This window comes from Anabaena sp. WA102, from assembly GCF_001277295.1.
Taxonomy (GTDB): domain Bacteria; phylum Cyanobacteriota; class Cyanobacteriia; order Cyanobacteriales; family Nostocaceae; genus Dolichospermum; species Dolichospermum heterosporum.
Genome location: NZ_CP011456.1, coordinates 3600001 through 3715343, shown reverse-complemented (window position 1 = coordinate 3715343; position 115343 = coordinate 3600001). Strand labels below are relative to the sequence as shown.

108 protein-coding genes, 2 tRNA genes, 2 rRNA genes, 1 other RNA gene, 6 pseudogenes and 1 riboswitch (2 of these 120 only partly in view) are annotated in these 115343 nt (G+C 38.3%); of the genes and pseudogenes, 51 read left to right on the top strand and 68 right to left on the bottom strand.

The genetic code is table 11. From position 1 onward, the window contains the following. From AA650_RS16180 to AA650_RS16155, 6 genes are all read left to right on the top strand, one after another. Positions 1-588 carry the 3' end of a CHAT domain-containing protein gene (locus AA650_RS16180; protein WP_053539789.1) on the top strand. 2742 nt of this gene lie to the left of the window's left edge, so the window shows 588 of its 3330 coding nt (coding positions 2743-3330); its start codon lies off the left edge, out of view; the stop codon is at positions 586-588. A 240-nt stretch (positions 589-828) separates the two neighbouring features. Further along, positions 829-3312, top strand: coding sequence for a CHASE2 domain-containing protein (locus AA650_RS16175; RefSeq protein WP_234413203.1), 2484 nt, complete (start codon positions 829-831; stop codon positions 3310-3312). Next, on the top strand, positions 3305-4000 hold the full coding sequence (locus AA650_RS16170) for a hypothetical protein (RefSeq protein WP_053539788.1): 696 nt from the start codon (positions 3305-3307) through the stop codon (positions 3998-4000). The genes AA650_RS16175 and AA650_RS16170 overlap by 8 nt, the downstream gene beginning before the upstream one ends. Before the next feature lie 562 nt (positions 4001-4562). Further along, positions 4563-5066, top strand: a complete 504-nt coding sequence (locus AA650_RS16165) for a tetratricopeptide repeat protein (RefSeq protein ID WP_053539787.1) — start codon at positions 4563-4565, stop codon at positions 5064-5066. Between the two features lie 164 nt (positions 5067-5230). Then, complete coding sequence (locus AA650_RS16160; RefSeq protein ID WP_053539786.1) at positions 5231-6697, top strand: CHAT domain-containing protein; 1467 nt, start codon at positions 5231-5233, stop codon at positions 6695-6697. A gap of 36 nt (positions 6698-6733) precedes the next feature. Beyond that, positions 6734-9661 (top strand): CHAT domain-containing protein, encoded by a 2928-nt coding sequence (locus tag AA650_RS16155; protein WP_053539785.1) that lies wholly within the window; start codon positions 6734-6736, stop codon positions 9659-9661. 97 nt (positions 9662-9758) lie between these two features. On the opposite strand, the gene AA650_RS16150 is transcribed toward AA650_RS16155, so the two are convergent. Both AA650_RS16150 and AA650_RS16145 read right to left on the bottom strand, forming a co-directional pair. Then, positions 9759-10265, bottom strand: a complete 507-nt coding sequence (locus tag AA650_RS16150) for a PIN domain-containing protein (protein ID WP_234413202.1) — start codon at positions 10263-10265, stop codon at positions 9759-9761. A 407-nt stretch (positions 10266-10672) separates the two neighbouring features. Next, positions 10673-11146: a helix-turn-helix domain-containing protein gene (locus AA650_RS16145; RefSeq protein WP_053539783.1), complete on the bottom strand. Its 474-nt coding sequence runs from the start codon at positions 11144-11146 to the stop codon at positions 10673-10675. Positions 11147-11433: 287 nt separating this feature from the next. Here AA650_RS16145 and AA650_RS16140 point away from each other — a divergent pair, with 287 nt between their 5' ends. The 3 genes from AA650_RS16140 to AA650_RS16130 all read left to right on the top strand — a co-directional run bounded on the left by AA650_RS16140 (position 11434) and on the right by AA650_RS16130 (position 19001). Continuing rightward, positions 11434-13650 carry a S8 family peptidase gene (locus AA650_RS16140; RefSeq protein ID WP_053539782.1) on the top strand — a complete coding sequence of 739 codons (2217 nt, stop codon included), beginning with the start codon at positions 11434-11436 and terminating at the stop codon, positions 13648-13650. Between the two features lie 349 nt (positions 13651-13999). Next, the gene (locus AA650_RS16135; protein ID WP_053539781.1) at positions 14000-16579 is read left to right on the top strand and encodes a CHAT domain-containing tetratricopeptide repeat protein; all 2580 of its coding nucleotides are present in this window, start codon (positions 14000-14002) and stop codon (positions 16577-16579) included. 145 nt (positions 16580-16724) lie between these two features. Further along, complete coding sequence (locus tag AA650_RS16130) at positions 16725-19001, top strand: caspase family protein (RefSeq protein WP_053539780.1); 2277 nt, start codon at positions 16725-16727, stop codon at positions 18999-19001. Between the two features lie 218 nt (positions 19002-19219). Here AA650_RS16130 and AA650_RS16125 read toward each other — a convergent pair whose 3' ends face one another. The 18 genes from AA650_RS16125 to AA650_RS16040 all read right to left on the bottom strand — a co-directional run bounded on the left by AA650_RS16125 (position 19220) and on the right by AA650_RS16040 (position 35519). After that, positions 19220-20371, bottom strand: a complete 1152-nt coding sequence (locus AA650_RS16125) for a DUF4114 domain-containing protein (RefSeq protein ID WP_053539779.1) — start codon at positions 20369-20371, stop codon at positions 19220-19222. Positions 20372-20501: 130 nt separating this feature from the next. Then, a complete protein-coding gene (locus AA650_RS16120; protein WP_053537527.1) occupies positions 20502-21521 on the bottom strand; it encodes a transposase in 1020 nt (339 codons plus the stop codon). A 76-nt stretch (positions 21522-21597) separates the two neighbouring features. After that, the gene (locus tag AA650_RS16115; protein ID WP_053539778.1) at positions 21598-22743 is read right to left on the bottom strand and encodes a hypothetical protein; all 1146 of its coding nucleotides are present in this window, start codon (positions 22741-22743) and stop codon (positions 21598-21600) included. Next, on the bottom strand, positions 22719-23768 hold the full coding sequence (locus AA650_RS16110) for a lipase family protein (protein WP_053539777.1): 1050 nt from the start codon (positions 23766-23768) through the stop codon (positions 22719-22721). Before AA650_RS16110 ends, AA650_RS16115 begins: the two co-directional genes overlap by 25 nt. Positions 23769-23863: 95 nt before the next feature. Next, positions 23864-25618 carry a fatty acyl-AMP ligase gene (locus AA650_RS16105; protein WP_053539776.1) on the bottom strand — a complete coding sequence of 585 codons (1755 nt, stop codon included), beginning with the start codon at positions 25616-25618 and terminating at the stop codon, positions 23864-23866. 51 nt (positions 25619-25669) lie between these two features. Then, positions 25670-26362 carry an ATP-binding cassette domain-containing protein gene (locus AA650_RS16100; RefSeq protein ID WP_053539775.1) on the bottom strand — a complete coding sequence of 231 codons (693 nt, stop codon included), beginning with the start codon at positions 26360-26362 and terminating at the stop codon, positions 25670-25672. Then, positions 26337-27212 (bottom strand): alpha/beta fold hydrolase, encoded by an 876-nt coding sequence (locus tag AA650_RS16095; RefSeq protein WP_053539774.1) that lies wholly within the window; start codon positions 27210-27212, stop codon positions 26337-26339. The genes AA650_RS16100 and AA650_RS16095 overlap by 26 nt, the downstream gene beginning before the upstream one ends. A 65-nt stretch (positions 27213-27277) precedes the next feature. Continuing rightward, positions 27278-28441, bottom strand: a complete 1164-nt coding sequence (gene devC, locus AA650_RS16090; protein WP_053539773.1) for an ABC transporter permease DevC — start codon at positions 28439-28441, stop codon at positions 27278-27280. A 15-nt stretch (positions 28442-28456) separates the two neighbouring features. Beyond that, positions 28457-29755, bottom strand: coding sequence for an HlyD family efflux transporter periplasmic adaptor subunit (locus AA650_RS16085; RefSeq protein WP_053539772.1), 1299 nt, complete (start codon positions 29753-29755; stop codon positions 28457-28459). Continuing rightward, positions 29721-29981 carry an acyl carrier protein gene (locus tag AA650_RS16080; RefSeq protein ID WP_053539771.1) on the bottom strand — a complete coding sequence of 87 codons (261 nt, stop codon included), beginning with the start codon at positions 29979-29981 and terminating at the stop codon, positions 29721-29723. Before AA650_RS16080 ends, AA650_RS16085 begins: the two co-directional genes overlap by 35 nt. A 12-nt stretch (positions 29982-29993) precedes the next feature. After that, complete coding sequence (locus tag AA650_RS16075; RefSeq protein ID WP_053539770.1) at positions 29994-30563, bottom strand: ferritin-like domain-containing protein; 570 nt, start codon at positions 30561-30563, stop codon at positions 29994-29996. Between the two features lie 20 nt (positions 30564-30583). Further along, positions 30584-31678, bottom strand: coding sequence for an SDR family oxidoreductase (locus AA650_RS16070; RefSeq protein ID WP_053539769.1), 1095 nt, complete (start codon positions 31676-31678; stop codon positions 30584-30586). 4 nt (positions 31679-31682) lie between these two features. Continuing rightward, positions 31683-32540 carry an aminoacyl--tRNA ligase-related protein gene (locus AA650_RS16065; RefSeq protein ID WP_053539768.1) on the bottom strand — a complete coding sequence of 286 codons (858 nt, stop codon included), beginning with the start codon at positions 32538-32540 and terminating at the stop codon, positions 31683-31685. Between the two features lie 4 nt (positions 32541-32544). After that, positions 32545-32778 (bottom strand): acyl carrier protein, encoded by a 234-nt coding sequence (locus AA650_RS16060; protein WP_053539767.1) that lies wholly within the window; start codon positions 32776-32778, stop codon positions 32545-32547. Beyond that, on the bottom strand, positions 32775-33650 hold the full coding sequence (locus AA650_RS16055) for a diiron oxygenase (RefSeq protein ID WP_053539766.1): 876 nt from the start codon (positions 33648-33650) through the stop codon (positions 32775-32777). The genes AA650_RS16060 and AA650_RS16055 overlap by 4 nt, the downstream gene beginning before the upstream one ends. 6 nt (positions 33651-33656) lie before the next feature. Beyond that, complete coding sequence (locus AA650_RS16050) at positions 33657-34619, bottom strand: 3-oxoacyl-[acyl-carrier-protein] synthase III C-terminal domain-containing protein (protein ID WP_053539765.1); 963 nt, start codon at positions 34617-34619, stop codon at positions 33657-33659. Then, a complete protein-coding gene (locus tag AA650_RS16045) occupies positions 34616-35221 on the bottom strand; it encodes a methyltransferase family protein (protein WP_053539764.1) in 606 nt (201 codons plus the stop codon). The genes AA650_RS16050 and AA650_RS16045 overlap by 4 nt, the downstream gene beginning before the upstream one ends. 79 nt (positions 35222-35300) lie before the next feature. Beyond that, positions 35301-35519, bottom strand: a complete 219-nt coding sequence (locus AA650_RS16040; RefSeq protein ID WP_199924265.1) for a hypothetical protein — start codon at positions 35517-35519, stop codon at positions 35301-35303. A 483-nt stretch (positions 35520-36002) separates the two neighbouring features. Here AA650_RS16040 and AA650_RS16035 point away from each other — a divergent pair, with 483 nt between their 5' ends. The 6 genes and pseudogenes from AA650_RS16035 to AA650_RS16010 all read left to right on the top strand — a co-directional run bounded on the left by AA650_RS16035 (position 36003) and on the right by AA650_RS16010 (position 40204). Further along, positions 36003-37946, top strand: a complete 1944-nt coding sequence (locus AA650_RS16035) for an NB-ARC domain-containing protein (protein WP_081424248.1) — start codon at positions 36003-36005, stop codon at positions 37944-37946. 9 nt (positions 37947-37955) lie between these two features. Then, positions 37956-38263: pseudogene (locus AA650_RS26755) on the top strand (IS66 family transposase); the annotation flags it as partial. Positions 38264-38638: 375 nt separating this feature from the next. Continuing rightward, positions 38639-38914, top strand: a complete 276-nt coding sequence (locus AA650_RS16025) for a hypothetical protein (protein ID WP_053539760.1) — start codon at positions 38639-38641, stop codon at positions 38912-38914. A 2-nt stretch (positions 38915-38916) separates the two neighbouring features. Further along, entirely contained in the window at positions 38917-39120 is a 204-nt protein-coding gene (locus AA650_RS16020; protein WP_053539759.1) for a hypothetical protein, read from the top strand. After that, a complete protein-coding gene (locus AA650_RS16015) occupies positions 39110-39490 on the top strand; it encodes a hypothetical protein (protein ID WP_234413201.1) in 381 nt (126 codons plus the stop codon). Before AA650_RS16020 ends, AA650_RS16015 begins: the two co-directional genes overlap by 11 nt. A gap of 372 nt (positions 39491-39862) precedes the next feature. Beyond that, positions 39863-40204 carry an ISAzo13-like element transposase-related protein gene (locus AA650_RS16010; protein ID WP_199924264.1) on the top strand — a complete coding sequence of 114 codons (342 nt, stop codon included), beginning with the start codon at positions 39863-39865 and terminating at the stop codon, positions 40202-40204. Here AA650_RS16010 and AA650_RS16005 read toward each other — a convergent pair. From AA650_RS16005 to atpD, 3 genes are all read right to left on the bottom strand, one after another. Continuing rightward, a complete protein-coding gene (locus AA650_RS16005) occupies positions 40191-40709 on the bottom strand; it encodes a transposase (RefSeq protein WP_081424379.1) in 519 nt (172 codons plus the stop codon). The two genes, AA650_RS16010 and AA650_RS16005, sit on opposite strands and share 14 nt — an antisense overlap. 351 nt (positions 40710-41060) lie before the next feature. Continuing rightward, positions 41061-41474: an ATP synthase F1 subunit epsilon gene (atpC, locus tag AA650_RS16000; protein ID WP_039201817.1), complete on the bottom strand. Its 414-nt coding sequence runs from the start codon at positions 41472-41474 to the stop codon at positions 41061-41063. Positions 41475-41570: 96 nt separating this feature from the next. Then, complete coding sequence (gene atpD, locus AA650_RS15995) at positions 41571-43019, bottom strand: F0F1 ATP synthase subunit beta (protein ID WP_053539756.1); 1449 nt, start codon at positions 43017-43019, stop codon at positions 41571-41573. Between the two features lie 802 nt (positions 43020-43821). On the opposite strand from atpD, the gene AA650_RS15990 reads away from it, so the two are divergent. After that, entirely contained in the window at positions 43822-44016 is a 195-nt protein-coding gene (locus tag AA650_RS15990; RefSeq protein ID WP_053539755.1) for a helix-turn-helix domain-containing protein, read from the top strand. Positions 44017-44079: 63 nt separating this feature from the next. Beyond that, the gene (locus tag AA650_RS29340; protein ID WP_335337386.1) at positions 44080-44241 is read left to right on the top strand and encodes a transposase; all 162 of its coding nucleotides are present in this window, start codon (positions 44080-44082) and stop codon (positions 44239-44241) included. A gap of 51 nt (positions 44242-44292) precedes the next feature. On the opposite strand, the gene AA650_RS15985 is transcribed toward AA650_RS29340, so the two are convergent. The 3 genes and pseudogenes from AA650_RS15985 to AA650_RS15975 all read right to left on the bottom strand — a co-directional run bounded on the left by AA650_RS15985 (position 44293) and on the right by AA650_RS15975 (position 46341). Continuing rightward, the gene (locus AA650_RS15985) at positions 44293-45312 is read right to left on the bottom strand and encodes an IS4 family transposase (RefSeq protein ID WP_053539754.1); all 1020 of its coding nucleotides are present in this window, start codon (positions 45310-45312) and stop codon (positions 44293-44295) included. 89 nt (positions 45313-45401) lie between these two features. Beyond that, positions 45402-46061 (bottom strand): annotated as a pseudogene (locus tag AA650_RS15980) (cryptochrome/photolyase family protein); the annotation flags it as partial. Positions 46062-46086: 25 nt separating this feature from the next. Next, a complete protein-coding gene (locus AA650_RS15975) occupies positions 46087-46341 on the bottom strand; it encodes a TIGR03643 family protein (RefSeq protein WP_053539753.1) in 255 nt (84 codons plus the stop codon). Between the two features lie 227 nt (positions 46342-46568). Here AA650_RS15975 and AA650_RS15970 point away from each other — a divergent pair, with 227 nt between their 5' ends. Beyond that, on the top strand, positions 46569-47384 hold the full coding sequence (locus AA650_RS15970) for a SirB1 family protein (RefSeq protein ID WP_053539752.1): 816 nt from the start codon (positions 46569-46571) through the stop codon (positions 47382-47384). A 48-nt stretch (positions 47385-47432) separates the two neighbouring features. Beyond that, positions 47433-47888 carry a DUF29 domain-containing protein gene (locus AA650_RS15965; RefSeq protein ID WP_053539751.1) on the top strand — a complete coding sequence of 152 codons (456 nt, stop codon included), beginning with the start codon at positions 47433-47435 and terminating at the stop codon, positions 47886-47888. Between the two features lie 71 nt (positions 47889-47959). Here AA650_RS15965 and AA650_RS15960 read toward each other — a convergent pair whose 3' ends face one another. Continuing rightward, positions 47960-49393: a GTP-binding protein gene (locus AA650_RS15960; RefSeq protein WP_053539750.1), complete on the bottom strand. Its 1434-nt coding sequence runs from the start codon at positions 49391-49393 to the stop codon at positions 47960-47962. A gap of 337 nt (positions 49394-49730) precedes the next feature. On the opposite strand from AA650_RS15960, the gene AA650_RS15955 reads away from it, so the two are divergent. Together AA650_RS15955 and AA650_RS15950 are read left to right on the top strand one after the other, a co-directional pair. Next, on the top strand, positions 49731-51218 hold the full coding sequence (locus tag AA650_RS15955) for an AAA family ATPase (protein WP_053539749.1): 1488 nt from the start codon (positions 49731-49733) through the stop codon (positions 51216-51218). Further along, positions 51211-51924 carry a hypothetical protein gene (locus tag AA650_RS15950; protein WP_053539748.1) on the top strand — a complete coding sequence of 238 codons (714 nt, stop codon included), beginning with the start codon at positions 51211-51213 and terminating at the stop codon, positions 51922-51924. Before AA650_RS15955 ends, AA650_RS15950 begins: the two co-directional genes overlap by 8 nt. A gap of 13 nt (positions 51925-51937) precedes the next feature. Here the strand turns inward: AA650_RS15950 and AA650_RS15945 are convergent, their stop codons facing one another. Continuing rightward, complete coding sequence (locus AA650_RS15945; protein ID WP_081424246.1) at positions 51938-52741, bottom strand: ABC transporter permease; 804 nt, start codon at positions 52739-52741, stop codon at positions 51938-51940. Between the two features lie 290 nt (positions 52742-53031). Here AA650_RS15945 and AA650_RS15940 point away from each other — a divergent pair, with 290 nt between their 5' ends. Continuing rightward, the gene (locus AA650_RS15940; RefSeq protein ID WP_053539746.1) at positions 53032-54117 is read left to right on the top strand and encodes a glycosyltransferase family 4 protein; all 1086 of its coding nucleotides are present in this window, start codon (positions 53032-53034) and stop codon (positions 54115-54117) included. Positions 54118-54264: 147 nt separating this feature from the next. On the opposite strand, the gene queF is transcribed toward AA650_RS15940, so the two are convergent. From queF to AA650_RS15920, 5 genes are all read right to left on the bottom strand, one after another. Next, complete coding sequence (gene queF / locus AA650_RS15935; protein WP_053539745.1) at positions 54265-54681, bottom strand: preQ(1) synthase; 417 nt, start codon at positions 54679-54681, stop codon at positions 54265-54267. An 81-nt stretch (positions 54682-54762) separates the two neighbouring features. Then, positions 54763-55185: a hypothetical protein gene (locus AA650_RS15930; protein WP_053539744.1), complete on the bottom strand. Its 423-nt coding sequence runs from the start codon at positions 55183-55185 to the stop codon at positions 54763-54765. Between the two features lie 165 nt (positions 55186-55350). Continuing rightward, a complete protein-coding gene (locus tag AA650_RS15925) occupies positions 55351-55752 on the bottom strand; it encodes a phasin family protein (RefSeq protein ID WP_053539743.1) in 402 nt (133 codons plus the stop codon). Between the two features lie 25 nt (positions 55753-55777). Next, positions 55778-55874, bottom strand: an RNA gene (gene ffs, locus AA650_RS26750) — signal recognition particle sRNA small type. A gap of 37 nt (positions 55875-55911) precedes the next feature. Beyond that, on the bottom strand, positions 55912-56178 hold the full coding sequence (locus AA650_RS15920; RefSeq protein ID WP_027404002.1) for a YciI family protein: 267 nt from the start codon (positions 56176-56178) through the stop codon (positions 55912-55914). Between the two features lie 175 nt (positions 56179-56353). Here AA650_RS15920 and AA650_RS15915 point away from each other — a divergent pair, with 175 nt between their 5' ends. Beyond that, positions 56354-56905: a 2'-5' RNA ligase family protein gene (locus tag AA650_RS15915; RefSeq protein ID WP_053539742.1), complete on the top strand. Its 552-nt coding sequence runs from the start codon at positions 56354-56356 to the stop codon at positions 56903-56905. A 248-nt stretch (positions 56906-57153) separates the two neighbouring features. Beyond that, positions 57154-57942: a glycoside hydrolase family protein gene (locus AA650_RS15910; protein WP_053539741.1), complete on the top strand. Its 789-nt coding sequence runs from the start codon at positions 57154-57156 to the stop codon at positions 57940-57942. Positions 57943-57999: 57 nt separating this feature from the next. On the opposite strand, the gene AA650_RS15905 is transcribed toward AA650_RS15910, so the two are convergent. Both AA650_RS15905 and AA650_RS15900 read right to left on the bottom strand, forming a co-directional pair. Then, positions 58000-59223 carry a ribulose bisphosphate carboxylase small subunit gene (locus AA650_RS15905; protein WP_053539740.1) on the bottom strand — a complete coding sequence of 408 codons (1224 nt, stop codon included), beginning with the start codon at positions 59221-59223 and terminating at the stop codon, positions 58000-58002. Positions 59224-59266: 43 nt separating this feature from the next. Further along, entirely contained in the window at positions 59267-60703 is a 1437-nt protein-coding gene (locus tag AA650_RS15900; protein WP_053541305.1) for a BCD family MFS transporter, read from the bottom strand. Between the two features lie 144 nt (positions 60704-60847). Between AA650_RS15900 and AA650_RS15895 the strand changes: the two genes are divergently transcribed. The 4 genes from AA650_RS15895 (at position 60848) to AA650_RS15885 (ending at position 63205) form a co-directional block, all read left to right on the top strand. Continuing rightward, positions 60848-61363, top strand: a complete 516-nt coding sequence (locus AA650_RS15895; RefSeq protein WP_053539739.1) for a GNAT family N-acetyltransferase — start codon at positions 60848-60850, stop codon at positions 61361-61363. A 368-nt stretch (positions 61364-61731) separates the two neighbouring features. Further along, complete coding sequence (locus AA650_RS15890) at positions 61732-62694, top strand: DUF1517 domain-containing protein (RefSeq protein WP_039200126.1); 963 nt, start codon at positions 61732-61734, stop codon at positions 62692-62694. 39 nt (positions 62695-62733) lie between these two features. After that, entirely contained in the window at positions 62734-62979 is a 246-nt protein-coding gene (locus AA650_RS29480; RefSeq protein WP_442853965.1) for a DUF6888 family protein, read from the top strand. Next, positions 62966-63205 (top strand): DUF6887 family protein, encoded by a 240-nt coding sequence (locus tag AA650_RS15885; RefSeq protein WP_233455541.1) that lies wholly within the window; start codon positions 62966-62968, stop codon positions 63203-63205. The genes AA650_RS29480 and AA650_RS15885 overlap by 14 nt, the downstream gene beginning before the upstream one ends. 52 nt (positions 63206-63257) lie before the next feature. Here the strand turns inward: AA650_RS15885 and panB are convergent, their stop codons facing one another. Both panB and AA650_RS15875 read right to left on the bottom strand, forming a co-directional pair. Further along, positions 63258-64031: a 3-methyl-2-oxobutanoate hydroxymethyltransferase gene (gene panB / locus AA650_RS15880; protein ID WP_053539738.1), complete on the bottom strand. Its 774-nt coding sequence runs from the start codon at positions 64029-64031 to the stop codon at positions 63258-63260. A 246-nt stretch (positions 64032-64277) separates the two neighbouring features. Further along, complete coding sequence (locus tag AA650_RS15875) at positions 64278-65342, bottom strand: ligand-binding sensor domain-containing protein (RefSeq protein ID WP_081424245.1); 1065 nt, start codon at positions 65340-65342, stop codon at positions 64278-64280. A gap of 872 nt (positions 65343-66214) precedes the next feature. Here AA650_RS15875 and AA650_RS15870 point away from each other — a divergent pair. From AA650_RS15870 to AA650_RS28750, 9 genes and pseudogenes are all read left to right on the top strand, one after another. Beyond that, positions 66215-67645: a form I ribulose bisphosphate carboxylase large subunit gene (locus AA650_RS15870; protein WP_027403993.1), complete on the top strand. Its 1431-nt coding sequence runs from the start codon at positions 66215-66217 to the stop codon at positions 67643-67645. A gap of 70 nt (positions 67646-67715) precedes the next feature. Further along, positions 67716-68124: pseudogene (rcbX, locus tag AA650_RS15865) on the top strand (RuBisCO chaperone RbcX). Positions 68125-68170: 46 nt separating this feature from the next. Next, complete coding sequence (locus AA650_RS15860; protein ID WP_039200136.1) at positions 68171-68500, top strand: ribulose bisphosphate carboxylase small subunit; 330 nt, start codon at positions 68171-68173, stop codon at positions 68498-68500. 130 nt (positions 68501-68630) lie between these two features. Continuing rightward, positions 68631-68855 carry a type II toxin-antitoxin system Phd/YefM family antitoxin gene (locus AA650_RS15855; RefSeq protein WP_053539736.1) on the top strand — a complete coding sequence of 75 codons (225 nt, stop codon included), beginning with the start codon at positions 68631-68633 and terminating at the stop codon, positions 68853-68855. Beyond that, on the top strand, positions 68855-69241 hold the full coding sequence (locus AA650_RS15850) for a type II toxin-antitoxin system VapC family toxin (protein WP_053539735.1): 387 nt from the start codon (positions 68855-68857) through the stop codon (positions 69239-69241). Before AA650_RS15855 ends, AA650_RS15850 begins: the two co-directional genes overlap by 1 nt. A 714-nt stretch (positions 69242-69955) precedes the next feature. Beyond that, on the top strand, positions 69956-70069 hold the full coding sequence (locus AA650_RS29475) for an element excision factor XisI family protein (protein WP_168636645.1): 114 nt from the start codon (positions 69956-69958) through the stop codon (positions 70067-70069). Positions 70070-70213: 144 nt separating this feature from the next. Further along, positions 70214-70444 (top strand): hypothetical protein, encoded by a 231-nt coding sequence (locus tag AA650_RS15845; protein WP_053539734.1) that lies wholly within the window; start codon positions 70214-70216, stop codon positions 70442-70444. Further along, complete coding sequence (locus AA650_RS15840) at positions 70441-70704, top strand: type II toxin-antitoxin system RelE family toxin (RefSeq protein ID WP_053539733.1); 264 nt, start codon at positions 70441-70443, stop codon at positions 70702-70704. Before AA650_RS15845 ends, AA650_RS15840 begins: the two co-directional genes overlap by 4 nt. A 922-nt stretch (positions 70705-71626) precedes the next feature. Next, positions 71627-71815: an element excision factor XisI family protein gene (locus tag AA650_RS28750; protein WP_234413200.1), complete on the top strand. Its 189-nt coding sequence runs from the start codon at positions 71627-71629 to the stop codon at positions 71813-71815. Between the two features lie 139 nt (positions 71816-71954). Here AA650_RS28750 and AA650_RS15835 read toward each other — a convergent pair whose 3' ends face one another. From AA650_RS15835 to AA650_RS15815, 5 genes are all read right to left on the bottom strand, one after another. Beyond that, positions 71955-72179 (bottom strand): type II toxin-antitoxin system MqsA family antitoxin, encoded by a 225-nt coding sequence (locus AA650_RS15835; RefSeq protein ID WP_053539732.1) that lies wholly within the window; start codon positions 72177-72179, stop codon positions 71955-71957. After that, positions 72179-72466, bottom strand: coding sequence for a DUF4258 domain-containing protein (locus tag AA650_RS15830; protein ID WP_053539731.1), 288 nt, complete (start codon positions 72464-72466; stop codon positions 72179-72181). Before AA650_RS15830 ends, AA650_RS15835 begins: the two co-directional genes overlap by 1 nt. Before the next feature lie 395 nt (positions 72467-72861). Then, the gene (locus tag AA650_RS15825) at positions 72862-74940 is read right to left on the bottom strand and encodes an NAD(P)H-quinone oxidoreductase subunit 5 (RefSeq protein ID WP_053539730.1); all 2079 of its coding nucleotides are present in this window, start codon (positions 74938-74940) and stop codon (positions 72862-72864) included. Between the two features lie 463 nt (positions 74941-75403). Next, positions 75404-75790 (bottom strand): thioredoxin family protein, encoded by a 387-nt coding sequence (locus tag AA650_RS15820; RefSeq protein ID WP_053539729.1) that lies wholly within the window; start codon positions 75788-75790, stop codon positions 75404-75406. A 573-nt stretch (positions 75791-76363) separates the two neighbouring features. Next, positions 76364-77080, bottom strand: coding sequence for an NnrU family protein (locus AA650_RS15815; RefSeq protein ID WP_199924263.1), 717 nt, complete (start codon positions 77078-77080; stop codon positions 76364-76366). 167 nt (positions 77081-77247) lie between these two features. Between AA650_RS15815 and AA650_RS15810 the strand changes: the two genes are divergently transcribed. Then, entirely contained in the window at positions 77248-78264 is a 1017-nt protein-coding gene (locus tag AA650_RS15810; protein WP_053539727.1) for a LysR family transcriptional regulator, read from the top strand. 337 nt (positions 78265-78601) lie between these two features. Here the strand turns inward: AA650_RS15810 and AA650_RS15805 are convergent, their stop codons facing one another. From AA650_RS15805 to AA650_RS15775, 5 genes and pseudogenes are all read right to left on the bottom strand, one after another. After that, positions 78602-79783 carry an aldo/keto reductase gene (locus AA650_RS15805; RefSeq protein WP_053539726.1) on the bottom strand — a complete coding sequence of 394 codons (1182 nt, stop codon included), beginning with the start codon at positions 79781-79783 and terminating at the stop codon, positions 78602-78604. A 162-nt stretch (positions 79784-79945) separates the two neighbouring features. Next, positions 79946-80866 (bottom strand): thylakoid membrane protein ThyD, encoded by a 921-nt coding sequence (thyD, locus tag AA650_RS15800; RefSeq protein WP_053539725.1) that lies wholly within the window; start codon positions 80864-80866, stop codon positions 79946-79948. A gap of 58 nt (positions 80867-80924) precedes the next feature. Further along, positions 80925-81218 (bottom strand): annotated as a pseudogene (locus AA650_RS15795) (FHA domain-containing protein); the annotation flags it as partial. 793 nt (positions 81219-82011) lie between these two features. Next, a complete protein-coding gene (locus AA650_RS15790) occupies positions 82012-84426 on the bottom strand; it encodes a heavy metal translocating P-type ATPase (RefSeq protein ID WP_053539724.1) in 2415 nt (804 codons plus the stop codon). Between the two features lie 734 nt (positions 84427-85160). Further along, the gene (locus tag AA650_RS15775; RefSeq protein ID WP_053539721.1) at positions 85161-85436 is read right to left on the bottom strand and encodes a TM2 domain-containing protein; all 276 of its coding nucleotides are present in this window, start codon (positions 85434-85436) and stop codon (positions 85161-85163) included. 508 nt (positions 85437-85944) lie between these two features. On the opposite strand from AA650_RS15775, the gene AA650_RS26730 reads away from it, so the two are divergent. Then, positions 85945-86160 carry a pentapeptide repeat-containing protein gene (locus tag AA650_RS26730; RefSeq protein ID WP_071992841.1) on the top strand — a complete coding sequence of 72 codons (216 nt, stop codon included), beginning with the start codon at positions 85945-85947 and terminating at the stop codon, positions 86158-86160. Positions 86161-86377: 217 nt separating this feature from the next. On the opposite strand, the pseudogene AA650_RS15770 reads toward AA650_RS26730, so the two are convergent. The 12 genes and pseudogenes from AA650_RS15770 to AA650_RS15715 all read right to left on the bottom strand — a co-directional run. After that, a pseudogene (locus tag AA650_RS15770) lies at positions 86378-86578 on the bottom strand (helix-turn-helix domain-containing protein); the annotation flags it as partial. Between the two features lie 166 nt (positions 86579-86744). After that, on the bottom strand, positions 86745-87389 hold the full coding sequence (locus tag AA650_RS15765) for a universal stress protein (RefSeq protein WP_027400587.1): 645 nt from the start codon (positions 87387-87389) through the stop codon (positions 86745-86747). Between the two features lie 158 nt (positions 87390-87547). Next, positions 87548-87663, bottom strand: a riboswitch (cyclic di-AMP (ydaO/yuaA leader). Positions 87664-88142: 479 nt separating this feature from the next. Then, the gene (locus AA650_RS15760) at positions 88143-89144 is read right to left on the bottom strand and encodes a transaldolase (protein ID WP_053539720.1); all 1002 of its coding nucleotides are present in this window, start codon (positions 89142-89144) and stop codon (positions 88143-88145) included. Between the two features lie 136 nt (positions 89145-89280). Next, the gene (gene pyk, locus AA650_RS15755) at positions 89281-90711 is read right to left on the bottom strand and encodes a pyruvate kinase (RefSeq protein WP_053539719.1); all 1431 of its coding nucleotides are present in this window, start codon (positions 90709-90711) and stop codon (positions 89281-89283) included. A gap of 165 nt (positions 90712-90876) precedes the next feature. Then, positions 90877-91902, bottom strand: a complete 1026-nt coding sequence (gene gap, locus AA650_RS15750; protein ID WP_053539718.1) for a type I glyceraldehyde-3-phosphate dehydrogenase — start codon at positions 91900-91902, stop codon at positions 90877-90879. Between the two features lie 197 nt (positions 91903-92099). Further along, positions 92100-92618, bottom strand: a complete 519-nt coding sequence (locus tag AA650_RS15745; RefSeq protein ID WP_053539717.1) for a DUF29 family protein — start codon at positions 92616-92618, stop codon at positions 92100-92102. Between the two features lie 5 nt (positions 92619-92623). Then, complete coding sequence (locus AA650_RS15740; RefSeq protein ID WP_039199433.1) at positions 92624-93142, bottom strand: DUF29 family protein; 519 nt, start codon at positions 93140-93142, stop codon at positions 92624-92626. A 5-nt stretch (positions 93143-93147) separates the two neighbouring features. Next, positions 93148-93666, bottom strand: a complete 519-nt coding sequence (locus tag AA650_RS15735) for a DUF29 family protein (RefSeq protein WP_053539716.1) — start codon at positions 93664-93666, stop codon at positions 93148-93150. A gap of 5 nt (positions 93667-93671) precedes the next feature. Beyond that, positions 93672-94190, bottom strand: a complete 519-nt coding sequence (locus AA650_RS15730) for a DUF29 family protein (RefSeq protein ID WP_053539715.1) — start codon at positions 94188-94190, stop codon at positions 93672-93674. Between the two features lie 53 nt (positions 94191-94243). Further along, on the bottom strand, positions 94244-94477 hold the full coding sequence (gene brnA, locus AA650_RS15725; RefSeq protein WP_027400594.1) for a type II toxin-antitoxin system BrnA family antitoxin: 234 nt from the start codon (positions 94475-94477) through the stop codon (positions 94244-94246). Continuing rightward, on the bottom strand, positions 94467-94730 hold the full coding sequence (locus AA650_RS15720; RefSeq protein ID WP_053539714.1) for a BrnT family toxin: 264 nt from the start codon (positions 94728-94730) through the stop codon (positions 94467-94469). Before AA650_RS15720 ends, brnA begins: the two co-directional genes overlap by 11 nt. 112 nt (positions 94731-94842) lie before the next feature. After that, on the bottom strand, positions 94843-96276 hold the full coding sequence (locus tag AA650_RS15715; protein WP_053539713.1) for a tetratricopeptide repeat protein: 1434 nt from the start codon (positions 96274-96276) through the stop codon (positions 94843-94845). Positions 96277-96537: 261 nt separating this feature from the next. Between AA650_RS15715 and AA650_RS29335 the strand changes: the two are divergent. Beyond that, positions 96538-96693, top strand: a pseudogene (locus AA650_RS29335) (type II toxin-antitoxin system HicA family toxin); the annotation flags it as partial. A gap of 78 nt (positions 96694-96771) precedes the next feature. Next, the gene (locus AA650_RS29330) at positions 96772-97152 is read left to right on the top strand and encodes a type II toxin-antitoxin system HicB family antitoxin (protein ID WP_053541304.1); all 381 of its coding nucleotides are present in this window, start codon (positions 96772-96774) and stop codon (positions 97150-97152) included. Positions 97153-97256: 104 nt separating this feature from the next. Here the strand turns inward: AA650_RS29330 and AA650_RS15705 are convergent, their stop codons facing one another. The 3 genes from AA650_RS15705 to AA650_RS15695 form a co-directional block, all read right to left on the bottom strand. Further along, entirely contained in the window at positions 97257-97655 is a 399-nt protein-coding gene (locus tag AA650_RS15705; RefSeq protein ID WP_053539712.1) for a hypothetical protein, read from the bottom strand. A 13-nt stretch (positions 97656-97668) separates the two neighbouring features. Beyond that, positions 97669-98085: a hypothetical protein gene (locus tag AA650_RS15700; RefSeq protein WP_039199444.1), complete on the bottom strand. Its 417-nt coding sequence runs from the start codon at positions 98083-98085 to the stop codon at positions 97669-97671. 352 nt (positions 98086-98437) lie between these two features. Further along, positions 98438-100819: a phosphoketolase family protein gene (locus AA650_RS15695; protein ID WP_053539711.1), complete on the bottom strand. Its 2382-nt coding sequence runs from the start codon at positions 100817-100819 to the stop codon at positions 98438-98440. A 258-nt stretch (positions 100820-101077) separates the two neighbouring features. Here AA650_RS15695 and menB point away from each other — a divergent pair, with 258 nt between their 5' ends. Beyond that, on the top strand, positions 101078-101914 hold the full coding sequence (gene menB, locus AA650_RS15690) for a 1,4-dihydroxy-2-naphthoyl-CoA synthase (protein ID WP_053541303.1): 837 nt from the start codon (positions 101078-101080) through the stop codon (positions 101912-101914). Positions 101915-102140: 226 nt separating this feature from the next. Here the strand turns inward: menB and AA650_RS15685 are convergent, their stop codons facing one another. Together AA650_RS15685 and AA650_RS15680 are read right to left on the bottom strand one after the other, a co-directional pair. Beyond that, a complete protein-coding gene (locus tag AA650_RS15685; RefSeq protein WP_053539710.1) occupies positions 102141-102455 on the bottom strand; it encodes a hypothetical protein in 315 nt (104 codons plus the stop codon). Positions 102456-102787: 332 nt separating this feature from the next. Further along, positions 102788-103333: a DUF721 domain-containing protein gene (locus tag AA650_RS15680; RefSeq protein WP_053539709.1), complete on the bottom strand. Its 546-nt coding sequence runs from the start codon at positions 103331-103333 to the stop codon at positions 102788-102790. Between the two features lie 108 nt (positions 103334-103441). Between AA650_RS15680 and AA650_RS15675 the strand changes: the two genes are divergently transcribed. From AA650_RS15675 to AA650_RS15665, 3 genes are all read left to right on the top strand, one after another. Beyond that, complete coding sequence (locus AA650_RS15675) at positions 103442-104632, top strand: hypothetical protein (RefSeq protein WP_053539708.1); 1191 nt, start codon at positions 103442-103444, stop codon at positions 104630-104632. Between the two features lie 165 nt (positions 104633-104797). Continuing rightward, complete coding sequence (locus AA650_RS15670) at positions 104798-105508, top strand: PspA/IM30 family protein (protein WP_053539707.1); 711 nt, start codon at positions 104798-104800, stop codon at positions 105506-105508. Between the two features lie 165 nt (positions 105509-105673). Beyond that, positions 105674-106465: a PspA/IM30 family protein gene (locus AA650_RS15665; RefSeq protein WP_053539706.1), complete on the top strand. Its 792-nt coding sequence runs from the start codon at positions 105674-105676 to the stop codon at positions 106463-106465. Positions 106466-106813: 348 nt separating this feature from the next. Here AA650_RS15665 and AA650_RS15660 read toward each other — a convergent pair whose 3' ends face one another. The 3 genes from AA650_RS15660 to AA650_RS29135 are packed head-to-tail and all read right to left on the bottom strand — an operon-like array spanning position 106814 to position 107544. Continuing rightward, positions 106814-107008 carry a hypothetical protein gene (locus AA650_RS15660; protein WP_053539705.1) on the bottom strand — a complete coding sequence of 65 codons (195 nt, stop codon included), beginning with the start codon at positions 107006-107008 and terminating at the stop codon, positions 106814-106816. Between the two features lie 44 nt (positions 107009-107052). Then, on the bottom strand, positions 107053-107397 hold the full coding sequence (locus AA650_RS15655) for a calcium-binding protein (protein WP_053539704.1): 345 nt from the start codon (positions 107395-107397) through the stop codon (positions 107053-107055). An 18-nt stretch (positions 107398-107415) separates the two neighbouring features. After that, positions 107416-107544, bottom strand: a complete 129-nt coding sequence (locus AA650_RS29135; RefSeq protein ID WP_257720873.1) for a hypothetical protein — start codon at positions 107542-107544, stop codon at positions 107416-107418. 698 nt (positions 107545-108242) lie between these two features. Between AA650_RS29135 and AA650_RS15650 the strand changes: the two genes are divergently transcribed. Both AA650_RS15650 and AA650_RS15645 read left to right on the top strand, forming a co-directional pair. After that, the gene (locus tag AA650_RS15650) at positions 108243-108578 is read left to right on the top strand and encodes a thioredoxin family protein (RefSeq protein WP_053539703.1); all 336 of its coding nucleotides are present in this window, start codon (positions 108243-108245) and stop codon (positions 108576-108578) included. A gap of 75 nt (positions 108579-108653) precedes the next feature. After that, positions 108654-109838, top strand: coding sequence for an LL-diaminopimelate aminotransferase (locus AA650_RS15645; RefSeq protein WP_053539702.1), 1185 nt, complete (start codon positions 108654-108656; stop codon positions 109836-109838). A 127-nt stretch (positions 109839-109965) separates the two neighbouring features. On the opposite strand, the gene nadC is transcribed toward AA650_RS15645, so the two are convergent. After that, on the bottom strand, positions 109966-110832 hold the full coding sequence (gene nadC / locus AA650_RS15640; RefSeq protein ID WP_053539701.1) for a carboxylating nicotinate-nucleotide diphosphorylase: 867 nt from the start codon (positions 110830-110832) through the stop codon (positions 109966-109968). A gap of 417 nt (positions 110833-111249) precedes the next feature. On the opposite strand from nadC, the gene AA650_RS15635 reads away from it, so the two are divergent. From AA650_RS15635 to AA650_RS15620, 4 genes are all read left to right on the top strand, one after another. Beyond that, positions 111250-112736 (top strand): 16S ribosomal RNA (locus tag AA650_RS15635). Between the two features lie 124 nt (positions 112737-112860). Further along, positions 112861-112934: transfer RNA gene (locus tag AA650_RS15630), tRNA-Ile, on the top strand. 81 nt (positions 112935-113015) lie between these two features. Next, a tRNA-Ala gene (locus AA650_RS15625) sits at positions 113016-113088 on the top strand. Positions 113089-113244: 156 nt separating this feature from the next. Continuing rightward, positions 113245-115343: ribosomal RNA gene (locus AA650_RS15620) — 23S ribosomal RNA — on the top strand; it runs 727 nt beyond the window's last position. The 16S and 23S rRNA genes sit together here with 2 tRNA genes alongside, the layout of an rRNA operon.

Below are 115343 nucleotides of genomic sequence, written 5' to 3'. Positions count from 1 at the left end.
CCAAAAGTGGGAATTCCTCCTGAACAACTTGACCCCCTTAAAGGTGCAGAAAAGGAAACTTTGGCAATTGCTAAATTCTTCCAAGATAAATTATTGAAAACTAAAGCTATCACTGGGAAAGATGCCACAAAAGCTGCTTTTAAACAAAAATTATCATCTGCCAGAATTATTCATTTAGCAACACATGGACTTTTAGCTGATACTGATAAAAGTATTCCTACCGCCATAGCCCTAGCACCTACGAAAAATGATGATGGTTTACTCACTCCTGCGGAAATTATTGATTTATCTATTAATGCTGAATTGGTGGTTTTGAGTGCTTGCGATACTGGTAGAGGTGCAATTACTGGTGATGGTGTTGTTGGCTTATCTCGTTCTTTGATTACTGCTGGTGCGTCCAGTGTCATTGTCTCTTTGTGGGCTGTTCCAGATACACCTACAGCAGAATTAATGACTGAGTTTTATCAACAATGGCGACAAAATCCTGATAAGGCTGTGGCGTTAAGAAATGCTATGCTCAACACTATGAAAAAAAGACCTGCTCCAGTAAATTGGGCGGCTTTTACTTTAATTGGTGAGTCTAAGTAGTCATCATGAACTGCATACACCAGGACACATTAAAAAAACTTCTTATTCCCCTCCTTGCACCCCCCTCAATCCCCCCGCAACGGGGGGAAGAAAAGGATAAACTTTTGATATGGGAGGGGTTAGGGGTGGGGTCTTATTTTCAAGTTAGTTGGGGTTAAGAAAGCCGAACATTTGTTAGGAAATCTTTGTTGGGTTTCCTTGCGTCAACCCAACCTACGTAATGTTTTTTATTTTCAAAATATGATGAATTATACAGCTTTTTATCTCACAATTCAACAGGTTGAACAAATATGTTTATTTCAATTATCTTGGGGGCAAGGACAAAATTTGAGTGTCGATGTTGCCTATCCAGAAAAACTAACTACACTATACCAAGAATGGCAAAATATTTATCTGAGTTTTTATAAAAAAGCACTGCGGGGAAAAGTTGCAAATATGGGTAGTCTCGCTGCTCCTCCCATTGATTGGCACGCTCGATTAGTACAAGCTGAAGCTCAATTTTTATCTGAATTTCATCACTGGTTACGCAGTGCAGAATTATTTGAAATTCGTAAACAAATTGCTCAAGCTAGTAAACAAAATCAAACCCCCTATCTTGATGTTTTTATCACTTGTAGCACTCTAACTTTAGCCAAGTTGCCTTGGGAAGTATGGGAAATTGGTACAGAATTTGCTTTAGAGTCTAGTCAGATTCGCATTGTCCGCACTGCTAAAAATCGTCAAGGAACAGCTACAGCTACTCAGGGTAAATATCCACATAAAGCTAGAATTCTAGTAATTTTAGGAGATGACACAGGTTTAAATTTTGAATCTGAAAAACAAGCTATTGCATCTTTAAAAGATTATGCAGATGTTAAATTTATCGGTTGGCAATCTAACAAGAATATTGATGACTTAAAAACTGAAATCGTCCAAACTATTTCTTCCCAAAATGGCTGGGATATTTTATTTTTTGCAGGACACAGTAATCAAACTAATTTGACTGGTGGTGAATTAGGTATTGCTCCTGGTGTAGCTTTATCAATTTCTGAACTTGAACCGGCTTTAATTACTGCTAAAGATAGAGGATTACAATGTGCTATTTTCAATTCTTGTAATGGTTTGAGTATTGCTGATAAATTAATTGATTTGGGTATCAGTCAAGTTGCGGTAATGCGTGAACCTATTCATAATCAAGTAGCAGAAGTATTTTTACCCCGCTTTTTGCAAGCTTTGTCTGAATATAAAGATGTTCATGAATCGTTGATTTCAGCAGCACAATATTTAAAAGTAGAAAAGAATTTTACTTATCCCAGTGCATATTTGATTCCTTCGTTATTTCGGCATCCAGGAGCAGATTTATTTCGTCTTCAACCTGCTTTTATGGATGAAGGAATTAAAAAGTTAATTCCTAATCGTCGAGAAATAATTGTACTTTCAGTTTTATTGATTATTAGCTTGCTGTTACCAGTTCAACAATTTTTATTACAGCGTCGAGTATTATTACAAGCTATCTATCGTCAACTTACAGGACAAGTTGCAACTGTAGCAAGTCCCCCAGTTTTATTGGTAGAAATTGATGAAGATTCCATTAGAAAGGCTAAAATTTCTAACCCTAAACCGATTGAGCGTAAGTATTTAGCAAGTTTAATTGATAGGTTAACGGCTAATCAAGCCAAAATAATTGGTATTGATTATTTATTAGATAGACATCAAGGAGAAAGCGATCGCATTCTTGCTAACTCTATCAAAACTGCTGTAAAATCAGCAAAACCGACATTGTTTGTTTTTGCTGGAACTGCAAATCAAGATGGTCAATGGTTACGGGTATTACCTAATATTGCTAATCTTAATTGGAGTCTAGAAGGTGAAATTGAGATTTTACCTGGATATATGCAACTATTACCTGATCATAATTCTCAGTATAATAATTCTCAGTCTTCAGACCCGGATTTTTCTAAGTTATTAAATCCTGGTGCTACTTCAATTTCGAGTTTTTCAGGTTTATTAACACTTGGATATCAGTTACAACAATCTTCTGATGCACCACAACCAAAATTAGACAGTCAAGAGGATTTTTTTCAACAAATAAACAATTCTCCAGATCGTAAAGTGCAAGATAGATCCCATTCTCAAACGATTACAAGGTTCAGTTACTCACTGCATCAAATGTGGATGCACCCAATTATTGATTTTTCTATTTCTCCTCAATCAGTATATCAAAATATTCCCGCTTGGCAATTATTGGAGAATCAAAATATTCCTAAAAATCTCCAAAATTTACAAGATATCATAGTCATTATTGCACCGGGAGGATATGAAGAAGCTGGATTAAATTATGACGGTGAAGATAATTTTTTAATATCAAAGTTTCCAGCTATTAAATATTGGCGTGATCAAGAAAATCCCATTAATCAAAGCCAAATATTAACAGGTGGTGAATATCATGCCTATATGGTACATCATTTACGTACTAACAGATTAGTTATTCCCATTCCTGATTTTTGGATGATTGGGATAGCTATATTAATAGGCAAAAGTTTAAGTTTATATTTATTACCCAGAAAAAAATCTAATCAACCGCAATCTTTAATCATAATCACCATAGTTACAGGTATTTATGGTTTAATAAGTTTACAATTATACATTTCTGCAACTGCAATTTTATTACCTTGGTTGTTACCTTCTGTAACATTGTGGTTTTACATTCTATCTGCGATTTTGGAGAAAAAATCTGATGAATAAATCTTTTTTATCTAGGGTAATTTTATCATCTCTAGCTTTCAGCACTTTGGCTATCTTACCTAATCAAGCGGTTATTGCCCAGAAAAATCCTCAGAAACCTGCTTCATTTTGGAGTAATATTTCTCAACTGCTATTTTCTAATAAACCACCTGTAAAACCACGTAAAGGAGGTAGTCGTCCTATAGACTCTATCTGCATAATTTCCCCAGATGCTCCTTCTGAAACTAGAATTATTTGGAGCGATCGCCCTTTATTTGCGTGGCAAGGTAAAGCAAGAAAAATACAACTGACTGATCTGAATAATAATACTGTTATTTTCAGTGAGAATGTGGAAAATACTCAACAATATACTTACACGGGTGAACCACTGCAACCAGGCCAAACCTACAAGTTAGATATATTTATTGGTGATGGTCCAGCAGTATTGGTGGAATTTCAAATTATGGAGAGTGAAGAACGCGATCGCATTACCGCAGCACTGAAGACGCTAGAGAATAAACTACAAGCAAAAAAAAGTCATCATGAGGCGATCGCTTTTGCTAAAGCTAACTACTTTACTAAATTGGGTCTGTGGTCAGATGTGTTACAGCAAGCATACTCAGTACAAAAACCCTCTCCTGAGTTGGATAGGATGCTCAAAGAAATTCCTAAGCAGTTATGTACACAGCCAAAGTCAGATAGATTGTAGGGGATTGTAGGGTGCGTCAGACTGCATAAATCCTGTAAATAAACAGATTGTTGATATCTGACGCACCTTACCAATGTGGCAGTTGCGTAAGTCTTGTGAAAAAACCTACAGCAAATTGTCATCAAACCTGGAACAAGAACCCCACCCCCAACCCCCTCCCCGCAAGCGATGAGGGGGCTAAGATGTAACTTATATGATTGGAAATCGCTGTAATATCCAGATCCTCGACTTCTCAAAGAAATCGGGGATTTATTTTTTGAAAAAATTTTCTTTTTTGCATAACCTCTAAAACCTCAGAAATACATATAGTTGTGAACCAACAGTCAAGTTATAAATTCACATTCATGATCATGAATTTGACTGTCTATGTATTTATTGTCAATCAGCGAGAATTTGATGGAATCAAAAAATTATCTGGGGGGAATTGCAGATTTTAATAATCAAGGAGGGGATGATGATCCAATAGTTCCACCTAATTAATCAGGTCTCGTTCTTTTAAACACCTGATAAATCTTATGTCAATAAAATGAGTTAACTTAATTATTTTTGAGGAAATACAACTATGAAACTTTGGAAATTAGCAGCAAGCATTCTGGTATTTAGCACAATCATTATTAGCCCCAAAGCCAACGCTCAAAATTTGTTAAAACCTCAGCAACTAGCACCATTACAGAACTCAGTAAGTCCCAATTCTAAAGATGTGGACACATACTTTACACAGGGTTTTAAAAAAGTAGAATTGAAAAATTTTCGAGGAGCGATCGCTGATTTTAACAAAATTCTCGAAATTGATCCTAATAATGCTTATGCCTATGTTGGGAGAGGATTTAGTAGATTTGGTTTAGCAAGCTATCAAGGCGCAAAAAAAGATTTTGATAAAGCCTTGGAAATTACTCCCAATATTGCTTATGCTCACTTTTTTAGAGGTTTTACCCTAGTGATGTTAGAAGATAAACAAGGAGCGATCGCTGATTTACAAAAAGCATCTACATTGTTTAAAGAAGAAGGAAAAGACGAATTTGCCCAAAAAGCAGATAGCGCAGTTAAACAAATAGAAGCTAGTTAGAAATTATCCCATAAATTATTCAAAAATCGTAGGTTGGGTTGACGCAAGGAAACCCAACATTTCTACATTTTGACATAAATCATGTTTCTGTTGAGTGAATATTGCATAAGCTCCAAAAGGCCAGAGATATATAAACTTTGATACAATAAATCCCCTATTCAACCATGAAAAACTTCAAAATCAGTTCCATTAGCTTAATTCCCCAACTAGCATCTAGTTGGATCATGCTTTTGACGACTGTTTCCATACCTGTTAACACCGTTCAAGCAAATGATCTATACCTAAAACCATCAACAGCAAATATAGATACAATATCTAATTCTGCTAACCAAACATCAATATATAAGCAATTACAAAAAAACCTCATTAATCAGAATAAACCAGAAGCTGCATTAGAAATTTCTGAACGTAGTCATAATGGTGAATTTTGGGAATTATTAACCTCACATAAATCAAATAAAATAGCCATTTCTCTATCTTCAGAGCAAATTAAACAAGTTGCTAAACAACAAAATGCCACAATTGTTCAATATTCAATTATTAATGATGAATTTGTAATTGCAGGTAAAAAGCAAATTCAAGAATCAGAACTGCTAATTTGGGTAATTCAACCTACAGGTGAAATAGCTTTTCGTCAAGTTAATCTAAAACCTTTATGGCAAAAAGAAAATACATCTTTAAATGATTTAGTCGCGGGAAGTCGCAGTAGAATGGGAGCGCGAAATAGAAATAATAAGGGAATGATTAAAGTAGAACTGACAAAGGAGTTTAGCTCAAACAAAGAATTACTAAAACTGCATGAGATTTTAATTCAACCCATTGCCGATTTATTGCCAAATCAGCCCGATAAACACATTATTTTCATTCCTCAAGGGGACTTATTTTTTGTTCCCTTTGCAGCATTACAAGATAAAAAAGGTCAATACTTAATTGAAAAACATACCATTGCCACTGCTCCCTCAATTCAAGTTTTAGATTTACTTTATCAACGAAAACAGCAAAATCAAGGATTAGTTAAAGATGTGTTAATTGTAGGTAATCCTATCACGCCTACTAAACCATTTCCAGGATGGGAAAAGCCCCAAGAACAACATCCACTTCCAGGTGCAGAACAAGAAGCAAAACAAATAGCTGAGATTTTTAACACCAAAGCACTGATAGGGAATGCAGCCACAGAAACCACAATTGTCCAAAAAATGCCACAAGCGAAAATTATTCACTTAGCGACAATTGCATTACCAAATAATGAGCAAGGATTGGACAGTGCATTAGCTTTAGCGCCCTCTGGTAAAGATGATGGTTGGCTGACATCTGGAGAAATTATCAACTTGAACCTAAAAGCGGAATTAGTGGTATTAAGTGGTAATGATACAGCTATAGGCAAAGTTACCAATGATGGTGTAATTGGTTTATCTCGGTCTTTTTTTACCGCAGGTGCTACCAGCGTGATTGGTTCTTTGTGGTGTGTCTCGGATATGGAAACAGCATTTTTGATGACTGAGTTTTATCAAGAATTAAGTAAAAATCCAGATAAAGCTGCTGCTTTGCGTCAGGCAATGCTAATAACTATGAAGAAATACCCAAATCCGATGAGTTGGGCTGGTTTTACTTTAATTGGCAATTCTCAATAAACTGTTAATTTTCTCGCAACAATTGGTATAAAATCCATGTCTCATCGCCAAATTCGGTTAATTGCATTTATCACTTTCATCCTAACGGTTTTACAACCTGTGGTTAATTTGCCGATGTTATTCCAGGTATCACAGGTATTAGCACAAACGCCTGCAACGCGAAAGGCAGAAGCAGAGAGACTCTTTCAGCAAGGTATTAAGCAGTTTCAAACAAGTCAATTTACAGCAGCATTACAGTCTTGGCAACAAGCGCTAATTATTTATCGAGAAATCAAAGACCGTCAAGGTGAGGGTCAATCTCTAGGTAATCTGGGAATTGCTTACAATGCGCTGGGAGATTACACCAAAGCTATTGAATACCAATCCTCCCGTTTAGCTATTGCCCGTGAAATCAAAGACCGTTTAGGTGAGGGTAATGCTCTAGGTAATCTGGGAAATGCTTATTTCTTGCTGGGAGATTACACCAAAGCCATTGAATACCACACCTCCCATTTAGCTATTGCCCGTGAAATCAAAGACCGTTTAGGTGAGGGTAATGCTCTAGGTAATCTGGGACTTGCTTATTCCTCGCTGGGAGATTACACCAAAGCCATTGAATACCACACCTCCAGTTTAGCCATTGCCCGTGAAATCAAAGACCGTTTAGGTGAGGGTCAATCTCTAGGTAATCTGGGAAATGCTTATTCCTCGCTGGGAGATTACACCAAAGCCATTGAATACCACACCTCCCGTTTAGCTATTGCCCGTGAAATCAAAGACCGTTTAGGTGAGGGTAATGCTCTAGGTAATCTGGGAAATGCTTATTTCTTGCTGGGAGATTACACCAAAGCCATTGAATACCACACCTCCCGTTTAGCCATTGCCCGTGAAATCAAAGACCGTAGAGGTGAGGGTGCTGCTCTAAATAATCTGGGAGGTGCTTACGATGCACTGGGAGAATACACCAAAGCCATTGAATACTACACCTTCAGTTTAGTTATTGCCCGTGAAATCAAAGACCGTAGAGGTGAGGGTCAATCTCTAGGTAATCTGGGAAATGCTTACTTTTCACTAGGAGATTACACCAAAGCCATTGAATACCACACCTCCCGTTTAGCCATTGCCCGTGAAATCAAAGACCGTAGAGGTGAGGGCAATGCTCTAAATAATCTGGGAAATGCTTACTATGCACTAGGAGATTACACCAAAGCCATTGAATACTATTCCTCCAGTTTAGCCATTGCCCGTGAAATCAAAGACCGTAAAGGTGAGGGCAATGCTCTAGGTAATCTGGGAAGTGCTTACGATGCACTAGGAGATTACACCAAAGCCATTGAATACTATTCCTCCAGTTTAGCTATTCTCCGTGAAATCAAAGACCGTAGAGGTGAGAGTCAATCTCTGAATAATCTGGGAAATGCTTACGATGCACTAGGAGATTACACCAAAGCCATTGAATACCACACCTCCAGTTTAGCCATTGCCCGTGAAATCAAAGACATTCAAGGAGAAGGAGCTAGTTTAAATAATCTAGGTGCAACTTTCTATAAATCTGGCAACCTCCCACAAGCAGAAACAACTCTCTTTACTGGCATTGAAGTATGGGAATCTATCAGAGGAAAATTAGGGAACAATGATAGCTACAAAGTCTCTATTTTTGAAGAACAAGCTCGCACTTACCGCATATTACAAAAAGTTCTCATTGCTCAAAATAAAACCAATGCAGCTTTAGAAATTTCTGAACGAGGACGTGCTAGGGCTTTTGTGGAATTATTGTCTTCACGTTTATCTAACACAAATACCAGTCAAACCTCACAACCTGCTGTTGATAAACCCACTATTTCCTTATTACAAAAAATTGCCAAACAACAAAATGCTACCTTGGTTCAATATTCTATTATTACTGATGATTTGAAAATTGATGGTAAACAACAAACCAAAGAATCAGAACTCTATATCTGGGTGATTAAACCCACAGGTGAAATTGCCTTTCGTAAATCTGATTTAAAACCTCTGTGGCAAAAGGAAAATACCACTCTGAGAGAACTCGTTGATGATAGTCGTGAATCTATTGGTGTGAAAAGGAGAGGGGGTATTGTAGCTAGTCTAGATCCTAATGCTGCCCCAGTCAAAGGAAGATTTCAAAGACTCCATGAATTACTAATTACACCTATTGCGGATCTTTTACCCAAAAAGGAAACTGAAAGAGTTGTTTTCATCCCTCAAAATGAATTATTTCTTGTTCCTTTCCCTGCACTGCAAGATGAAAAAGGCAAATACTTAATCGAAAAACATACTATCCTCACAGCACCATCAATTCAGATATTGGATTTAACCCACAAGCAAAAACTCAGACAAACCACAAAATCACAACCAAGTTTAATTGTCGGTAATCCTACCATGCCCAAGGTAATACTAGAACCAGGGCAACCAGCCCAACAATTAAAAGCCTTAATCTGGGCAGAAAAGGAAGCTAAAGATATTGCTTCTCTGATGAACATTTCAGCCTTAACGGGTAATAAAGCCACGAAAACAGCAATTTTAGAGAAAATGTCCCAAGCCGGGATTATTCACTTTGCTACCCACGGTTTACTTGATGAGTATCGGGGTATAGGAAGTGCGATCGCACTTGCACCATCTGGTAAAGACGATGGTTTACTCACTGCTGACGAAATTCTTAACCTCAAACTGAATGCAGATTTAGTGGTATTAAGTGCCTGTGACACCGGACGCGGACGCATTACGGGTGATGGTGTCGTCGGTTTATCACGTTCTTTGATTAGTGCCGGTACTGCCAGTATTATCGTTTCTTTGTGGGCAGTTGATGATGATTCTACATCCTTTCTGATGACGGAGTTTTATAAAAATAGAGAACAAAAACTTGACAAAGCCACCGCATTAAGAAAAGCCATGCTGACAACAAAAGCAAAATATTCTTCCCCTCTCAATTGGGCTGCTTTTACCTTAATTGGGGAATCTGAATAGGTTGGTGATTGGTAATGGGTAATGGGTAATTGGTGATTGGTGATGGGGTGAAATTATCCTTAATCTCCTGACTCTTGACTTCTTGATATGCAGATTTTTATTCAATGTCATAGCATAAACTTTGTAAAGCGATTACTGATTGTTTTAGTCCCTGATTTGAAAGCGTGTTTAGATATTGTTCAAGTGTTTTAGGAGGATTCTTGAGACTATTTATATGTATTTTAACTACTTTGTAAATTTCTGTTGGGTTAAGGTCAATCAAATGCAGAATGAAATCATCTGGATGTTGGGACTCAATACCGTATGGTGAAAGAGCTTGAGCCGGAAAATCTTTCAAGTTAAAAGTGACTATCACACTAGCATTGCAACGAATTGCTGCTGCCAGCACATGACGGTCATTTGAATCTGGAAGTTGTAACCCTTCAATAAGTGCTTCATAACCTGTAACCAAACAATCTCGAACATGACTGTTCATCAAATTTTTAGTTCTGTTCAGTTGTTCAATCGTCAGATCAGAACGATTGTTTAAAACATTTTTAATCCATTCTGAGTGAATTGCATCTGTCCACCGTGCTTTAAATAGGTCAGTAACCGCAAGTCGCATAAGGAAATCTCTTAATGGTGCTGGATATAAGACACAAGCATCATATATAACTGTAAAATTAGACACTATTATTGCTCTGTTATTTTTTAAATATTAACCTTGGTACTGTACGTTCGCTCATTTTAAATCTGCAAGATTTAATTAGGCCTTACAGGGCTTGTAATCTAGGCAATTCAACTGGTTCAGCCGTTTTCATCTTGCATAGAACTTTTGCCATTTTATGATTTATGCTATCCCTGTGCCTTAAATAATCACCTCTGGAAGCCTTCTGTAATGGTCATAAATTTTACTAGTAATTAACAGGTTACTTAAAAATAGCCGTTTTCCTTTTGCATTAAGGCTCTAATTCCCCTTCCGATTTCAAAATGAGCGAACCGACAGTTGGTACTCATAACAAATTTACTTGACTATTCATAACCCATATCTAGTTCTTGAGCTTGAGCAGTAAGCTCATCAAGAGCTTCCATCCGTAAAGCATCAATTTGATTTTTGTAATTGAGTAGATCCAGATAACGCACCCGTCTCCGTGTTCCTACCTTACGGAATGGGATCTCTCCTCCTTCCAATAGTCCTACCAAATAGGGACGAGAAACATTTAAAATATCAGCAGCTTCTTGTGTTGTGAGTTCTGCGTGTACAGGTATGAAAGTAACAGCATTACCTTTAGCCATTTGTCCCAGTATGTCAACAAGCATCTGAAAAGCCAGTGATGGGATCTTAACCGTTTGACTTACACCGTCATCTAGCTCAACTTTAATACTATGAAAGGCATCCTTATTCCCTATATAAGCAGCCAAAGTTTGACTACTTTTTTTTGCTAAAGTAGCATCTTCTTCCGTAGGTACTCCAATCCTGCTAGTTTGATATGTACTGAGTGTCATAGATATCAGCCTCGTCTAATATCGAATTGCATTCCATTTACCCATTCCTTATGAAAAATATGGATTGCAATTACCATTCACTATATACTAACTCTAATTCAAAATAAACGCAATGAGCGAAATGAGTGAAATAAAAGTCCGGTTAATGTCCTGACTCCTGTACGGGTTTAGCACTGCTAAACCCCTACTGACTCCTAACTCCATAATTTTGCATATCCTTCCCTTGGTGAGAGATAGATGTTTATGTGCAATTCTAGGACAAAAACTCAAAATTAAAGTAAACACTTATGAAACGCATTACATCTAGCATTTTCCTCACCACCTTGATTTTATCCAACGTGGGTATATTTCCCATCCCACCACAAGCAATTGCACAAACTCAAGAAAATGGTGATTTATTTTACCTTTATAAAGGACAACGCATACCATTAAACCAAAGACAGGATGCGATCGCTGTTTCTTTTAAACAACTCGGTAGAACCCGTAGTCTGTCCGCTCCTCCTTTATACCTGCAACTTCAACAAGACTTACAAAGCGGAATTCGCAGCACCACACCACCAAAAGTCACTCCTTTAGGTGAAAATTACGCTCTGGTAAATTTGCCTAAAGACATCCAAAATGCTGAAGTTGTTTTACAGCAACGCATTCAACAACAGCCTTATGTACAAACTACTTTACCAGTTCTTACCCGCAACGAACATCAAGAAATCATTGTTGTACCTAACGAAATTATCCTCAGCTTTCAATCGCAACTTTCCCAAAGTCAGAGACAAGCAATTTTACAACAAAACAATCTGGAAATTGTCCGTCCCCTACGCTTTAACCGCGATCGCTATCTCGTAAAATCCACAAGTGCCTCTGGTACAAAAATTCTCAGTGTATCTAATCAACTTAATAGCGTCAAAGGAGTAACATCTGCTACACCTAATTTTATCCAATCTTTGACTAACCACAATCTAGAAACTGCTACCAAACAAATCACAAATATGCAGAGAACTGGAGATTGGTTACAGACAACAAAACCAGAAAATACCAATCGAAGCAACCCATCTCAAAACAGTTCTCAATCTAGAAGTATTGCTGCAAGAAGTACACCAAAAAGTAATTTATTAGGATTAGCTTGGCATTTAGATAGTAGACCTTTACAACAATGTTTGCAACAAAAAATATCAAATTGGAACTCACTACAAACCTGTCTACAAAAACCGATTGTCAGTAAAAAATCTACCCTATCCCGTACAGATATTCGGGTGACAGATGCCTGGAAACGCAGTAATGGTGGACGTGGTGTGGTTGTCGCAGTTTTAGATAGTTTAATTCAGTGGGATCATCCTGATTTGATCAATAATATTTACACCGTCAAAGCTGCTGATAAATGTCCAGGAGAAGTTCACGGTTGGGATTTTTCCTCTAGCAGTAATAGTTTAGATCCTTGTAAAAACGGTGATGCTGATACTCGGATTAGTCCCACAGAATTGGCAATTTTGGGGTCAACATTTCAGGATACTTTTCAACTATCTGATGCTAAATTAGTGCAGCAATATTCTACAGAAGCATTAGAGATAAAACGCAAAAATCCCGATTATTCCTTAGAACAAATTGCTAACGTTCTGCGTTATGTTTTTCGGACTTATAAAGTCGGTGGAGAATTTCATGGTACTTATGTCAGTGGTGCGATCGCTGCTAAACCCCAAAATAGCAAAGGACTCTTAGGTGTAGCACCCAACGCGCAGATTTTACCAGTCCGGTTATTTGGGTTGAATGGTAGTTATAGTCCTGCTGCTTATATTGAAGCCATTGGTTATGCAGCTAATCGCGGTGCTGATATCATTAATCTCAGCTTAGGTAGTATTTTACCAAGTCCGGGAGAAGAAGAAGCGAACTGCTTGCAGCAGCGCTTCGCTATCGCTGATGTTCTCAAAGCCAACCCTAAATTAGTCATTGTCGCTGCTGCTGGTAATGAAAACACCAACCAAGTCACATTTCCTGCTGCTTATCAAGGAGTTGTATCCGTTGGTGCAACCAATATTACAGGTAATCGTGCATCCTACAGTAATTATGGTCAAGGATTAGATTTAGTAGCACCAGGAGGGGACTTAAATACACCGGGATTATTAGGTGGAATTCCCACCACGGGAGGCACTTCTTTAAATGCTTTTTGGCAAGGTATACCTAATCCTAGCACTCGTTGGTCTTCTGTGGTTGATGGCAGAGGTAAATATTGGTGGGTAGAAGGAACATCTTTTGCTTCACCAACAGTAGCAGGAGTTGTGGCTTTAATGAAGGGGGAAAATAAAGGAATTAGTAGGGAAAGATTGGTGAGTATTTTGAAATCTACAGCTAGTTATCAAGGACTGACTATTTCTCGACAAGATGCCGAACTTTATCGTTTACAACGCAGTGAGGGAGAAATTCCCGCATCTGTGAAAGAACAGCAATATTTCTTTGGTAAAGGACTTGTTAATGCTGATGCAGCAGTGCAAGCGGTGAAAAAGAGACGTTAAATAATTGGTAATTGGTGATTGGTAATTGATTATTAGCGGGCAATACTTGTACTGAGCGCAGTCGCAGTATGCCCGCACCACAAATAATATTTGGATATTTTTTTATTTGGAAGTTCCTAATTAACCAGATATGATCCACAAGGGTAAATTAAACGTATTAAGATATACTTAATGACATCTATTCTCAAATCATATTATTTGTATTTATTATTACAGGCTTAACTAAAATCTCCCCAGTCAGAAATCTGACAATGATTTGATTTTGCATATCCTCCAGTAAATGAGAGATATATGTTTTAAAGGTATCGGCTCAATTCTCTTTACTCTCTCAGGAATTGGTATAAAATCCATGTTTCATCGCCAAATTCGGTTAATTGCATTGATCACATTTATTCTGACGGTTTTACAACCTGTGGTTAATTTGCCGATGTTATTCCAGGTATCAGAGGTATTAGCACAAACACCAGCAGACCGGAAAGCAGAAGCAGATAGATTTTTGCTGCAAGGTAATGAGCAGTATAAAACCAGTCAATTTACACCAGCATTACAGTCTTGGCAACAAGCACTAATTATTTATCGTGAAATCAAAGACCGCAAAAGTGAGGGTGGTACTCTGGGTAATCTAGGAATTGCTTACGATGCACGAGGAGACTACACAAAAGTCATTTATTACTATCAGCAGAGATTGGTTATTGTCCGTGAAATCAAAGACCGCTTAGGTGAGAGTCAATCTTTAGGTAATCTAGGAAATGCTTACTTTTCTCTAGGAGACTACACAAAAGCCATTAATTACTATCAGCAGTTTTTGGTTATTGCCCGTGAAATCAAAGACCGCTTAGGTGAGAGTGCTGCTCTGGGTAATCTAGGAATTGCTTACAATGCACGAGGAGACTACACAAAAGCCATTGATTACCAGCAGCAGAGATTGGTTCTTGCCCGTGAAATCAAAGACCGCTTAGGTGAGAGTGCTGCTCTGGGTAATCTAGGAATTGCTTACTTTTCTGTAGGAGACTACACAAAAGCCATTGATTACTATCAGCAGAGATTGGTTCTTGCCCGTGAAATCAAAGACCGCTTAGGTGAGGGTCAATCTTTAGGTAATCTAGGAAATGCTTACAATGCACGAAGAGACTACACAAAAGCCATTGATTACCACCAGCAGAGTTTGGTTATTGCCCGTGAAATCAAAAACCGCTTAGGTGAGAGTATTACTCTAGGTAATCTAGGAAGTGCTTACAATGCACGAGGAGACTACACAAAAGCCATTAATTACTCTCAGCAGTTTTTGGCTATTGCCCGTGAAATTAAAAACCGTTTAGGTGAGGGTCAATCTTTAGGTAATCTGGGAATTGCTTACAATGCACTGGGAGATTACACCAAAGCCATTGATTACAACCAGCAGTATTTAGCTATTGCCCGTGAAATCAAAGACATCCAAGGAGAAGGAGGAAGTTTAAATAATTTGGGTGTAACTTTCTACACATCTGGCAACCTCCCAGAAGCAGAAAAAAACCTCTACGCTGGTATTGAAGTATGGGAATCTATCAGGACAAAATTAGGTAACAATGATAGCTACAAAGTCTCAATTTTTGAAACACAAAAAGCGGCTTACCAAACATTACAAGAAGTTCTAATTGCTCAGAATAAAACCAATGAAGCTTTAGAAATTTCTGAACGGGGACGTTCCAGGGCATTTGTCGAGTTATTAACTTCACGCCTATCTACCACAAATACCAGCCAACCCTCACCACCTGCTGTTGATAAACCCACAATAGCCTTATTACAAAAAATCGCCAAACAACAAAATGCTACCCTCGTTCAATATTCCATTATTTCTGATTATTTTAAAATTGATGGTAAACCACAAACCAAAGAATCAGAACTTTATATCTGGGTCATCAAACCCACAGGTGAAATTACATTTCGTAAATCTGATTTAAAACCCCTATGGCAAAAAGAAAATACAACTCTTGCAGAACTTGTTACTACCAGTCGTGAATCTATTAACGTCAGAGGCAGAGGAGGTATTCTAGTCAGTGGTGCAAATCCTAATGCTCCCCAAGCCAAGCCAAGATTTCATAGACTCCATGAATTACTAATTACACCCATTGCTGACCTTCTCCCCAAAAAAGATACTGAAAAAGTCGTTTTCATTCCTCAAAGTGAATTATTCCTTGTTCCTTTTCCTGCACTGCAAGATGAAAAGGGTAAATACTTAATCGAAAAACATACTATCCTCACTGCACCATCAATTCAAGTATTAGATTTAACCCACAAGCAAAGAATCGCCAGTAAAAAATCAGGAATTGGCAAAGGGGAAATATTAGTAGTTGGTAATCCCACCATGCCAAAAATTCCCATCACCGATGAACAGTTAACATCTCTCCCCGGTGCAGAACGGGAAGCAGTAAAAATTGCAGAATTATTGAAAACCCAAGCAATTATAGGTAGTAAAGCCACTAAAACAGCCATTGTCCAAAAAATGCTCAAAGCCAGAATTATTCATTTTGCGACTCATGGCTTAGTTGATGATTTTAAAGGATTTGGTGTACCTGGTGCGATCGCTTTTGCTCCCAGTGGAGAAGATAACGGTTTTCTAACATCGGGGGAAATTCTTGATTTAAAACTCAATGCCGAACTCATAGTTCTCAGTGCTTGCGATACAGGAAGAGGACGCATTACTGGTGATGGTGTCGTCGGTTTATCGCGTTCTCTAATTACTGCCGGTATACCCAGTATTGTAGTTTCTTTATGGTCAGTTGGTGATGATTCCACATCTTTACTAATGACTGAATTTTATAAAAATATGCAACAGAAGCAAGATAAAGCCACAGCATTAAGACAAGCAATGTTGACAACAATGAAACATAAAAATTATCAAAGTCCCTACCATTGGGCAGCTTTTACTTTAATAGGTGAAGTTGAATAAATGGGGACTGGGGACTGGGTAAGAAGATTTTAGATTGGAGTTAATTTAAGAATAATCCAAAATTGAATCACCAATCACCAATTACCAATCACCAATTACCAATTACCAATTACCAATTACCAATCACAAAAAGGAGGAATAAATCATGTCAAATATCAAACGTCGTCATTTTCTGCAATTAGCCGGTTCTACCTTAGCAACAGTGGGTATAAGCCAATTAGATATAATGCACCAGGGACATCGCTATGCTCAAGTTCTGGCTCAAAATACACCCCGCAAACTAGCATTACTGGTGGGAATTAATCAATATTCTGCTCCCATTACACCTTTAGAAGGTTGTGTAACTGATGTCAAATTACAACAAGAGTTATTAATTCACCGCTTTGGTTTTAACCCTAAAGATATCCTCACATTGACAGATCAAAAAGCTACCCGTCAAGGTATCCTGACAGCTTTTGAAGAACATTTGATTAACCAAGCAAAACCCGGAGATGTGGTAGTATTTCACTTTTCTGGACATGGTTCAAGAGTCATAGATCCAAATCGAGATCAACCAGATGGATTCAATAGCACTCTAGTTCCTATAGATAGCAAACTACCGGAGGGATATCCAATTACTGGTGGTGTGGTATCAGATATTATGGGACACACCTTATTTTTACTCATGTCTGCCTTGAAAACAGAAAATGTTACTGTAGTTTTAGATTGTTGTCATTCTGGTGGTGGGACAAGGGGAAATTTGCGGGTGCGATCGCTTTCTGGTGGTGAAGACCTTAAACCTAGTTCAGTAGAACTTAATTATCAAAAACAATGGTTAGGACGCTTGGATCTGTCACCAGAAAAGTTTATTGAACTTCGCAGAAAAGGGGTGGCCAAGGGAGTTGTTATTGCTAGTGCCAAACGGGATGAATTGGCTGCTGATATGAGTTTTAGTGATTTCCATGCAGGTGCTTTTACTTATGCTTTAACCCAGTATTTGTGGCAACAAACCAATAATCAATCTATCAATAATGCCATCGTCAATGTTGGTCGAAATACAGCAGCTTTGGCTTATCAGCAAGGAAACTATCAAAATCCACAAGTAGAATCGAATCTCAGCCAAGAAAACACCAACACACCCATTTATTTTACACCCCAACAAGCAATCTCAGCCGAAGCTGTAATCACTAAAGTCGAAAACAACCAAGTACAATTATGGTTAGGTGGACTAGATTCACAAACTCTAGAAGCATTTAAAAAAGGCGCTATTTTTACGGCTTTAGATAGTCAAGGTAGGCAACGAGGATTAGTGAAACTAGAGTCACGACAAGGATTAATCGGGCAAGGGAAACTACTTTCCACAAAGCAAAATTTACAACTACAACCAGGAACATTATTACAAGAACGTATCCGTAGTATTCCCAACAATCTAACTTTAAAAATTGGTATTGATCAATCTTTTGATAATAACATTACCCAGCAAGCAATAAAATCTCTGCAAGCACTTGTGCGTATTGAACCCAAACAATTAGGTACTTCAGAAGTGCAGTACATTTTTGGACGCATGACTCAAGCCAAGTATGAAGAGTTAGAGAAAAATAGAGTCAAAAATCTTCCCCAAGTAGGTAGTTTAGGCTTATTCTTACCCAGCCAAGATGCGATTATCCCTGCTTCCTTTGGTGAAAATAGAGAAACTGTCCAAGAAGCAATAACCAGATTAAAACCGAAATTTAAATCCCTGTTGGCAGCACGAATTATTAAGCAGGTATTAGGTAATACGAATTCATCACGGCTAAATGTGACTGTTTCCATGAATATTGCTGATAGTCAAAAAATAATTGCTGAAACTTTTGCTATTCGTGGTTTTAACAAAGTTCCCGCAGATTCAAACCCAACCGTACCAGTATCACCTGTCAAGTTTTCTGAGTTAGGGATACCTCAATTAACCGTAGGAACACAAATTGATTTCCAAATAGAAAATAAGGAATCTAGTCATCTCTACGTGAGTATTTTAGTGATTGATGCCGAAGGAGAAATGACGGTTATTTTTCCTAATGATTGGTCAGCTTCAGAAACAGCAGCACTGATAAAGCCAAAACAGAAATTAGTAGTTCCTCAAGCTGGTATTGATGGCTTTAAACTTACCATTGGTGAACCCTTGGGCATTGCTGAAGCACTTGTTATTGCTAGTACCACACCTTTGCGAACTTCCCTAAAAGTATTACAAACAATTGCCAAACGCAGCGGTCTGGAAAATCGTAGAAGTCCTATGGCTGTTAATGATGATCTATTAGAGGTGACAGATAGTTTGCTCAATGATTTAGATGCAGGTACTCGTAACGGTGATAATGTAGCAACAACCGAACTCCCAGATAATGTTCGTGGTATTGATACGAGAAAGCTGGCAGCAATGGCGATCGCTTTTGAAGTTTTGAGGGGTTGAAAAACGTCATTGATGCCTACGTGTTGCGGCTCGCAAACATAAACGCTCCAGAGAAATAAACGTTCCTTGCCAGAAAGTATTCAATTTACCTTATCAAGATTTGAGAAGATTTGGATAGTAGACGGGCCCCTGCTCCCCGGAAATTTTTCGCTCTCCTATTTAAAGTAATATGTACAACCATCTATACAGTGCATAGATGGTATTGTTTTATGTTTATACTAAACAACACTCAAGTTGACTTTGACAATAATGTCGTTGTAATCTTTATCTCCGCCTCCTACTAAATCTTCAAAACCAAAGACGTTATTTCCTAACAGACGAATGTGATCCACCTTATCAGTATTAGCTCCTAAATAGGCAAAGTAAGCTTGGTCAACTTGTCCATTTAGAACTTGATCTATAGTCCGACCATTAGTAAGAATAAAGGGGGCAAAAATACTTCCTCCTGTTAATGTCTTATCTGTAAAAGTCCCAGTTGCTTGGTTATCAACTCTGAGATCAATTCCCGCTACACGATTTTTGATGGCTGCTTGAGCATAACCTGAGTCACCAGGACGAAAATCAATAGTACCATTACCATCAACATCAATACCACCATTTGCATCTGCTACTTTATAAAAGCCGACAAAATTATTAAAAGCAGCTTCTCTATTGACGACAAAATCAGCTTTAACATCGTTGGTTATGCCGCGTAAATCAAGGACTTCTCCTTGTTGCGTTCCTTGCAGATTTGTCCCCAAGGGTAATGAGTCATTGGTTGATTTAATGTTGACTACCAAATCTTTGAAGTTAGTATTATTATTAGATCCATCTTTCCAAGCCAAGGAGAAACCATCAGCACCTAAATCTGTAATTTTTTGGCTTAATAGGTCAGAGAAAAGTATGTCTGTAGTTGGAGTAATTCCATTTTGAACGCTATCAATTGTGCCGTTTTTAACTAATAAGAATCTTAGGTTATTCCCGGAGTTGAATTCCAATAAATGCGTCAAATTATTGATATTAAACCCATTGGGGAGATTAGTAATAGCAGAGAAAATTACCTTAGAGCGATCTAAAGCCGCTTGGGCGTAACCTGCTGTTCCTGGAGCCATCCCTTGGATGTTACCTTGAGCATCATCAACTGTGAATACTCCCAGTTCATTGACAAGATTAGAACTTCTTTCTGTCAGGGTAACTTGAAGTTTGGATTTAGCAATACTATTAGAGATGTTAAAGATATCATCAGAAATTTTTGAAAGTTTTATTGTTGGTTGTAGAATTAGCGCATTATTAAAGTTTTCCGCAGAATCAGAAAATAAAATGTTTACGCGATTATTTGATGCGTAGTAATCTTGGACTGTAATTGAACGGTTGGGGTTTAATCCTAACACTAAATTATTATCAGTCCGTGTTTCCGAAATACTAGAGGATATAAATGTTGATAAGTCAATTGTCAGAAATGTTGAATAGCGTAATAAAACTTTACATATTGAAATAAACTTAGCCTATAAGTGCTATTTTTCATCTTATCCAAATAAGTTTTCTAAACCAATGAACATAACTTATTTCCTGACACATATAGGACTGAAGATAACGGAGTTTATCTAATAAAGTTTTGCCAAATTCTTGCGGTATTTCTATTAGTTGCAATATCAAATAAGCGATTAAACAGCACATTATCTGAATTCTAATTCCATTCTCATTCTTTGTCATAAGTCTGTCTAACTTGAGGTGCATTTTTAAGAATTTCCATAACAATTCAATTTGCCATCTTTGTATGTAAATTTCCATAATCTCTTGATTACTAACTTGCTCTTCTCCTTCATTTAATAAGTTTGTTGCTAAACGAAATTCACTCTTAGTTTCTATATCACAAAATGCTACTACTCTAATTTCCACTTCTCTTTCATCTTTGCCAACTTTACAATTACCATTTTCTAGCATTTCTAAAGTGACATTATTTTTAATTCTTAAGACAAAAGCTTTATTTTTTTGTTGTTTTAATTCAGATATTCTTTCGGAGGATGCAAATCCTCTATCCATTATCCCTACTCCTTTTGACGGAATTGCTTCTACTGTTTCTTGTCCATATTTATGGTCATGTCCTTGCCCAAAATGAATCACCATTCCACCAACTTCTGATGTCAAACTATCTAACCCACAAAATAGTTTTACTTGATGATATCCTTGACTCCATAATAATTTACTTGTTAATGTAATAATTGTTGAATCTATAGGAAATAATGCTTGGGTTTCTTCCTTTCCTTTTTTCTTTCTCAGTTGATTGTTTAATTCAGTTATTATCTCCAAAAATACTTGAGTATCTCTCTTTTTACTTGCCTTGGAAAAATTTGATATTTTTAAATCTATCCCTTGATTATTTAGTCTTTGAAATAAATCTCTCATACTCACTATACTTTTATCCATGACATACTGTAACCACACTGATACAAATGAAAATGTGTCCAGAACTGGATAATCTTTTTTGGGCAATGGTTTCAATATTGTTTTGACCACTTCTGGGAAATTCTTTAAGCGCATAATTTGATAATTCTTTATCTAGATTTTTTTAGATTGTATCAAATTATGGTACTTTTTTTTAATCTTTTCCTAACATTCAACACTTCTGGTCAATTGTATCTAGGTTATCCGAACCCAATATTATGTCATTTTTGACAGTCTTCCCAACAATGGTAACACTCGGTGTATCAGCAGTGGCAGCACTTTTAGCAACATTGTAGCCTCCAAATTTGTTCGCCGCACTGTTGGCAACAATGTAATTATTTCCTTGCCCAGCGATTACCGAGGAAACGTTGGTAAATGAGTCGTATGTCAATCCATTTGTTGCAGTTCCCTGTGTGAGATCGATTAACAGGTCTTGTGTTTGTCCAGCATAACTAATAGTATTAAGTGAAGAGTCAACTCCACCGGTGAAATCGGCTCCAGCAAGATGTCCAATGAAGGTAGTAGGACGACGACCACCGTAAATAAATGCAGAGGCTAATCCAGTATCTATAGTTACGGATTTGTTAGTGGTCACACCATCAGAGACAATAAGGGTTGATACACCGCTTGATGTAACATTGGTTGTATCGGAACTGAACACAATCTTAGCACGGTCAATATTGCTAGTAACACTGGTTATACCCGTTCCTGCATAGGCAACCTCTGAGAGTCCATCTACCACCAAACTTGATTGACCTGACGCTGCTTGTTGTATTGTTGTTGCTTTACCATTTAGGTGGGTTGCTAAAGTGCTTGGATCAAGAGTTCGCTGGAATAATCCAACATCATTGATCACATTGATCCGATAGAGATTGGCAGTTTCGACTTTCCCGCTTTGATTAATCCCCGTCAGTGAGTAGTATTTTAGTCCATTACTATCCGTTTTTAAGTCATTTACAGTGGGCAGAACCCATTCAAAAGCCGGGTTGAGATTTAATTCATTGCTAATATTATCCCCAATACTGCCACCATCAATAATGCGAGTAGGACTATTGAATGTATTCCAAAGTGTAGCCGGTTGTTTTGAAGGTTTAAACCCAATGGAATTACTGACACCCTGATTACCCAAGACAAACTCGTCACCGTCATAGGTGCTTAATACACTGTCTTTTTTGTTTGGATCTTGGATGTCATAATAGCTGCCATCACCGATATTAATAAGCGGTACAGTGCCATTGTAAGCAACACCATCGTTGATAGCTTTGGCAAATTGTGTGTAGTAAAACGGACTTTCTATGTCCGCTGCATAGTCTGACAACTTTCGGACTTCATTGATATAACCAGGGTTAAAGGCCTTGTTAATGTATGGAAATTCAGGATTGATTTCACCGCCCTTGTCCCCCCCAGATCATGTTCACTTAAGGAAGGAAAAGCCCCAATACTCGTATTGAGAAGAACTGTAGCCCCCGACGAAAATTTTGGCTTTGTTTTTGAGGCTACCGAGGCTAGTGTTTGAAAAAACAATAGCTGCAAGATGTTTCCTGCCAAAAATGAATTAATAGATAAGATATTTGCCGCAGCAATCGTCGAATCGGGATTTTGACTGAGTAATCCCGATTGGGGAACAATGTCATGAGTATTTACAAAATTAATCTGATTCACCCCTCCGGGTGCAAGTTTTTCAGCACCCGGCAATCCGAAGGTAAATAACTGGATCTGTTGCTCGGGAAAGTTGCTAGAGAGGTCATTAGCGAAGATTTGCGCCATTGCAGCGCCTAAACTGTGTCCATCAAGCAGAACCTGCTCAAAACCGCCTTTTGTCGCATATTCCTTGAGAGCATTAGTTAGCGGTGCGAACTTCGCGTAATGCTGAGTAACAAAGTCTTCATAGTCAGTAACATCAGCTAACTGATCAGTACCACGAAAGACAACAGCAAGGGTAGTCTTTCCCCCAACAATACCCCTGAGAATCAGAGCGTTGGCTTCGGGGATGTCGGGGGAGTTGGTGGATTTAATCACATCATTGTCATTGTAAGCCTGATAGAATCCATTGACAAGGGAATAGTGCAATCCATTTAGTGACAAACCGATATCCGAAGCTGGGATTTCCAGTTCTAAGTTCGATACCTTGTGCCAGCCTCGGCCTACCGCAGCATTCCCGACATTTTCACTGTAGGCGGGATTATATCCAGTTTCATAGGTAAGTGGCTCACGTTCATGGGTGAGAGGTGCTTGCGGTCCATAGACTTCTTTTGCTAATAGTGCCATTTCGGAATAGACACTGTTATGGTCTAATCTAACTTCATTGGTCACTGCTGGAATTGTTGTAGTTGATGTGAGCATTAGGTTAGTCCTGGGGTTACTGAAAGTTGATTACAGATAATGGGAAATTTGCGGTGTATTTATGGTCGGAAGGCGATTCTGAAAGTTTAATAACATCAACTTTTCCAATGTGAGAGAACTTCCAAAGTATGATTGAGAAACCTTTCTCGACAAGCACTCCGTTGAACCTTACCACTGGAGGTTTTTGGTAAACTTGCTGTTTTCAGCAGCAAAACTGCATGAATAGGTAAGCCATATTGCTCAGTTACAGCCCGACGAATTGCTGTAATCACTTCTTCGGGATTAAGTTTCCGAAGAAAACTACGCTCTATTTCCTGGACAATTACGAGTTTTTCCCGCTGCTCAATTTCCACTGAAAATGCAGATCCACAATCTGGACGTAAAGCTGGGTGGCTTTCTACTACAGTTGTTTCAATATCTTGGGGATAGTAATTGCGTCCCAAAAATATCATCAAATCTTTAAGTCTTCCTGTCACAAACAATTCACCTTCTTGGATAAATCCCAGATCACCAGTCCGAAGAAAAGGCCCTTCATTTGTGTTTGCTACATAAGCACGGAATGTTTTCTCAGTTTCCTGCGGTTGATTCCAGTAACCCTGAGCAACACTAGGACTAGATACCCAAATTTCTCCAACTTGGGTAGGTGGACAAGGAGTTAAAGATTCAGGATCAACAATCAGAATATTTTGGTCTAACCAGCCATGTCCACAACCAACAATACAGTTAATTTCCGGGGTATCCTCTATCGCCAAATTAACTTGATTGTTTTGCAGTCTTTCTGCTGAGACGGGATAGACAAGTGGTGGTTGAGCTTTTATACTTCCCGACACAAGTAAAGTGGCTTCGGCCATTCCATAACAAGGATAGAAAGACTCTTGACGGAAACCAGAAAATTTAAAGGTTTCAAAAAATAGCTCTAATGTCTTAGCGCGGATAGGTTCAGAACCAATAAAGGCAACTTCCCAACTACTCAAATCCAAACTTGCTCTTTGCTCAGGGGTAGTTCTGCGAATACAAAGTTCATAGCCAAAATTTGGTCCACCACTAGTAGTAGCTTGGTAGCGAGAAATTGCTTGAAGCCAACAAAATGGTTTTTTAATAAAAATTTCTGGAGGTATCAGTACACAAGGAATCCCTGCATAAAGAGGCTGTAGCACTCCACCAATTAAGCCCATATCATGGTAAAGAGGCAACCACACCAAGACTCGATTGTTAGGTTTAAATTCAAAGCATCTATAAGTCAATTCTAAATTATGGAGTAAGTTGCTATGACTAACCATGACTCCTTTTGGCATTCCTGTTGAACCAGAAGTGTACTGAAGAAAAGCTAGACTATTTCTGTCTATAATTGGTTCTTGCCAATCTGAAGCTAAATTAGTAGGAATGGTATCAGTTTCCAACCAAGTCAGCGTATTTAGTATCTGATTTGTAATAGTTTTATTTTTAATATTAGCTAATACAGATGTGGTAGTCAGTACAATTTTAGCTTGGGAATTAAAGACAATTGACTCTAATCTAGATAAGTGATGATTCTGTCGGGGTGGATATGCCGGCACTGCTAGGACTCCTGCATATAAACATCCGAAAAAAGCAGTAATAAATTCTAAACCAGATGGATAAATTAGTAATATGCGATCGCCTAGAACAGAGCAAGATTGTAACTTAGCTGCAATTGCTCGCGCTCGTTGATCAAGTAACCCGTAGGTCAATGTATCTGTCTCTGTTTCACCATCTGCAAGAAAAGTGTAAGCTACTTTATCAGGATCATTTTCAGACCGCAAGCGCAATAGTTCCAAAAGACTTGAACATTTAGCTGCCAAATTCTGTTGATCAGCATAGTAGTTGCTCATAGAAACACCTCTGATAATTTATTAAGAGTACACATCAATACAGTTGAAAATTTAGATTATTTCTTCACTTAGATAGCCATCTTCAACATGAAATCTGCGGTTAGCAACATCTAAAATTCGGTTGTCATGAGTAACAATCAAAATCGCACATTTTTGCTCGTATGCCAGTTGACACATTAAATTAACTACCTCCCTTCCAGATTTACTATCAAGAGCCGCAGTCGGCTCATCAGCTAATATCAATCTAGGACGTGAAACTAAAGCTCTAGCAATGCTCACCCGCTGTTTTTGTCCCCCAGATAGATGATGAGGATAATGTTCACAAAAATCTCCCAAACCAACTGTTGCCAGTGTTTTCTTCGGTTCTTCCAACAATTGAGATGGAGAAAAAGAATTGTGCAGTTCCAATGCCATGCGGACATTCTGTTCTGCTGTTAAAAATGGCAGCAAGTTATAATGTTGAAAGATATAACCTATATAGCGACGAGTTTGAGTTTGCATTTCCTGACTAGCATTATTCATCTCTGCTCCCAGAAACATCAAACTGCCTTCAGTAATACTTCTTAGTCCACCTATTAAGGTTAATAAGGTGGTTTTACCTGATCCTGATGGACCCGTCATAATTAAAACTTCACCAGGTAAAATTTCCAGACATATATTAGATAAAACTTGCCTTTGAAGATTGCCACTGCCAAAGTAATAGTTAAGACCTTGAATTTTAAGAATTGGTTGTTGTTGCTGCATGGCTCTCAAAAACTTCGAGAAAAGTGATAACGGCAATTGCAAATTCTTTGGGTGTTTCTAGATGAGGAGAATGCCCACAAGAGAACAGTTTTAGAGTCATATTCGGAAATTGTTTAATAGTTGGTAAACAACGACCAAGCTGCACAATTTTGTCCTGAGATGCCCAAGTAAACAGTACAGGACATTTGATGCTAGGAGCAATATATCTGAGATCAGATGCTGTATTACCAAAACTTTGCCAAGCCTGAGTGAGAATTAAAGCAATTTCCTCCCCTGAAGCAATGATTTTTTCTCTTTGTTCTCTGGCTTGATCACTTGGCAAAACAAGATAGCGATAATAATCATTTAATCCCTTTTTGTACCACCAGGATTTTTTTAATCCTTGAGAAAATAGATTAGCCATAAAACTTGTAAAAATGCTTTTTACCCTATCCATTGGATCAAGCCCTCCCGGATTTGCTAAAATTAGCCCTTGGACTCTTTCTGGATATAAAAAAGTATATTGAAGAGCAACTGACCCACCAATTGAATTACCAATAAATACGAATTTACCTAATTTAAGTTGATCTATAAACAGGGTTAATATATTAGTATATCTTTGCAAACTGACTGGCTGATAATCATCATCTGAATTACCATGAGAGGGAAAATCAATGGTAATTACACGATAATTGTGAACAAGGTTAGTTTGTAATTTTTGAAAATCAGCAGCCCCATGACCAATAGCGTGTAAACAGATAATAGTTAAACCTTCACCTTCATCATTGTAAGTTAGATTAATTCCGTCAACTTCTATGGATTTACCAGGAGTAGTTGCACCCAGAGAATTTCTCAACCGAGAATAATTCATACTAAATCACCTTATATCATCACAATGAGTATTTTCAGCTATTTTACAGACTCTTTAACCTTTACCTAAAAAATATCAGCCGGGTCTCCATCTCGTAACTTATTAGTTGCTATCATCCCAGCAATAGAACACATTACAGTTGTGAGGAATAAAACTATAACAGCACGCCCAAACTCCATTTGAGTTGGCAACCTGACAATAATTACAACAGCCTGATAGAGAAGTACAGAAAAAAGAAATCCGGGGATATATCCTAAAAGAGAAAGGATAATAGACTGCTGAATAATTACTTTGAAAAAATATTTACTACCATAACCTATAGCTTTTAATGTAGCATAATATTCCAAATTGTCTGCGACTTCACTATAAAGAACTTGGTAAACAATAACCAAGCCGACAATAAAACCCATAATTGTGCCGATGGTAAAGATTGAACCAATAGGAGAACCATTTTTCCAGTAATTCTTTTCTAGTTCCATATAGCTTTTCATTGAAAGCACTTTAACACCTCCAGAAAATTTTGCTTTTAGTAACTTAAGCACCTTGTCTGGATCGGACCCTTTCTTAATTTTTATCAGCCCTGAACTTACTTTAGATAAAGGTCTGTTCATCAATTTGGAGAAATTTAAATCACTAGCAATAGCAATTCCATCGGCGGAAAAAATTGAACCACCCATACTAAACAAACCACTCACTTTTACCCGTTGATTGTTAATTTCAGTCAGAATCTCTTGACCTTGAGTAAATTTATCAACAATCGGTCCATAAGCTGGCTTGGAAAGTCGATCAAAAAGAATCATATCTTTACGCTTGAGCATCTCACTATTTTGATTAATTTCTGTTAAATCAAAACAAGGTTTATCAGGATCAAATCCAAAAATTAGGATTTGGTGATTGTTATCTCCATAAGGGTTTTTCCAATGTCCAAATCCAATGTAAAGAGGTGCAACAGAATCAACTCCTTCAATCTGCAACGCCTGTGTTAAATACCTTTTAGTAAATGTTTGATGTAAACCAGCATCGTAAAGGTTTTCAGTTCTAGGACCCGTGAGAACTATATCAGCGAGGAAATTCTCATGGATATCTATTGCCGTTTTATAAAGCGCACCCTGAAAACCTAGTTGCATGAACATTAATAATGTTGCAAAGGCAATACCTGAAATAGCAACCACAAAACGAGTTTTATTATATGTTAGTTGAATCCAGGCTAAGGGTATATACTTGTACATAAGATTTTTCTAAATTTAGTATTTAATCAATACATCGACCTTAAGATTAGTGAGATTGAAGGATTTTTTGCTACTTTTTTCATCAAGTAATACTCTAACTTTGACGACTCTAGCATCTGCGGCAATCACAGGATCATCGTTGAAATTTTCTTTTTTAGCCACTTTAAATCCAATCTCATTCACAGTTCCATGTAGAGATTCTGAAAGAGCAGAACTTTTAATTTCTACCTTTTGTTTCAACCTGACTTTCTCAATGTCTGTCTCATAAACTTCTGCTAGGGCTACCATGTTTTTAGTATCTCCAACTTCGACAATTCCCGAAGTAGCTAATTCTCCAGGTTTGGCGTGGATTTCCAAAATTTGACCATCAATTGGTGAACGCACAAAGGTTAATCCCAAATTTACACGAGATTGTTTAACTAATGCTTTCGCTGCTTTTAATTGAGCGGCGGCAATTGCTACATTAACAGGACGGACTTCAGCCGTAGCATATAATGTGGCTTGACTCTGCTCAAGCTGTCGAGCTACTGTTGTTCTAGTGCGATTGAGATTTTCTTGAGCTTTTTTAATCTCTTCCTTCCGACTATCAATAATTCGTTTTAAATTAGCCTCTGCTTCTTGTAAACTTTTTTGATTAGTATCTTTAAGCAAGCAAAAGCTTTCCATTTGAGAAATAGAAACTGCTCCATTAAGATAGAGAGATTGATAGCGATCGCAATCTTTTTGCGCTTTTTTCAACTCTGTTTTAATTCGTTCAATACTTTCATTCTGCGTTCTTTTTTCACCTGCTAATTGTGCTTCTAAAGTACCTATCTCTGCGTTTTGTGTCGCAATTTGTCCATTCAGTTCAGCCCGATTTTCTAAAACTTTTGCTTTTTGGGCGGCGATTTCACCTTTTTTTGCCCCAGCTTTGATTAACTCTAGCTGTGCTGAAGCAATTTGCTCTTGAGAATGGGCATTTTCCAAAGCAGCCACCATTGAACTATTGCTATCTAAAACAGCAATAATATCCCCAGCTTTTACCAATTCACCTCGTTTTACTCGTAGTTCCTCTACCCGTGCGCGTTCCATGCCAAAGGTCGGTGAAATCAAAATAACTTCACCTTTTGGTTCCAGATAACCATCAGCAGTAATAACATTTGCTGAAATATCTGCCTCAGTTTTTTTATGTTCAGTGATTTTTTGCTGATAATTTAATACTTGATAACCGGACGCTAACAGAAGTAATACAGTTGGTACAGAAACCAAGATTACCAAATTCCAGATTTTAAATTTAGAGTTAGGAAATAAAGGTATCTTGTTGATGACTCGCATATATTTTGTCCACAATTAACTGACTCAAATTACCAATATCTTTCACACTTTCTAGTTCATCATCTGAAGCGGTAATTCCATATTGAGATTCTATCGCTAATAGCATCTCAACATAAGAAAGAGATTCTATTTCACCACCTTCTAAAGGAGTTTCATCTGCTAATTCAGCCGATGACATACTTAAAGTTTGCGCCAGGATTGTCTTTACTTCTTCTCTAGTAACCATGTTTAAACTCCTTTAATTAACTGATGAGATAATAGCCTGAATCCTATCTTCATGTTCTCTCATAGTTTCTTCAAACACTATTTGATCAGCGTGCCGATATTTTTTGATTGTAGTGGCAATATTTTCTTGACCATATTGTGATTCCATTTCTTTAAGCGCTTGATCTACCCAGCTAAGATGCCATTTTTCATCCTCCATGATCTTTTTCAGTGTTTCCTTTATAATCGGATGAATATTGGTAGCTTGCAAGTTAAGTCCATATTGTCGAATAGCACGGACTTCAAATACTTGGGTTATGGCTAAAACTTCCATCAGAGAATGGGGAACACCAGCAGCTTTAAAATACTTGTCTTGGTATCCATTATTCAGCTTTAGAGGCATATAACCAAGTTGGGTTATACAGTCTGTCCAATATCGAGCGTGCTGGCTTTCATCAGCAAAATGTCTAGTTATATCACATTGAATTTCTCCATCAGGAATAGTTTGTGCTACTTTGCCAAAAAACAATGCCCCTTGAATTTCCGAATGACGATAAAAGCTGAGTAACCAGAGTTCATTTTCATTTAACTGTACATTAGTCATTTGTGCTTCCTCTTAGTGAATTACAGAAACTTTCGTCCCCAATTAGTTGTTAATAGAAAATGGCAAGTTTTTATCACCAGTTCTTGAATATCAGGAGTTTGATATTCATCCAACATGGCCATTAATCCCGCGTTTTTAATATCTTTGGCAATAAAAAGCTGTTGAGCGAATGGTTGCATACTACCAGCGGCTAATTGTGTTGATCTACTACCAAATGATTGGATCTGCCGCATCATGATATTAAAAGTTTCTAGATTAATATATCTAGGTTTGCTAGTTCGCCGCTTTACAAACTGTTCATCCTGATTAAAAACTGCTAATCCTATATCTATAATTTCACCCAAACTTGGGGATTTATCTTGGGAGTGTGCAATATTAAAAATTCTCTGGTTTTTAGTTGAAGAAAGAGAGAGAATTTTAAAAATCGCATCAGTGACAAATTCACCTGTCACCAAATAAATTGGTGTCTGACTGTTTCCTGGCATTAAGGTTAATAGACCATGATAAACCAGTCGTAAAGTGTTGTGAAAAACATTGTACTGAGTGACATTACCATCATCGTCGTCAGCAATAATCGTCGCAGAACGAAAGATAAAACAGGGGAGATGAGCAAAGGTTTGAATAGCACTTTTTTCAGCTTCCCACTTTGACCATTCATAATAATTGGCAAAGCCTAGCTCATCACTTAATAGCTGTTCTTTAATTACTCCGGGTATTAAACCAGAACTGTATACAGTGCTTAATAAGCCTATTTTTTCAATGTTTGGGCAATTATCAGCAAACTGTAATAGTTTATTTGTCCCTTGATAATTAACTCGATTTGCATCTTCTTGGCTGACATCAAATCGGGTAATAGATGCTGTGTGAATAATCGAATTAACTGACTTTGGATCAACCGATGTGAATGGTTGTTCTTCACTAATATCGCTGGGAAAATAGGCTATTCTCCCATTAGTAAACCCAAATTCATGGTCGAGGGTTTCAATTTTATTTTGCAAGTCTGTCTGATCTTTTGCCCTAACTAAAAGTATCAGCTTTTCATCAGTGAATTTGAGATATTTTTTAGTCAGACATTTTCCCAGATAACCATTACCACCTGTAATTAGGATGGACATACTTTTATATGATCAATGAATGTAGATTAGGCCAGTTTTCTTTCTGTTCACCAAAGTGCTGAATAAACGCATAAACCCAACGCTCAAGACCGAAGGCGACACAGGCTGAATGAATTGTTTCTCCATTCATGGAAATAGAGAAATTTTTCCCAAAATAATCGCGGTGAAGGTTGGTTGAACCAATAGAAAGATCCTGAAAAATCATTTCTATTTTTGTGGGTAAAACTATTTGGGCAATATATTTAGGATTGCTTTCAGGCTGAAAGAAAGGATCAGTTGCTATATCCCATTCTATTGGTAATCCTATAGCCTTAAAAAAGTTCTTTAGTTTCTCCCGTGCGTTTTCAAGAAACTGCTCCACAACGTTTTGATTACCAAGACAAACTATCTCTCGCATATGAAAATTCCATTGGCGCTGGAGTGGTTTATAATGCGATTCTCTCCGGAAACAATTATTAACAGTTGTAATATAAACTGGTGAATCAAAATTCTTGTTCTGCAAGTACACATAAATGTGATAACAAGCCGCAGGAGTGAGAATTTCGCGGATAGGAGTGGTAGCAGTCAAATTAATTTCCCCTGCTAAAGATAGGGGTTTACCTTCTATAAATCTTCTTAAATTATCCTCCTCTTGAGAGAGACAAATGGGAAAAGTAACCAAGTGTGGAAAAGAGTCAAAGTAATTTATTTTTTCTAACTCTTGAGCCTGAATAAAGGTAGAAAAAAGATGGTCTTTGGCATTAAATTCTGTAGTTGCCCATCTGATAAATAGCTGATCAATTGCCTGATATAGTTCTAGTAAATCACCACTAATCACAGACAAACCATTATCATACCAATGATAGTTTTCAAGTACACCCATGATTTTATTCACGAAAAAAAGTGTTGTAAATAGTGTTAATATTTTCAAAAACACCCGCACGAATTTTGCCTATTTTACCTCCAATACTTTCAATAAACATGATCAGTTCTAGACTATCTAAAGATGAAATTATGCCTTCTTTAATCAGGTTACTTTCATCTTTTATACTGTTGGCTTCTCGCTGACCTTTTTCAGCAATCCACTCCCGTAACTTTTCTTTGATGTCGTCAATATTCATAAAACTGGTGCCTTTTCCAAAAAACCAATATTCTGAAAAAATCTGATACAACTGGAACTTATTTCTTGACGATGTTTCTGATTAATTGGATTTTTATAAGCTGCTTGACGAACTTCAAAAGGTTTATCAAAACCAGCATCTCTGTAAACATCTGGATTATAGTATTCAGCCCAAGTTACGCTAAAATACATGGTTATGTATTTCTGTATTTTTGCCAGTGTTTCTGCTGACCAAGCTGGAGAATACTGTTTGAATAAAGTTTCTACAACTTGTCTTCCAAAAATAAGATGACGGGTTTCTTCATGATGATGGATATTATTGATCATCCGTGCTATCGGATTTAGGTTCATATCCGTAGCCATAATCCGATTATAAACATCTACAGTTTCCTCAAAAATCAGCACTTTAGCAAAAAACAAAAAATCATCTTCTCCAGGGGCATATTCATCTGCTGGAAAATCAATTTTTTTATCTGGATATGGTCCTTTTGCATATCGGTTGCAAAATCCTCCAAAGTAAGACATATGTTGATTTTCTTCAGCCAGAAAAATATGAATGTATTTGTTAATGATGTCACCTGTTTCAGCTATGCCATGATCTTGATAAAGTCTGGCAGCTAGACCTTGGATTAGGGCTTTTTCGCCATGAATATTCAGAGTAAAAAAGTTAATAGCTTCCCAAAAACTTAGTTCTTTCTGTTGTATTTCACTAAGATTAGCGTAATATTCTGTCCCATATAAAGATATGAGTTTAGGGGACATAAACCATTCAGATTGACGATCAACAGTATCAGCCCAATCAATAGCAGTATAGGGATTGGTGTGATCAATAACTGAAGTTTCGTATATTTTGGCGATAGTAACAAGATTCATGATTAATTATCCACAGTATTGAAGAATAACTGATTGCCAGGTAAGACCGTAACCAACCATATATAGAAGTACATACTCTCCAGGTTTGATTTTTCCTGATTCAATTAACATTTGGGTATTGACAATACAATCTCCACTAATCATGTGACCCATCATCGGCAAAGAAGGATGAAATACCCTGGTGATATCGTAATCAAGAAGGCTCGGACTACAAACTATCTTCCAAGCATTGACATTAATATTTTGGACTACCATCCAATTAATATCTTTCAACTCCAACCCTGCTCGTTTCACATTCATTGTGATGCAATCTATAGTATTAGGGAAGAAATTACCAATAGTTGCATCATCATTTGTGTTTGCCATTCCCCCATTTGTGATCGCATGATGTTCAACGTACCGAAACCCTCCAGGTATCGGCTCTGTTGAGATAATAAATGCAGAAGCTCCATCAGAAATCAAACTATATGATTGTTCATATAATGAGCCTTGAGGAAAACGATCTGCTGTTACACAGAGGATTTGACTCCATTGAGGTGTATCTCTAAGTAAAGCAGCCGCAAGTTTAAAAGAGCCTATCATTCCCGTACAGGCTTGTTGATCTAAGCCAATAACCCAAGCATCATTTAGTCCAAAATCACTTTGCAAATGACTACCAGGAAAATCTGTGAGGTCTTTTATATCTTTTGTTTCCTCAAATGTTGTTCCTATGTTGGCATTGATTGGTAAAGCTGTTGAGTAGATGATTGCTCCAACTTGATTTAAGTATTTTGCGATGGGCTTAACTGCTGCTACTGCTAAGTCATAAGCAGTAGTGCTGGGAGAGCAAATGTGATGCTTATCGAATCCTGCGGATCTAAATTTTTCAGGATCTTTAATTACTGTTCTATTTTCTTCGACTGTTTGTTCAACAGTTTGCTCTAAGTCACCCAAAACATAGGAAAAATGTCCTACATATATGTTTCTCATTGGTTGCTTATCTCATCACTAGTGATGTTGTTTATATCTGATTTAGAAGTAAAGTATTTTGGTGTGAATCTCCCTGTCCTTTTCATGTATTGTCGATAATATCCGTCTTGTTTCTGTAAGTTTCTCTCTTCTCGCTGTGCTGTTAATATTAGTCCTACTATTCCATAAACTAACATCAGCAAGCTAATAATATGAGGAAAAAAAACGAATGTCCCAATTAAAGATAGGATAAAAGAAGTGTAAAAAGGATGACGGATTTTTTCATACGGTCCGTAAGTCACAATATGATCTGATTGATCATTATCCTGATGCCATAAATTGAGGGGTACTCTGTGAGTGCCAATTGTATAGGCTATGAGAGAATTTGAACTAATAGCTAATGCAGTAGCTATAATATCAGTCTGCATTGGCCAATAACTTTGGTATTGGAAAGATGAAACTACCCCAACATAACCCGCAATCAAAAGCAAAGCAGAAACAAAAAAAGGTAAAGCTGTAACTAACCACCGAATATTTTTCTGTCCTGGCTTAAAGAAGATGATTGGTAATCCACCAATCAATAGGAAATTGCAGATATACAGAAAAAAGACACTATCATTCATAGTATATTTATCTCCTTCACATACTTGTTTAATTAAGTGAGAACACAGAATAATCTTATTTGGTTATAGTGTGTCATTTTCATGGTTTCAACTTCCCGAAATATGTCATTCCCAGATAACCAGTGCTGATAAAACCAGATGTCCATATTGTCACCGCTTGTCCTAGAGTGCTGTAATGAGCAATATCTATACCTGCTCCGCCTAGGAAAATATCCTTGCCAACATTACCAATAAAGTTGTCATTATTCGCAGTTCTTATATGGATGTCATTGCCAGTGGTACTTATTATTTTTGCCATGATTTTTTCTCCAAATCCTACAAATTGGACGTTACTGGGGGTCATCGTGCCATTGAAAATTAAGCTACTCCTATATTTCTTACTTTATTAAGAGTATAAATTACTCAAATCAGAATGTTAACATATAATATATAAGAAAAGTATAAAAATTTTATAAGGAGAACGAAAATTTTCGGGGGAGCCGGGGTACATAATGCGGTAGGATGACAGTATGCTCGACTCTAACTAACCAACCTGTAATCTACCAGTTACAGCAGTTTGAGGGCAAACCCGCCACAAGAATAAATCTCAGAATGATTTCTGGCACTGGTTTTCATCATGTTCATTTGTGGCACGGTTGATTGCGATTTGCTGTAAAAATAGTGTTGCTGGGTATCAATCCCATGATATGGTGGCGCATACTTGTCAGAAGCGACAGCACGACTGAATGATGTATAAATATAGATAAATAAGAATCTAACTTATAAATGTGAGTTATTTACTATGTCAATGGACCAATATTTTCAAGAATTTTTGCAAGTTGAAGCGGATAAGCACAACCTTTCCAAGGCAGAAAGGGAAGTGTTGGTTTTGGCTTTAGAAGGTAACGATATTGCAGGAATCGCAGAGCAGCTTCAAGTCAAAGATTCAGCTATCCGCCAGCGATTAAGTGCAGTGTATCAAAAGTTTCAGATTGACGGAAAAGGACCAGTCAAGTTTGCCAAGCTCCGGCAGTTTTTACTCTCACAATATCAAAAACACCAAGCTCAAAATACTGCCAGTATGTCTTCTCCCTCGGTCAACTTCGGTGAAGATCACATCTATGCACGCCAAGATTGGGACGAAGCACCAGATGTTACTATTTTCTACGGACGTATTGAAGAACTGGCTACTTTAAAGCAATGGATTGTCAAAGACAAGTGCCGACTAGTAGTAATCCTGAGTATCATGGGTGGTATTGGCAAAAATACTCTGTCAGCGCAGTTGGCTAAACAAATCCAGAATGAGTTTGAGTGCGTCATTTGGCGATCGCTCCACTATGCTCCACCCATCCAAGAATTATTAACTGACCTGCTCCACTCCCTGTTGCACCAAGAAGAAACCAACATACCAAAAGATATCGGTGGGCAAATCTCTTTACTGATTGAGTATCTATCCCAACACCGCTGTCTACTGTTGCTAAATGATGTAGAAACTGTTCTGCCTAGTAGCCAGTTAGTTCGACATTATCCACAGGAATATGATGGCTATGGAGAGTTATTAAAACGCTTAGGAGAATCAAATCATAATAGCTGCTTAGTGCTGACCAGTCGGGAAAAACCAATAGAAATTGCTGACTTAGCTGGAGAAACACTACCTGTGAGGGAATTGTATTTGAGAGGCTTGCATCCAGATGATGCTAAAACTTTTATTTTGCCAATCAAAAATTTTGCAGTTTCTGACCAAAATTTATTAGAATTAATTGAATTATATGAAGGTAATCCTTTAGCTTTAGAAATAGTCGTCAAAACTATTAACAAAACATTTAAAGGTGACTTTAATAATTTTTCAAAGCACAACTTATCATTGATAAATAATATTATCAATGAATTTTTAGAATCTTTTGAAAACATTTATGAGTTAGAAAAAAATATTATTTACTCGTTAGCGGTAAACAACCAGGCAGTATCTCTTGCCGATTTACAAGCAAGTCTAGTCTTTGCAGTAGATTTATCGGAATTACATACATCGTTGAATGTACTCTTACAGCAATTACTTATTGTTGAACAAGATAATACAAGAGTCGCTAAATTTACTTTAAGCAATAGAGTAAAAAAATACATTACTAATCAATTTATTGCTAAGTCTTTAAACCAGATAGGTCATCAAAAATACCTGGAAGGTGATTTTATTAGCGCCAAGTGTTCTTTAGTGTGGTCACTCAGATTTAATTCGGATGTTGCAGCCGCACATTATAACTTGGGGTCAACTTATGAAAAGCTACAAGAGTTGGATCGTGCGTGTTTCCACTACGAAATGGCTAAACAGTATAAATCTCGTGCTGCTGATGCAGCTATCAATAATTTAGCACGATTAGAAATTATCAATGGAAATAGTGCCATTGCTATTGACTTGCTTTTACAAATTTTAGATCGTGTACAGGATACTTTAGTGAAATATGCCTTGTACAAAAACCTTGGCTGGGCATATCTCCAACAAAATGAATACACTTATGCTCAAAATCACCTTGGTAAAGCAATTGAATTAGATAGTTCCCGTCCTGATGCCTATTATTTATTGGCACAGGTACAGGAAGCTTTAGGAGATAAGAAAAGTGCTTTGATTGTATGGGAAAAAGGTCTCAAAAATGACTCCAGAAACAAAAAACAAAAAAAAGCACCTTGGAGAGTTCCTGAATTAGATGTTTGGCAATCTCAAGCATATCAGCACCTCAATTTAATACTGTAGCCAAAAAAAGCTGGTAAACTTCTACGCTCCTTACGCAATAAAGCTCATCAATGGTGGTATTTTTTAGACCACCCGCACATACCCCCTGATAATAATTTAGCCGAGCGAACGTTACGTTTACCCTGTACTAACTACGAAAAGTCAGTGGCGGTTCTCGTACTAGGTCGCGGTTTCAAGATACTGCCAATTTATTGACGGTTATTCAAACTTGTCGTCGTCAGGGACGTTCCGTGATTGAGTTTTTTGATTCCTACGGAGCGCTTCGCTATCAAGCCATTAAAGCTACGGTTAATCCTAATGTGCAGACCCCAGATTGAATCCCTCAAATTTAGACCTGAATCTTTACGGATTTTGTTATTTTTATTCTCCATAGTTAAGCTTTGTGCTAGTAGTTGGATAATGTAAAATTTATCGTTGGGGGAAAGTTGAAGAAGTTGTTGTTCAAGTTCTGAAATAACCATATTTTTATTTAGGTATCGGATAATTTATTTTTAGCATATCTTCATACAGAAATAGTATAACATCTCTGCAATTTGTTTTGGAGTAGCACGAACTCTGATAATTTATATTAAGTAAATCATTTATTTTCAAATATTAATTACCCCGATATTATTATATAATAACATTGTCTTGGATTTATGTAATTACTATAATTATGTTATAATTACCAAATATAAGTTAGGTCAGGGTTTATGGATAGAAGTCATTACGATAAGTTAAGCAGTGAACAGAAATTAGCATTTTTAGAAAGTGTGATGGAACATTTAACCATAGATGAAAAAGCCAAATTGGTTAAGAAATTATTACCTGTTAAAGATGATAATAGTTTTACGGTAACAATGGGGAATTCCCAAGTTCATGCTAATACTGTTTACCAATTCAACCTTAACAGTAAAGATGAAATTGCAGATTTATGGGAGGCGATAACTGACAAAATCAGAAATAACCCTGACAATAAGGTTGAGTAGATATGCCAGAACCACAGAACCAAAATAAATCACGTCATGCAGCAGCAGACGAAGAATGCTGCGATGAAATGGCAGAAAAATACGGTTGGAAACTTGTTGACGTAGAAGAAACTGGTAACGATATACTGCCAGTAGACTGTGTATTTGAGGGCGATACAGAATTTCCCAAATCATATTACGATACTGAGGAAAAAGATGATGCGTAGATGGATTGTTTTCCGGGCTGAAAAACGTCAACCAGGTTGGCAAGATAGGAAATATGCTCACACGGGTTCTTTAACCAAAACTCTAGGTGAACACTATGATTGTTCAGATACACCACTACCCGAAGTTGGTTATCGTCCCCCGGAATTTATTAAAGTTGAGCAGTTTGTTGATGCCGAATACCCAGAAGCCAAAACCCATCATCGTTTAAGTGATTGGGAAGTAACCAGTGTTGAAACCTATACTCCTGATATTTCCGGTATGGGATTTGATATGATTGTGATTTGTTATTGTAAGTATGTACCTATTAATGCAGCACTTCAACCAATGCCAGAACGACAGATGCCAGTAAAGCAAACAGTAAATGTTTAAGATTCAGAACTTCCAGGTATTTGCTTGGAAGTTTTTTTTATGGGCAACAACAATAGACAGGGATTTTCTCAGTATTTAAGTTTTTCTCTAAGAATTTCTCAGTAGTTTAGTTGAGGATAATTAATCCCACATCTAAAAATTATTTGCTTTAATCATTTTATATTATTTAATACGCATCATACGCATCACAAAATTAAGAACTCTTAGTTACTAAATTTACTAGGTTCTTGTTGTAGAATTACTCAAGAAAATTCTTAGAGAAAATTTATTATTTATGAGTTTTCTTAGAGTTTTTACTGAGTGTTATAAACTCCCTGATATTTTGTACACTGTTACCGTTGTGGATCATATTTGCAACTGCGGTAACTATTTTTGTGGCAACTCCCAAAGAGCGGTTTTTCCATTGACCATCAATTGGTAGAGTCGAAGGCGGGTGTATTCAAAGAAGCATTACAAGCTTTGGTGAATGAAATTGGAATTGAAATTCGCATTGCTCACTATCCTCCTTATACATCTAAGTACAATCCGATTGAGCATCGGCTGTTTCCACATCTAAGTCGGGCTTGTAAAGGTGTTATTTTCGACAGTGTTAACACTGTTGCTAAACTGATGGCAAAAGCTACTACTCAGAAAGGGTTACAGGTTTTTACGACCATCATTGATAAAGCCTACGAAACCGGTAAGAAAGTTGCTGAGGGTTTTAAAGAAACATAGATAGATTTTCGCATATCAGCTTTAGCTGTGCAGCGGCTTTTTGAATTGGGTTCTCAAAACTGGTAATGCGTTGATGTAATAGCGGTAAAGCCCAACTTCCAGACATCTCTGGGATGACGGCAATTGTGCTGTAACCTTGTCCCAAGGTTACGGGTTTTGCTCCTGACATTGGTTGTTCTTGATGCTCATAGGTTCTATCCTTTAACGTCGGTGCATCTATTCTTGTCCAAGCTGTATGATCTCCCGCTAAGATTATTCTTTCTGTGGGATTGAGTTGTTCTATATACAATTTCATTAATTCTGTTCTTGGGGGATTGCCATCCTCTATTGCCTCATATACACTTGACCACTTTCTTCTAAACACTGGCGATAATGCTAATTCTACGAAGGCATAAATACTCCGGGTGATTAATGCTGCATCCATCAAGTCAAATAAGGCATCTTTGGCTTTGCCCAAAATATTGTATACACTTGTGCGAAATTGTCTTAGCTGTTCTAATGGCATTGTCAATCTGATAACTTTTTTACATTTATCAGCATTGAACATTCTGCGGTCAGTTTTACATCACTGACCGCTTTTTTTCCGCCAATTCTTTATTCTCTATAATCGGTAGTCTTTTTAACTCATTGTTTCTCAGTAATTTTAACTTATATTTCTGTTTTTAGTCTAAACTCCAGAACTAACAGCAGAAGAGATAAAAATTATAGAAGGATAAACACGAAAAATCTCAGATCCCCCGACTTCTTTAAGAAGTCGGGGATCTAAAAAGAAGATAAAGCTAATCAAATTAAAATACCAATAAAATAAGGGTGGGCTATTTGTCCACCCTCATTAGTTTTAAATGCTCTATACAATTTACACTAAACCACCAGCAGCTTGAAAACGAGCGCGAGCGCGTTTAAATGCCTGTGTTGCTTGGAATTGTGCTTTTCGGTCATCTGCGCTAACTTGATTTAAGCCAGATTGTGCTGTATTAAAAGCAGTGCGGGCTTCTTCAAGGTTAATTTTGTCGCCACGTTCAGCACTATTGACTAGAATTGTGACTTCATCTTGATCAACTTCAGCAAAACCGCCTAAAAGAGCGATCGCTTGCCAACTAGCATTTTTACTAGCTCGGACACGCATTACGCCTGTATCCAAGGCTGTCAGCATGGGAGCGTGTCCACTGAGAATACCTAACTGACCAGTAGTGCTAGGTAAAATTACTTCGTCAGCTTCAGCATCCCAAACAGTTTTGTCTGGGGAAATTACACGAACAGTTAATGTCATTTGTCAGTTGTCCTTTGTCATTTGCCTTTTGTCAGTTGTCAGTTGTCAGTTGTCAGTTGCATAAAAAACCACTGACTACTGACTAATGACTAATGACTAACCCTTGAGCTTTTCAGCTTTAGCTTTAGCTTCAGTGATATCGCCTACCAAGTAGAAAGCTTGCTCAGGTAAAGCATCTAATTCACCAGAAAGAATTTGTTGGAATCCTTTAATGGTGTCTTCCAACTTCACATACTTACCAGGAGAACCAGTAAATACTTCAGCTACGAAGAAAGGCTGAGACAAGAACCGTTCAACTTTCCGCGCCCGTGCCACAATTAAACGATCTTCCTCAGACAATTCATCTAAACCCAAAATGGCGATGATGTCTTGGAGTTCTTTATAACGTTGCAAGGTGGATTGTACAGCCCGTGCAGTTTTGTAGTGTTCATCACCAACGATGTTGGGTTGCAACATGGTGGAAGTAGAACCCAAAGGATCAACCGCAGGATAGATACCTTTAGAAGCCAAACCACGAGACAATACTGTTGTACCGTCCAAGTGGGCAAAGGTAGTTGCTGGTGCGGGGTCAGTCAAGTCGTCCGCAGGTACATATACAGCTTGAATAGAAGTAATAGAACCTTCGGTGGTGGAGGTAATCCGTTCTTGCAAAGCACCTACGTCAGTACCCAGAGTAGGCTGATATCCTACCGCAGAAGGCATCCGACCCAATAGCGCGGATACTTCAGAACCAGCTTGTACGAACCGGAAGATGTTATCAACAAATAGCAATACGTCTTGCTTGTTGACATCACGGAAGTACTCAGCCATTGTCAAACCAGACAAACCAACCCGCATTCTTGCTCCGGGTGGCTCGTTCATTTGACCATAAACTAGAGCAATTTTGGATTCGTTGAGGTTATCTTTATTGATAACTCCAGATTCCATCATTTCGTTGTAGAGGTCATTTCCTTCCCGTGTGCGTTCACCCACACCCGCAAATACAGACACACCACCGTGTTGGGTAGCGATGTTGTTGATCAATTCCATCATGATCACGGTTTTACCAACACCAGCCCCGCCGAACAGACCGATTTTACCACCGCGTTTGTAGGGAGTGAGCAAGTCAACAACTTTAATCCCAGTTTCAAACACAGAAGGTTTGGTTTCCAAATCTGTGAATTTAGGAGCGTCACGGTGAATAGGTAGATATGCTTCGGCGTTTACGGGACCTTGCTGATCTACAGGTTCGCCTAAAACATTGAAAATCCGTCCCAAGGTGGCTTTACCAACGGGTACTGTAATCGGAGCGCCAGTATCAACTACTTCTAACCCACGAACTAAACCGTCGGTGGTACTCATAGCCACCGCCCGTACTTGGTTGTCGCCTAGAAGTTGCTGTACTTCAACGGTTAAGCTGATGTTTTGTCCAGCTTCATTTGTGCCTGTGATGGTTAAAGCGTTGTAGATTTGGGGTAATTTACCGCCGGGGAACTTAACGTCTACAACCGGACCAATTACTTGGGTAATGTAACCTATGTTTGTTTTTTCTGCGGTGGTGACCATGCTGCGCCTAAATGATTGAAGCTAGTTTTCACAAGTGGGTCGTTTAAGACCCCAGATCAAGCGATATCATCTTTTAGGTTAGCACTTAACGACTCCACCTTTGCCTTAAATTCATTATTAAGAAGAGATCCCCGATTTTGTGAAAATCCTGGAACTGCAAAATAAATTACTTCCACAAAAAACCGCAAAAAGAGAGTATTGGGGATTGACAACGGATTTTATATTTGTTATCATGGAGTTGATAAGGAAGATATATCAAACAAATATAAATAACCCGGTAGGGGTTTAGCACTGCTGAACTCTCATATTATAAGGGTTTCAAGAATGTCAAGAAAGATATGGGTAAGGCATAGTGCGGGGAGAGGTTTGGAGAGGGGTCAAATTCTTTTCGTCAGTCTCCCCACTTCAAAACCCCTAAAATCCGGTTTTAGCTTAACCGACAGAAGCCCCACGACTGACCCGAAGGGCAGCGTGGGATGAATGGCGCGTGAATTAACGACAGTTTTTCAACCTATCTTCCGCACCCTCAACTGTCACAATCGGTTTTTACTGTTTTTTATGATGAAATGAGGATGTATTATATACAGAATCTCAATGAATTAACGGATACATGATGCCGACAAGGCATAATTTATATCCAGAAATCAAGAGAAAATCAAGTGATAATACTATGTGACACCCCAGGGTGCGGAATGTGGGTTTCAACCAAAGCGACAGCAAGGGAGAAAAACATGGAGGCAATTCACAAATCTTGTGTTATAGTGTTTTATAGTGTTTTATAGTAAATTTCTTTCGCTCTAATATGTTAAAAGTTGTCAAAATCAGATTATATCCAGATGCCCAGCAGCAGCAGTCATTAGCACAAGCTTTTGGCAGTTGTCGTTGGTTATGGAACTATTTTTTGAATTTGATGAATGAAACATATAAAGAAACGGGTAAAGGACTGTCTGGATACGAAGTCAAAAAGATAATTCCTCAGCTAAGGAATATGAATTAAATAAAGTGCAAAAGTAGGGTGTGTTAGCGACAGCGTAACGCACCATTTCAGGTTAAGTCAGAATTGCAGGTTATTAAATTTGCGTTCCTAAAGAAAGAACATGAGAAGAACTTAAAAATAAAACAACAGCAATTATCCAGAAAACAAAAAGGCTCTAATAACCGCAATAAAACTAGAAAGAAAGTTGCTAGAGTCCATAGAAAGATAACCAGAAATGTTGAATAGCGTAATAAAACTTTACATATTGAAATAAACTTAGCCTATAAGTGCTATTTTTCATCTTATCCAAATAAGTTTTCTAAACCAATGAACATAACTTATTTCCTGACACATATAGGACTGAAGATAACGGAGTTTATCTAATAAAGTTTTGCCAAATTCTGGCGGTATTTCTATTAGTTGCAATATCAAATAAGCGATTAAACAGCACATTATCTGAATTCTAATTCCATTCTCATTCTTTGTCATAAGTCTGTCTAACTTGAGGTGCATTTTTAAGAATTTCCATAACAATTCAATTTGCCATCTTTGTATGTAAATTTCCATAATCTCTTGATTACTAACTTGCTCTTCTCCTTCATTTAATAAGTTTGTTGCTAAACGAAATTCACTCTTAGTTTCTATATCACAAAATGCTACTACTCTAATTTCCACTTCTCTTTCATCTTTGCCAACTTTACAATTACCATTTTCTAGCATTTCTAAAGTGACATTATTTTTAATTCTTAAGACAAAAGCTTTATTTTTTTGTTGTTTTAATTCAGATATTCTTTCGGAGGATGCAAATCCTCTATCCATTATCCCTACTCCTTTTGACGGAATTGCTTCTACTGTTTCTTGTCCATATTTATGGTCATGTCCTTGCCCAAAATGAATCACCATTCCACCAACTTCTGATGTCAAACTATCTAACCCACAAAATAGTTTTACTTGATGATATCCTTGACTCCATAATAATTTACTTGTTAATGTAATAATTGTTGAATCTATAGGAAATAATGCTTGGGTTTCTTCCTTTCCTTTTTTCTTTCTCAGTTGATTGTTTAATTCAGTTATTATCTCCAAAAATACTTGAGTATCTCTCTTTTTACTTGCCTTGGAAAAATTTGATATTTTTAAATCTATCCCTTGATTATTTAGTCTTTGAAATAAATCTCTCATACTCACTATACTTTTATCCATGACATACTGTAACCACACTGATACAAATGAAAATGTGTCCAGAACTGGATAATCTTTTTTGGGCAATGGTTTCAATATTGTTTTGACCACTTCTGGGAAATTCTTTAAGCGCATAATTTGATAATTCTTTATCTAGATTTTTTTAGATTGTATCAAATTATGGTACTTTTTTTTAATCTTTTCCTAACATTCAACACTTCTGCTCCCCAATCAAAGGGTTCTATTTCTCCATAAGTTAAATGAGAAAGAGAGTTAACTTTGTCTATAACATCGAGAGTAATTGCGTCTGGTGTAAACCATTGGGCTGGGGGTGGATGTAATTTACCTTTAGGTGGTTGACGATTTTCTTTATCTAAATTCCACTGTCCTCCAATTGGTTGTTTGTCCTCCATTAAAATTTGAAAACTTCGTCTTCCTTCTCGATAAAAATCTTCCATTAATAGGCGTTTGCGACTTTTCGCCCAATCAGTGAATTCTTCTGTACTCCATAAAAATTGATTATTAGGAATTAAGGTGATTGGACAAGGTAATTGTAAATTTTGAATTATTTGGATGAATGGTTGATCATTGGGTGTCATTACCCGCAATTCGGTAATTTGATTAACTTGAATCCATGCTTGGAGTGATGTTTGAAAATCTGTGGCTACTTTGTATGTGACTGCATAGTTTAGTTGTGCTAATTCTGCTGCAAAGTGGCGCATTGCTGACCAAATTAACACTAATTTTTGGCGATGATATGGTCTGATTTGAATATGCTGTAATGATTCGATGAAAATTACAGGTGTATTTATTTGATGATTACAGCTTTTTAAGGCTGATTGTTGTAGGGAAAGTTGATCGCCTAATATCCAAATTCCAATCATAGATAATTTTATATTTTATGTCAATTTAAGTTTTTTGATTTTGGGATTTGAATCTCCCTGCAATAAATTCTCTTTTTTCTAAATGTTTGGTTTTACGTTTGGTAACTCTTTCTCTCCACATTTGGAAACTGGATGATTTCATTTCCCTTCTCATCAGAGCAATTACCTGTTTTTCTAAGAGTCCAAATTGTTTTTCTATCACATCAAATGGTGTCCGATCTTCCCAAGCCATTTCGATAATACGATCTATGGTTTCAGTATCTAAGTCAGGTAGTTTCATACTTTGAGAATTTGAATAAAAATGCCACAATTATAAATCTATATTGATTATACTATCACAACTCTCTTTTCTCTTGTTTTCTCTAAGGAGGTAGAACCTCTAAGATAGCATTCCCAGTCTGGAGACTGGGAACGAGAAGACGAGAAATAAATCGCCAGAATGCTCTAAAATAAGAGTAGGTACAAAAAACTCTGTACTCTCCTCCAGTCGCTTCATCTTTATTACTTATGACTTTCTCGTCAGCACGACAGTATTTTTACCAAGAGATTCAACAACCTGATGAGGATATCAATCTCGCAAAGGCAGCCTTATATATTGCCCAGGAAGAATATCCAGATATTGATACTGAAGAGTATTTAAATGCTATTGATACAATGGCAATGGAGTTAGAGGAACGTTTGCCTTCTTTTCGCTATCCTCTACGGGTTATTCAAAGTATTAATCAATATTTATACGAAGAATTGGGATTTGATGGTAATAAGCTTGATTATTATGACCCCCGCAATAGTTTTTTAAATGATGTCATTGAACGGAAAACGGGTATTCCGATTACTTTGGCACTGGTTTATATGGAGGTAGCCAAACGGATTGATTTTCCGATGGTTGGGGTAGGAATGCCGGGACATTTTTTGATTCGTCCAGACGTGGAAGATATAGGGATTTTTGTGGATGCTTTTAATGGTGGTGAGGTGATGTTTGCCCAAGACTGTCAAGAAAGACTTTCACAAATTTATCAGCAAGAAGTGACGCTCAAACCTGAATTTTTAGCGGTTGTGAGTAATCGGCAATTTTTAACACGAATGTTGACTAATTTAAAATATATTTATCTTCAAAAGCAGGATTTAGAAAGGAGTTTAAGAACGGTAGAACGGATTTTGCTGTTGTTTCCAGAAGCCAGTTTTGAATTAAGAGATCGGGGTTTATTGTATTATCAATTAGGGCAATTTTCTCAAGCGGCGGAAGACTTACAAATTTATTTAATTAAAGTTCCTGATGCTAGAGATGGAGATGTAATTCGTCAATTACTTGCTAAGTTGAATTAGTTAGTTGTATAATTTCCTTAAGAGTCTATCGAGTCAGGAGAAGTTGTTATGCTGACCATTGATACTAATAAAACACTATATGAGCAAGATTTTTATCTGTGGATACAAACTACACTTACACTTTTGAGAGAAAGAAAATTAGAGCAATTAGATATTGAGAATTTGGTTGAAGAAATTGATAGTATGGGAAGGAGGGAAAAGAAAGAACTAAAAACTCGCCTAGTTGTCCTAATTGAACATTTATTAAAACTACAATATTGGACAGAGGAAAAAGATTACAATGCTAGGGGCTGGCGTAATACTGTCGTTGAACAAAGACGACAAATAGCCTATACTCTAGCAGATAGTCCTAGTTTAAAAGGTATTTTAGATGATGTATTTCTAGATTGTTATACAGATGCTAGAAATGATACAATAAATAAATATCAACTTCCCCCAACTTTATTCCCTGAAGAACCATCTTTTTCTTTAGTTCAGGTTCTCAATGCAGATTTTATGCCCTAAGTCTAGAGTATAATTCAAGATAGTGCGTTACGCTATCTGGGCGCAAGCCTCGCGCCCCTACTTCCTGACTTTCATACTTTTTTCCTCAGTCTAACTTTAATCAGCAATTCATCTTTAATTCGGTTCAAAATTGAAGTTTCATTTAAAGTTGATAGAATTTGACTAACTACTGCTTTTGGTCCATCTGGTCCCCAGGTTGCACCATTGGCTAAATAGGCTTTGGTAACTTGACCGATACTGTATGAAGATACTCCAGCTACTCCTGCTTGGGTTATAGCTATGGATAAATAGGGTCCAATTGTCATGCCGGCGGTTGCTGTTGCAGAGATACCCAGTAGGGTTTTTAAACTACTTAAACCCAAATTTGCTAATAGTTCACTAGCACCGATACCACCCATACTCAGGGCGATTTTTTGGAGTAATTTCACTGCACCGGTTTCTGTCATGGGGATACCGTAAAGCTTGGATAAGCCTAAAATTAAGGAGATATCTATAATTACAGCACTGAGTATATCCACTACTGTAACAGGATTGAGTGCGATCGCCAATGCTTTAGTAATTACTGCTTTCCAAATTAACTGATTCGCATTTTCTTCTCTAATTATCAGTTTACGTTGTACCAATTGCTGATTAACATCATCAGCATAAAGCATCGTATTTAAAGCTACTAATGCCTTACCTTCATGGTGGAGAATTTCCAATATTTTCAACTTTAATTCGTCAACTTGTGATTGTCCTTTTTGGAGTTTTATACCTCTAGTTCCATCAGGATTTTGTACCGCCATTCTGACTAATGGTGAAGCTGCGGACATAACGATTTCTGCTGGTGAAAGTAATTCCCGCACTCTATCATCTCGAATTTTTTCATAAATTGTAATTCTGTCAGTTTCGGGATATTGATCAACTTTATTAAAGACTAAAATAATCGGTTTACCTACTTCTCGTAATTGCGATAATGCTATTTGTTCAATCTTTGTCATATCTCCCGAAATTACAAATAAAATTAAATCTGCTTGCTTGGCAATTTGTTCAGCTAAAGCTGCGCGAGTTTCACCGTCTACTTCATCTAATCCAGGAGTATCAATTAATTCAACTTGGGATTGACCATTGCTGGGTAATGTGACTTTTAAAGTCCCTAAAGCTTCTTCACTAATACTCCAATTTACTGTTTGTGCATCACGAGTAACACCATGTAGAGGTCCAGTAACAAAGACTTCTTGACCAACTAAAGCATTGAGAAGGGAAGATTTACCCCGTCCTACCATCCCAAAAGCGGCAATTTGAACTACCATGCTTTCTAGTTTATCTAGCATGGTTTCTAAATCATGAATTTCTGCTTCTAATCCAGATTTTTCCACAGAGGAAAGATCAAGATTGTTAACTAAGTTTCGGAGTGCATTTTTGGCTTGTTTGTAGTTAAGTTCGGCTTGAATATCGTCAAAGGTAAAAATGGCATTATCCAATTCTTCTTCCCAATTGGGGATGGATTCAGGTATAGTGTTCATTTGAGAAAGCGAAAAACAGGGAGTAATTAAAAGTTACACTAGCACAAATATAGTATATGGGATTTTTCAAGTAAGACATATTAATCAGATTTTACTCTGTGGGTGCAGGTTATTTCCAAATTTATGCCTTTAGAAGATGTCGAAGAAGCCATGAAGCGGATAACGGTTAAGTTCAAGGTGTAAAATATTTTGGTGGTTAATATCCAACCTTGTATATTTAGACAAAGTAGTAGAGTGATAAGCTTTAGTTTAGTATAATGTCAAGGAGAGTATTGTGTGAACTTAACTCTTTTGTCCTTATTTATACAAACTATAAATAGTTTAGAGGTTAATTTATATGAAATTGATCATCAAAAATTTAGGTCCGATTAAAAACAATACTCAAGCCATTGATTTAGCCAAGGATTTCTTTATTTTTGTTGGACAAAATAACAGTGGTAAAAGCTATGTTGCTCAATTATTATGGGCGATTTTTAATGAAGATATAATTCATAAATTTGCACGTACAAATGTAGAAATAATTGATAATCAAATTGTTGAAAATATAAATAATATCGAAGTTAATCCTGAATTATTGGCAGTAATTTTGAATAGATATAGTTCATTTTTGCAGGAAGAAACAAAAAAAGAGATATTTAATACAGGCAAAAATTCCCAAATACTCAATAATATTGTTATTGCTTTTGACTATGAAATATCTGAATTAAGAGAAGGAGAAATTGAAGGAACTGTCAGAATAAAAGATGCTGATGACAATAGATTAGAATATATAGAATTTAAAAAAGATCAAGGAGATTTAATATATAAATTTATAGAGAAACAATTACCAGAGAGTATTAAAGAAATAATTCCTAAAAAATCTTTAGACAGGGATTTACTGGATGAAAAAAAGTTTCTTCTAATTGCAACAATAATTAGAACAATGTTGAAATATGAACATGAGACTTTTTTCTTACCAGCTAGTAGAATTTTCTTTTCTACATTCTATCGTTATATTTATGAGGTTGATAGAAAAAGACGGGAACAAGATATTAAAAAACTTGTAGATTTACTAGAAAATCGCCGCAATAGGTCTAATATTCAATCATCTGATCTTCAAGAGTTAGATGTTTTTAAAAGAAAATATACAGAACCCATGAATAAGGTTTTTGAAAAACTTTTCTCTCTGAATCTTGAAGAAAATATTGAAGGAAATTATATCAATCTTGTCCAACAATTACAGAAGATTATTGGAGGTGAGATAAAACTTATTAGTGTAGAGGGAATTGGTCTGATAGAATTTTATTTTAAAATTGATTCTGTTGATGAACCTTTGCCCATGTATTTAGCTTCTTCTTCTGTTAATCAATTAACACTTCTTTATTTATATTTAAAATATTGGGCATTAGAAAAGAATAATTTTTTAATGATAGATGAACCAGAAGTAAACTTACATCCTGAAAATCAAATTAAGTTAATCAATATATTAATACAGTTTATTCAAAGTCAAACAGGAAATAAAGTATTAATAACAACCCATAGTTCTATGTTAGCTAATGCTATTAATAATTGTATCTATCTGGATGTTCTTAAAAATCAACATGGAGTTAATGTCAAAAAAATTATAGAAGAAAATAAATTAAAATATGTTGATTCATCTATTTCTATATCAAAAGAAAAGGTAGGTGTTTATTTCTTCACAGGTGATAGGATAATTGATTATGAAAGCAGTGATTATGGCATCTATTTTATGAACTTTCGAGAGGTTGAAAACAATTTAGATAACTCACTTCGCATTCTGACTGATTATATTTATCTTCAAGAAGATGAGGTTGAAGATGAGTAAAAGTAATAAATATTATTTAAATAATCCTAAAAAGCTAAGTGTTCCTTCTCTGAGGGATGAATTACATAGAAAATTAGCTGAAACACAATTTATTGAAGAGGTTACTAATGATCAAATCGAAGTTGAAGAAAAAAATTCTGATGCAAAACTTAAAAAGGTATCTATTGAAGAATTAAATTATTCTGATGATAAATCAAAAGTAGACAGAATCTGGAAAATCAACTTAGAAAAAGAAATATTCGGTATCTCAACTAAAGACAAAACTCCAGAATGTGCTATTTTGGTTTTACAAAAATATGAAAGTAGTTATAAATTAAATATTATTTTAATTGAATTAAAATCTAGTATATCTAATAAGGACTTAGGGAAAATTGGAGAAAAATTTCAATGTGCAATGTCAAGAATATATATGTTACTTGTTCTGAATAATCACTTAAATTCAATTCAAAATTATCACGAATCAGAAATATATATAGATTTTAAAGGAATTCTATCTTATCAAAATTTTTCTGATAAAAGTAAATTTACGGAAAAAAATAACGAAAAATTATATTCGCAAATGTATGACATTTTGCAGACTCCTGGTAAATCACGTCTATTCACTTGTCAAACAATTTTAAAAGATCAAGATAAAATTAATATTAAATGTTTTTGTCAGCAAGACGAGGTAATAAAGATAAGTTTAGAATCCTTATTATCCAAATAATTCATCCTACTTCCTATTCTCTCCTTTCCCCCGCAGTTCTAATCAATTCCCCTATCAAAGCCACAATCGCAGTCGTAGAAATTAACATCACACTTAAAGCATTAATATCCGGTTTGACTCCCGTTCTAATCCGGCTAAAGATTTCCATTGGTAAAGTATTAGTACCACTTCCCGCAGTAAAACTAGCAATTAAAAAATCATCCAAACTCAACACAAAAGCCAATAAACACCCAGAAATAATTCCTGGCATTAATTGAGGTAATAAAACTAAAATAAAGGCTTGTGTTGGTGTCGCACCTAAATCTAAAGCTGCTTCTTCCAAATGGGGATTAATATTATTCATCCGCGCAGACACTACCAAACCAACATAGGATAGACAAAATACAATATGGGCGGCGATAATAGTCCATATACTCAAAGGAATAGCAAAAGCTGCTAAACATACTAGGGTAGAAACTGCGATCGCAATATCAGGAATTAATAACGGTAAATAAGCAATTCCCTGATATAATTTCTTACCAGGAAAGTCATAGCGTGCCAACCCCACAGCCATTAATGTTCCCATAACGGCGGAAACTCCCACAGCACAAAAAGCCACCACCAAACTATTATATAACCCCGATAAAATCCGCTCGTCACTAAATAATTTTCCGTACCATTCCAGGGTAAAACCTTGCCATGTAGCACTGTAAGGTGACTGATTAAAACTATAAAAAGCCAGTACCAGGATAGGTAGATACATAAACACAAATATAATCAGTGCAAAAACCACCTGCCATGAAACACGCGGTTTATTTATTTGTTTGTATATATTCATGCTGCTTAATAAATGCAAATATTTGGTTATCGTATTATATTATACTTATTTTTTGTTTTTAGTCAAGTTAAAAAATCCCAAATCTAACTAATTATTCTGTCTAATTTATTTCTTAAGGATCAGGCATTTACATTACCTGAGATAGACAAAAAATATCAAATATAAAACATAAGATTTGGTAGTAATCATAAATAAGGGTGGTTTTGATCTTTTTAGCTATTTCTGCGTTAGTTATTTCATTTATTCATCAACTAACTAGAAATAGAAATCTGATATTTTAGGAGATTGACATGAAAATTGCTCAGGTTTCCCCACAGTGGGAGAGAGTACCCCCACCAGCTTATGGTGGCATAGAATTAGTAGTGGGGTTATTAACTGATGAATTAGTCCGTCGAGGACATGAAGTGACATTATTTGCATCAGGAGATTCTTTAAGTTTAGCCAAATTAGTATCAGTGCATCCCCGCGCTTTAAGGCTAGATCCTACAATTAAAGAGCCGGCTATTTATGAAATGCTGCTATTAGCTTCAGTTTATGAACAAGCAGAAAATTTTGATATCATCCATTCTCATGTAGGACTAGGAGCGCTAGTTTATGCCAATTTAGTCAAAACTCCTACAGTTCACACTTTACATGGAATTTTTACTCCCGATAATGAAAAAATCTTTAAATATGGCAAAAAACAGCCTTATATTAGTATTTCTAATTCTCAAAAAGAACCCCGGCTAGGATTAAACTACGTAGACACTGTTTATAATGGCATTGATGTTAGTAGTTATGAATTTTATCCCCAACCAAATGAACCATCTTATTTAGCTTTTTTAGGGAGAATGTCCCCAGAAAAAGGACCACATTTAGCAATTGAAATTGCTAAAAAAACTGGTCGGAAGTTAAAAATAGCAGGTAAGGTAGATTTAGTAGACTTGGAATATTTTGACCAAAAAATTAAACCACATATTGATGGTAAACAAATTGAATATTTAGGGGAAGCCAATCATCTGCAAAAAAATGCCCTTATGGGGGGTGCTTATGCAACTTTATTCCCCATTACTTGGCGAGAACCCTTTGGATTAGTCATGGTAGAATCAATGGCATCAGGTACACCTGTAATTGCCATGCGAATGGGTTCAGCAGAGGAAGTGATTGTTGATGGTGAAACAGGTTTCCTTTGTAATAATGTGGCAGAATGTATTCATTCTCTTGACAAAATAAGTAACTTAGATCGTTACGCTTGTCGTGAATATGTGGACAAAAATTTTAGTGTTCAGCACATGACTGATGGTTATGAAGCAGTTTATCGCCAGCTAATTGCCGAAAACTTAGCTCAACAAAATGGTTTTTCCCGCAATGTTTTAGTTACTGGCGTTGCTGATTAAGGGTATGAATTTTAGTCTCACGCAAAGGCGCAAAGGCGCACTGAGGTTTGAGTTTTAAAGATTCAATTTGGGAATTTCATACCTCGATTCAGCAACGCCTAGTTACTCTTAGTAGGGGTGGGGTTTACCCACCCAGTTTCCCCTACTCTAAACCCCTTTTTCATGTCTGACTTCAACAACTGTATGCACATTCCCACGAGGGGTAAAATCTGTTTTCACAGTAATTGCTAAAGGATCACAAGCTGCAACTAGATCATCTAAAATTTGATTGGCTGTTTCTTCATGGGAGATATAGCGATCGCGGTAGCTGTTAATATAAAGCTTGAGTGCCTTCAACTCTACTACCTTTTCATCTGGAATGTATGTAATATAAATAGTCGCAAAGTCAGGATAACCGGAAAAAGGACATTTGCAAGTAAATTCCGGTAAAGTAATATTAACGTCGTAGCGTCTGCCAATGCGGGGGTTAGGAAATGTAATTAATTTCCCTTCCGCAATTTCGCGTTCACCATATTTTATTTCTTGACTTGCTGGAGATACAGTTTCAGGTGCAAGGTTACTCATTATGTTAATAAACAGAAATGCAGAGATTGACAATTATTAACTTAACAGTTTTTAACATTTCTCCCCAGCTTCATGAGTTACCTACTCAATTTCTTTTTCCCAATCTGGACAACTTTCATCATCCCAACCATGAGGGTGCATACCACAGACTAGTAAATTACCACTGTAAACTTGTCCGTGATAGTTACTACAACCAATACAAGCAGCATTTTTTTCTAGTGTAGCTTCTACTGCATAGGGAAAACCAGCATCTATATCTTCGGATATGTCCCCTAATTCCCAATAAATTTCCAAAAATGGTTCGGTCAAGTCCTGTAAAAACTGTTCGTGCAAAGTAGCGAAGGTATCAATATCAGCCACCAATGCGTTTTGTACTTCTTCAGTAATCTCTTCCGTAATCTCAAAAAAAGCGTCTACCATATCATTTATTTCTAGGAAGAACTGCTCTACTCCATCAGTCACGGCTTCAATCATGCCTATTAAGTCTTTTTGCCACTGTTCCATAACTTGTACTCTAAAAGGCTAAAAACATGACGCTTAACACCGCTTAACTGGAAGCTATCGAGTTTACGGTTGGTAATTGCAACTGAAACCATCTTGGGTACAGCGTCATTTTTCGATAATTACGAGAATTAAATGTTCCTGATACCCAAAGTAAAAAATTGCTTTTTACGGTTCACGTTGCAGCCGTTTTAACTCTTCCTGTAGTTCTAGCACTTGATTGCGTAGTTGATCTACATTATCGCCATTTTCTTTATTTTCTTTTGTCGTCTCTTTCACCCTTGGTTCTTCGTCAACCTCTAAAATTTCAATCCGACGAGGTTCGGAAGGGGCTGTTTTTTCAGGCGTTTGTCTAGAGGTTGATTGCTGTTGGGCTTGCTTCATCATATCTTCGACAAAGCGGCGAGCCTCTTCTGTGTTCATCTCACCTTTGGCTACCATTTCATCTGCCAATTTTTGAAATTGCGATCGCAATTCGGCTAACTTCCCCCCAGCTTTTTCGCCAGCGTAAGAGGCTAACCCCACACCAAGATAAAAAGCTTTTTGTACAATATCTCCAAAACCAGGCATTGCTGCTGAAAGCTCCTACAAATAAGGCGACCCGGAGACTACGCCTACCACAAGCATCCCTTATTGCTGCTACCTTCCGGTCCTGACAAAGTTTGGGCGTTGAAGTTGCATAGATCCAGGTCTTCCATCATCATAACACGAAAATTCAAAATTTGTGGACTATTCCACAACAATTCGCCATTCAAATAATTGATAACTGACACAATCGTTCTGTACCAAGGGGTCAGCCAATACTATTGCTTGTGCCTCATCCATTGATGCCGCCTCAAATAACATCATTCCACCACCCTTCTGCGCCCAATAACCTGTTTTAGCTTTGTGTCCTTTAGTAATCAACTCTTGTACATAGGCTCTATGGGCAGGTACATATTGGTCAAAGGTGGGTTTCTCAACCTTACCAGTTTCAATTTTGACAAACCAAGCCATATCTTCAGATGAGATTTTAAATGAATAATTTCTGATTTATCACAAAATATCATGATTTGTTATCGTATTTGCGCTGATTCATATATTTTTATGATTTATGTAATATTTCATAGCCACACGCTACCCATTTACACATCCATCCTGTATAATTATTTAGTAAAAGCAGGAGAATTAAATGAGTCGCTTTTTCGTTGCCCTCTTACCACCACAAAATATCCAAGAATATGCAAACGAAATTAAACAGTATTTTGCAGATAAATATGCCTCCTACAGTGCTAAAAAATCACCCCCCCATATTACCTTACAGCCGCCCTTTGAATGGGCAGATTATTCCCTATTGAGTTTAGAAACATCCTTGGAAGCATTCGCTATTCAACAGCAATCAATTTCCATCACATTCAACGGGTTTGCTGCCTTTCCGCCTCGTGTTATATACATGGATGTAGTCAAAAGTCAAGCACTTTTGAATTTACAAACAGATTTAGTCACACATCTAGAAACCAAATTAGGGATTATTGATGAAGTCGGAAAAACTCGCCCCTTTATCCCCCATCTCACAGTAGCATTTCGGGATTTAACAATGGAGAACTTTCGGACTGCTTGGCCAGAATTTGTCCAGCGTCAGTTTTATTCTGAATGCACAGCAACTCATTTAACTCTACTCCTGCATGATGGCAACTGCTGGAATATTAAATCAAAATTTCCGTTTCTACCATCCGGCAAATGATGCTAAAATTTGTGAGATTATCTAGAAATTTACTAATAATTTGTTAAATTTTTAAAATTCAGTTGAATTAACTGAAAATGACTGTAATAATGATTCTACTGCTGAGAACAGACAATTAGTGAATATCAAAAATTCATTCACAAAAATGGATGGAAATTGTTTACTTATTGTTATAGGTAAAAAGTAAGTTTTAAATTTGCTTTTTCTTAATTATTAAACTGATTAAATCCAGTCCCCATAATAACACAATGCCTAGCAAATTAAATCTCAATAGCGGTGAAACTCTCCAGAAAGGTGCCACAGGATCACAAGTTCGACAACTCCAAGAAATCTTAAAAGCACTGAATCTAAATCCAGGAACAATAGATGGTGATTTTGGCAATAATACTGTCAAAGCCGTTAAACAATTTCAAAGTCAAAAAGGGCTTGAAGCAGATGGTGTAGTCGGAAAAAATACTCAAAATGCTTTAAATAATGCTCTTGGACAAGCAACAACAAGCGCAGCATCATCTACATCATCCCCTACTGTAAGCGCCCCTACAAAAGGTTTTGGTGGGACAACTGGAAAACTACCACTTCCAGCAATTCCTCTCATTAAACAGTTTGAAGGTCTTTTTTTAAAGGCTTATCCAGATCCCCTGAGTGGTAATTTACCTATCACCATTGGTTACGGTTCCACTAAAAAAAGAGATGGTAGTAACTGGAAATTAGGTGAAAGCATCACTCAACAAGAAGCAGATGATTTATTGATGCTTCAGCTAGAGAATAGCTATCTACCACCTCTGCAAAAAATTCCTGTTTGGAATGAGTTAAACGCCAATCAACAGGGTGCTTTATTAAGTTTTGGTTATAACTTGGGTGCTAACTTCTATGGTAGTTCCAACTTCTCAAGCATGACTAGAGTTTTGAGAGATAAAAAGTGGGATGAAATTGAAGAAACTTTTCTAAAATACAGAAATCCTGGTAGCAATGTAGAAGCAGGATTGAAACGGAGAAGACAAGCAGAAGCTAAACTATTTTTAACTCCTGTTAGCTAAATATTAAATTCAATCGGAGACGTTCTATAGAACGTCTCTACATTCAAAAAATACTAATTACTTACCATTGGGACGTTGAATAATCGTTTCTACTATTCGTCGTTTTGCTTGTGGATCAATTCCTACCAAACGCACATATTCACCGTTATATTCAGATAAACAAGATTCTAAAGTAGAAATAGCATCGGAATGGGCATCAATATTAAAAGAACCACAACTTTGCCAAGAACCTGTCCGAAACCGTCGTTCATCAACGTGTTCAATGCCAATTTTACAACCTTGAGATAAAATTTGGCGAACTTGTTCTTGAGTTTCTAAACTTAAATGAGTAGGTTGATTAATTGTAGGTTTGCTAACTGGACTTTCCACAACAGGTAAACTTGCTTGAGACGCTTTACCGCGATTTAAACGATTATATTCATCTACTAAATGAGAAGTTTCTACCCGTTTTTGTTCACCAACCATAAATTTACCAGACTCAATTAAATGAGAGAGTGTAAAATCTGGCTTTTTAAATGCTGGTGGACCGTCTAAACTATTAACAACTCGTAAAGAGACATTTTCAAAGCCAATTTGATGGATAAAGTTACGAATTTGTTCATCATAAATCCGAGAACGCAAAGCACTAAAAAAGTCAATAGATTGATGGGGAAAAGTATCAACAAATTGTTCAACTTCTCGTTGTGAAAGTCCATCTTCTGCAAAAATTCCGCCGACAATTCCTATTTTATCATCGCGGTTTGGTTCCCAATAAAATTTATCCATTCTCCCATCACGAATTAATGGTGCATAGAGAGTAGAAAAATCATTGCCAGTCACAATAATTGGTACACGACATAAAGGATTGGAATCATAACTTCCGGGTAACTGCACATCTGTGGGATTATCAGCAATATTCATCAATGTGGCATTTACCAACTGAGTATTTACTGTATATTGAGTTCCTTCGTCAAAACGTCCTGCACCGGCATCTAAATCATTAATCATCAGTACGCACATTTTCCCTCGTACCTTGATTAATTCTGCTGTTTCCCGATAACGCAGACGTATCAATCGCGCTGGATCTCCTGCATCTGGACTTTCTAATTCTCCTCCAGATATTAAGGTGACTTCGATACCCATTTTTTCAAAGACTAATTCGCATTGAAAAGTTTTCCCCTCACCTTTGCGTCCATGAATACCTAAAATTAGAGGAACGCGAATCCCAGGAATATTTAAGAAGTTTTTGGTGATATGAACTGCAAGTTTATCAAGAAAACTAGGCGCAATGTAGTAACTCATAGAATGTATCCCTGGTTATGTTTTATTTGTCAGTTGTTAGTTGTTAATTATCTAAGTCACTTTCGAGAACAGAGGCTAAAACTTGTTTTGTGTTAGTTTGAAATTCTGTAACATTGACTCGATTCAAAAACCAAATTGATATCAACATTCCCACAGCTTCTAATAGAAATACCATGCCATAAGCTAAGACCAAATTATCGGGTAAAAACTTGCGTCCTAAATCTAAAACAGTACCACCAATTACCGTAGCAATGCCTCTAGATAAAGACTGGGCAAGTCCCCAAGCACCAATAAATGTACCTGCGGCTTCAGCAATTGTTAAGTCTAACATTAAAGTAACGGCTGCGGTAGTGACAAAACCAGTAGATAAACCAAATAAAACTAAAGTTGATTTTAGGAGAGATGGATTTGCGGAAAATCCGGAAAACCCTATTAATAAAGCGGCAACTGCTACTAAGATACAACCTAACTTTATAGTCCTTTTTTTACCCAAACGGGGAACAATGAAAAAACCTGTGATTCCATAGGAAATTAATATCCCTGTACCGTAAAAAACGTTGAGTTTGGTACTTTCTGCTAGGGGCATTTTAAATACTTGCCCTGCATAAGGTTCTAAAATGGGATCTTGCATAAACAAGCTAATAGTCATCACTAATAAAAATGCGAAAAATAAGCCTGTTTGGGGACTAGCTGTTAAAATTTTCCAAGCACCTTTTAAGGTGATACCATCTTCCCGATTTCCTTTATTGGCACGGTTTAAGAAACGGGAATATTTGTTTTCAACCCCTACAGTTGCCACAATTGCTAAACTAAAAACGATGCTGGGAACAATTATAAATAGACGATTAATTGCCGCTTGTAAAGTTTCTAGAGGTGCGTTTGTGCTTAATTCCTTTAATAAGCTGGAACTGATAATTGCCCCTACTATAATCCCTACCATTAACATTGACCAAACAATCCCCACAACTTGGGAACGGTTGTCTTCTTCGGAAATATCAACTAATAAAGCTGCAAATGCTGTACCACTAGCGCAAATGGCTAAACCGTAAATTGCGAACACGAAACCGAGAACCGCTGTCCAACCGATTGTTTGGGTAGTCCATGTCCACTTATCACCAATATTAGCCGCATTTAACTGCCACATTACTTGTACCGCTAAAAATGCAGCGATCGCAAATATTCCTGCTCCTCCCCACACATAAGCCGTGCGATGATAACCTAAGAAGGGTTTAGCGTCGGACATTTGCCCAAATAAAATCCTTGTCGGTGCTATAAAATAAGGTATTGCTAATACTAAACTACCTATAGTTGCCGGAACTGCGATTTCCTGAATCATGACGCGGTTAAGCACTCCCAGAGTCAAGATAGACATCATACTCAACCCCATTTGAAACAATCCTAGCCGAAACATCGTCAAAATATTGACTTTGGGGATAGAGAAGGATTGATTTGGGGTGTCAAATGTATCATCCATTGCCATAGCTGCTTTTTTGTCTTGTTTTCTAAATAGTAGCACCCTCCGTATGTTTCCAAAATCAAAGATGAATTCTATATGATCTCAATTAAATGGTAAATTAATTTTAGAATCATCACATTTAATTTTCATTAGAATATAATTATCTTTATGAATAATTCATCAATTACCATTACTCAGTTATCAGATACAGATTTGGGAGAACTCAGAAAAATCAGTCGAGAAATTTGGTATAGCTACTATTCGACAATTCTCAGTCATGCACAAATCGAATATATGCTCACTAAAATGTATGGAACAGGAGTAATTGAAAACGAAATTCATCACCAAGGAATATTTTATGATCAAGTTTTACATAATTCTGAATTAGTTGGTTATTTATCTTATAGTTCAGAAACGATGAATAATATGAGTTATTTAAAACTACATAAATGTTACTTATTGCCATCACTGCATGGTTTTGGCTATGGTCAAAAGATGTTATTCCATGTTTACCAAAAAGCCCAAGCAATGAACCTAAAACAAATAATCCTCAATGTTAACAAAAGGAATGAAAAAGGTATTAAAGCCTATTCTCGATTTGGTTTTAAAATTATTGATAGTCAGATAAAAGATTTTGGTAGTGGATTTGTATTGGATGATTACATCATGGGTTATGATATTTGAATAATTCAATAATTTGTGATTTACTTCATATCAATAAATTATCCAAATTACAAAAAAAGAGAACAGGGAACAGATAAGAAACTAAAACAATACAATTGAGGGCGGGGTTATAGCTTTTGCAATTTAGTCACTGTCTCCCATTTAAGTGCATACCCTTATATCAGATTGGCAGCACTAAACATGAAAAATTATTAATTAATTCTAAAGTTTTTGGATTCTCAAGATGTTTCCTTGTACGGTTATCAACGCCAGAAATCTCTCCCTATTTCCACCCTAACCAAGAAAAGAAGCGGTAGATTAGAGATAGTGTCACTTCTTCAAAACCGGAGAAGTGATCATAAAAATACAGTTGTCTCCATAAATGTGTTATGAGTAAAAAAATACAAGGATTCTTCAAACCCCTATTTAAAACCGTCTTTATCCTTAGCTTAGTGCTAACTTTAGCTTTTAGTCATGCTAATGATGCCTTAGCAGCCCGTAGTGGCGGCAGAATTGGCGGTGGTTCTTTTAGAATGCCTTCTAGCCGCACTTATGCACCTCGGACAAGTATGCCAGGTAATGGCGGCTACTATGCCCCTTATGGTGGTGGTTTTGGATTTCCGTTTCTTTTACCCTTATGGGGTTTCGGCGGTGGTTTTGGTGGGTTGTTTGGGATATTGATCTTTTTTGCAATGGCGAATTTTTTAGTCCAAACCTTTCGCCGTGTCACCAGTGGAGAAACCGAAGAAGTCAGCTATAGCAGCAATCCCTCCGTGTCTGTCACCCGGTTACAAGTTGGTTTACTAGCCCAAGCAAGAGATTTACAACCCGAACTCAATCGCATTGCGGAAACTGCTGATACCAATAGCCCCGCAGGAAGAAGCGAAGTTTTACAAGAAGCTAGTTTGGCTTTATTGCGTCACCCTGAATACTGGGTATATGCAGGTGGTGGAACTCAACAAGCAAAACTAAATTCCGCAGAATCTCAATTTAATCGGTTGTCTTTAGCCGAACGCAGTAAATTTAGCGAAGAAACTCTCTCTAATGTCAATAACCAACTCAAGGCTGTTTTAAGTAAAGAAGCTTTATCTGGTGAAGATAATCCCACTCGTTTGATTAGTGAAGGACCAGGAGAATATATTATCGTCACCTTATTAGCAGCGACTTTGGGTAAATGTGAAATTCCCGCTATTAATAATGCTGATGATTTGCGTCAAGCCTTACGTCAAATTGGTAGTCTTTCCGGTGAACAACTGTTAGCAATTGAAGTTTTGTGGACTCCCCAAGTAGAAGGAGATACACTGACATCAGATGATTTGTTTGCGGAATATCCTGATTTGAAATTGGTTTAATTGAGGTTTAGGGCTGAAAACAGTTAGAAGTGACTTGTAATCGAAAATTGCGACATTCGTTTTAAGATTATTTATGTCACAATTGAGGAAACTACCATTTATAATCCTACTGCTGTACAAGCCCTAACCTGTCTGAGGGTTTGTGAAATGCTGTCTAACCGCCTTCTAGACATCCACTTGGTTCGATTTGATGAAATTGAGCGATATGTATACATTCTTGCAGGCGATGAAATGGAAATTTTAATCTTCCCTGAAGGAAATTGGAGGTTTAATGATGAAACCTAATTTTGTTCAAATGTCGAGGTCTGAGTTGAAAGACTATGTACGTAGACATCCCCGTGATTGGGAGGCTTTGAATATTCTAGTGAGTCGTCGTACTCCTGATTCAGAAGCTACATGGTATGCGCCAATGGTGACAGCAGAAGGTATACCAATAGAAGAAAATGTCCGGTTAGCAGAAGAAGCTATTCAGGAACGAATTACCTTAGAGAACCAAAAAAGAGTCCATTAAGAGTATAAACAATTTCAAACTCTTACTCTCTGCGCCTCTGCGTGAAACGAACTTATTTCGGAAACTGTCCTTCTCGCACTTCCACAGCATAATCTTGTACAGCTTTGGTGATTGTTTCTCGTAAGTTTGTATAAACCTTAGCGAATGGTGGTTGTTTTTCCGAAAGTCCGAGAATATCAGAAGTGACTAATACTTGACCATCACAGCTAGAACCTGCACCGATGCCGATGGTAGGAATACGGAGTTTTTCTGTAATTTGCAGTGCTAGTTTTGTAGGAATATGTTCTAATACTATCGCAAAAACCCCAGCTTGTTCGAGAGCGATCGCTTCATGAAAAATTCTCTCACCTTCTTCCTGGGTTTTTCCCTGTTGTCGTAACCCTAATTGATGAATTGATTGGGGTGTTAATCCCACATGACCCATAACCGGAATCCCCGACTGCACTAACCGGGTAATGGTTTCCACCATTGCGGGATAGCCACCTTCTAATTTTACCGCTTGCGCCCCCGTTTCCTTCAACACTCTACCGGCGGAGTGCATAGCTTGGGAAATACTTTCTTGATAAGTCAAAAATGGTAAATCAACTACCATTAAAGCATTTTTGACCCCACGCCGCACAGCTTTAGCATGATGGATCATTTCATCTAAAGTTATTGGTAAGGTAGTTTCATAACCAAGGACGACGGCAAGAGAATCACCAACTAGGATCAAGTCTACACCAGCTAGATCCAAAAGTTGAGCGATCGCATAATCCCAGGCAGTTAACGCAACAATCGCCCGTCCCTGTTGTTTCCATTGAGTTAATTGTTGGGTAGTAACTGCCATAAAGAATTGATCACTGATAATTGTCAATTGTTAATTGTCAACTGATAATTGTCAATTAAGTAAGTAGGTGGGCGTTAAAAATTGTCGTTGGGGCAAGGGAACAGGGAACTCTTAACTGGGAACAGGAAATACAGAATTGATACCTACTGAGTCTTATTCAAAAATCAAATAGGAGTCCTAATATTACTTTCTCAAATTCGAGACTATTCTTATCTCCTTCTAATTCTTCCTCCTGACTCCTGACTCCTACTTCACATACCGACCAAAACCAAAATGAGGTTGAGCCGTACCCACTGAAGGCATTAACCAAGCTAAACCCTCCGTTGTTCCCACCCATAACTTATTACCAATATCCGGTGCCAAAGTCAAAACTCGACTAGAAGGCAGTCCCGTAACTTGGTCTAAGACTGCCCCCGTATATGGGTTCAATCGCAGCAAACCATTATTAGTACCCACCCACACACTACCATCCTTGGCAAACCTAACCGATGTCACGTTGCGTCCACGTAGAGGAGTCACAGACCTTAACACAATACCATTTTTGGGGTTAATCACCAACAATTGATTTGGCATACCCGCCCAAATTAACCCCTGGGGACTAATAGCCAAAGTTTGGACAGTTCCCCCCGGTAGATTTTGGATTCTCTTCATCAGTAAGGCACTAGAAGTATTCACCTTGACTATTCCCTCCAGCGTCCCCGCCCACAATTGACCGTCAGCATCTAAAGTCATCGCATTAACACTGACACCGGGCATATTTTTAACCGTTGTCATGATTAAACCTTGGTCGGGACTAACCAGAGTTAACCCAGCATCAGTTCCTACCCACAAATAGCCGCGTTTGTCAAGTAACAGTGATAATACTCGCTTGGAGGGTAATAATAAATTCTGGGCTGTAATTTGACTGGTTTGGGGGTCTACTCTCGTTAAACCTTCATTATTTCCCACCCACAAACGCCCTACCTTATCTTGGACTAAAGCACTAATCGCAATATTTGGTAAACTCACACGGGAAATAACCCTACCTGTATTGGGATTAATGCGTGATAATCCGCGCCACGAACCTACCCACAGATTACCAGTGAAATCTCCCAATAAGTTACTAATGCGATAATCTACTGGTGTTTCTCCCTCTTGCAATTGTCTCTCGTTAGGTAAGGGTTTGATTCGTTCTGGTGGTGGTGCCACTTCATAAGTGGGGGTAGATTTGGATTGATTAAGACTGGGATTGTTGTCTTTATTCTCAACCTTTTGGGCTGTAGCTGGTGTTATCATGCTTGGTAAGGCGATTAATCCCAGCAAGGCGGACATTATTAATAAGTGAGTATGCTTGTGAAATAAAGTCACGGTGATATTCCTTTCTAGTTAATTCTACTAAGTTTTTTGAGTTTTATTAATACCATAATAGATGTATATTTTAAATATGGTATAGTTATTAGGTAGCATAAAATCGTTCACGAAGTGTGGCGTATCCATGCGGGAGCCGGAGGCATCAGCCGTAACAAACATTTTAAATTAGTATTAAAAATTACATTATTTGACAACAAAGCCCTGACATCATTAGCTCTCTAGAGTTTAGATATACACATTTGTAAATCAATCTTAATAAAATGTTAAATCTTTATGTAATAACAAATTTAAATATATCAATTAACAAAATTCGCAAAATAACTTATTGAATTATTGATATATTGTGGGGTAAGCTACAAATTCCGTGATGTGCAGTTTCTTCTTTTCTTGCTCATCCCCTGATTAAACTTGTCTTCAGGAAAAATGCCTCATGATCCCTCCTTACCCGCTTTAGGTAAAGACATCAGGAAAAAAAAGAGAATTGCAGCAAACCAGCCTTATATCTGGAATGCGGCTTTCAGGCAAAATTCCCCAGACGGCTTGTAAAGCCGATTTAGTCGGGTATGCAAACTCAAGATGAAAAGATTTTGTATTTCTGGGACGAAAAATAACAGCGTCAAACAGTACGTCTGAAACATGGTAAACGACTTGTTGCGGTGATTGTGACTGCAACCTGATTCGTGCAGCAGTAATACTGCCACCATAGAAATTGATCGCCCCTAACCATAAGCAAAACTTATAATTTCATTAAGAATGAATTAAGAGTAGGAATGAGAAGAAGTGGCACATAACGTGATTTGATAGTAGAAAGAAAGACTTCTTGGAAGAAAAATATGTCTTACGCGCAAACTAAGACTCAGGCTAAGTCTGGGTACCAAGCTGGGGTTAAAGATTACAGACTAACTTATTACACACCTGATTACACTCCTAAAGATACAGATTTATTGGCAGCTTTCCGGATGACTCCCCAACCCGGAGTTCCTCCTGAAGAAGCCGGTGCGGCAGTAGCTGCTGAGTCTTCCACTGGTACTTGGACAACAGTATGGACAGACTTGCTCACCGACCTAGATCGCTACAAAGGTCGTTGTTACGACATCGAACCAGTTCCCGGTGAAGATAACCAATATATTTGTTATGTTGCTTATCCTTTGGACTTGTTTGAAGAGGGTTCTATCACCAACGTACTAACCTCCATCGTAGGTAACGTATTTGGTTTTAAAGCTTTACGGGCATTACGTTTGGAAGACATTCGTTTCCCTGTAGCTTACATCAAGACTTTCCAAGGACCTCCTCACGGTATCCAAGTAGAGCGCGACAAATTGAACAAATATGGTCGTCCTCTGTTGGGTTGTACAATCAAACCCAAATTAGGTCTTTCCGCTAAAAACTACGGACGCGCAGTTTACGAATGTTTACGTGGTGGTTTGGACTTCACCAAAGACGACGAAAACATCAACTCTGCTCCATTCCAAAGATGGCGCGATCGCTTCTTGTTTGTATCTGAAGCTATCAACAAAGCACAAGCAGAAACAGGCGAAATCAAGGGTCACTACCTGAACGTTACCGCTCCTACCTGCGAACAAATGATCCAACGGGCTGAGTACGCTAAAGAACTCAAACAGCCCATCATCATGCACGATTACCTGACCGCAGGTTTCACCGCTAACACCACATTGTCTCGCTGGTGTCGTGATAACGGTATTTTGTTGCACATTCACCGGGCTATGCACGCTGTAATTGACCGTCAGAAGAACCACGGTATTCACTTCCGCGTATTAGCTAAAGCTCTCCGCTTGTCTGGTGGTGACCACATTCACACCGGTACAGTAGTTGGTAAGTTAGAAGGTGAACGGGGAATCACAATGGGCTTCGTTGACCTATTGCGTGAAAACTACATCGAGCAAGACAAGTCTCGTGGTATTTACTTTACCCAAGACTGGGCTTCTTTACCCGGTGTAATGGCAGTTGCTTCTGGTGGTATCCACGTATGGCATATGCCCGCGTTGGTAGAAATCTTTGGTGATGACTCCGTACTACAATTCGGTGGTGGTACTCTCGGACATCCTTGGGGTAACGCTCCTGGTGCTACAGCTAACCGCGTAGCTCTAGAAGCAGTTGTTCAAGCTCGTAACGAAGGTCGTAACTTGGCTCGTGAAGGTAACGATATTATCCGCGAAGCTGCTAAGTGGTCTCCTGAGTTGGCTGTTGCTTGCGAACTGTGGAAAGAAATTAAGTTCGAGTTTGAAGCAATGGATACCGTCTGATAATTGAGGATTTGGGATTTTGGATTCATAAACAATCCAAAATCTAAAAATCTAAAGGGCTGGGTCAAGCATGGATCTAAAGCAAATTGCGAAAGACACAGCCAAAACTCTCCAAAGCTACCTGACTTATCAGGCGTTAAGGACTGTATTGGCACAGCTAGGCGAAACAAATCCTCCTCTAGCACATTGGTTGCAAAACTTTTCCGCTGGCAAAATCCAAGACGGAGAAGCTTATATAGAGGAATTGTTTCTAGTAAAGTCAGATTTGGCATTGCGGATTATGACTGTCAGGGAACATATAGCGGCGGAAGTGACAGAGTTTTTACCAGAAATGGTACTAACTGGCATTCAGCAAGCCAATATGGAACAGCGTCGCCAGCATCTCGAACGCATTACGCAACTAAGTTTATCAAGTCCCAGCCTCGAAATACCAAAGACAGACAATATCTGATTCTAATTTGGATAATTTATCTAATTAGTCAGTCAACCAAGTCATAAAAAATCTCCCCCCACTTATCAAAAACTATGCAAACTTTACCTAAAGAGCGTCGTTACGAAACCCTTTCTTATCTTCCCCCTCTGTCTGACGCGCAAATTGCCAAGCAAGTTCAGTACATTATTTCACAAGGTTTCATTCCTGCAATTGAATTCAACGAAACTTCTGAACCTACAGAACTTTATTGGACAATGTGGAAGTTGCCTTTGTTCGGCGCTAAAACTGCTCAAGAAGTATTGAGTGAAGTTCAAAGTTGCCGTTCTCAGTATGGTAACTGCTACGTCCGTGTTGTTGGTTTTGACAACATTAAGCAGTGTCAAGTTATGAGCTTCCTTGTTCACAAACCCAGCAGATACTAAGAGCTAATTAGCTAATAGTAGTTTGATGAATTAAAAAGAGGGGTAGAGTTTTCTATCTCTCTTTTTTTAGTTTTTGATAGAGAATAGAATTGTCGGTTGAGTCGCACACACAAAACTAAAGGTAGTAATTATGCAACAAATTACTGTTAATGAAGCATCTCAACACTTATCTGATTTCATTGAAGCAGCACTTGGTGGTGATGAAATTATCATCATGAAAGATAATCAGCCTGTAGTGAAATTAATTCCTGTATTACCAATTAAACATCGTCGTCAACCTGGTAGTGCTAAAGGAATGGTAACAATGGCTGATGATTTTGATGCACCTTTAGAAGATTTTCAGGAATATATGTGATGATGTTTTTGATAGATACACATACATTTATTTGGTATGTAACAGATAATTCTCGACTTAGTAATCAAGTTTTAGAATTGATCAACGATGAGAATAATCAGATTTTTTTGAGTATCGCTAGTGTTTGGGAAATGGGAATCAAACACGGGTTAGGAAAGCTAACTTTTAATCTTCCATTTGAGACGTTTATAAGGCAGCAGATTAGTATTAATGACTTCACTGTGTTAGATATAAAAATCAGTCATATTACGGCTATTAATCAACTCCCTTTACATCATCGTGATCCTTTTGACAGAATGTTAATTGCACAGGCTATGGTAGAAAATATGCCTATAATAAGTGCTGATACAATTTTCGATACCTATCCCGTACAGCGTTTGTGGTGAAAAATAACGCTCAAAATGAGTTTTTTTCTTCATCCTGTACATCCTTAATTGTCTGAATCAGGATAACCAGGATTAGAGGATTTACAGGATTTTTTATGAATATTTATCTGAGAATATTTCAGGTTTTAAAGATGAGTTTTTTTCTTCATTTTGTACATCCTTAATTGTCTGAATCAGGATAACCAGGATTAGAGGATTTACAGGATTTTTTATGAATATTTATCTGAGAATATTTCAGGTTTTAAAGATGAGTTTTTTTCTTCATTTTGTACATCCTTAATTGTCTGAATCAGGATAACCAGGATTAGAGGATTTACAGGATTTTTTATGAATATTTATCTGGGGGTATTTCAGGTTTTAAAGATGAGTTTTTTTCTTCATTTTGTACATCCTTAATTGTCTGAATCAGGATAACCAGGATTAGAGGATTTACAGGATTTTTTATGAATATTTATCTGAGAATATTTCAGGTTTTAAAGATGAGTTTTTTTCTTCATTTTGTACATCCTTAATTGTCTGAATCAGGATAACCAGGATTAGAGGATTTACAGGATTTTTTATGAATATTTATCTGGGGGTATTTCAGGTTTTAAAGATGAGTTTTTTTCTTCATTTTGTACATCCTTAAATCCTGGATATCCTGATTCAGACATTAGGGTGTGTAAGCGTTGCGTAACGCACCAAAATTGATTAGATTTAATCTCATGAATTAATGTGAGTTACGTTTATGGGACAATTATTCATATAGATATTAGAGATGAAAAAATTTGGATTCAGAGAGATTTTACAATCCCTTGGTTCTCTCCCCTTGAGAACAGCAGAAACTAAAACATTAGTATCAATAATAACCTTCATTCTCCACTCTGATAAGCATTTTCAGGATGTTTCCCCGCATAGTGGAATATGTTGAGGGATGCAGTTAAGTTTATATTTAGTAAAATAGACTGGTAAGGTTTAAAAGGAAATTAGATCATGTCATCTCCAGCAATTACCACTGTAGTTAAAATGATGGAATCTTTATCTGAAGATTTACAAGACAAAATTGCAGAACATTTGAGAGAATATTTGGCAGATTTGCAAGATGAACTTAAATGGGACAATTCATTTAAGAAAACTCAAGAAAAATTGATTGCATCTGCTCAACGTGCTAAAAGAGAAATTGCAGAAGGACTTGCGAAACCAATGGACTATGACAAGTTATGAAGTCTGCAACCCTTCCTTCTTTTTGGGATGAATATCAGTTTCTTGACAAGCAAGTTAGACAGAGTGCGAGAAAAGCTTACCGCTTATGGAAAGAAAATCCTTTTTATCCGTCTTTGCATTTTAAATGTATCAATAATCAGGAAAATATTTGGTCTGTCAGGATAACTCGTAATTATCGAGCAATTGGGGTTTTGGATGATGACACAGTAACATGGTTCTGGATTGGTAGTCATGACGATTATGAGAATTTCTTTTCATAGTCAGAATCAGGATAATTTGAATTAGAGGATTAGCAGGATTTTTTATGAACATTTATCTGGGAATATTTCAGATTTTGAAGATGAGTTTTTTTCTACATCCTGAAAATGCTTAATTGTCTGATAGCGTAGCGTGGCGCAAGCCATATCAGGATGTCCAGGATTAGAGGATTAGCAGGATTATATATGAATATTTATCTGGGAATATTTCGGGTTTTGAAGATGAGTTTTTTTTCTTCATTCTGAAAATTTTTAATTGTCTGAATCAGGATGCTCAGGATTAGAGGATTTACAGGATTTTTTATGAATATTTATCTGGGAATATTTCAGGTTTTAAAGATAAGTTTTTTTCTTCATTCTGAAAATGCTTAATTGTCTGAATCAGGATGTCCAGGATTAGAGGATTAGCAGGATTATATATGAATATTTATCTGGGAATATTTCGGGTTTTGAAGATGAGTTTTTTTTCTTCATTCTGAAAATGCTTAATTGTCTGAATCAGGATTTACAGGATTAGGGGATTTACAGGATTATATATGAATATTTATCTGGGAATATTTCAGATTTTGAAGATGAGTTTTTTTTCTTCATTCTGAAAATGCTTAATTGTCTGAATCAGGATGTCCAGGATTAGAGGATTAGCAGGATTATATATGAATATTTATCTGGGAATATTTCGGGTTTTGAAGATGAGTTTTTTTTCTTCATTCTGAAAATGCTTAATTGTCTGAATCAGGATTTACAGGATTAGGGGATTTACAGGATTTTTTATGAATATTTATCTGGGAATATTTCAGATTTTAAAGATAAGTTTTTTTCTACATCCTGTACATCCTTAAATCCTGGATATCCTGATTCAGACGGTAGGGTGTGTAAGCGTTGCGTAACGCACCAAAATTGCTTAAATTTAATCTCATGAATTAATGTGAGTTACGTTTATGGGACAATTCTTCATGTAGATATTAGAAATGGAAAAATTTGGATTCAGAGGGATTTTACAGAGGAAGGGGTAGCTCTCTTAGTCATGTCTTGGGACGAAATAGAGGCTTTTAAAGAGTGCGTACATAGAGAATCAAAACAAGAATACCCCTCGAAAAGCCTATTTTTCCACTAAGTATTTATGCTCATTGCAAAAGTGGGATGCTCCCAAAAAAACCTTTCCACTTTAAAAGTGCATAGGAGTATGCTTTTTTCAACATTAAATAATCAACAGCAGGAGGAACATTAATTTGAGTATTCATATATTTTCAAATTTAAGCTGCATATCTAATAATTTCTAATTCTGCTCCTTTAGTAATTGCTAATTCTGCTGTTTCTAAAACCTGTTCGGTAACTGCATCACTTAAATAATATTCACCACAGTTATCACAAATTTCTGCGGGAACTTTTTTCAAGACAATAATACATTCATCTCTTTCTAAGGTGACAGTGACTAAACCGGGTTTAGTTTCTCCATGTTTACAAATTACGCATTTCATTATTTTTGTCTCCTAGTTGTAAAACCATCTAACCAAATATTAGCATCAGGAATATAAGCTGTTACCACATATCCTGTATCTGTAGCTTCATCATAGGAAAATACAACATGAATCGGTTTACATTCTACAAAATCTAATATTAAATAACTGGGGTATGGTGTATCATCAGGATTTTCTTCCATTATTTGTCCATAAGCAATTACAGTTTCTACTTCTTTTTTACTAATGCGACGATAAAACATTTGTTGAATAGCATGACGGGAGAAGTTGATATTTTGACAATACATAAATTAGTCTTTAATTTTAATTCTGATAACTTATTTTGTCTGAATCAGGATGCCCAGGATTAGAGGATTAATAGGATTTTTTACGAAGACTTATCTAGGAATATTTGAGATTTTCAAAGATTACTTTTTTTCTACATCCTGTACATCCTTAAATCCTGGATATCCTGATTCAGACAATAATTTAATTTCATAAATTAATGTGCGTTACTTCGCTTTTATAACTTTATCTATATTTTATACTATTTTCGCGCTCCTAACGCACCCCACAAACTTCTTCCTTCGCTCCTATCCCTTCGGGACGCTCCGCGAACGTGGTTCATTAACTCTGCGTCCTCTGCGCCTCTGCGGTTCGTTAAAAAAACAATCCAGGGGCGGACAAACCGCCCCCATTAAAATCAGGTAACACCAAAAACAATCACCAAGCCCAAAACAGCCCCAAAAACGATCAAGGCATAGAATTGAACCCGACCGCTTTCCAAGTATTTCAAACCTTCACCACTGACAAGAGTAAAGAAACCCGTGAGATTAACAGCACCGTCAACAACACGGAAATCAACTTCCATAACTTGTCTAGCCACACGACGCAAACCGAGAACAAAGACACGATGATAAATATCATCAAAGTACCACTTGTTCAAAGATAGATCGTATAGCGGTTGAATGTTTTTAGCGATCGCACTAGGATCAATTTTCCGTGCCAAATACATCAGCACAGCCAAAGTAATACCAATCACAGAAACAGCCACAGAACTACCCGCCATAATGTAAAACTCATGGGGGTCAAACTCCGCAGCCTTTTCCATCACTTCCGCCAAAGTTTCGCTAGGAGGAAAGATAAACTGCTCAAAATAATTGGCGTAGGGAGTCCCCACCAAACCAATCAACATTGAAGGAATAGCCAACACCACCAACGGTAAACTCATCGTCCAAGGAGACTCATGAGGATCATGGCTGTGGGAGTCATGGGAGTGACTATCCAATTCTCCCTTTTTCATCGCCCCAGGACCAAAATTAGGTGCTAGTTCTAATGTCCCTGATTTCTCAGCCAAAGCAGCAGCCGCATTTTTGAGTTTTACCTTGATTTTTTCGTCATTACCCCGGAATTTACCTTCAAATGTTGAGAAATACATTCTAAACATATAAAAAGCTGTAATCCCTGCTGTCACCCAACCAATAAACCACAGGAAAGGGTTAGCAGCAAAAGCCGCGCCTAAAATCTCATCTTTTGACCAGAAACCAGCAAAGGGAGGAATCCCCGCGATCGCCAAGCAACCAATCAAAAAGGTGAAACTTGTCACGGGCATATATTTCCGCAGTCCGCCCATTAACCGCATATCCTGCGCCAATACAGGATCATGACCAACAACTGCTTCCATGCCATGAATTACCGAACCAGAACCCAAGAATAGCATCGCTTTAAAATAAGCATGGGTCATGAGGTGGAATAATCCCGCACTGTAAGCACCCACACCCATAGCCATGATCATGTAACCAAGTTGGGAAATGGTGGAATAAGCCAAACCCTTCTTGATGTCGTTTTGGGTAATAGCGATAGTTGCCCCCAAAAACGCTGTAAATGCCCCAGTATAAGCAATTACGTTCATTGCGGCTGGGACATTTTCAAATACTGGGTACATCCGGGCAATTAGGAATACACCCGCCGCTACCATTGTTGCCGCATGAATTAGGGCAGAAATGGGGGTAGGACCTTCCATTGCATCTGGTAGCCAGACATGGAGGGGGAATTGGGCAGATTTAGCCACAGGGCCAAGGAAGACTAAAATTGCCAACACAATGGCGAGGAAATTGCTAATAGAGCCGGTTTCTACTAGGTTGGATAGGCGATCGCCCATCACCATAAAATCAAAGCTGCCTGTCGCCCAGAACAGCCCCAAAATGCCCAATAATAAACCGAAGTCACCGACGCGGTTGGTGACAAATGCCTTTTGACAAGCATCTGCTGCGGCTTTGCGATCATACCAAAAGCCCACTAGGAGGTAGGAACACATCCCCACCAGTTCCCAGAAAATGTAAACTTGTACTAGGTTGGGACTGACCACCAAACCTAACATGGAAGAGCCAAACAAGCTGAGATAGGCATAAAACCGCACATAACCCGGATCATGCGCCATGTAGCCATCGGTGTAAATCATCACCAAAACGGCTACTGTGGTGACAATCACCAGCATTAGAGATGTCAGGTGGTCAATAGTGTAGCCCATCGTCAGGTGAAAATTACCTGCTGATGCCCATTCCAAAGTCCAAAGATAAGGCGCATGGCCTTGAATTTGACTCCACAGTAAAGCCAACGACAGTGCCATAGAAGCCCCCATCAGGGAGATAATGACTATAGCATTTAGTTGTCGTAAGCGGTTCGTCACCTGATTTATCGAGATTAGCCCTAGACCGACCAGTGTTGCTCCCAAAAGAGGTAATACTGGAATCAGCCAGGCATACTGATAGATTACTTCCATCACTAACGCCTACTTTTAGAATTCTGTACAAACAAATGAGAAGATAAAAAAATGGAAATTCAATGGGGTGAGGGTTTGTGTTTGGGATGAAAGACTAGAAATTATTTACTAATCTCTACTACTTGATAGCCCAATACCTTCAAGTTAGCTTGAATTTTCCCACTTCAAACTTCAGTTAACTGAAAATTTTCAGAACTGCTCATAATTGTGACACACACCCTTGAGGATAAAATACCCCACCCGATACCCTTTGGGTGGGGTGTTAAGCATGGTTTTAGATTTGGTTCGTTGTCAGTTGTTAGTTGTCAGTTGTTCGTGGAAAAAATTTTCTCCCCTACTCCCCTACTCCCCCTACTCCCCCTACTTCCCTACTCCCCCTACTTCCCCTACTCCCCCTACTCCCCCTACTCCCCCTACTCCCCTACTCCCCCTACTTCCCCTACCTCCCCTACTCCCTGCTCTCCTACCTCCTAACTCCTGACTCCTGACTTCTGACTTCTGCTGTATCTATTTTTTCTTGACTTGTATATGTGAGTCTAATTGCTTCTAAGGCTAGACGTAAATCGTCTTTACTCCGAAAACCTTCTAGTCTTTGTCTAACTATACCTTTTTCTATCAACAGTAAGGTTGGTAATGATTTCAGTCTATAAGTATTTGATAGCTTGAAATTTTGATCAGCGTTAACTCCCACCAATTTAAGTTCATCACCACACTGAGTCTGAAATTGTGATAACAGTGGGTGAATGAGGCGGCAAAGCCCACACCAGGGAGCTTCAAAATTCACCAAAACGGGTACAGGGGATTCTAAAACTTCTTGAGTAAATGTCCGTTCATTAACCGACAACACCATGATGCCTCTTGTGATTATAAGGTTTTTATATCAAAAGTTGATTGTCAGCAGGAGCAAATCGGTATAAATTACCAATTTGAATTTTAAATTTTCTAGCAACAGACAAGGCGGAGGATATCAATTGTTCGTGTCAACGCACCGTAGCTATTGATTAAATTCAGCCGACAACAGGGTTTTACTCCTAAATCGGTGATTCCTGACTCCTGACCCCTGCTATTAAGGATTTTGATGTTTCCTGCTGACAAAAAAGCCACCGTGTATACCGCGCTGGCTGTTCTACATTTCAAATCCTGATTACAACTGCTTGGGAAAAATTTGACAATGGTGACAGTGCGGGTTATTGCAGTCTCTACATTGCTACTTAATGCCTGTTTCCAGTCTGGTAGATGGCTATTGTTTGTTTACGAGTATAAGGTCCACTGAAACCTGGTGGATAAATTCTTTTTCTGATCCCATTGGGAAAAAGTTTAATGATATATGTTTGAGTTTATCGTACATTGTTTTGGTAGCAAGTGATCAGGACAAAGTTTCGTTAAATTTATATGTTTTGTTGATCTTGGGGATCACACCAAACTACCATATTATCCTACTTGTTGCCACTAATAACAAGGGGTGAGACCACCATAATAGACCTGTGAAAATGGCAACCCCTAAATAAGCAGGGCGGAGAAATTCCTGCCAGTGCAAGGATTGACGACCATCAATAATCGCTTGAAAGGGGATAATGGAAGTTCGCTGTTTGACAACTTCAAAGGCTTCTCCATAACGTTGACTTAAACGGCGATCGCCATGCCATACTCCAAATAGATGATGTAGTATCAACCCAATGGAGGTGACAAGGGTAAAACTAGTACCTAGCCACAGGGTATGGGCTACACACCAAATAACTTGTCCCACCATTTGCGGATGACGGGTAATACGGATAATTCCTGTTTCATAAAGATGAACTTGGGGCTTTTGAATGGCAGCAATTTCTAGTAGATTGAAGGTAGCAGGATATAAAAATAAAAAGGATATAGCTGATAGTACCCAGACTAATGTTCTTACACCTGTTATGCCCTGTACTTGCCAAAGTTGCTGTCCATCATAACGGTGATTAAAAAAGTAAACAATTAAGATCACAGCCAAAGGGAGGCTAATTAATGCAAAGATAATGCGATAAAGTCTTGGTCCAATGTATTTTTCTGCCCAAGGACGTAAAGCTGCCCCTCCGCTGTGAGCGATCGCAAAAACTAATTGTAACCCTAGTATGACAAAATGACTGGAGGTAAACCAATGATTGGGCATCATATATACAACTCAATTCAAAATTCAAATCAGCTAGTACCGCAAAGCAAAGTCAAAATTCACGGTTCTTCAAATGTTAACAATGCCATAAATCATGCTTAGTGACCAAACTATTCATTTCGATTTATTTTTAAAGTTACTCATGCACCCCAGTTTGTGGGTTAAGCCTTATGTCTGACCTTCCTTTTACCTTAGATCAGTTACGTATTCTCAAAGCGATCGCCCAAGAGGGGAGTTTCAAACGGGCGGCTGATAGCCTTTACGTCTCCCAACCCGCTGTCAGTTTGCAAGTTCAAAACCTGGAACGGCAACTGGATGTCCCTCTATTTGATCGAGGTGGTCGTCGCGCTCAATTAACTGAAGCTGGGCATTTACTCCTCAACTACGGAGACAAAATCCTCAGCTTGTGTCAGGAAACCTGCCGCGCGATTGAAGACCTCCAAAATCTTCAAGGGGGTACATTAATTGTAGGCGCATCTCAAACCACCGGCACTTATCTTCTGCCGAAAATGATCGGTTTATTTCGACAAAAATATCCAGAAGTAGCTGTGCAATTGCACGTCCATTCAACCCGACGCACCGCTTGGAGTGTATCTAATGGTCAGGTTGATCTGGCGATTATTGGCGGAGAAATTCCCACGGAATTAGGGGAATCTTTAAAAACTGTTCCCTATGCTGAAGATGAATTGGCGCTCATCTTACCTACCTCCCATCCCTTTGCTAAATTAGAAACCATCCAAAAAGAAGACCTATATAAACTACAATTCATTGCTCTTGACTCCCAATCAACTATCCGCAAAGTCATTGATCAGGTTTTAGCCCGTTGTGATATTGACACCAGACGGTTTAAGTTTGAGATGGAACTAAATTCCATAGAAGCTATTAAAAACGCTGTCCAGTCAGGCTTAGGTGCTGCCTTTGTTTCTACATCAGCGATCGCTAAAGAATTACAAATGGGTGTCCTTCACCGCACCCCTATCGAAGGAGTTGTGGTGAAGCGCACACTCTGGCTGATATTTAACCCCAACCGCTATAGATCAAAAGCCTCCGAAGCATTTAGCAAGGAAATATTACCTCAGTTTGCTAACCCTGGCTGGACTGAGGATATGTTACAATTGTCACAAATGAATTCTGTGGTAAATAGTACATTAGATGTAGCAACACCTAGCTCTTCTGATGCCAGTTAAACATCTTGTCACTGGTCAAAAGTCATTAGTTAACGGCAAATTGCTAATGACCAGTCACTCATCTGACTACTGACTAATGAATAATATGGAAGTCTACTATACTTCCACTGTCAACGTCCCCTGTTCCCTGTTCCCTGTTCCCTATTACCTATTACCTATTACCTATTACCTATTCCCTGTTCCCTATTACCTATTACCTATTACCTATTACCTATTACCTATTCCCTGTTCCCTATTACCTATTCCCTGTTCCCTATTACCTATTACCTATTACCTATTCCCTGTTCCCTGTTCCCTGTTCCCTGTTCCCTGTTCCCTGTTCCCTGTTCCCTGTTCCCTATTCTTGAGACAAACGCTTTATCTCCGCACTTCCTAATATATCCTGGGCTTTAGCTAACATCTGGGGAATTTTTTCAGATTGGGGACTATTAACAAGACATTCTCTTAAATCTAATTCACCTAACTTATCAGCCCGATTACCAGGAAACCAATGATTAGCCTGTCCTAAGAGATTGTAACGCATTTTCCCATAGTCAATCATGTCATAAGCCAAAGTCAAATTTAACAGCCACAAAATCACCCGCATATTTACTTCTCCTGGCGTTTCTTCCCAAGTTGGTAGATTAGTTTCCCAGGTTTTTACCCAATCTTCTCCTAAAATATTGACCGCTTCCGATTCCAATCTAGAAATAATTGGTGGTAAAATTTCTGCCGCATTATCTAACAATGCCAAAGTCTTTAAATGCTCATCAAAATCAGTTGGTTTTGCTGCACCTATACTCAAAGTATGCACTTGAGGACGACTCAAACAAAATAAATCATTAAACACCATTGGACTCAAAGGCGCACACAAATCAACTAATTTTTTGGCAGGTTGATATAATAACCCGCCTTTATTAGAAGGGCTAATAATAAATACACCCATATCTAATTTATTTGCAGCTTCAATAGCAGCCCAATTCCATTGATTAATATAGTACCAATGCAAATTTACATAATCAAATTGATTACTATTAATTGCTTGCAAAATTATCTCTATGGGAGCATGAGTAGAAAAACCAATAAATTTAATTTTACCCTCAGACTGTAACTGTCTTGCTACTTCTAAACAACCACCTTCACGAATACTATAATCCCAAATTTCTGCATTATTAATCCCATGTAACCCAAATAAATCAACATAATCTAACTGAAGGTAAGCCAAAGATTTTTCAAACGTTTTGCGAAATTCTTGAGCATCTGCAACAGGAGAAACTTTCGTTTGGACTATTAATTTTTCACGGGGAAACTGAGGCAGGATTTTTCCCAACTGCATTTCTGATGTTCCATAACCCCGTGCAGTTTCAATATGATTAATTCCCAATTCTACAGAACGACGAATTACAGCTTCTAAATTCTCTTGATTATCTGTAGGAATTTCCTCTGGTGTGACATCCTGCCATTTATATTGATAGCGCATTCCCCCGCAGGAGAAAACGGGCATTTGTAATTCTGTCCGACCAAAACGTTTGTATAGCATCTGTGAATTTTTGAACTAAGTAGGTGAACACAATAAAACCAAAGTGTGTAAAGAAAAGTAAAATCGCCCAAAGCTTCTTCACTCTTGCATGATTGCCTCTTGCCTCTTGCCTTCCCATAACGACAATTTTTAATGCCAACCTACTTATCTATCAACTAAGAATTAGGTGAGAATCTGCGTTAGTGCTGATTGCAAATTCGGATATTGATACTCAAAACCCGACTCTAAAGTGCGTTTGGGTAAAACCTTTTGTCCTTCCAAAACTACCTTTGCCCCGTCTCCTAATATAGCTTCTATGGCAAATCCCGGCACAGGCAACCAAGAGGGACGATTCATGACGTTACCCATAGTTGTACTTAAATCATTCATGCGAACTGGTTGAGGGGCAGTGGCATTATACACTCCCTCCATTGTTGGTTTAGTTAAAGCTTGGATAATTAAACCGACGATATCATCTAAATGAATCCAGGAAAACCACTGTTGACCACTGCCAATGGGTCCACCAGCAAAGAGTTTAAAGGGGGTAATCATTTTCCCCAAAGCACCACCATTACCCAAAACAATCCCAAAGCGTAAAATTACTAACCGCACATTGGTATCTTTTACCTTGGTAGCTTCCTGTTCCCATTCTTGACAGACTTGAGCGAGAAAGTCGTTACCAGAGGCACTATCTTCATTAAAACTGGCAGTTTCACTGGTTCCGTAGTAACCAATAGCCGAAGTATTGACTAGGACAATGGGGCGAGGATTAGCTTTAGCTATAGCTTCGACAATTTTTTGTGTTCCTAGTTTGCGAGTGTTGAGAATTTCCTGCTTGCGTTCTGGTGTCCAACGTCCCTCAGCAATGGGTTCTCCTGCTAAATTAACTACGCCGTCACAACCAGCCATAGCATCTTGCCAAGTGCCGGATACACTAGGAGTATAGGCGATAATTTCTAAATTAGGAAATGCTGGGGAGGGAAAAACCTTTTGAGCAAAGGTAGGGTTGCGAGTTAATACCAAAATTCTATGACCTTCCGTGTGTAGTCTTTCTACCAACCGACTACCTACAAATCCTGTTGCACCACTAATTGCTATTTTCATTGATATTTCGTGTTGTTTATTATCTACTGAGGAATGAGAATTAAATCAAGATTCTATTATTGCGGAGGTTATGAGTGGGAATTTTTTGCCCATTGATTATTAAACCATTAGAACTGGGTTTTCCTTTGGCATCACCATCTACAATTCGATAATAATATCGTTGACTATTGGGGCGTGGTAATCTTACTAATGTGGCATGATAACGAGAAACAAACTGGGAGAATAGACGGATATTACAATCTCGATCTCTACCAATAGAATAAACGGGGTCTTCCAAAAAAAATTTTTTGCGTCCTTGGTGATCTTCAATAATCAGTAGATGGTTTTCATTGTTTGCTGCTTCTGTTGCCATGATAGGTATACTAAACACGGGTGAGATTTAAACTTTTACTCTTTTCTCTCCTTATTACGATACAAGGGGTTTAGCACTGCTCATAGGTGTCAACTTAGGGAACACCAAAAAATAAATTACCCAATTTTGTGGGATGGGCATACTTCGACCCTTCGACAGGCTCAGGGCATCGCAAGCTCAGCACAAGTCCTGCCCGTCCTTGATGATTAGCAGGCAAGATGGCTGCGCCACAATAAATTTTTGGGTATTTTTTTAATTGGAAGTCCCTTAAGAGACTTCCAAGAAATAAATTATCCTAAGAAACGAACCACAGAGGCACAGAGTACACAGAGAGAGAATTTCTGCATCAGTTTTGGGACATTTTTTTATTTGGAAGTCTCTAACGTAAAACCTCTATCCCGCAAAGAACTCAAGTCATCTCATTCCCAGTCAGAGACTGGGAATGAATTCTAGAAGGCTCTGCCTTCAATAATATTAGAGGCAGAGCCTCATCAACTGCATTCCTAGTCAGAGACTAGGAACTAGATGTGGTAGGGATTTGAGCTTAAGTTGACACCTATGAAGCTCTTGCTTTACCCCTGCGTTTAGAATCAAACAATCGAGCCGTTTTAAGTATAGGATAATTACCTAAACTTTGATCAGTCATTCTCAATTGCCAAAGGTTCTACACTGTGTTGGTGTTGACCGGGAATTTTAGATTTTAGATTAAAAGAATTTGGTACAAGACCCGTCCTTGAGGACAGAAAAATCCTCAATCCCAAATCGAGTGACTTTTAACTTTCACTTTGCGCTGCTAGGGAACAAACCTCCTTAATAAAATTGAGTTGGTAACAACACTGACGGAGCTAAAAGCCATTAATGCTGCTGCACTGGCAGGTCCTAGAACGAAACCATAGACAGGTAGTAATACTCCAGCAGCGAGGGGAATACCTATTGTATTATAGGCAAAAGCCCAAAATAAATTCTGACGGATAGTATTAAAAGTGGCTCGACTTAGCTGAATCGCCTTGACAACATCGGTCAGGGAATTTCTCATTAAGATAATTTCAGCCGTTTCCATAGCGACATCGGTTCCAGAATGTAGGGCGATACCGACATCTGCCTGTGATAAGGCTGGCGCGTCATTGATGCCATCTCCTACCATAGCAACAAATGTGTTGATCTTCCCACATTGAAGAGATTGAATGGTGGCGGCTTTTTGGGCTGGGGGGATACCTGCCATGATGTCGGTGTTGGCGATTCCTAGTTGTTTAGCGATCGCCTTGGCTGCTTCTAATCTATCACCACTAAGGAGCATCACGCGCAAACCCATTTGTCGGAGTTTATCTACTGCGGTTTTCGCATCTGGTCTGAGGGTATCACTAACGGCAATTAATCCGCTTAAAGTCCCATCTACAGCTACACCAATTACGGTTTTTCCTTCTGTGGCTAGTCTTTGTCTCTGTTTTTCTGCTGTTTCATTAATATTGATTTGGTGGTAATTAAACCATTCCCAGTTACCTAAAAGAACTTTTTTTCCCTCGACGACAGCGGATACGCCCATACCTGGTTCGGTATGGAAGTCTACAGCATGGGGGATGATTAACTCTCTGGCTTTGGCTTCTTGCTGAATGGCTGTAGCTAGGGGGTGATAAGTACCACTTTCTACGGCTGCGGCTAGTTGAATGAGAGATGATGGTAAAGTTGATTCGGCAATAACTAGACAATCAGTGACAGTGGGTTTACCTGTGGTGAGAGTTCCGGTTTTATCAAAAACTACCGTGTCTAGTTTGTGGACTTTTTCTAAAACGTCGCCACCTTTGATTAATAGTCCCCGTTCTGCACCCATTCCTGTTCCTACTAAAATCGCTGTCGGGGTAGCTAATCCTAAAGCACAGGGACAAGCAACTACCATCACAGCGATCGCTAATTTTAAACTAATTAATAGGGAAGAATATTGAGTGTGCGGTAATAAATGTTGGGGATTATGTCCCATATTGTGAGCCATTGCCATCGCCCCGGACATGGTAACATCTGGCCAGAGGTGAGTTCCCAGCAAATACCAAAATACGAAGGTTAAACCAGCCGCTGTTAAGACACCATAAGTAAAATATCCAGCCACCGTATCAGCTAATTTTTGGACTGGGGCTTTGCGAGTTTGGGCGGCTTCTACTAAAGCCACAATTTGGGCTAAAATTGTATCATCACCAGTGCGGGTAGCTTGAATAGCGATCGCTCCTGATTGATTTAAAGTTCCCCCAGTCACAGTATCTCCCGGTTGCTTCATCACAGGTACTACTTCCCCTGTCAGCATGGATTCATCTATGGTAGTTTGTCCAAAACGCACCTCACCATCTACCGGAATTTTATCCCCTGGTAACACCTGCAACCATTCACCCACACGCACCTGTTCCGCCGGAATTTCCATAATATTTGCCCCAGCAATCAATTTTTCCGGTTCTGGGTTAATAATTAACCGGGCTGTTTGGGGGGCTAAAGCTAACAATTGGCGAAACGCTTTAGCCGCACGTCCTCTAGCCTGTTTTTCCAAAGTCCTCCCCAAAAGAATAAAACCCAGCATCATCACAGGTTCATCAAAAAAGCATTCCCAACCCATTTGGGGAAACAATAACGCTACCAAACTTGCAGTATAGGCTGTTAACGTTCCCAAACCAATGAGAGTATTCATATTCGGCGCACCCCGTCGCCAACCTAGCCAACCTTCCACTAAAATTGGTCTACCAGGAATAATAATAGCGATCGTCGCCAATCCACAATGAAACCAGATATCATTTAAAAAGGGAAAAATAACAGATCCAATATTACCAAAATGACCAATTCCCGATAGTAGCAGTAATAGACCAGCAATTCCTAACTGTCTAACTGTCCCCTGCATTTCCTGGCGTTGTCTTGCTTCCACAGCGGATTGCAGATTATCACCAGCACTTTTACCCGTCCGTAATTGGCTAGGAAATCCTGTAGCCGTTAATCCTTGAACTAACGCCTCTACATCTACAGTACCAACTTCTGCCTCTACGACTGCAACTTCCGTTGCGAGATTAACACAAACGCTTTTAACCCCTGAATGCTGAATAAGCTGTTTTTCTACTGCATTCACGCATCCAGCACACTTCATCCCCCCAACATCTAAAATAATTTTCTCTGAGTTAAGTATTTTTGTGGGGGGGACAGATTCTCTAAGTATTTCATATTTTGGGATCAGTTGCATGGCTAGTTTTGAGGTTCGCTTTTGTTAGTTTAACGCTTAATAACCAGCGTCTCTACTTTGAGGTTAAGGGAAATCTGCCACTTTCACCAAGTGAACAATATTAAGTTTCCGTTTAAAACCCCAACTCCCCAAAATCATCTAAGTAGGTTGGCGTTGAAAATTGTCGTTATGGCAAGGCAAGAGGCAAGAGGCAAGAGTGAAGAGGGTTTAGGCGATTTTACATTTCTTTACACAGTTTGGTTTTATTGTGTTCACCTACTTAAATCCGGCGTTGCTGATAGCCTGCGTGGCGTAGCCATATTGAGGTATGAAATTCCCAAATTGAACCTTTAAAAATCTTACCTTTGCGTCTACTCTATACGAGATCACGAAGCGTGATTGCGTCTTTGCATGAGACTAAATCATCTAAATCACAAAAATCATAGTTTAATTTTAGCTGTGTAAATTACAGCAGTTAATTGTACTGGTAACATCAAAATTAGGCTTTTACAGAAATAATTAATTTCCCAGTCTGATACTATACTAAAATATCCCGTACTCATTATTAGCAAGACTAACAAGTGCATCTGTTTATATTTGAGCAACTGCATATTAAGTAGGTGAACACAATAAAACCAAACTGTGTAAAGAAACGTAAAATCGCCCAAACCCTTTTCACTTTTCCCTCTTGCCTTTTGCCTTGCCATAACGACAATTTTCAACGCCAACCTACTTAATTTGACATGACAAACTTTCTAAAACCAAGCTTGCTTATTCACAAAATAGGTATTAACAAATTCTTCATGAGATTTATTTAAGTAAATCATAGCTTCAATCAAACCAACAAGCTGCATAACTATTAATGTAAATCCATAGGTAAAAGAACCACCGATTATAGAAACTGCTAACATAATAAAACCTTCTAAAGTATAACCAAGAATGAATTTATGTAGCCCAAATCCACCAAAAATAATTCCAGCATAACCAGCTAACAGTTGTTTCATAGTGTGAGATGGGTTAATATTAGTCATATTGAGATATACTCCTTGGTAATTAGTAATTGGTAATTAGTGATTAGTCATATTTATTTACTGGTAATCCTATAAGTAGGTTGGCGTTGAAAATTGTCGTTATGGCAAGGCAAAAGGCAAGAGTGAAGAGGGTTTAGGCGATTTTACATTTCTTTACACAGTTTGGTTTTATTGTGTTCACCTACTTATATGATTTAAATAATGATAAGATACTCATGAAAAGCTATCATCAAAATACTAAATTTTTCGATCAGACATAGCAAATTTGCAGAGAAATATTGTGCTTAATATTCACCAAATTTCAGGTAATAATTAACCTCAAAATCAGTAAATATCCAACATATCCAACACTATGGATTTTTCTACATATCTATTATTGTGAAATCCGGAAGATTTTTTTGAGAAGTAAGTAGGCAGGCAAATAAATTTTCCTATCCACAATCTATTTTTTTGGCTAAAGGTAATTTTTTACTCCTTTTTTATGAATCAATTTCCGTAATAACAGATTGTGACAGTTAAGGCTGTGGAATGTGGGTTACAGCGGTTGATAAATGATAATAAATCATATATTAAACAGCCTACATCCAAAAATAGCGGCAAGGCTTACCTGAGAAACGCTAACCTAAGCGGTGCTGAACTAAGTAATACTATATTGACCGACGCTAACTTCAATCTTGCCAGAGTTACAAATGCTGACTTTAGAACATCGCGGGGCAATTGTTAAGGATAAGATAAGTAGGTTGGCGTTGAAAATTGTCGTTATGGCAAGGCAAAAGGCAAGAGGCAAGAGGCAAGAGTGAAGAGGGTTTGGGCGATTTTACGTTTCTTTACACAGTTTGGTTTTATTGTGTTCACCTACTTAGCTTAAAACCGCCTCAGAATAAATTCTGAGTCTAATAGCAAAAGTCGTCTCAAGACGACTAGAATAATCACGCCTTAATTTAAATAAACAATCCTGGAGAAACATTAAAAAATTCTCCTAATGCTTTTGCTTGAGCCTTACTAATTGCTCTTTTCCTATTCACAACCTCAGAAACCACACCTTTAGAACCAATAACTCCTACCAAATCAGATTGTTTAATTCCCCTAGCATTCATTAAATGTTCTAACATGGCATGGGGAGATGATGGTTCAATAGGGTAGTGTTTATTTTTATTTGAAAATGCAAATCTTACTTGATCAATATGTTCTCATTTAGAGAACGGTTTATCAATAGAAGTTAGGAATTAACGAAAAAGCCACTTAAAGTATAAGTGACTTTTCATAATTTGAAATTAAATTCCCATCACTTTCATTGAAAACAGAGAATTATTCATTAATAGAATGGGGAATACCCAAAACTGCACAAGGGAAATTTTTACCGAGTGTTGTAATCATGGGATGATTACTAGATTGGCAGCCTAAAAAGAGAATATCTGCACTTTCTAATTGCACAACCTTCTTTAGTTCTTTAGCAATGTTGCCAAATCGCAAATGAGATTTAAACGAACCTTGCCATTCTTCGGCTAGAGTTTTGGCTTGCCAAATAATTCTGTCTGCTTCCTTAATAGAAGTCCTAGATTCTCTTTCCAATTGCGGTAAAATTGCTGTTCCTTTGGGTTGATTTAATCGCAACGTGGCTGGCTTTGATGTATTGCTGAATTGGGATTCTAATTGAGCTTTATTATTGGCAACATTGAATATATCAACAGACTGGCAATTGAAGTTTTCTTCTACTACATAAACGGCTTGAACTGTAATTTGAGAGTTAGTAGCTAAACTCGTTTGGTGAGCAATCCAACAAGCGATATCTAGGGCTGTGTGACTTTCAGGTGAACCATTATATCCCACGATAAAATTGGCTGATTTTGCCTGAGAAACTCTTTTAGAAAATGATTTTTGAGTTTCTGGTAGTAATACCATTTGTTCAATTAGGTCATCACGACCGATAGCACTTTGTAATCGTGCTAACATTGGCTTAATTTTCACAGTTTTAACTTCTCTCCCTTGAAACGATTAATCAATGAGAAGCGGGGGATGACAATTTTAAATTTCAGATTTATCTCAAATCCAAAATCTAAAATTTATTTAAGGAAGCCCCAATCATAACTGAATATTACAGCCAAGATTTTGGAAGTTCCTTCCATTGCCGACGGAGTTAGCTGACGGGCTAAGACTGGAAGGTGTCTCTCGTAAGATTAGCCCCAAATACTTGGTTCCTCCGTTTCAAATTCAGCTTTGATGAATTTGAATTAGGCTACCCACTAAAAATATATTAATACTATTACACTAGGTTTAAATAAAGTCAAGGTTAAGAATATTGAGGATATGGTTGTAGTCAGGAGCTTAATTACTAATTTTTCCTATTTTTACTAATATTTAATGATTTAAACTATTTTAATATTGCCAGAATTAAAAAAGTTGGAATTTAGCTATAATTCGTGATTTAATTATGTTTAAGGGCTATTTTTCAAGATTTAAAAAAAATGAATTAAGTAGGTGAACACAATAAAACCAAACTGTGTAAAGAAACGTAAAATCGCCCAAACCCTCTTCACTCTTGCCTCTTGCCTCTTGCCTTTTGCCTTGCCATAACGACAATTTTCAACGCCAACCTACTTAATTGAAACAGGAGATTCTTAACAGCCTTGTAGTAGATCAAGCAGGTAATAGGTAATAGAGAACAAGTAAGAATTTTACCAATTACCCATTACCCATTACCTATTATTAAGCAGTTACCTTTTCACTTTCTAAACGAGCCAATCTTTCGGCCAATAGTTTTTCCAAAGAAATCAAAGCCTTGGTAAAACCATCAATACCTTCTGCAAGTTTATCAGAAGCCATGCGATCGCCATTGTGCATTTGATCAAAAGTAGCTTTATCAACAGAGATTTTGGCAATTGATAACCCTGCTGCCTTGGCAGGATCAAGTTTGCGGGGTAATTCAGCAACAGTGTTTTGCAATTCTGTCAACAACCCTGGAGAAATAGTCAGCAAATCGCAACCAGCCAATTCTGTAATTTCACCAATATTGCGGAAACTAGCGCCCATTACCTCGGTTTTATAACCAAACTTTTTATAGTAGTTATAAATGCTAGTTACAGATAATACACCTGGATCTTCCGCTGCGGGATAGCTATCCCGACCAGTATCTTTCTTGTACCAGTCAAGAATCCGACCAACGAAAGGAGAAATTAAAGTGATACCAGCTTCCGCACAGGCGATCGCTTGGTGCAGACCAAATAGTAAAGTTAAGTTACAGTGAATACCTTCTTTTTCCAAAATTTCCCCAGCTTTGATACCTTCCCAAGTGGAGGCAATTTTAATCAAAACCCGCTCTTTAGAAATACCAGCGGCTTTATACTGAGCGATTAAATCCCGGGCTTTAGCTACAGTAGCATCAGTATCATAAGATAATCGAGCATCTACTTCTGTAGACACCCGACCGGGAATAATTTGCAAAATCTTTAATCCAAAAGATACCGCTAAACGGTCAAAAGCCAGGGATACCACCTGTGCTTGACTAGCGGCAGTGCCAGCATCTTTTTTAGCTTTGAGTAAAGTTTGATCAACAATATCCTGATATTCCGCCATTTGTGCCGCAGCAGTAATCAGTGAAGGATTGGTAGTAGCATCTTGAGGTTTAAACTGTTCAATTGATTGGATATCTCCCGTATCCGCTACCACAACGGTTACTGCCCGTAGTGCTTCTAGTAAGTTCTTAGGCATAACATACTCCAATGTCAGTGGTCAGTAGTCAGTGGTCAGTAGTCAGTGGTTAGGGGTCAGTGGTTAGGGGTTAGGGAACAAGAATTTTCCCAATTACCAATCACCTACCCATTACCAACTACCCATTTTAAATGCGTCATGCCGTAATTGGCTGTCCAATAGAATGCACTTTAATTAAACTTGTTGTTCCAGATTGACCAATTGGGACACCAGAGGTAATCACCACCTTGTCTCCTTCCTGAACTAAACCACTATCTACAACGGTGTTTACCACATTCACAAACATTTCTTCGGCGGTGTGAACAGGTTGAATCAGTAGGGGTTCTACACCCCAAGATAAAGCTAATTGACGGTAAGCTGTACAGTCAGAAGTCAGCGCAATAATTGGTGTGCTGGGACGATATTTAGAAACGAGTTTGGCTGTACTTCCTGATGTAGTATTACAGAGAATCGCCTTCGCACCAATTTCATAGGCAATGCGACAAACCGATTGAGATACTGATTCTGTGACAGAGAGACTACCAGCTTCGGGAATCCAAGAATGTCTATTTCCCTCTTGCAGTGCTGTTTCTGTTTGTAAGGCGATATTGTGCATGATTTGGACAGCCGCAATCGGATAGTCACCCATTGCCGTTTCTCCAGACAACATAACTGCATCTGTGCCATCGAAAATCGAGTTAGCAACGTCCGTGGCTTCAGCGCGGGTTGGGTCAGGGGCGCTAATCATGGACTCTAACATTTGAGTAGCTGTAATCACGGGTTTACCAGCTTGATTACAACGACGAGCAATGTCTTTTTGAATTAAGGGGACGTTATATATTGGTACTTCGACCCCTAAATCCCCACGAGCAATCATAATACCGTCAGCGGCTGCAATGATAGCATCTAGCTGTTCCACAGCTTCTGCCCGTTCAATTTTAGCAATCAGGCGAATCTTTGAGCCAGCACCTTCAATCATGCGGCGTGCAGGTTCGAGGTCTTGGGGCGATCGCACAAAGGAAACCGCCACCCAGTCTACACCTAATTGTATCCCAAATCGCAAATCCATTAAATCCTTTTCCGTAATCGAACTTACGGGTAAAGGAGTAGCGGGTAAATTCACACCTTTATGAGAAGAAATCAAACCGCCAATATTCACCTGAGCGCGAATTCTATCAGCGTCACGACTGGTAACAGTTAATTTCACCCGACCATCATTAATTAAAATGGGTTCACCACATCGCATCATAGCGAATAGGGTGGGTAGAGGTAAGGGTAACTCGTCAATACTTTCACCCTTCTCCTGTAAAAGAAAAGTCACCTCCTTACCAGCCTCTAACATTAACCCTTCCGGTGGTAATTTCCCTAACCGAATCTTTGGCCCACATAAATCCTGCATAATTGCAATTGGCTTGTGTAAATCCTTGCTAATCTGCCGCAGATGATGAAAAACTTGGGCGTGAGCCTCATAAGCGCCATGAGAAAAATTCAACCGCGCCATATTCATTCCCGCCCTTACCAAAGCTTCTAACTTCTCAGGTGAAGATGTAGCCGGTCCTATAGTACAAACAATTTTAGTGCGACGCATAAGTATGTAAGGAGTAACGTTAAGGTAGCACACTCCGTTAAGCCCTGGAAGAGGCAGGGGAGCAGAGAGCAGGGGGAGAAGAATATTAATCTTGCTCTTACCTCTTGCGGTTCTCACTGTCACCTGTCACCTGTCACCTGTCACCTGTCACCTGTCACCTGTCACCTAAATCAATCCTTCTTTTTTGGCCATTGACAACATCAAATCAACGACGCGGTTAGAGTAACCCCATTCGTTGTCATACCAGGAGACAATTTTGAAGAAATTAGCATTCAGTTCAATTCCTGCACCCGCGTCGAAGATGCTGGAGTGGGAATCACCTTGAAAATCTGTAGATACTACTTCTTCATCGGTGTAACCTAACACACCTGATAAATTACCTTCCGCAGCTTTTTTCATGGCTGCACAGATTTCTTTGTAAGAAGTGGCTTTGGTGGTTTTGAAAGTCAAGTCAACCACCGAGACATCAGGAGTGGGAACTCTCAAAGCCATACCAGTTAACTTACCTTTCAATTCTGGTAATACCAAAGCCACCGCTTTAGCCGCCCCTGTAGCGGAGGGAATTATATTTTGACCCGCACCTCGTCCACCGCGCCAATCTTTGCGACTGGGACCATCTACCGTGGGCTGAGTGGCTGTTGTGGCGTGAACTGTGGTCATTAACCCTTCGGCTAAACCGAAGTTATCATTAATGACTTTAGCAATGGGGGCTAAACAATTTGTAGTACAACTTGCATTGGAAACAATCAAATCTTTAGCGGGGTCAAATAGGTGATGATTTACACCCATGACCATTGTTTTTACCTTTTCCGGTTCTTTTGTCGGTGCAGAAATTACAACCCGCTTTGCACCTGCTTTGAGGTGATTTTCCGCCCCAGCGTAATCTGTGAACAGTCCTGTAGATTCAACAACATAATCTACTCCCAATTTACCCCAAGGTAGTTCTGCGGGATTTCGCATAGATACACAAGGAATAAAATGACCATCAATAACTATACCGTCTTCTCTAGCTTCAACTTTGCTTTTCAATCTCCCGTGTGTGGAGTCGTACTTGAGAAGATAAGCCAGGTTATCGGGGGGAACTAAATCATTAATTCCCACAAATTCAATATTGGGATTAGTAAGACCGGCACGTAACACAAGTCTACCAATTCGACCGAATCCATTAATACCAATTTTCAACTTCGTCAAAATTAAACCTCCTGTGTTGGGAATTTCAGCAAAGGTTAACTGGCCCGGTTAATTCTAGTCTGACTTAGCTGATTCTTACAGTCACAAAAGGCATAAAGTTAATTTAACTGGCATATTTTAAGGTTTAGTCATTGTTCATTGATTACTTGTGATCATTGGCTACTCAGTTTAAATATTTATGTATTTGTATCAATATCTCACCTTTTACCTAATTTCCAATCTTCACCACCGGGTAACTGTATTAACAGTTCAGCAATAGTTTTTGGTAACTCTTTCACAGAATGTAAATGAGTCAATTCCAAAAATTTCCTAGCGATAGAAATTACCTCGTTTCTATTGACCATTTCTGCTAATTGAAATTCATTATAAGTCCCGTTCAATACTTCTAAACTAGCATCAGCTATGGCTAATTCAATTTCATCTTCTAACCAACTATTCCATTCATCTTGGTTGATATAATAGGATTTTTTATTTTCTTTGAGATTAATATCTTGAATTTCTATCAATGAATTGCGAATAGAAGCAACCCAAGAATTTGTTAATCTTTTCTCGATTTGATTTTTAATCAGATGAATTAACAACACTTTCAAAAAAGATTTAATTTGTCGTAATATGGCTTTTTTACTCATCCCCTCTAATTCATCAATAATAGCCAAAGCGTCGCTGTAACGTTGTTCTAAAATACTATTTCTGAGGTCTATTAATTCTTGAGTCATATTAATTACCTTTTCCCTAATTTCCAATCTTCACCACCGGGTAACTGAATTAGCATTTCAGCAATAGTTTTTGGTAACTCCTTTACAGAATATAAATGAGTCAATTCCAAAAATTTTCTAGCGATAGAGATTACCTCATTTCTATTGACAATTTCCGCTAATTGAAATTCATTATAAATCCCGTTCAATACTTCTAAACTAGCATCAGCTATTGCTAGTTCAATTTCATCTTCTAACCAACTACCCCATTCACTTTGATTGATATAATAGGATTTTTTATTTTCTTTGAGATTTATTTTTTTAATTTCTATCAATGAATTACGAATAGAAGCAACCCAAGAGTTAGTTAATCGGGTTTCTATTTGGTTTTTAACTAAATGAATTAACAAAATTCTCAAAAATGCTTGAATATTCCGTAAAATCGCCTGTTTACTCATCCCCTCTAATTCATCAACAATAGCCAAAGCGTCGGTATAACGTTGTTCTAAAATACTATTTCTGAGGTCTATTAATTCCTGTGTCATATTGATTACCTTTTCCCTAACTTCCAATCTTCACCACCAGTTAAATTACCTAAGTAATCATCAATGATATCTGGTAATTCTCTAATTTTATAATTATAGGTAAAGTTAATTAATTCAGTTGCAGTTAATATTAATTGTGGTTTGTTTAACATTTGGGAAATTTGTTGTCTTTGCAATTTTCCATTCATTATTTCTAAACTTGCAGGACGAATTGCCAACTCTATAGAATCCTCTAATATTTCCACCCATTCATCAATATTAAGATAGTAAGATTTTTTATTTTCTTTCAAATTCAATTTCTTAATTTCTAGAATTGAACTTTCAATTGATGTAGCCCAAGAATTAGTTAACCGCTGTTCCACTTGATTTTTAATCAAATGAATCATCAATCTCAATAAAAATGATTCAATATTCCGTAAAATTGCTTGTTTACTCATCCCCTCTAATTCATCAACAATAGCCAAAGCGTCGGTGTAACGTTGTTCTAAAATACTATTTTTGAGGTCTATTAATTCCTGTGTCATATTGATTACCTTTTTCCCAATTTCCAATCTTCACCACCGGGTAAATTACCTAAATAACCATCAATAATATCTGGTAATTCTCTAATTTGATAATCATAGGTAAAGTTAATTAACTCAGTTGCAGTTAATATTAATTGTGGTTTGTTTAACATTTGGGAAAGTTGCTGACGCTTAAATTTTCCATTCATTACTTCTAAACTAGCGTCAGCTATTGCTAATTCAATTTCATCTTCTAACCAACTATTCCATTCATCTTGATTGATATAATAGGATTTTTTATTTTCTTTGAGATTTATTTTTTTAATTTCTACCAATGAATTGCGAATAGAAGCAACCCAAGAATTAGTTAATCGGTTTTCTATTTGGTTTTTGATTAAATGAATTAACAAAATTCTCAAAAATGCTTGAATATTTCGTAAAATAGCTTGTTTACTCATCCCCTCTAATTCATCAACAATAGCTAAAGCATCGGTATAACGTTGTTCTACAATACTATTTCTGAGGTCTATTAATTCCTGTGTCATATTGATTACCTCAATTTGAAAATTTACTAAATAAACTTCTACTTCTAGTATAACTAATTGGTAATCACTTTTTTATCCAGACGTTCAGCAAGCCACAATTTAATAATAGAATCAGAAGTCACACCTAAACGTTTTGCTTCCTGTTCTAAAGCTTCTATCATCCAGACAGGAAAATCAATATTAACTCTTTTTTGTGTATACCCTGGATGATGTACTTGAGATAAGTCTAAAAACTCAGTAATATCTTCACCATTGTCAAACTTAGTATCAAATTCTTCAGCTTTCATAAATATTGACCTCTTCAGTACGAGAACGACGAACAGAAATAATCCTTATTTTATCACTACGATAGGTAATGACTGCTGACCAATGTTTATCAGCTATCTTGCCAATAACTAAAAATCTGGGTTCATCGGTTGTGTTTGCCGGTACTTCTACTAGATGCGTATCTCTCCAAAGTTTTTGTGCTTCAATAAAATCAATGTTATGTTTAGTTTTATTTGTTGCACTTTTGTTTGCATCAAATTCAAATTCCATCATTATTTTTGCATCTTTATATTTTTATGTAAATAAACAATATTCCCTATTTTCTCAATTAAGTGTTCTTTGTCATTAATTTTCACTTTTACTAGTCCTTTACAACCGTAACTGACTAATTTGAACGCCCCAATTTCTTTAATAAATCATTAAAATTAATGATTGCTATTTCAAAATCTGGGTTAATACTAATTGCTTGTCCATAACATTTTAGTGCTTCTTCATACCTTTGTAGATACCATAGGGCAGCACCTCGGTTATTCCAAGCCTCATAAAGGTCAGGTTTAATAGCAAGGGCTTTATCGTAAGATGCGATCGCTTCTTCATATTTTTGTAACTTCTCTAGCGCAGCACCTCGGTTATTCCAAGCCTCATAAAAGTCAGGTTTGATAGCAAGAGCTTTATCGTAAGATGCAATCTCTTCCATGTATTTTTCTAACCTTGCTAGGGCAACACCTCGGTTATTCCAAGCATCATAAAAGTCAGGTTTGATAGCAAGAGCTTTATCGTAAGATGAGATCGCTTCTTCATATTTTTGTAACTTCTCTAGAGCATTACCCCGGTTATTCCAAACTTCATGAAAGTCAGGTTTAGTAGCAATAGCTTTATCATAAGATGAGATCGCTTCTTTGTATTTTTGTAACTTCAATAATTTATTTCCCTGTCTAAAGCAAAGTTCACTTATTTCGGCTAGTTTTAGTGGCTGTATATTCTGTTGTTTAACAACTTCAAAAATCTGATTTAATTCCTCTAAAGCTTCCTTTGCATTTCTATAACGTTGTCGCCAATCATAACGCACCATTTTATTTATAAACTGCTTTAAGTTATCACTTATTTCAACTTGATCAATCCAAAGAATTTCACCATCATCATCTTCTGGTAATAAGCGAGGAGACAAATCAATTAATGCCTGAATTGCAGTCATCCCTAAAGCATAAATATCACTACTAAATTTAGGTTTACCCATAGCCTGTTCTAAAGGCGTATATCCCCGTGTACCAATACCAATAGTTCGGGTAGTAGAGCCTGATTTTATAGCAGCAGTAGTAGTATTAATTTGTTTGATTGCACCAAAATCAATCAATACTAATTTCCCATCTTTACGGCGCATAATATTGTCTGGTTTAATATCTCGATGAATAACTTTGTTATCATGAACATAAACTAATATTTCTAAAGTATCTTTTAACAGTTGAATTACATCAATTTCACTCAACTTTTTGCCAGGGCTGATTTCATTAGTTAAATCTTTACCTTCAATAAATTCTTGAATTATGTAAAAGTCTTCACCTTCCTGAAAGTGGGCATACAATTTAGGAATTTGATCGTGATTTTGTCCTAATTCATATAAAATTCTTGCTTCTTGTTCAAATAAACGGATACTATCCCTGTCAATCTCCGTAGGTTTTAAACGTTTCACTACACAAAACGGTTTAGGAGTCACGGGAATATCTAAATCTTCTGCAAGGTAAGTTTCCCCAAACCCACCTTTCTTGAGTTCTAGTTCTTTAACAATCCTGTAACGTTGACGGAGAATATTACCAATCATAGATTCAATAGATTCAATAATGTTATTGTTGATGATTGTTCCTGTATTGAGAATTATTGGGTTGTCAATAGTGTTTATTTTTTGTTGGACATCTTTTGTACTTTATTTAGTAAACAATATTGAGTTGTTTTGTAGTATTAGTGCTGGATTTTACAGTAAAAATAACTATATCTGATTTTAAAACTAAAAACAAGCGATCGCTCTTCGGCTAATTGTGCCGATGCTAAAAAATTATGATACTATATATGGTATCATCGCTCCATGAGCAAATTAAGAAAATTAGTAGTTAAATTCCTGAAACTACCTCCAGAAGTAAGATTTGAGGATGTGTGCTATCTTTTAGAAGCTTTTGGCTTTGAAGAAAAACGTTCTAAAGGTAGTCATCATAGTTTTAGAGATTCCCAAGGTAGAAAAGTTACCGTACCGAAAACAGGGGGACAGAAAGTTAAAGGAGTCTATGTTCAGCAAATAGTTGAGTTATTAAATTTAGAAGAAATGAAAACACTGAATCAGACGAACAAGCAGATTGAACAATCACCCCTAGAATACTATTTAAAGCTTCAATATCCCATCACTTTTTACCCAGACGCAGAAGGTGGATATGTAGCACAAATCAAAGATTTACCTGGATGTCTCACTCAAGGAGAAACCCTAGAAGAGACAATGACAAATATCAATGAAGCGCGAGAATTGTGGATTGAAACAGCTTATGAAGCAGGTGATAATATTCCTTTACCCAGTACAGATGATAGTTATAGTGGTAAGTTAATGTTAAGAATGCCTAAATCATTACATCGGCGGTTATCTGAAACTGCGGAAAGGGAAGGAGTGAGTTTAAATCAATATATTGTATATTTAGTGAGTTCAGCAACCTAATAATGGGAGTTTAGCCGATCATAGAAAGATATTTTTATAACCCTGGTTATTAAATTCTAACATGACCTTCCCCCAAAAAAATCATACCTAAACGCTGATTAATGCTATTTTTGCTGCTGCTTTTTATAAGGCTTATCCAACCAATCATACAATAACCAAGCCTTACGTGCTAACTTTCCGGCAATATCTATGGCTTCTTTCTCGTTCGTTTCAGGATGAGGAAGATGATGAATACTCACATGATCTGGTTTATCTAGAATCGCATCTAAACCCAACTTTCTGATATCTCCTACAGTGAAACAAATCACCCCAAAACATTGAGATAACCGATTATAAGAATCTTCTGGATTTAGGGCTGCTGATAAGGAATTTTCATAGTCGCCTATTTTGCGTTTAAACTGTAATTTAAATGCTTCTAGATCAATAACTTTAGTATCGGGATTCAGCCACCCTTTTTTCGTAATAGCCCGATACAAAACTGTGTCATTAGATAACTGATTCACGGAAACTTATAAACTAATATATTACTTTGTCAGTGGATAGCCACAAAAGAGACTGATAAACTTGGTCTAAAGAAGGATTATTAATTAACTCACTTTCATTATCTTTTCGATAATACAATGATCCTGCCAAAGTTGGCAATACAGGAACTTTTATCCTAACTTCCTTATCAAATTTTTGATTAGTCCAAATTAAATTAATTCCGCCTCGACTCTCCAAATTTGAAAACCCAAGGGGAAACAACTGTCCTAATGCTTGATACAATTGAGTTAATAATTCAATGGATACCGATACAGCATAATCTGATGGATTCAATAACTCATCATCATCATCTAAATCCGGTTCAAGTTCTGTTAATTCCAAAAGACGTTTAAATGTGATTTGAAAATTAGGATTAACTTTTAGTTTAGTTATCTCAAAATTAGCCACCATAGTAAATACTGTATTGATTTTCTCAACATAATTATATCTTATCACACTACATTTCAATTTATCGTTGTAGTTCTGTTAAATTGATAAAATAACTCGGTAAGCGTAAAACTCAGTCCCCAAATGTGTAGGGGTTTAGCAGTGCTGATATGTGTTAACTTAACGTTAAACGGGCGGTTAGAAACCGCGTCTACACAGGCAAAACCCACCTGCGTGGGTTTCAAATTCTTGATTTTTCCTTAGTCCGCGCAGGCGGACTTTGTTTGTGTAGCCGTGAATTCCATTCGCCAGGGCTTAAGTTGACACCATTAAGGACTGCTAAACCTCTACCGATAAAATCAGCTTAACTCAATTATTAATATGGCCAAGTCCAATCGCGGATTTCTGGCATATCTTCACCGTGTTTCTGAATATATTGCTTATGTTCAATCAACTTATCTTGCAATTTTTGCTTCACATAAGCTGCTTGAGAACCTAATTTTGGTACACGGTCAATCACATCCATAACTAAATGGAATCTATCTAAATCATTCATCACCACCATATCAAAAGGTGTGGTTGTTGTTCCTTCCTCTTTATAACCACGCACATGAATATTTTGGTGATTTGTATGCCGATAGGTGAGACGATGAATTAACCAAGGATAACCATGAAAAGCAAAAATCACAGGTTTATCAGTTGTGAAAATCGTATCGAAATCCTTACTACTTAAACCGTGAGGATGTTCACTTTGTGGTTGTAGCGTCATCAAATCCACAACATTGACAACCCGCACTTTTAAATCTGGGAAATGTTGTCTTAAAATATCCACAGCCGCTAAAGTTTCCAAAGTCGGAACATCTCCAGCACAAGCCATGACTACATCAGTTTCACCGTCTTGATCATTACTAGCCCATTCCCAAATTCCTAAACCTTTAGTACAATGTTTTAGGGCTGCATCCATGTCTAAATATTGTAATGCAGGTTGTTTACCGGCAACAATCACATTGACATAATTACGACTTCTTAAACAATGGTCGGTTACTGATAGCAAAGTGTTAGCATCAGGTGGCAGATAAACACGAATGATTTCGGCTTTTTTGTTAATTACGTGGTCAATAAACCCAGGATCTTGGTGAGAGAACCCGTTATGATCTTGTCGCCAAACGTGGGAAGTGAGAAGATAATTTAAAGATGCAATTGGTCTTCTCCAAGTAATATGACGAGTCGTTTTCAACCATTTGGCGTGTTGGTTGAACATCGAATCAATGATGTGAATAAAAGCTTCATAACAGGAGAAGAAACCATGACGACCTGTTAATAAATAGCCTTCTAACCATCCTTGACAATTGGTTTCGCTGAGGATTTCCATTACTCGACCGTCGGGAGATAAATGGTCATCTTCGGGGAGAGTTTCCGCATCCCAAGCGCGATTTGTCACTTCAAATAAAGGGTCTAGCCGATTTGAGGCGGTTTCGTCAGGACCAAAAACGCGGAAGTTGCGGCTTTCGTCGTTCAGTTTCATAATGTCACGGAGAAACTTACCAGTAACTTTGGTAGCTTCGGCGTTAACTGTCCCTGGTTGGGGTACTTCTACAGCGTAGTTGGAGAAATCAGGCATTTTCAAGTCACGCAGCAAAATTCCGCCGTTAGCGTGGGGGTTGTCTCCCATGCGACGCTGACCTTTGGGTGCTAATTCTGCAAGTTCAGGAATGAGTTGACCCTTTTCATTAAACAGTTCTTCAGGATTGTAACTTTTTAGCCAATCTTCCAGCAGTTGCAGATGTTCCGGTTTACCAGCTATATCACTAAAGGGGACTTGGTGCGATCGCCAATAACCTTCTGTTTTCTTCCCGTCCACTTCCTTGGGACCCGTCCAACCTTTAGGAGTGCGTAAAACAATCATCGGCCATTGCGGTCTTTCTTGGCAACCATGTATCCGCGCTTCTCTTTGAATACTTTGAATTTCGGGAATAATGGTATCTAATACTGCTGCCATTTTTTGGTGAACGTCCGCAGGATCTGAGCCTTCCACAAAGTAAGGTTTATAGCCATAACCGATAAATAGGCTTTCTAACTCCTCATGAGGTATCCGTGCTAATACGGTTGGGTTGGCAATTTTGTAACCATTTAAATGCAGAATTGGTAAAACCGCACCATCAGTAACCGGGTTAATAAATTTGTTAGAATGCCAGCTAGTTGCCAAAGGTCCAGTTTCCGCTTCTCCGTCACCGACAACCGCCGCAACTATCAAATCAGGGTTATCAAATACCGCCCCATAAGCGTGAACTAAAGCATAACCTAATTCTCCCCCTTCATGGATAGAACCAGGGGTTTCTGGGGCGACGTGGCTGGGAATACCACCAGGAAAAGAGAACTGCTTAAATAGTTTTTGCATTCCCTCCTCATCTTGGGAGATGTTAGGGTAATATTCGCTATATGTTCCTTCTAAGTAGGTATTGGCAACAAGTCCAGGTCCACCATGTCCGGGCCCAGCTATATAAATTGCGTTGAGGTCGTATTTTTTAATAACTCGGTTGAAGTGGGCATAAATCAAATTTAGCCCAGGAGTAGTTCCCCAATGTCCTAAGAGTCGAGGTTTAACGTGTTCTTGTTTAAGGGGTTCTCTGAGTAAGGGATTATCAAGAAGGTAAATTTGTCCAACAGACAGATAGTTAGCAGCACGCCAATAAGCATTGATTTGTTGTAATTCTGTGTCTGTTAAAGGCTTTATCTGTGGGATACTGGCAATAGTCATTTTCAACTCCCGTGTAAAGTATTTGCACCAACAAATTTTAAACCCAATTCGTAGGGGCGCAGGGCCTGCGCCCAGTCTATATTCCTAATACTGACATTCCATCTACATTAAAACCTATACTTTTGAAAAAATTAAGGTAATCTAATTTGAAGAAGAAATTAAATCAGTCAAATGGCTGAAAATGCAATTCTAAGTATCGGAAAAAACGAAAATATCGCTAATAAAATAAAATTCTCAAGCACAAATCACAGATTATCCATGATAGAAACCGACTGGAAGACCGTCAAAACCTACGAAGACATCATCTACCAAAAAACCGACGGTATCGCCAAAATCACTATTAACCGTCCCCACAAACGTAACGCATTCCGTCCAAAAACCGTATTTGAACTATACGAAGCCTTTTGGGATGCTAAAGAAGATACCACCATTGGCGTAGTCCTATTTACAGGTGCAGGACCTCATACAGATGGAAAATATGCCTTTTGTTCAGGTGGTGATCAAAGTGTGCGTGGACAAGCAGGTTATGTAGACGAAACTGGAATCCCCCGGTTAAACGTCTTAGACTTGCAACGTCTCATTCGTTCCATGCCCAAAGTCGTTATTGCCCTAGTCGCGGGTTATGCTATTGGCGGGGGTCATGTTCTGCATTTAATTTGTGATTTAACTATTGCGGCTGATAATGCCATTTTTGGGCAAACGGGACCCAAAGTAGGGAGTTTCGATGGTGGTTTTGGTGCTAGTTATTTAGCCAGAATAGTAGGACAAAAAAAAGCCAGGGAAATATGGTTTCTCTGTCGTCAATATAACGCCCAAGCAGCCCTAGAAATGGGCTTGGTTAATATTGTCGTCCCTATAGAACAACTAGAAACAGAAGGCGTACAATGGGCGCAAGAAGTATTAGAAAAAAGTCCCATAGCTATTCGTTGTCTGAAATCAGCATTTAACGCTGACTGTGACGGACAAGCTGGTTTACAAGAATTGTCTGGTAACGCTACTCTACTTTATTACATGACAGAAGAAGGAGCAGAAGGAAAACAAGCCTTTTTGGAAAAACGTCCCCCTAACTTCCGAGATTTTCCTTGGTTGCCTTAAATTGATTTAATAATGAAACTTTACTCATAAGAGTGTTTTACTCTTTCTTTGTTCTCCTGACTCCTGACTGGGCGCAGGCCCTGCGCCCCTACCTCCGCTATATACCAAAATCGCACCTGTTGTGGAAGGTGCGATTTCTGAAGATGTCAAAATTGAAAACACTAACAAATTGCCAGTCAAATTTTATTAAGGTGGACAGAAAATTGATGACCGTAATCATGGATAGTTAAATGAGTACGCTGTGATTTTTCACTTCTTGTGTAGCGGCAGTAGGAATATCTTCAACAGAGGCTACTGTAACATGATCCAAATCCGTCGGGAGAGTTTGAGCAGCAACAAAAACAGGTTTGGCTACTGGTAAACTCCAAGCATCTTCTAAAGTTTCCCAAGCTGGTGCAAAAGCGGCCATGACCAAAGGACAGGCTTTCCAGACTCCTTGGACTGGTGCGCTCAATTTTTCACACATACCACCACGACGACCTTGTGGCTGGTAATAACGACAATAACGACAGGTAGATGTTAAACGCTTAATTAGTTTCATGTGCCTTCATCTTCAGTACCATTCAGGACTAGTTATCACACTTATATATCTTGCTGGTTATCCAAAATAGACATGAAGGGTAAAAATCATTATTGGATATAGGTTCTAGCGATTATTAACCATAAATAAACTTTAGGATATCTTTAGATTCTTGTTATATATGTAAATAATTATTAGAGTGCGTACATATTTATTTTTACCTAAAACTTATTGGGGATCAAGATTAAAACATTGATTTTGGATTTCCTCGTTTTGTAAAAACGTTACTTTAGATAGAGTTAAAATCAGTTATTAGCATTTAATTTACTGAATTATTTACAATAGTTCAATATTTATCCTAACCGCTTGGAGCAGCAGAGAGAACAAACTTCCCAGCGTTCAAGTTCGCCCCGTGGAGTGGGACATTGACATTGGGGACATAAGGGGAGATGATGCGATCGCTCTTGCATCATCTTCGCCCAATTCTCAAAAGCACCCAAAGCATTGTCAATATTGGGTTTAACCAACCTATCACCAGTTAAATCATCAGCTACATAACTAGGATGTTCAGATGCCGAAACAGTGGCTTCTGTTCCCGCTATTGATGAATTTTTCCACTCGGCTGTAGAAAAGCGAATATCTACCAAAGACGTAGACAGCTTGTTATTTAACTTTACCAACATAGTTTTCCTGCCAAATGTCAAATTTTGCGCCCAAGCAGCACTAGAAGTTGCCACCCACAAAACATCGCGCTGAATAGACAAAGGACGAGTTTGCACCGCAACAGTAGTCCCCACAACTTCTCCCCAACACTTCAGTAACCGCAGCAATACCTGTTCTTGCCATTGTGGTGAACGTTGAATATTTCCTAAAACCTGATCAATTGACTTAAAAGACATATTATGTTATTAGTTTTACCATAAAAATAGCTGAATACTGATAATCAACTTTCACCAGTATATTGAAAATTCATTTAATCATCATCTACCCTGACTCCATCTTAAACAATGAATCAAAATCCTTTGATAGATTCTACCAAATCCCCGCAAACACCCGGCTTAAACCCTACCCTAACTATGGCACTGGCTAGTTTAGAAATACAATTGGATCAAGAATTAACCAGATATAGACGCACACGCAAAAACACCAAATCACAAACAGCAAGAAGTGTAGAAAGTTACACTAATTATCAAACAACAACCTTGTCGAAGGAGATTCAACTACCAGCAGTTCCTCCCGTAGCCATTCCCTCAGAAAATTCATTCTTGACGAATGAGACTGAAACCATTAATTTTCCCCAGGAGTTTGCTAACTCAGACATAGAAGAAACCCCCACTCCTCCAAACCTAGAAAAATCAACTAGCAGTATAGTTCCCACCAAAATTCCCTCCTCCGACAACCCAACCCTCCTCACCACAAATGATCCTCCTCAACAACCAAATGATTATTTAGAATCTAGTGAGGCATTATTGCGGAGTTTGACAGCCGTTGCACCACAAAATCAAACTCCTAATTCTCCTAAATCCCGTGATAGTGTCTTATCACCTTTAGGTATTGGTTCAATGCTGTTGCTATTATTGGCAAGTTTGACTTTAGGTTATGTCGTCTTCAATCCCAAAAATTTACCTAAATTGAATTTCAGTAGCGTACTAAACAATAATTCATCAAAGACTGGGGAAAATACACAAAACACAGAAATTATAGAAAATAATTCCCAACTGACTAGCGAACCAAAAATCACCCCCATAGCTAAATATCCTAATTTAGCCACCCAAGAATTTCGACAAGTTAGAGATCCTAAAGATGTCGTAGATTTAACACCAAAAGTTAAACCGACCCCTCAAATCATTTCCACTCCTGTAGCTATTAAACCCCCCATAACTCCTATCTCTCCATTACCGAGACTTTCCCCCTTATCTAACACCCTCTCTAAATCCACACCTTTAGCAAAGCCTACAGCTACTTTTTCACCCCTATCAGAAGATGTCAAACCATCAGCTAATGGCTACTATTATATTATTGCTGATAATCAAGGCGACAAAGCTTTAACAGCCGCCAAGCAAGTCGTTCCTGATGCTTATTTATCACCAAATAAAAAATTTATTTATTTGGGTGCTTTGAAAACCAAGGATGAGATTAAGCGCAGATTGCAGCAATTAGAGGCAAAAGGCATTAAAGGACGATTACAACAGCCATAGTTAAAAAATGCTGGTTTTACTGAATAAAATTTACTGAATTTAACTCCAAAAACTCTGATCTTTGCGTCTTTGCGCCTTTGCGTGAGGCTAATTCATACTGATTTCTTACTATGATAACAATATAGCAATCCTCAAAGTCCAGTAAATGGTCAAGGTAGAGCCAACATGGAAGTTATTAACCGTATTCTGCGGGTGATTCGCGCTAATTTCAATAGTCTGGTTAGCAATGCAGAAGATCCAGAAAAAATTCTGGAAACAGCTTTCATGGAAATGCAGGAGAATTTGGTACAATTGCGTCAAGGGGTAGCTCAAGCGATCGCCACCCAAAAGCGCACAGAACGCCAAGCAGCCGCAGGAGAATCCCAAGCCGCAGAATGGTATCGTCGCGCCCAATTAGCCCTCCAGCAAGGTAATGACTCCCTCGCACGGGAAGCTCTCACCAAACGCAAATTTTACCAAGAGACCGCTACAACTTTAACCAGCCAAATTCAGCAGCAAAAAGATGTAGTCGCCAAATTAAAGCAAGATATGCGGACTTTAGAGTTAAAACTGGCTGAGGTAAAAACTAAGAAAGATATGTATATCGCTCGCGCTCGTTCCGCAGAAGCTTCCTATCGGCTGCAAGAAATGTTAACTGGAACTTCTGCTATATCTAGCTTAGGTGCATTAGAACGAATGGAGGAAAAAGTCTTACAAATAGAAGCACAATCAGAAGTTGCTAGTACACTGGGTGGTGATGATCTAGAAAAAAAATTTGCATCCTTAGATTCTCACCATGATATTGATACAGAACTCGCAGCCATGAAAACTTATATCCTAAATCAAGAAGAAAATCCCCAGCCAGATCATAATTTACCCAAAACACCCGAACCATAACTTTCCCTGGTTGGTTAGTATAGATAATTGATAGGTTCATCATTCAGAATAGAAAAAAATAGTAATCCAGACTGGAAAGACTACATTGGCATAGGTAGCTATTAATATAGTAGAAAAGCTAACTATCTAACCAAGAGCGTAAACCTCTAAAGGAAAAATAAATTTATGGGATTATTTGATCGCCTTAAACGAGTAGTTGGTGCTAACTTAAACGATTTAGTCAGTAAAGCCGAAGATCCAGAAAAAATGCTGGAACAAGCCCTCCTCGAAATGCAAGAGGATATGGTGAAGTTGCGCCAAGGTGTAGCACAAGCAATAGCTGCCCAGAAGCGGACAGAAAAACAGTATAATGAGGGACAAAACGAAATTAATAAATGGCAGCGCAACGCCCAACTTGCCCTACAAAAAGGTGATGAGAACCTAGCCCGTCAAGCATTAGAGCGCAAGAAAACTTATACTGATACTGCTACGGCTTTAAAAACCAGTCTAGATCAGCAAACTGTTCAGGTAGAAGGTCTCAAGAAAAATTTAATCCAGTTAGAGAGCAAAATTTCTGAAGCCAAAACCAAGAAAGAAATGCTCAAAGCCCGGATTACGGCTGCAAAAGCCCAAGAGCAACTTCAAGGCATGGTTAGTGGTATGAATACCAGTAGTGCCATGTCTGCTTTTGAGCGCATGGAAGAAAAAGTATTAATGCAAGAAGCCCGCGCTCAGTCAGGAGCGGAGTTAGCAAGTGCAGATTTAGATCACCAATTTGCACAATTGGAGTCTGGTAGTGATGTTGATGATGAATTAGCTGCTATGAAAGCATCCCTAGCACCTGCACCAGAACCAAAACTACTCACCCCAGAACAACCTAGCCCCTCCACTCCAGTCCAACCAACCAGTACAGCTAGACCTGCTCAACCAGTTGATGCTGAATTGGAAGCCCTCCGTAAACAATTGGATAATCTGTAGTTTTTGCAGATAATTCCATGCAGTTAATCCCACACATCTGATTTGTGTGGGATTTTTCATATATATGAAAACTGCTGTCAAAAGGATAATTGTAAATATCTGAAAAAGGCTTAATTTCAATATCTATAATCTATGCGATCGCCAAATTTTCACGGTAACATCTAAGCTACCACAGTTAATGATAAGGTAATTGCTAAATTATTGATAAATTAGGGAACAGTTTTTCCTATTTACTGTTCCCATCGGGAGTCAGACCCCTTTTAATTCTGGTGACTTCCTAAATACTACTAAGCAACATTCAGCACGTAGGATCGAGTCCCTGTTCTGGTGGTTGGAGTGGCAGTTGAGTTATCCACGTAAGTATAGGTTCCAGTTAGTGGCTAGAGGATTCGGTTGTCGCACTTCATCAGCCGTTCCCAGGATTACACCGCGATCGCTGATGGTATTAACGTTGGGCGTGAGCAGGGTGACGGTTGCGCCATTTGCTGCACCAAAATCGGACTGACCATTTTTCAATCCAGTGCTGGTTATGGCAGTTTGCACGCCATTTTCCCAGATGAAGCCTTGACGGACGTTGTTAGTGTTGACTACACCCGTAGTGGCGTTTGTATTGGTGAAGGTTGCGCCTGTGTCAAAGCGTCCGGCAATTTGTCCGAAGTCGTTAATCGAAGCTGCGTTGACTGAACGCCTTTACCAGAGTAGATCGTGTCATTCCCTGCCCCGGCATAAATTGTGTCGTTGCCTTTACCCGTCAGGATGCGGTTGTTGCCTTCCCCTGCAAAGATGACATTATTCCCAGCACCCCCATCAATAAAATCACCACTCGCACCGCAGTAGATGACATCATTACCCAACCCAGTGGTGATCAGGTTTACTCCAAAAACATACTTGTGCATTCTTTTTTCAAGAACGTCTCTTGGCGTTTGTAGCATTTTTAAATTCCTCAATCTTTAATGCAAAGGTAAATATGGAAACAATGCTGCTGAAAGAATACTTAAGCCATAAACGCTGATTTTGGCAATATCTAGCTGTCTAGGAAACTCTGTGCTGACTAAATCGGTATATTTTTCTTCCATCATTAGGTAATCCTCTATTCAGGTAAATTACAGTTACACATCTATTTACAATAATTCTTAATAAGCTTTCAGTCCAAGTATTAGAAAACTTCTCAAAACAATTGTCATCTTTTCCGATGCTTACTTTGACACCTTTTAGCATTAACTAAATAATCTTCTCCAAAATTTATTTGTTTCTCTGCCACTAAAATACTTATGTATTTTTCATGAAAAGCTTGCTAGTCAAGAATTTTCATGACTAGTAATTTTGATTAAGATATTTAATTAGTGTGGGTAATGATAAAATATAGCATAAGTCTTTATAGCTATTATTGTCAACTGTTTGCAATAAGTAGGGAAAATATTTTTATAAATACTGACATTACAGCATGACTCAACCTCTACAGCCACATAGCTTTATCACTAAATTTTGTCTTTTATTTACCTGCAATATGCTGTAATAATGTTTGCCTGATAAAATAACAGATTTTTTCAAGTATTGGATACTTGACAATTATAAGCAATTAGGCATAGGTGAGAAATCCTCTGTTGTCTCACAATCATTTTTCAAATCTATATAGTTTGTACTTTCTGATTTTTGAGTAAAACGAAATAAACATTTCCCTCTGCCTGCTATAAATAGTGAAGTGGGAACAGATTGGGATAAAGTATTCTCTATTCTGTGTGTCAACTTTGATCAATACCGCCTAATGGAGATTATAATGAACAAGGGTGTAATCACTATCACTGATGCTGAGTTTGAAACGGAAGTATTAAAAGCCGAGCAGCCTGTATTGGTTTATTTTTGGGCTTCCTGGTGTGGTCCTTGTCAACTGATGTCACCAGTTATTAATTTGGCTGCTAACAAATATAGCGATCGCCTAAAAATTGTTAAGATGGAAACTGACCCCAATCCACTCACAGTCAAACAATATCAAGTAGAAGGTCTCCCCGCGCTGAGATTGGTAAGAGGAGAACAACTATTAGTATCTATTGAGGGAGTAATTGGTAAAGATAAATTACTCAGTTTTTTGGAAGATCATTTAAATAATAATTAGTTACCGATTAGTGATCAAAACTCCATAGTTTTTGATCACTACCTCATGACTAATGACCAATAAATAATAATTAAAATGCAGTTTGCTACCCGGTTACAACCCTTAAAATCTAACGTATTTGCCGATATGGACACAGCCAAGTCCATTGCTTTGGCTGCTGGAAGAGAATTAATTGATTTATCTTTAGGTTCTTCAGATTTACCTACCGAGAATCACGTCATAGAAGCGATCGCTCAATCTCTCCATGATCCTACCACTCATGGTTATTTATTATTTCGTGGCACTCAAAATTTCCGTCAAGCCGCAGCCCAGTGGTACGAGCAAAAATTCGGTATCCCAGTTGACCCAGAAACAGAAGTTTTACCCCTAATTGGTTCTCAAGAAGGAACAGCCCATTTACCTTTAGCCGTGCTTAATCCCGGCGATTTTGCTCTATTATTAGATCCTGGTTATCCTTCCCATGCCGGGGGAGTATACTTGGCTAGTGGTCAAATTTACCCAATGCCAATAAAAGCAGAAAATAATTTTTTACCAGTTTTTAGTGATATTCCCGTCACCATTTTAGCCCAGTCGCGGTTAATGGTATTAAGCTATCCTCATAATCCTACCAGTGCGATCGCCCCATTATCCTTCTTTCAAGAAGCCGTAGCCTTTTGTCAACAACATAATATAGTTCTCGTTCACGATTTCCCCTACGTAGATTTAGTTTTCGCAGAAGAAACCCAAAATCTAAAATCCCTTGTTCCCTCAATATTGCAAGCTGACCCCGAAAAAAGCGTCTCTATAGAATTCTTTACCCTGTCTAAGTCCTATAATATGGGTGGCTTCCGCATTGGTTACGCAATTGGGAATCCCCAACTAATTCAAGCCCTCAAGCAAATCAAAGCCACCGTTGATTTTAACCAATATATAGGAATTTTGAACGGAGCGATCGCCGCCCTCACCGGACCCCAAGATGGTGTAAAATCTGCCGTTGATATTTTTCGTCAACGCCGGGACACCTTCATTAAAGCCTTGCACCGTATCGGTTGGAACGTTCCCACACCAGAAGCCACAATGTACATTTGGGCAAAATTACCCACACAATGGAGTCGTAATTCCATAGAATTCTGCACCGAACTAGTTAAAAAAACAGGTGTAGCCGCTTCCCCAGGAGTCGGCTTCGGTCAATTCGGTGAAGGATACGTTCGCTTTGCATTAGTACAAAAACCAGAAACCTTAAAAACTGCTGTAGAGAGAATTTCCCAGTTCCTCTATTAACTCAAGTTGCTAGTCATCTAATTGAGCCTGGTAATTGGTAATTGGTAATTGGTAATTGGTAATTGGTAATTGGTAAATTTCTCATCCTGTTAATCGTTTAATCCCGGATATCCTGATTCAGACATTATTAAACCATTCTCATACTCAAATCCAACCATTTAGACTGAGTAATGGGCGCACTAGTAGAAATATAATCAACCCCAGTTTCTGCCACAGCGCGAACAGTCTCTAGAGTTACATTTCCCGAAGCCTCAATTTTTACCCGATCATCTTCATTACGAATCAATAATACAGCCTCACTCATCATAGACAAAGGCATATTATCTAACATAATAATATCTGCTCTGTACTGTAAAGCTTCCCGCACCTGTGCTAAATTTTCCGTTTCCACCTCAATAGTCAGAGGATAAGGAACGTGAGAACGAATGCGGGTAATAGCTTCCCCAATTCCCCCAGCCGCAACAATATGATTATCCTTAATCATCACCGCATCATCTAAACCCATCCGGTGATTCATCGCACCACCCAAAGCAGTAGCGTACTTTTCCAAAATTCTCAACCCTGGAGTAGTTTTGCGCGTATCCACCAACTGAGCAGGTAAATCAGCTATTTTTTCTACATATATATTAGTCAAACTGGCAATTCCACTTAACCGCATCACCAAATTAAGCGCTACCCTTTCCCCCATTAACAGCGTATCCAGTGAACCATTAATTTCCGCTATCACCTGTCCTGGTTCACAAGGTGTACCCTCATCGGTAACATTGACAAAATCAACTTGATTATTCAAAAGTTGAAACACCCTAGCCGCAATCGGTAAACCAGCAATTATCCCTGGTGCTTTCGCTATCCATTTAGCTTCTCCTCTAGTGGGATGTTGGGACAATAGAGATTGAGTAGTACGATCTCCCCTACCAATATCTTCCAACAACCAACTTTGCAACAATTGATCCAGCACCAAAAACGGTGGTAGTACAGCCACTGAACTCTTCATAAGAATATCTATCTATATCCACTCAACACTATCAATTATTGTCTTTCTTTCTCTAATGACTCAAAAAAACCCAGAAGTGGAACTCCACAAACCCAGCCAAATCAAAAACACCACCAAAAGGGCAGAAATCTCAGGAATTTTAACGCTCATAACCCTTGTCTCACAAGGATTTTAGATAAAACAAAAAACAAGCCGAAAAAAGTTTGCTAAAGTAGTTGACAAACCAAAGTAGATTGGATATATTAAATAAGTGCCGAACAGAGCAGCCAAAAAGAGGCAACACTGAACAGCACACCGAACCTTGAAAATATTATAGTTTGAAAGCCAGAATACAACAAGTACCCTGCGTCAGAGAAAGAAAATAACCTGACCGTGGTTGTAAAAACGGTTAAGAAAGAGCTTTATAACAGACGAACCAAAATGGAGAGTTTGATCCTGGCTCAGGATGAACGCTGGCGGTATGCTTAACACATGCAAGTCGAACGGTCTTTTCGGAGATAGTGGCGGACGGGTGAGTAACGCGTAAGAATCTACCTTCAGGTTGGGGACAACCACTGGAAACGGTGGCTAATACCCAATGTGCCGAGAGGTGAAAGGCTTGCTGCCTGAAGAAGAGCTTGCGTCTGATTAGCTAGTTGGTGGGGTAAGAGCCTACCAAGGCGACGATCAGTAGCTGGTCTGAGAGGATGATCAGCCACACTGGGACTGAGACACGGCCCAGACTCCTACGGGAGGCAGCAGTGGGGAATTTTCCGCAATGGGCGAAAGCCTGACGGAGCAATACCGCGTGAGGGAGGAAGGCTCTTGGGTTGTAAACCTCTTTTCTCAGGGAAGAACAGAATGACGGTACCTGAGGAATAAGCATCGGCTAACTCCGTGCCAGCAGCCGCGGTAATACGGAGGATGCAAGCGTTATCCGGAATGATTGGGCGTAAAGGGTCCGCAGGTGGCATTGTAAGTCTGCTGTTAAAGAGTTTGGCTCAACCAAATAAAAGCAGTGGAAACTACAAAGCTAGAGTGTGGTCGGGGCAGAGGGAATTCCTGGTGTAGCGGTGAAATGCGTAGATATCAGGAAGAACACCGGTGGCGAAGGCGCTCTGCTAGGCCAAGACTGACACTGAGGGACGAAAGCTAGGGGAGCGAATGGGATTAGATACCCCAGTAGTCCTAGCCGTAAACGATGGATACTAGGCGTAGCTCGTATCGACCCGAGCTGTGCCGTAGCTAACGCGTTAAGTATCCCGCCTGGGGAGTACGCAGGCAACTGTGAAACTCAAAGGAATTGACGGGGGCCCGCACAAGCGGTGGAGTATGTGGTTTAATTCGATGCAACGCGAAGAACCTTACCAAGGCTTGACATGTCACGAATTCTGTTGAAAGATGGAAGTGCCTTCGGGAGCGTGAACACAGGTGGTGCATGGCTGTCGTCAGCTCGTGTCGTGAGATGTTGGGTTAAGTCCCGCAACGAGCGCAACCCTCGTTTTTAGTTGCCAGCATTAAGTTGGGCACTCTAGAGAGACTGCCGGTGACAAACCGGAGGAAGGTGGGGATGACGTCAAGTCAGCATGCCCCTTACGTCTTGGGCTACACACGTACTACAATGCTACGGACAAAGGGCAGCTACACAGCGATGTGATGCGAATCTCATAAACCGTAGCTCAGTTCAGATCGAAGGCTGCAACTCGCCTTCGTGAAGGAGGAATCGCTAGTAATTGCAGGTCAGCATACTGCAGTGAATTCGTTCCCGGGCCTTGTACACACCGCCCGTCACACCATGGAAGTTGGTCACGCCCGAAGTCGTTACCCCAACCGCAAGGAGGGGGATGCCTAAGGTAGGACTGATGACTGGGGTGAAGTCGTAACAAGGTAGCCGTACCGGAAGGTGTGGCTGGATCACCTCCTTTTAGGGAGACCTAATCCATTTAGAACTTGAAAGCAATGCAAATTGTGAATAGAAACTAAATTGGTCTAACCTAGGTCGGTCGCAGACTTGAAGTAAAGCTTTCAAACTATGGTTTGGTTCGATAAGGGCTATTAGCTCAGGTGGTTAGAGCGCACCCCTGATAAGGGTGAGGTCCCTGGTTCGAGTCCAGGATGGCCCACCTGAAGGAAGTCAAAAATCAAAAGTCAAAAGTCAAAATTAAATATTTTTGAAGCATGACTAGAAATTTTGAGTTCTTTTTGGGGGTTTAGCTCAGTTGGTAGAGCGCCTGCTTTGCAAGCAGGATGTCAGCGGTTCGAGTCCGCTAACCTCCACATTTGGAAAAAGAACAGCAACTGAAACTATTGATAATAGTTTTTGACTGCTGGGTTAAATTCCAGCCAGAACCTTGAAAACTGCATAAGAGAAAGAGAAAAAGCAGGCAGACACAGACATTGAGATGGATGTGAAAGCAAACAAGCAGAAAATGTGGTCAAGCTAATAAGGGCTAATGGTGGATACCTAGGCACACAGAGGCGAAGAAGGACGTGGTTACCGACGAAATGTTCCGGGGAGTTGGAAGCAAACTAAGAGCCGGAAATGTCCGAATGGGGCAACCCTATGTACTACCTGTTGAATATATAGACAGGAAAGAGCCAACCCAGCGAACTGAAACATCTTAGTAGCTGGAGGAAGAGAAATCAAACTAGAGATTCCCTAAGTAGTGGTGAGCGAAAGGGGAAGAGCCTAAACCAGAGGATTTATCTTCTGGGGTCGTGGGACAGCGATATCGAATCACTTAGGTTAGACGAAACAGCTAAATACTGTACCAGAGGGGGTGAAAGTCCCGTAGTTGAAAACCAAAGGATAGTAGCTGAATCCCGAGTAGCATGGAGCACGAGGAATTCCATGTGAATCAGCGAGGACCACCTCGTAAGGCTAAATACTACTGTGTGACCGATAGTGAACAAGTACCGCGAGGGAAAGGTGAAAAGAACCCCGGAAGGGGAGTGAAATAGAACATGAAACCATAAGCTTACAAGCAGTGGGAGTCCGATTTAACGGATGACCGCGTGCCTGTTGAAGAATGAGCCGGCGACTTATAGGCACTGGTAGGTTAAAGCGAGAATGCTGGAGCCAAAGGGAAACCGAGTCTGAAGAGGGCGAAGATCAGTGTTTATAGACCCGAACCCTGGTGATCTAACCATGTCCAGGATGAAGCTTGGGTAACACCAAGTGGAGGTCCGAACCGACCGATGTTGAAAAATCGGCGGATGAGGTGTGGTTAGGGGTGAAATACCAATCGAACCAGGAGCTAGCTGGTTCTCCCCGAAATGTGTTGAGGCGCAGCGGTTGTGATTAAATCTGGGGGGTAAAGCACTGTTTCGGTGCGGGCTGGGAGACCGGTACCAAATCGAGACAAACTCAGAATACCCAGAGAACACACAGCCAGTGAGACAGTGGGGGATAAGCTTCATTGTCAAGAGGGAAACAGCCCAGACCACCAGCTAAGGTCCCCAAATCATCACTAAGTGATAAAGGAGGTGAGATTGCCTAGACAACTAGGAGGTTTGCCTAGAAGCAGCCACCCTTGAAAGAGTGCGTAATAGCTCACTAGTCAAGCGATCTTGCGCCGAAAATGAACGGGGCTAAGTGATGTACCGAAGCTGTGGGATTACTAATCATAATCGGTAGGGGAGCGTTCCGTCGTAGGTAGAAGCAGTAGCGGCGAGCAGCTGTGGACGAAACGGAAGTGAGAATGTCGGCTTGAGTAGCGCAAATGTATGTGAGAATCATACACCCCGAAACCCTAAGGGTTCCAGAGCCAGGTTCGTCCACTCTGGGTTAGTCGGGACCTAAGGCGAGGCCGAACGGCGTAGTCGATGGACAAAGTGTCAATAGTCACTTACTGTTCTGTGGGAGCATAGATAGGGACGCATGAAAGATAGCCATACCCTGATTGGTTTGGGAGGAGTTTACGAACTCCGAGTGGTGAAGGATAGTGCCAAGAAAAGCTGTCTATGTGATGAAGATAGAACACCCGTACCCGAAACCGACACAGGTAGGGAGGTTGAGAATACCAAGGGGCGCGAGATAACTCTCTCTAAGGAACTCGGCAAAATGGCCCCGTAACTTCGGAAGAAGGGGTGCCCACCTAAGAAGTGGGTCGCAGTGAAGAGATCCAAGCGACTGTTTACCAAAAACACAGGTCTCCGCCAACTCGAAAGAGGACGTATGGGGGCTGACGCCTGCCCAGTGCCGGAAGGTTAAGGAAGCTGGTCAGCGAAAGTGAAGCTGGCGACCGAAGCCCCGGTGAACGGCGGCCGTAACTATAACGGTCCTAAGGTAGCGAAATTCCTTGTCGGGTAAGTTCCGACCCGCACGAAAGGCGTAACGATTTGGATGGTGTCTCAGAGAGAGACTCGGCGAAATAGGAATGTCTGTGAAGATACGGACTGCCTGCACCTGGACAGAAAGACCCTATGAAGCTTTACTGTAGCCTGGAATTGTGTTCGGGCTTCGCTTGCGCAGGATAGGTGGGAAGCGGTGAGTTATTCCTTTTGGGGAATAAGGAGCTAACGGTGAGATA

Bases quoted from the DNA above. Each gene is read 5' to 3' on its own strand.
- AA650_RS16175 (WP_234413203.1), top strand. From the start codon at position 829: ATGATGAATTATACAGCTTTTTATCTCACAATTCAACAGGTTGAACAA.
- AA650_RS16170 (WP_053539788.1), top strand. From the start codon at position 3,305: ATGAATAAATCTTTTTTATCTAGGGTAATTTTATCATCTCTAGCTTTC.
- AA650_RS16165 (WP_053539787.1), top strand. From the start codon at position 4,563: ATGAAACTTTGGAAATTAGCAGCAAGCATTCTGGTATTTAGCACAATC.
- AA650_RS16160 (WP_053539786.1), top strand. From the start codon at position 5,231: ATGAAAAACTTCAAAATCAGTTCCATTAGCTTAATTCCCCAACTAGCA.
- AA650_RS16155 (WP_053539785.1), top strand. From the start codon at position 6,734: ATGTCTCATCGCCAAATTCGGTTAATTGCATTTATCACTTTCATCCTA.
- AA650_RS16150 (WP_234413202.1), bottom strand. From the start codon at position 10,265: ATGCGACTTGCGGTTACTGACCTATTTAAAGCACGGTGGACAGATGCA.
- AA650_RS16145 (WP_053539783.1), bottom strand. From the start codon at position 11,146: ATGACACTCAGTACATATCAAACTAGCAGGATTGGAGTACCTACGGAA.
- AA650_RS16140 (WP_053539782.1), top strand. From the start codon at position 11,434: ATGAAACGCATTACATCTAGCATTTTCCTCACCACCTTGATTTTATCC.
- AA650_RS16135 (WP_053539781.1), top strand. From the start codon at position 14,000: ATGTTTCATCGCCAAATTCGGTTAATTGCATTGATCACATTTATTCTG.
- AA650_RS16130 (WP_053539780.1), top strand. From the start codon at position 16,725: ATGTCAAATATCAAACGTCGTCATTTTCTGCAATTAGCCGGTTCTACC.
- AA650_RS16120 (WP_053537527.1), bottom strand. From the start codon at position 21,521: ATGCGCTTAAAGAATTTCCCAGAAGTGGTCAAAACAATATTGAAACCA.
- AA650_RS16110 (WP_053539777.1), bottom strand. From the start codon at position 23,768: ATGCTCACATCAACTACAACAATTCCAGCAGTGACCAATGAAGTTAGA.
- AA650_RS16105 (WP_053539776.1), bottom strand. From the start codon at position 25,618: ATGAGCAACTACTATGCTGATCAACAGAATTTGGCAGCTAAATGTTCA.
- AA650_RS16100 (WP_053539775.1), bottom strand. From the start codon at position 26,362: ATGCAGCAACAACAACCAATTCTTAAAATTCAAGGTCTTAACTATTAC.
- AA650_RS16095 (WP_053539774.1), bottom strand. From the start codon at position 27,212: ATGAATTATTCTCGGTTGAGAAATTCTCTGGGTGCAACTACTCCTGGT.
- devC (WP_053539773.1), bottom strand. From the start codon at position 28,441: ATGTACAAGTATATACCCTTAGCCTGGATTCAACTAACATATAATAAA.
- AA650_RS16085 (WP_053539772.1), bottom strand. From the start codon at position 29,755: ATGCGAGTCATCAACAAGATACCTTTATTTCCTAACTCTAAATTTAAA.
- AA650_RS16080 (WP_053539771.1), bottom strand. From the start codon at position 29,981: ATGGTTACTAGAGAAGAAGTAAAGACAATCCTGGCGCAAACTTTAAGT.
- AA650_RS16075 (WP_053539770.1), bottom strand. From the start codon at position 30,563: ATGACTAATGTACAGTTAAATGAAAATGAACTCTGGTTACTCAGCTTT.
- AA650_RS16070 (WP_053539769.1), bottom strand. From the start codon at position 31,678: ATGTCCATCCTAATTACAGGTGGTAATGGTTATCTGGGAAAATGTCTG.
- AA650_RS16065 (WP_053539768.1), bottom strand. From the start codon at position 32,540: ATGGGTGTACTTGAAAACTATCATTGGTATGATAATGGTTTGTCTGTG.
- AA650_RS16060 (WP_053539767.1), bottom strand. From the start codon at position 32,778: ATGAATATTGACGACATCAAAGAAAAGTTACGGGAGTGGATTGCTGAA.
- AA650_RS16055 (WP_053539766.1), bottom strand. From the start codon at position 33,650: ATGAATCTTGTTACTATCGCCAAAATATACGAAACTTCAGTTATTGAT.
- AA650_RS16050 (WP_053539765.1), bottom strand. From the start codon at position 34,619: ATGAGAAACATATATGTAGGACATTTTTCCTATGTTTTGGGTGACTTA.
- AA650_RS16045 (WP_053539764.1), bottom strand. From the start codon at position 35,221: ATGAATGATAGTGTCTTTTTTCTGTATATCTGCAATTTCCTATTGATT.
- AA650_RS16040 (WP_199924265.1), bottom strand. From the start codon at position 35,519: ATGGCAAAAATAATAAGTACCACTGGCAATGACATCCATATAAGAACT.
- AA650_RS16035 (WP_081424248.1), top strand. From the start codon at position 36,003: ATGTCAATGGACCAATATTTTCAAGAATTTTTGCAAGTTGAAGCGGAT.
- AA650_RS16025 (WP_053539760.1), top strand. From the start codon at position 38,639: ATGGATAGAAGTCATTACGATAAGTTAAGCAGTGAACAGAAATTAGCA.
- AA650_RS16020 (WP_053539759.1), top strand. From the start codon at position 38,917: ATGCCAGAACCACAGAACCAAAATAAATCACGTCATGCAGCAGCAGAC.
- AA650_RS16015 (WP_234413201.1), top strand. From the start codon at position 39,110: ATGATGCGTAGATGGATTGTTTTCCGGGCTGAAAAACGTCAACCAGGT.
- AA650_RS16005 (WP_081424379.1), bottom strand. From the start codon at position 40,709: ATGCCATTAGAACAGCTAAGACAATTTCGCACAAGTGTATACAATATT.
- atpC (WP_039201817.1), bottom strand. From the start codon at position 41,474: ATGACATTAACTGTTCGTGTAATTTCCCCAGACAAAACTGTTTGGGAT.
- atpD (WP_053539756.1), bottom strand. From the start codon at position 43,019: ATGGTCACCACCGCAGAAAAAACAAACATAGGTTACATTACCCAAGTA.
- AA650_RS15990 (WP_053539755.1), top strand. From the start codon at position 43,822: ATGTTAAAAGTTGTCAAAATCAGATTATATCCAGATGCCCAGCAGCAG.
- AA650_RS15985 (WP_053539754.1), bottom strand. From the start codon at position 45,312: ATGCGCTTAAAGAATTTCCCAGAAGTGGTCAAAACAATATTGAAACCA.
- AA650_RS15975 (WP_053539753.1), bottom strand. From the start codon at position 46,341: ATGAAACTACCTGACTTAGATACTGAAACCATAGATCGTATTATCGAA.
- AA650_RS15970 (WP_053539752.1), top strand. From the start codon at position 46,569: ATGACTTTCTCGTCAGCACGACAGTATTTTTACCAAGAGATTCAACAA.
- AA650_RS15965 (WP_053539751.1), top strand. From the start codon at position 47,433: ATGCTGACCATTGATACTAATAAAACACTATATGAGCAAGATTTTTAT.
- AA650_RS15960 (WP_053539750.1), bottom strand. From the start codon at position 49,393: ATGAACACTATACCTGAATCCATCCCCAATTGGGAAGAAGAATTGGAT.
- AA650_RS15955 (WP_053539749.1), top strand. From the start codon at position 49,731: ATGAAATTGATCATCAAAAATTTAGGTCCGATTAAAAACAATACTCAA.
- AA650_RS15950 (WP_053539748.1), top strand. From the start codon at position 51,211: ATGAGTAAAAGTAATAAATATTATTTAAATAATCCTAAAAAGCTAAGT.
- AA650_RS15945 (WP_081424246.1), bottom strand. From the start codon at position 52,741: ATGAATATATACAAACAAATAAATAAACCGCGTGTTTCATGGCAGGTG.
- AA650_RS15940 (WP_053539746.1), top strand. From the start codon at position 53,032: ATGAAAATTGCTCAGGTTTCCCCACAGTGGGAGAGAGTACCCCCACCA.
- queF (WP_053539745.1), bottom strand. From the start codon at position 54,681: ATGAGTAACCTTGCACCTGAAACTGTATCTCCAGCAAGTCAAGAAATA.
- AA650_RS15930 (WP_053539744.1), bottom strand. From the start codon at position 55,185: ATGGAACAGTGGCAAAAAGACTTAATAGGCATGATTGAAGCCGTGACT.
- AA650_RS15925 (WP_053539743.1), bottom strand. From the start codon at position 55,752: ATGCCTGGTTTTGGAGATATTGTACAAAAAGCTTTTTATCTTGGTGTG.
- AA650_RS15920 (WP_027404002.1), bottom strand. From the start codon at position 56,178: ATGGCTTGGTTTGTCAAAATTGAAACTGGTAAGGTTGAGAAACCCACC.
- AA650_RS15915 (WP_053539742.1), top strand. From the start codon at position 56,354: ATGAGTCGCTTTTTCGTTGCCCTCTTACCACCACAAAATATCCAAGAA.
- AA650_RS15910 (WP_053539741.1), top strand. From the start codon at position 57,154: ATGCCTAGCAAATTAAATCTCAATAGCGGTGAAACTCTCCAGAAAGGT.
- AA650_RS15905 (WP_053539740.1), bottom strand. From the start codon at position 59,223: ATGAGTTACTACATTGCGCCTAGTTTTCTTGATAAACTTGCAGTTCAT.
- AA650_RS15900 (WP_053541305.1), bottom strand. From the start codon at position 60,703: ATGGCAATGGATGATACATTTGACACCCCAAATCAATCCTTCTCTATC.
- AA650_RS15895 (WP_053539739.1), top strand. From the start codon at position 60,848: ATGAATAATTCATCAATTACCATTACTCAGTTATCAGATACAGATTTG.
- AA650_RS15890 (WP_039200126.1), top strand. From the start codon at position 61,732: ATGAGTAAAAAAATACAAGGATTCTTCAAACCCCTATTTAAAACCGTC.
- AA650_RS15885 (WP_233455541.1), top strand. From the start codon at position 62,966: ATGATGAAACCTAATTTTGTTCAAATGTCGAGGTCTGAGTTGAAAGAC.
- panB (WP_053539738.1), bottom strand. From the start codon at position 64,031: ATGGCAGTTACTACCCAACAATTAACTCAATGGAAACAACAGGGACGG.
- AA650_RS15875 (WP_081424245.1), bottom strand. From the start codon at position 65,342: ATGTCCGCCTTGCTGGGATTAATCGCCTTACCAAGCATGATAACACCA.
- AA650_RS15870 (WP_027403993.1), top strand. From the start codon at position 66,215: ATGTCTTACGCGCAAACTAAGACTCAGGCTAAGTCTGGGTACCAAGCT.
- AA650_RS15860 (WP_039200136.1), top strand. From the start codon at position 68,171: ATGCAAACTTTACCTAAAGAGCGTCGTTACGAAACCCTTTCTTATCTT.
- AA650_RS15855 (WP_053539736.1), top strand. From the start codon at position 68,631: ATGCAACAAATTACTGTTAATGAAGCATCTCAACACTTATCTGATTTC.
- AA650_RS15850 (WP_053539735.1), top strand. From the start codon at position 68,855: ATGATGTTTTTGATAGATACACATACATTTATTTGGTATGTAACAGAT.
- AA650_RS15845 (WP_053539734.1), top strand. From the start codon at position 70,214: ATGTCATCTCCAGCAATTACCACTGTAGTTAAAATGATGGAATCTTTA.
- AA650_RS15840 (WP_053539733.1), top strand. From the start codon at position 70,441: ATGAAGTCTGCAACCCTTCCTTCTTTTTGGGATGAATATCAGTTTCTT.
- AA650_RS15835 (WP_053539732.1), bottom strand. From the start codon at position 72,179: ATGAAATGCGTAATTTGTAAACATGGAGAAACTAAACCCGGTTTAGTC.
- AA650_RS15830 (WP_053539731.1), bottom strand. From the start codon at position 72,466: ATGTATTGTCAAAATATCAACTTCTCCCGTCATGCTATTCAACAAATG.
- AA650_RS15825 (WP_053539730.1), bottom strand. From the start codon at position 74,940: ATGGAAGTAATCTATCAGTATGCCTGGCTGATTCCAGTATTACCTCTT.
- AA650_RS15820 (WP_053539729.1), bottom strand. From the start codon at position 75,790: ATGGTGTTGTCGGTTAATGAACGGACATTTACTCAAGAAGTTTTAGAA.
- AA650_RS15815 (WP_199924263.1), bottom strand. From the start codon at position 77,080: ATGATGCCCAATCATTGGTTTACCTCCAGTCATTTTGTCATACTAGGG.
- AA650_RS15810 (WP_053539727.1), top strand. From the start codon at position 77,248: ATGTCTGACCTTCCTTTTACCTTAGATCAGTTACGTATTCTCAAAGCG.
- AA650_RS15805 (WP_053539726.1), bottom strand. From the start codon at position 79,783: ATGCTATACAAACGTTTTGGTCGGACAGAATTACAAATGCCCGTTTTC.
- thyD (WP_053539725.1), bottom strand. From the start codon at position 80,866: ATGAAAATAGCAATTAGTGGTGCAACAGGATTTGTAGGTAGTCGGTTG.
- AA650_RS15790 (WP_053539724.1), bottom strand. From the start codon at position 84,426: ATGCAACTGATCCCAAAATATGAAATACTTAGAGAATCTGTCCCCCCC.
- AA650_RS15775 (WP_053539721.1), bottom strand. From the start codon at position 85,436: ATGACTAATATTAACCCATCTCACACTATGAAACAACTGTTAGCTGGT.
- AA650_RS15765 (WP_027400587.1), bottom strand. From the start codon at position 87,389: ATGTTAGCACGATTACAAAGTGCTATCGGTCGTGATGACCTAATTGAA.
- AA650_RS15760 (WP_053539720.1), bottom strand. From the start codon at position 89,144: ATGCCTAAGAACTTACTAGAAGCACTACGGGCAGTAACCGTTGTGGTA.
- pyk (WP_053539719.1), bottom strand. From the start codon at position 90,711: ATGCGTCGCACTAAAATTGTTTGTACTATAGGACCGGCTACATCTTCA.
- AA650_RS15745 (WP_053539717.1), bottom strand. From the start codon at position 92,618: ATGACTCAAGAATTAATAGACCTCAGAAATAGTATTTTAGAACAACGT.
- AA650_RS15740 (WP_039199433.1), bottom strand. From the start codon at position 93,142: ATGACACAGGAATTAATAGACCTCAGAAATAGTATTTTAGAACAACGT.
- AA650_RS15735 (WP_053539716.1), bottom strand. From the start codon at position 93,666: ATGACACAGGAATTAATAGACCTCAAAAATAGTATTTTAGAACAACGT.
- AA650_RS15730 (WP_053539715.1), bottom strand. From the start codon at position 94,190: ATGACACAGGAATTAATAGACCTCAGAAATAGTATTGTAGAACAACGT.
- brnA (WP_027400594.1), bottom strand. From the start codon at position 94,477: ATGAAAGCTGAAGAATTTGATACTAAGTTTGACAATGGTGAAGATATT.
- AA650_RS15720 (WP_053539714.1), bottom strand. From the start codon at position 94,730: ATGATGGAATTTGAATTTGATGCAAACAAAAGTGCAACAAATAAAACT.
- AA650_RS15715 (WP_053539713.1), bottom strand. From the start codon at position 96,276: ATGATTGGTAATATTCTCCGTCAACGTTACAGGATTGTTAAAGAACTA.
- AA650_RS29330 (WP_053541304.1), top strand. From the start codon at position 96,772: ATGAAAACACTGAATCAGACGAACAAGCAGATTGAACAATCACCCCTA.
- AA650_RS15700 (WP_039199444.1), bottom strand. From the start codon at position 98,085: ATGGTGGCTAATTTTGAGATAACTAAACTAAAAGTTAATCCTAATTTT.
- AA650_RS15695 (WP_053539711.1), bottom strand. From the start codon at position 100,819: ATGACTATTGCCAGTATCCCACAGATAAAGCCTTTAACAGACACAGAA.
- menB (WP_053541303.1), top strand. From the start codon at position 101,078: ATGATAGAAACCGACTGGAAGACCGTCAAAACCTACGAAGACATCATC.
- AA650_RS15685 (WP_053539710.1), bottom strand. From the start codon at position 102,455: ATGAAACTAATTAAGCGTTTAACATCTACCTGTCGTTATTGTCGTTAT.
- AA650_RS15680 (WP_053539709.1), bottom strand. From the start codon at position 103,333: ATGTCTTTTAAGTCAATTGATCAGGTTTTAGGAAATATTCAACGTTCA.
- AA650_RS15675 (WP_053539708.1), top strand. From the start codon at position 103,442: ATGAATCAAAATCCTTTGATAGATTCTACCAAATCCCCGCAAACACCC.
- AA650_RS15670 (WP_053539707.1), top strand. From the start codon at position 104,798: ATGGAAGTTATTAACCGTATTCTGCGGGTGATTCGCGCTAATTTCAAT.
- AA650_RS15665 (WP_053539706.1), top strand. From the start codon at position 105,674: ATGGGATTATTTGATCGCCTTAAACGAGTAGTTGGTGCTAACTTAAAC.
- AA650_RS15655 (WP_053539704.1), bottom strand. From the start codon at position 107,397: ATGCTACAAACGCCAAGAGACGTTCTTGAAAAAAGAATGCACAAGTAT.
- AA650_RS29135 (WP_257720873.1), bottom strand. From the start codon at position 107,544: ATGATGGAAGAAAAATATACCGATTTAGTCAGCACAGAGTTTCCTAGA.
- AA650_RS15650 (WP_053539703.1), top strand. From the start codon at position 108,243: ATGAACAAGGGTGTAATCACTATCACTGATGCTGAGTTTGAAACGGAA.
- AA650_RS15645 (WP_053539702.1), top strand. From the start codon at position 108,654: ATGCAGTTTGCTACCCGGTTACAACCCTTAAAATCTAACGTATTTGCC.
- nadC (WP_053539701.1), bottom strand. From the start codon at position 110,832: ATGAAGAGTTCAGTGGCTGTACTACCACCGTTTTTGGTGCTGGATCAA.